The following is a 114,231-nucleotide window of genomic DNA, read 5'->3' as shown; positions in this document are numbered from 1 at the left end:
GGGCCAAGGCCTGCACCGCCTGGGGACGCCAGGGCGTGGAAGGCCTGCGCGATATGCTGGGGGACCCCCAGCTGGCAGTGTTCGCGCTCGGCACACTGGCCGATGTGGGCGGCCCCGCAGCCATTGCCGTCCTGCTGGACTTTGCCGAACGCGCTGACTGGTCGCGTGCGGGCACACCGCGTGATCTGCCCTGCCAGGCGCTTTACTGCCTCAATACCGCGCTTTCGGGGAAGACCGGCGTTGAGGTTACACCCGGCATGCAGGCGTCGATGCTGCGTATCGCCAAGCTCATCTGGGACGCCAGGGTGCCCAATGTGCATTTCCTGGCGCAGGCACTGTACTTCGTGCGCCGTGCCGACCCGGTACCAGCGCTCGCCTGGGTCGAGCAGTTGCGGGTGGACGACCCTGTGCTGGTCGACGCACAGCGCAGCGTCCTGACGCGTCTGAAAGAGCACGCCGCCCGGGACTGAGCGAGCGGCCCAGTCCGGGTACGCGCCGCGACTCAGCCCGCGCAGCGCGCGCAGAGGCCGTGCACTTCCAGGGTCTGCGCCTGCGGCTGGAAGCCCAGCTCCTTGGCGCGCTTCTCCAGCTGGGTGACGATCTCGCGGTCTTCCAGCTCCACCGCGCTGTGGCAGCTGTTGCAGATCAGGAACGGCACCGAGTGCGCGGCACTGCTGGGATGGTGGCACGCCACGAAGGCATTCACAGACTCCAGCTTGTGCACGAAGCCATTGGCCATCAGGAAGTCGAGCGCGCGGTACACGGTGGGCGGGGCATCAGCGCCCACGCCCTTGCCGTTACGCACCCATTCCAGCAGCTCGTAGGCCTTGACCGGCTTGCCGGCCTCGGCGATCAGCTTCAGCACATTGGCGCGGATCGGGGTCAGGCGCAGCCCGCGTTCGCGCGAGACGCGCTCGACCACCGCCACGAAATCCGATGCGTCGTGGACGTGGTGGTGCGGGGCGGTACAGGCAGTGGCGGTCTTGGCGGGCATGCGTGTTCTCCGGTTCGGGCCTGGCAAGGATGCCTCAGGCCGTTGCTACCTTGGTGATGGCCACATCAATGCGTTTCAAGGCCTGCTCGCGGCCGGCCAGGTAAACGGTATGGGAAATGTCAGGACTGACCTGGGTGCCGGTGATGGCCACGCGCAGCGGCTGGGCCACCTTGCCCATGCCGATTTCCAACGCTGCGGCCGCGTCGTGCAGGGCGACGCCCACCGACTCGGCGGTCCATTCCGGCAAGGCGGCCAGCAGCTCGCGGGCCTTGCCCAGCGCCACCTCGGCACCGGCCTTGAAGTGCTTGGCCACCGCCGCTTCGTCGTACTCGGTCAGCGGCTGGTACCAGACCACCGCCTTCTCGGCCATTTCCTTCAGGGTCTGCACGCGTTCACGCAGGGCGACCACCACGTCCTCCGGGGCGGGGCCGGCGGCCACGTCCAGGCCCAGCTTCTGCAGCTGGTAGACCAGGTGCGGCACGATCGCGGCCACATCCTCGGTCTTCAGGAAGTGCTGGTTGACCCAGCCCAGCTTGGCCATGTCCAGACGCGAGGCCTTGGAGTTGCAGTCCTTCACGTCGAACAGGTCGATCAGCTCCTGGCGGCTGAACAACTCCTGGTCACCGTGCGACCAGCCCAGGCGGGCCAGGTAGCTCAGCAGCGCGTCCGGCAGGTAGCCGGCGTCCTTGTACTGCATCACGTCGGCCGCGCCGGTGCGCTTGGACAGCTTGGCGCCCTGCTCGTCGAGGATCATCGGCATGTGGCCGAACTTCGGCACCGGCGCGCCGATGCCTTCGTACAGGTTGATCTGGCGCGGGGTGTTGTTGATGTGGTCATCGCCGCGGATGACCTCGGTGATGCCCATGTCCCAGTCATCCACCACCACCGCGAAGTTGTAGGTGGGGTAGCCGTCCGGGCGGAAGATGACCATGTCATCCAGCTCGCTGTTGGCGATCTCGATGCGGCCCTTGATCAGGTCGTCGAACACCACCGTGCCTTGCAGCGGGTTCTTGAAGCGGATGACGCGGTTCGGGTCGTCCTTGCGCGGCAGGCCCAGTTCGCGTGCAGCGCCGTTGTAGCGCGGCTTCTCCTGCCTGGCCATGGCGGCCTCGCGCATCGCGTCCAGCTCTTCGCGGGTCTCATAGGCGTAGTACGCCTTGCCGTCGGCCACCAGCTGCTCGGCCACTTCCAGGTAACGGGCGACGCGGTCGGTCTGGTAGATCGGGCCTTCGTCATAGTCCAGGCCCAGCCACTCCATCGCCTCCAGGATCGCGTCGATCGCGCCCTGGGTGCTGCGTTCACGGTCGGTGTCCTCGATGCGCAGCACGAACTCGCCGCCACGGTGGCGGGCCTCCAGCCAGCAGTACAGCGCGGTGCGGGCACCGCCGATGTGCAGATAACCGGTGGGGCTGGGGGCGAAGCGGGTGCGGCAGGTCATGGACGGCTCGAGGAACGGGAATCCCCCGATTTTACCAGCCCGCCGCCCCCGACGGAAAAAGGGGACGGAGGGGATTAAGTCGCGATTGCCCAGCCGCTGGGCCTGCAACCGGGAAACGGAGGGGAGAAACGACTTAATCCCCTCCGTCCCCTTTTACGGTTCTACCTTGCGCGGGAAGGACTGCTCGCGCATCGCGGCGTTGTAGGCGAACGAGGCGACGATGGCCGCGGCCTGCTTCAGGTCTTCCGGTTCGGCGTGGTCCCAGGTGTCCAGGTGGCTGTGGTGGACGTTGGTGAAGTAGTCCAGCCGGTCCTGGATGAACTGGAAGCCCGGCAGGCCAATGCGGTCGAAGCTGATGTGGTCGGTGCTGCCGGTGTTGCGGGTGGCCACGGTGGTGGCGCCGACGTCATGGAACGGCGCCAGCCAGGCTTCGAAGATCGGCATCGCCGCCAGGTTTTCCTGTGCATAGATGCCACGGAAGCGGCCCGAGCCGTTGTCCATGTTGAAGTAGACCTGGAACTTGCCGTAGTCGCGGGTCTTCTGCAGCGCGCCGGTCGGTTCGCGCAGCGAGGCCGGCAGCGCCTTCTGCGCCGGGTCGGTGGGCTCCGGGAACCGGCCGAAATGCTTGGCCACATAGGCCTGCGAGCCGATCAGGCCCTGCTCCTCGCCGCTCCACAGCGCCACCCGGATGGTGCGCTTGGGCTTGGCGCCGGTGGCCTTGAGGATGCGCATCGCTTCCATCATCACCGCCACGCCGGCCGCGTTGTCGGCCGCACCGGTACCACTGTGCCAGGAATCCAGGTGCGCGCCGATCATCACCACTTCATCGGGCCTACCGCTGCCACGGATCTCCGCCAGCGTGTTGTAGCCGGGCTGGTCGGCCTCGTCGGTGAAGCGCGCGGCCACATCCACGCGCAGACGCACGGTCTGCTTGGCCTCCAGCGCGCGCACCAGCGGATTGAAGTGTTCGCTGATCATCGCCAGCTCGGGGATGCCCACCGACTCACCGGCCTTGCGCGAGCCGCCGCCGGCAACGCGGATGATGCCATTGTCCCAGCTGCTGATGCTGATCGAGGCCAGCGCGCCTTCTTCCACGAAGAACGCATTGACCTTGGTCGCCAGCTGCTGGCGTTCCTGGTATTCCTTGACCCGCTTCGCACGCTCGGCGGTGGCGTCCTTGTCCTTGGGCAGGGTGAACTCCTGCAGGCCCTCCAGCGAGGTGGCGTCGTGGCGGTGCGAATCCGCCTCGGTGCCGCGCTTGTACTCGCGCGCCTCGCCCAGCAGCAGGATCTTGCCGCGCAGCTTGCCGCGGTACTTCTCGATGTCCTCGGGCTTCTTGATCTCGACCTGCACCAGTTCGCCTTCAACCGGTCCCTTGGTGCCCGGCGTCCACGCCTTCGGCAGTGCATGCAGCGGCTGTACACGGTCACCCAGCATCTCCACGCTGGCCGAGGTGAACTCCCAGCCGCGCCCGAAGTCGTCGAAGGCTTCGTCGTGGACGTTGTCCAGCTTCCATTCGTTGAACTTGCCGCGGGTCCAGGCATTGGCGCGGCCCATCGCCGGCGAGTTGGTCAGTCGCGGGCCGATGCGTTCGGTGAGGTAGCTGAAGGTGTCCATCACCTGCGAACGGTGGAAGGCCTCCTGGCGGATGCGGCTGACCATGTCCAGGTCCACCGGCTCGCGCTGCTGCGCGCCTGCATTGCCACCCATCGCCAGCGCTGCGGCCAGCATGCCCCACTTCAACACATCGCACCCCTGCCCTTCGGCTCGATCATCAACCCATCGAGTCTAGCCAGCAGGGGCGCGCCGATACCGTCCCATCGGTCATGGACAGCGACAGTAGATCCACGCCAGGCGTGGATGATCAACCGAATCACCCACTCCATCCCAGCCACAACTGCGCCCGTTCCGGCAGCAGCAGCAACCAGTGCCGCCGGTCGATGCTGCTGCAGCCGTACACCGCCGCATGCGCGGGCCAGTCATCGGGCAGGCCGCCGATGCCGATTTCGGTCAGCGCCTCCGCCCCGGCCTTCCATGGCCGGTAGCGCGGCACCCGGCCAGCCAGCGCGCCGCGTCCCTGCCGCGCGTCCTGCAGCCAGCCCAGCCCCTTGCCCTGCAGTCCCTCGCAGGTCGCCGCCGCCAGCTGGAAGCGGACCAGGCCGGGGGCGATCCGTGCCCCCGGCAGGGCCGCCAGCACGCCATGTGCCTGCAGCAGTGCATCCACTTCCAGCAGGGCCGGAATCCCCTGCCGTGCCCGTTGCCGCAATCCCTGGCGCCAGCTCATGGCGTGCTCCTTACTTCAGTTCCGCGCCCAGCGCGTACCAGTCCACCCGGCGGGTCACCCACATCGCCAGCGCCAGGATCACGAACAGCAGCAGTGAACCCATCAGCAGCGCGTTGTTCTCCGACACCAGCAGGCCATACAGCGCGCCATACAACACGGTCAGCAGCGCAGCGAAGCCGAGGCCGCGCTTCCAGTGGCCCAGCACGTTGGCCAGGTACACCGCCTGCAGGCCGATACAGGCCACCGCCGAAACCAGGTAGGCCTTCCAGAACGCGATGTGCTCGGACAGGCTGATCAGCAGCAGGAAGAAGATCGCCAGCGCCAGGCCCACCATGAGGTACTGCAGCGGGTGGATGCGCAGCGACCTGATCAGCTCGAACAGGATGAAGCCGACGAAGGTGAGCAGCACGAACAGCACGCCGTATTTCGAGGCACGGTCGGCCTGGGTGTAGGCATCGACCGGATCAACCAGCGACACCGTCACCGCCTGCGACTCGACCGCACCATCATTGCGCAGCTGTCGTTGTGCATCGGAGGCCAGCGAAGACACCGCCCAGCGCGCATCGAAGCCCTGTGCGTCGACGCGACGTTCGTTGGGCAGGAAGGCGCCGCTGAACGACGGATGCGGCCAGCTCGAACGCAGTGCGATCTTGGTGTCATCGCCCACCGGCACCACCGACAACATGCGGCTGCCATCCAGGCGCAGCTCGAGTTCGACGGTGCTGGCAGCCAGCGTGCCGCCCTGTTCCGCAGCAAATCCGGCCACCGGCGCATGCAGGCCTCGCCCCACCTCGCTGGCCGCACCAACCCCCGGCAGCAGGCGCAGCTGCTTGCCATCCACGCGCAGGTTCGGCGTACCGACCAGGCCACGCACATCGGAAATGCCCACCGCCACATACGGCTGGCCGTAGCTGCGGCCGGCCTTCACCGGATAGTCGTCTGCAGCGAACGTCGCCTTCATCTGGCCGTTCCAGCTGTATACCGGCACCTTGAACAGGCCGACCTCACGCTGGCTCGGCAGCATCTCGCCGCCCACCTCCAGCGACGCCGGCATCTGCAGCCAGTGCCCCTCGGTGACCTGCACCTCGGTCTTCTTGACGCCCAGCGGGTCGACCAGTTCAACCTGCTTGCGTTCCACCCACGGCACCACCCGCACCGGGCCCACCAGCTGCTGTGCACCGGCGCGGCTGTCGGCCACCCGCGAGAAGGCCTCGTCGCGGTACGCGCTACGTTCGTTGATGACCCCGCGGATCATCGTCAGCGGCACCAGCAGCAGCAGGATCAGCCCGCCGACAATGGCGAACCGCAGCAGCATCTTCAGGGATTTCATGGTCCATCCTCGTTGGAGAGGGCTGCAGGATGGGCCGCCGCGGTGAGCAGGGTTTGTGGCGAATTTGAAGCGAGTGTGAAGTCAGCGGCGCGGGCGCTGGCCTGGCACACCCAAAGGCAGCCACAGGCTGGCCACGGTGCCGCCGCCCTCGCGGATATCCACGCTGGCGCGCCCATCATGCAGGCGCGCGACCTCCTGCACGAACGGCAGGCCCAGGCCGGAGCTGCGCCGCCCGCTGCCGGGGCGGGCCAACGAATAGAAGCGCTCGAACACCCGCTCACGCGCGTAGTCGGGAATGCCGGCGCCACGGTCGGCCACCTGCAGGCGCACGCCCTGCCCGTCCACCTCGGCCTGCAGCGCGACCTCCGCGCCGGCTGGCGAGAAGGCAATCGCGTTGTCGATCAGGTTGTGCAGTGCCTGCCGCAGCAGGTAGCCGTCGCCCTGCACCCGCAGGTCGGGCACGTTGCCGATGCGGACCTGTACGCCGGCCGCCTGCGCACGCACCTGTGCGGCGGCCGCCGCATCGGCCAGCAATGCCGGCAGCGCGATCGGATCGCGGGTCTGCAGCCAGCCGTGCTGTTCCACTTCGGCCAGCGCCAGCAGCTTGTCGATGGTCTCGGTCAGCCGCTCCTGCTGGTCGACGATGCTGCGCGCGAAATGCACGCGATCGGCTTCCGGCAGCGGCTCCTGCAGCAGTTCGGCGGCACCGCGGATCGCCGCCAGCGGGCTCTTCATCTCGTGCGTCAGCGACTGCACGTACTGCTCGACGTAGGCCTTGCCCTCCAGCTTGCGGCGCATCGTTTCCAGCGCCTGGCCGAGATCGCCGATCTCGTCGCGACGGCGCCGTGGTGGTGGCACCGGTTCGCCCGCGCTGACCGCGCGTGCATAGCGGCTGAGCTGACCGAGGCCCGTGGTCAGCCACATCGTCACCAGCACGCCGACCAGCGCCGACAGCCCGATCAGCCACGCACCGCGCTCGATGATGGCGCGCTGGCTGGCGGCGATGAACGGATCGATGCTGCGGTTGGGCTGGGCCAGGCTGAGCACGCCGATCAGCGTGCGGCCGTCGGCCGGGTCGTACACCGGCGCCGCCACATGCATCACCGTATCGCCTTCCTCGCCCGGAATCTCGGGGCTGGAACGTGCGCCGTACTCACCGCGCAGGGTGCGGTAGACATCATTCCAGCGCGAGTTGTCGCGGCCGAGATCACGGCCCAGCGAATCGTAGATGACGATGCCCTTGGCGTCGGTGATGGTCACCCGGTAATCCAGCGAGCGCTTGGGGAAACGCCAGACCATCGCTTTCAGGTCGCGCTGCCGCGCCTTGGCCAGGTTGCGGGTGAAGCTGCCGCTGCGGATGGTGCCGTCCTTGACGTCGGCGGCGGCCATCTCGGCCAGCACGTTGGCCGCATCGACCAGGGTCGATTCCATCGCCTGGCGCACACCGGGCTTCACCTCGTTGACGAACACGCGCATCACGAAGAACGCGGCGATGCCGGTGATCAGGAAGAAGCCGAGGAACAGCTTCAGTACCAGGCGCATCGGCTAGACCTCCAGCGCGTAGCCGAGGCCACGGTGGGTGCGGATCGGGTCGTCGCTGGCACCGGCCGCGCGCAGCTTGGCGCGCAACGTCTTTACATGGGTGTCGACCGTGCGGTCGGCACTGTCGGCACTGCTGTCCCAGCCCCGGTCCATCAGCTGCGCGCGGCTGAGGATGGCACCCGGGCGCTGCAGCAGCGCTTCCAGCAGTGCGTACTCATAGCGGGTCAGGTCCAGCGCATGGCCGCGGAAGCGGATGCGCCGGCCCTCGCGGTCAATGGCGAACGCGCCATGCTCCTGCCAGCCCGCATCGGCGCTGGGCGCTGCGACGACCGGCGCCGCACGGCGCAGCCGCGCACGCACCCGTGCCACCAGTTCGCGCGGCGAGAACGGCTTGGTCATGTAGTCGTCGGCGCCCAGCTCCAGGCCGAGCACGCGGTCCACTTCGTCGTTGCGCGCGGTCAGGAAGATCACCGGCAGCTGCGCCGCCGGCCCGGCCTGCGCACGCAGCCGCCGGCAGACCTCGAAACCGCCCAGGTCCGGCAGGCCCACGTCCAGCACCACCACGTCGATATCGCCGTCCTGCAGCCGTTGCAGGGCCTCGCCGCCCAGCAGGCAGTGGCTGGCGGCATAGCCCTCGCTGCGCAGCGCATAGAGCACGGTTTCGGCGATGGCGGCTTCGTCCTCGACCACCAGGACATGGGCAACAGGAGCTGTCATGGCGCGCAGCATAGCCGCTGCGGCCGCCGCCCCGTACACTGCCGCCCATGAACTATCGCCACGCCTTCCATGCCGGCAACCACGCCGATGTGCTCAAGCACATCGTGCAGCTGGCCCTGATCGACAGCTTCAAGCGCAAGGACAGCCCGTTCTTCGTGCTCGACACCCACGGCGGCGCCGGCCGCTACCTGCTGGCCAGCGAAGAGAGCCGCAAGACCCTCGAGGCTGAATCCGGGATCATGCGGCTGATGGCCCAGCCCAAGCTGCCGGAGGTGGTCGAGCGCTATCTGAAGGCGGTGCAGGCCGATAATCCGGTGGGCGCCCTGACCAACTACCCGGGCTCGCCGCTGCTGAGCGCGCAGGCGATGCGCGCGCAGGACCGCATGGCGGTCTGTGAGCTGCAGGAAGCCGAAACGGCCACGCTGAAGGCCCTGTTCGCCCATGACAGCCGCGTCGACGTGCGGGCGGGCGATGGCTATGCGCTGCTGCGCTCGCTGCTGCCGCCGAAGTTCAACGGCAGCAAGATCGGCCGTGGCCTGGTCCTGATCGACCCGCCCTACGAGGCCCAGGACGCCGAATACCAGGCTGTCCTGGCCGCGCTGGGCGAGACCCTGGCGCGCTGGCCGCAGGCCACGTGTGCCGTCTGGTTCCCGATCAAGCAGCGCCGCACCATCCTGCACTTCCTGCGCAAGGCCACCGCCCTGCCGGTGAAATCGGCGATGACGATCGAGTTCCTGGTGCGCCCGGACGACTCACCGCTGCGCCTCAACGGCAGCGGCATGCTGCTGCTCAACCCGCCCTGGCAGTTCGACCGGGTGGTCGGCCCGGCCCTGCCGGCGCTGCGCCAGCACCTGGGTGAACCCGGGGCCAGCACCCGCCTGGATTGGCTCAAAGCACCCGAATAACGGCCTTCACGAGGCTGTACCGTCGTGAGCCTTTCGTTCACGGAATGCAGCCCCGGTGATGCCACAATCGATGGACCACCAAGGAATCACCCGGTATGGCCACTCGCAACCGCATGCCGCCCTGGCATGAGATCTTCAAGGCTCCCAGCGGCCACGAGCTGCTGATCCGCCCCATCCGCCCGGAAGATGGCGCGCCGCTGCAAGCGGCGTTCAGCCTGTTCGGGCCGGAAGAAATCCGTGATCGTTTCCTGCAGGCGGTGACCGAGCTGTCGCCGGAAACCACCCAGCGCCTGACCCACCCGAATCCCAAGACCGAGATCACCCTGGTCGCTGCCGAATCCCTGCCCGCTGGCGAAGCGGTGGTCGGCGCGGTCGCCCGGGCCTCGATCATCCCCGGTACCCGTGAGGCCGAGTACGCGATCCTGATCAGCCGCTTCCTCATTGGCCAGGGCCTGGGCCGGCAGCTGATGCGCAAGCTGGTGAAGTGGGGCCGCGGCAAGTACCTGGACCGCCTGTACGGCGACGTTGCCGCCGAGAACGAGCCGATGAAGCAGCTGGCCGCCTCGCTGGGCTTCAAGCCGGTCCCGCACCCGACCGGTGCCGATGGCCTGGTGCGGATGGTGCTGGAGCTGGACAACTGACGGATGCGCCGGGCTCTGCCCGGCGACGCCTCCCGGTAGTGCCGGCCGCTGGCCGGCATTCCGATACCCCAACGGCACATGAGGCGGCCGGCCAACGGCCGGCACGACTCGCCGGGCTTCGATCGGGCTTCTGCTAAAATCCGGGGTCCATGTCGCGTACCTCATACCCCGCCCCGCCGCTGCCGCGCGCCGGCCAGCTCCGCGCCTGGTGGCGCGCCCCCGCATCGCCGACCGCCCTGGCCTGGTACCTGGCCCAGGCCGCGCGTGCGCACGACGCCCCGCTGCTGGTGATCGCCCGTGACAACCACGGTGCCAACCAGCTCGAAGCCGACCTGCAGACCCTGCTCGGCGGTGACCCGGCCCTGCCGGTGGTGGCCTTCCCGGACTGGGAAACCCTGCCCTACGACCGCTTCAGCCCGCATCCGGACATCATTTCGCAGCGACTGTCCGCCCTGCACCGCCTGCCCACGCTGAAGCGCGGCCTGGTGATCGTGCCGGTGCAGACCCTGCTGCAGCAGCTGGCCCCGCGCAGCTACGTGATCGGTGGCAGCTTCGACCTGAAGGTCGGCCAGCGCCTGGATCTGGAAGCCGAGAAGCGTCGCCTGGAAAGTGCTGGTTACCGCAACGTGCCGCAGGTGATGGACCCGGGTGACTTCGCCGTGCGCGGCGGCCTGCTCGATGTGTTCCCGATGGGCGCCGAGGAGCCGCTGCGGGTGGAGCTGCTGGACGAGGACATCGACTCGATCCGTGCCTTCGACCCGGAAAGCCAGCGCTCGCTGGACAAGGTCGAGGCGGTGCACATGCTGCCGGGCCGCGAAGTACCGATGGACGAAGCCAGCATCGCCCGCGTGCTGGCCACGCTGCGCGAACGCTTCGATGTCGATACCCGGCGCAGCGCGCTGTACCAGGATCTGAAGTCCGGGCTGGCCCCGGCCGGCGTCGAGTACTACCTGCCGCTGTTCTTCGAACGCGCCGCGACCCTGTTCGACTACCTGCCCGACGGCAGCCTGCCGGTGGTCTGCGCCGGTGCCGGCGAAGCCGCCGAGGCGTTCTGGGCGCAGACCGGCGAGCGTTACGAGCAGCGCCGCCACGATGTGGAACGGCCGCTGCTGCCGCCGTCGGCGCTGTATCTGTCGCCGGAACTACTGCGCGAGCGTCTGAACGATGCCCCGCGCATCGAAGTGTGGTCGGCTGACCACGCGCGCATCGCCGATGCCCATGCGTTGGGCGACCAGCCGCTGCCGCCGCTGCCGGTGGCCGCGCGCGAGGCCCCCGCTGGCGACGCGCTGAAATCCTTCCTCGGCCATTATCCGGGCCGGGTGCTGATTGCCGCCGATTCGCCCGGGCGTCGCGAGGCGCTGCTGGAAGTGTTGCAGGCCGCCGAGCTGAAGCCGCCGGTGGTGGCCGACCTGCCCAGCTTCCTCGCCGACGATGCGCGCTTCGCGATCGCGGTGGCGCCGCTGGAGGATGGCTTCGCACTGGACGATCCGCGCATCGCGGTGCTGACCGAGCGCCAGCTGTTCCCCGAGCGCGCCGGCAGCACCCGCCGCACGCGCCGTGCCGGCCGCGAGCCGGAAGCGATCATCCGCGACCTCGGTGAACTGACCGAGGGTGCGCCGATCGTGCACGAGGACCATGGCGTCGGCCGCTACCGCGGCCTGATTGCGATGGACGTCGGCGGCATGCCCGGCGAGTTCCTGGAAATCGAATATGCCAAGGGCGACCGCCTGTATGTGCCGGTCGCCCAGCTGCACCTGATCAGCCGCTACTCCGGTGCGTCGGCGGAAACCGCGCCACTGCATTCGCTCGGTGGCGAACAGTGGAGCAAGGCCAAGCGCAAGGCCGCCGAGAAGGTGCGCGACGTCGCCGCCGAGCTGCTGGAGATCCAGGCCCGCCGCCAGGCGCGTGCCGGCCTGGCGCTGCAGGTGGACCGCGCGATGTACGAGCCGTTCGCGGCCGGTTTCCCGTTCGAGGAAACCCCGGACCAGCTGGCCGCGATCGACGCCACCCTGCGCGACCTGGCCAGCAGCCAGCCGATGGACCGCGTGGTCTGCGGCGACGTCGGCTTCGGCAAGACCGAGGTGGCGGTGCGTGCGGCATTCGCCGCCGCCAGTGCCGGCAAGCAGGTGGCCGTGCTGGTGCCGACCACGCTGCTGGCCGAACAGCATTACCGCAACTTCCGCGACCGTTTCGCCGATTACCCGCTGAAGGTCGAGGTGCTGTCGCGCTTCAAGACCACCAAGGAAATCAAGGCCGAGCTGGAAAAGGTCGCCGCCGGCACCATCGACGTCATCGTCGGTACCCATCGCCTGCTGCAGCCGGACGTGAAGTTCAAGGACCTGGGCATGGTCATCGTCGACGAGGAGCAGCGTTTCGGCGTACGCCAGAAGGAAGCGCTGAAGGCGCTGCGCGCCAACGTGCACCTGCTGACCCTGACCGCCACGCCGATTCCGCGCACGCTCAACATGGCCATGGCCGGCCTGCGCGACCTGTCGATCATCGCAACGCCGCCGCCGAACCGGCTGGCGGTGCAGACCTTCATCACCCAGTGGGACAATGCGCTGCTGCGCGAAGCCTTCCAGCGCGAGCTGGCGCGTGGTGGCCAGCTGTACTTCCTGCACAACGACGTGGAAAGCATCGGCCGCATGCAGCGCGAGCTGTCCGAGCTGGTGCCGGAGGCGCGCATCGGCATCGCCCACGGGCAGATGCCCGAGCGCGAGCTGGAAAAGGTGATGCTTGATTTCCAGAAGCAGCGCTTCAACGTACTGCTGTCGACCACGATCATCGAATCGGGCATCGACATCCCCAACGCCAACACCATCATCATCAACCGCGCCGATCGCTTCGGCCTGGCCCAGCTGCACCAGCTGCGTGGCCGCGTCGGTCGTTCGCACCACCGCGCCTACGCCTACCTGGTGGCGCCCGACCGCCGCTCGATCACTCCGGATGCGGAAAAGCGCCTGGAAGCGATCGCGTCGATGGACGAGCTCGGTGCCGGCTTCACCCTGGCCACGCACGATCTGGAAATCCGCGGTGCCGGTGAACTGCTGGGCGAGGACCAGAGCGGGCAGATGGCCGAGGTCGGCTTCAGCCTCTACACCGAGCTGCTGGAGCGCGCGGTGCGCAGCATCAAGCAGGGCAAACTGCCCGACCTGGATGCCGGCGAGGAAGTGCGCGGTGCCGAGGTCGAGCTGCATGTGCCGGCGCTGATTCCGGAAGACTACCTGCCGGACGTGCACACCCGCCTGACCCTGTACAAGCGCATTTCCAGCGCGCGCGACAGTGATGCGCTGCGCGAACTGCAGGTGGAGATGATCGACCGCTTCGGCCTGCTGCCGGATGCGGCCAAGCACCTGTTCGCCATCGCCGAGCTGAAGCTGAAGGCCAATACGCTGGGCATCCGCAAGCTGGACCTGGGCGAGAACGGTGGCCGCATCGTGTTTGAGTCCAAGCCGAACATCGATCCGATGGCGGTGATCCAGCTGATCCAGAAACAACCGAACCTCTACGCCATGGAAGGGCCTGACAAGCTGCGCATCAAGCACCCGCTGCCGCTGCCGGAAGACCGCTTCAATGCGGCCCGCGCCCTTCTGACCACCCTCGCCCCGGGTTGATCGCCCCCCCGAACACCCCGCACCGGTCCCCACCCGGTGCGGGCGGATGACCATGTTTCCTGACGCCGTACCCGCCCCCGACCTGCTGCACGCACAGGCCTGCCTGATCGATGCCCTCTCGATGTCGCTGCAGATGCGCGACGCCTACACCCGCCACCATTGCGACCGCGTTGGCCTGCTCGCGCAGCGCCTGGCCACGCACTGCGATCTCGATGACGATGCCTGCTCGCAGATCGGCCTGGCCGCGCGCTTCCATGACATCGGCAAGATCGGCATTCCCGACGATGTACTGCTGACACCGCGCCGGCACACCGACGAGGAACGCGCGATCATGCGCGAGCATCCGGTGCGCGGCGAACACATCTTCCTGGCCACCGGCCGCAGCGATGCGGCACCGGTCGCGCGGCTGATTCGCGCCCACCATGAAGCGTTCGATGGCAGCGGCTATCCCGACGGCCTGCGTGGCGAGAGCATTCCGCTGGGCTCACGCATCGTCACCGTTGCTGATGCCTACGATGCCATGACCAGCGTGCGCCCCTACCGCGCAGCGATGGAACGCGAGACTGCGTTGCGCATCATCGACGAGCAGTCCGGCGGCCTGATCGATCCCTATGTGCTGCAGCGCTTCCATCGCATGCTGGCGCAGGAACCAGCGCTGGCCTGAGATCCGCCGGGCATGGCCCGGCGCTACCGATCAGACAAACAAAAGGCCCGGCATTCGCCGGGCCTTCTGCATCGCGCATCACGTGCGATCGATTACCAGATCACCACGCGCTTGTCGTCGGCACGCACCATCGCGTCGCCGGCCTTGCACTGGAACGCAGCGGCATACGACGGCATGTTCGACGGCGCGCCGTTGGCACGGAAGTTGGCCGGCGCGTGCGGGTCGGTGTTCAGGCGGACGCGCAGCTCACCGTCGGTGAAGTTGCGGCGCCACACGGTGGCCCAGTTCATGAAGAAGCGCTGGTCCTGGCTGTGACCATCGACTTCGACATTCGCCTTCGGATCTTCCTTCAGCGCCATCTGCAACGCGTCGTAGGCCACGGTCAAGCCGCCCAGGTCGCCGATGTTCTCGCCCAGGGTCAGCTTGCCCTTCACGAACACGCCCGGCACCGATTCATAGCCATCGAACTGCGCGACCAGCTGGTCGGTACGTTCGGTGAAGGCCTTGCGGTCGGCGTCGGTCCACCAGTTGTCGAAGTTGCCGTTGGCAGCGAACTGGCTGCCCGAGTCGTCGTAGCCGTGCATCATCTCGTGGCCGATGACCGCACCGATGCCGCCGTAGTTCAGCGCCGGATCGGCCTTGGCGTCGAAGAACGGCGCCTGCAGGATGGCGGCCGGGAACACGATCTCGTTCTTGGTGGCGTTGTAGTAGGCGTTGACGGTCTGCGGGGTCATGCCCCACTCGGTCTTGTCCACCGGCTTGCCGATCTTGTCCAGCATGTAGCGGTAGTTGAACGCGCGCGCGGCCTGCATGTTGCCCAGGTAGCTGTCACCGTTGGTCTGCAGGCCCGTCCACTCGCGCCACTTGTCCGGGTAGCCGATCTTCGGGGTGAAGCTGGCCCACTTCTCCAGCGCCTTCTTCCTGGTCTCTTCGCCCATCCACGGCAGCTGCTCCAGGCGCGCCTTCAGCGCCACCGAGAGGTTCTCCACCAGGTGCTGCATGGCCACCTTGGACTCGGCCGGGAACACGGCGTCGACGTACAGCTGGCCCAAGGCTTCACCCATGCCGCCGTTGACCGACTCCAGCACGCGCTTCCAGCGCGGCTGCATTTCCTTCTGGCCACGCAGGGTGGTGCCATAGAAATCGAAGTTGGCCTTCTCGAACTGGCTGCTCAGGTACGGCGAGGCGTCATCGATGGTGTGGAAGCGCAGGTAGGCCTGCCAGGTGCTGGCCGGCACGTCGGCGAGCATCTTGTCCATTTCACCGAAGAAGCCCGGCTGCGCCAGCGAGAACTTCTGCGCGGCCGGCACCTTCAGGGTGTCGAACAGCGCGGTCCAGCTGAAGTTCGGGGTCAGCTTGTCGGCGTCGGCCGCGCTGAGCGGGTTGTAGCGCTTGGCCGGGTCACGCATCTCGATGCGCGACATCGAGGCCTTGGCCAGGCGGGTTTCGAAGGCCATCACGGCCTTGGCCTGCTCGGCGGCCTGCGCCGCGTCCACGCCGGACAGGGTCAGCACCTGTGCGATGTAGGCCACGTAGGCGTCGCGGATCTTGGCCTGCGCGTCATCGAAGTAGTAGCCCTTCTCCGGCAGGCCCAGGCCGCCCTGGCCGACATAGGCGATGACGTTGGCCGAATCCTTGTAATCGGCATTGGCGAACAGCGAGAACAGCACGCCCTTGCCCTCGGCCTGGCTGTCGCGCAGGTACTGGGTGATGGCGGCGGTATCGTTCAGCGCGGTGATCTTGTCCAGCTGCGGCTGCAGCGGCGCCAGGCCGGCGGCTTCGATCTTGGCTTCATCGTTGCCGGTCTTCCAGATGTCACCGATCTTGGCTTCCACCGAGCCGGCCTTGGCCTGGCTGGCCGCGGCCTGCTGCACCAGTGCGTGCTGCACTTCCAGCGAGCGCTCGCGCAGGATCTCGAAGCTGCCCCAGGTGGTCTGGTCGCCCGGCACCGGGTTGGCCTTCAGCCACTTGCTGTTGACGAAGCCATTGAGGTCGGTACAGGCCGAAATGGCCGGATCCAGGTCGGCGCTGTTGAGCGAGATCAGCGGCGTCTTGATCTGCGACAGGTCGAAGGCCGGCTTGGCGTCGGCGCTGGCCGCCGGCGCGGTTTCATTCTTGCCACAGGCCGCCAGCGAGGCAGCGATGGCGATGGTCAGGCCCAGCGGGACCAGGTTGCGGACGTTCATGAGGCTCTCCTGCGGGTAATTTCACAGGGTAGCCGGGGAGGCCTGCGGTGGGACCGGCCAAAGGTCACAGGACGCGCTTATGTAGAGTCGAGCCATGCTCGACTGCTCACCGTTCCGGGTTTATTGTCCTTGCGGCAAGAGGCCAACAGCAGTCGAGCATGGCTCGACTCTACAAAAAGCGAAGGCCGGCTTGCGCCGGCCTTCTGTTTTATTTCGCCTTGCCCTGGTTGGCCACGGCTTCAGCGGCCTTGCGCGCTGCTTCCGGGTCGCCCAAGTAGCGGAACGACTTCACCGTCAGGTCGTCGTTCAGTTCGAACAGCAGCGGGATGCCGGTCGGGATGTTCAGCTCGAGGATTTCCTCGCGCGAGACGTTGTTGAGGTACTTGTACAGCGCGCGCAGCGAATTGCCGTGGGCGGTGACCAGCACGGTCTTGCCGTCCTTCAGCTGCGGCGCGATGGCGTCGTGCCAGTACGGCAGCACGCGGTCCAGCGTGGTGGCCAGCGATTCGGTGCCCGGCAGCGCGTTGCGGTCCAGGCCAGCGTAGCGGCGGTCATGGATCGGGTGGCCCGGATCTTCCAGGTCCATGGCCGGCGGCGGGATATCGTACGAACGACGCCACACCTTGACCTGGTCCTCGCCGTGCTTGGCGGCGGTCTCGGCCTTGTCTAGGCCCTGCAGGCCGCCGTAATGGCGTTCGTTGAGGCGCCAGGACTTGTTCACCGGCAGCCAGTCCTGTTCCAGCTCGGCCAGTGCACCCTGCAGGGTGTGGATGGCGCGCTTGAGCACGGAGGTGTGGGCAACGTCGAACTGCAGGCCTTCCTCGCGCATCAGGCGACCCGCGGCGGCCGCTTCCCGCCGCCCCTGCTCGGTCAGGTCGACATCGACCCAGCCGGTGAAGCGGTTGTCCAGGTTCCACTGGCTCTGGCCATGGCGCAACAGTACGAGTTTACGGGTCACTGCAGGGTCTCCAACGCGAGGAAAGACAGGCCGCCATTGTAGCCCCGGCCGCCGCTCACCGGGCCGTGGCACCGCGCATGCGATGCTGTGACCAATGAATACGGTGATCGACCCCGGGCGCTGGGAAGGCAGCGTCGCCGCTGCACGCGCGCAGCAGCTCCAGCTGGCCGGCCGCGTGGAGCGCCAGGACCGCCTGCCACGCAACGTGCGCTGGCTGGCCGGGCTGGATGTCGGCTTTGAAGACGGCGGCGCCATCACCCGCGCCGCTGCGGTACTGCTGGATGCGAAGACGCTGCAGCCGATAGCGCAGGAAGTCGCGCGGATTCCCACGGTGATGCCCTACATCCCCGGACTGCTCAGCTTCCGCGAGCTGCCGGCACTGCTGGCCGCGCTGGCGCTGCTGCCGCATACGCCGGACCTGGTGTTCGTCGATGGCCATGGCATCAGCCACCCGCGACGATTGGGCGTGGCCGCGCATCTGGGCGTGGTCACCGACCTGCCGAGCATCGGCGTGGCCAAGTCGAAGCTGGTGGGCAGGTTCGTCGAACCGGGCGCCGAGGCCGGTGCGCATACGCCGCTGCTGGATGGCGATGAACAGTTGGGCTGGGTGCTGCGCAGCAAGCTGCGCTGCAAGCCACTGTTCGTGGCCGGCGGCCATCGGGTCAGTGCGGATACCGCGCTGGACTGGGTACAGCGCAACCTGCGCGGGTACCGGCTGCCGGAACCGACCCGGCTGGCGGATCGGCTGGCCTCGCGACGGGGTAGAGTCGACTGTTAGTCGACTGCTCTTCGGCAAGGTCGCGAAAAAGCCCGCGCTGCGCGCGATAGTCGACTAACAGTCGACTCTACCAAGCCGGCTTCATCCAGGCGGCTTGACCCGATCGACGCCCCTGCATCCTCGATCAGCGATGCACGTGGCCGCGATGGCCCTGCGCGTCCTCGCCGTGGTCATGGCCTTCATGGCCCTCGTGCTCGCCGCCCTTGGCCGGCGCCGGCTCACCACAGGCTTCGCCGCAGTGGTCCGCTTCGATCTGCAGTGTCACGTGCTCGATGCCGAAGTCATCGTGCAGGCGCCCGCCCAGATCACGACGCAGCGCATCGGCATCGGTGCCGTCGCGCATCACGATGTGTGCGGTCAGCGCCGGGGTGCTGGAGGCCAGCGCCCACACATGCAGGTCATGCACGTCCAGTACCGCAGCGTGGCCGGACAGGCTGTCGCGCACCTTGGCCACGTCCATGCCCTTGGGCACGCCTTCCAGCAGCACGTTGATCGCCTCGCGCATCAGCACATAGGTGCGCGGCAGTACCCACAGGCCGATCAGCACCGCCAGGATCGGGTCGATCGGCTTCCAGCCGGTCCACTTGATCAACAGCGCGCCAGCAATCACGGCCACCGAGCCGAGCATGTCTGCCCACACTTCCAAGTAGGCCCCCTTCACGTTGAGGCTCTCGCCGCTGCCGGCCTGCAGCAGGCGCATCGAGATCAGGTTGATGACCAGGCCCGCCGCGGCAATCACCAGCATGCCCGACGAGGCAATCTCCTGCGGCTCGCGGAAACGTCCAATGGCCTCCCACAGGATATAGCCGGCGACCACGAACAGCATCGCGCCATTGATCATCGCGCCCAGCGCTTCCAGGCGTGCATAGCCGTAGGTGCGGCGCGCGTCCGGCGGGCGCCGGCTCAGCCGCACCGCGACCAGCGCGATCATCAGCGCTAAAGCGTCGGTAGCCATGTGCGCCGCGTCGGACAGCAGCGCCAGGCTGTTGGTCCAGAACGCGCCTACCACCTCGACGACGAGGAAGGTGGAGGTCAGGCCGAGCGCCCACCACAAGGGTTTCTCGTGGCGGATCTCGGATGGCAGGTGATCGTGGTCGTGGCCCATGGCAACAGCTCCTTTGCGATGGGAGGCAGGCTACGCCGGAGGGCGTTGGGAAACTATCACGGTGTTTATAACATTGCAGGCCACGCGGTCCCTCACCGGGCATGGCCCGGCGCTACCGGAGCGCGGCCGGCAACGCCAGGCCACGCCTGGCGGACGCAGCGGACCGACGTCCGCCTGCGGTCAGAACCCGAAGCGCAGGCTGGCCCAGTACGCGCGGCCCGGCTCGTTGTAGGTCGCCGCGCCGGCATCGCTGCTGTTGGCCTCGCGGAACAGGCGCTTGTCGGCCAGGTTGTTGACGCCGAAACCGAAGCTGACCGTCTCGGTCACCTTGTAGCGCGCGCTCACGCCCCAGATGTTGTACGCACCACGGTCCTGCAGCGCGATCGACGGATCGCAGGTGCCGGTGCAGCGCGGATCATTGTTGATGTTGGTGGTGGCCGGCTTCTGCTTGCCGTAGAAGGTGCCGGTCAGCAGCAGCGACAGCTTGTCGGTGGCCTGCCAGTCCAGCATCGTGTTGACGGTGTACTTCGGAATTACCGACAGCGGCTGGCCGGTGCTCTTGTTCTCGTTCTCCACCATGTAGGTGAAGTTGTTGCTCCACTTCAGGCGGTTGCCCTGCTCGCCCAGCAGCGGGACCACCAGGTTGCCTTCCAGACCCTGCACGATCGCCTTGGGTGCGTTCTCCCAGCGGAAGATGCGGCCCTTGGTGTCGGCGGTCAGCCCGATCTGGTTGTACCCGGCCTGGATCTTGTCCTTGTAGTCGTTGTGGAAGTAGGTCAACGACGCTTGCCAGCCGCTCTGCGGTGCCCACTCGATACCCAGTTCCTTGTTCAGGCTGGTTTCCGCCTTCAGGTCCGAGTTGCCGCGCATGTAGCAGCCGGCGCCCAGGCTCGGCAGTGCATTCGGGCAGCCATTGCCCCGGGTGTAATACAGATAGTCCGGATTCGACTGGTACAGGTTCGGCGCCTTGAATGCACGGGCGATACCGCCCTTCACCACCCAGTCGCTGTTGATGCGGAACTGCGCGTTGAGGCTGGGGCTGGTGTTGTTGCCGAACTGGCTGTGGTGGTCGAAGCGCAGGCCCGGTGTGACGATCCAGCGCTCGCCCAGGTAGATGTTGTCTTCCACGAACACGGCGGTGGTCTGCGCGTCGGACTTGCCGCGTGCGCGATCGGCCGACAGCCCCGGGATGCCGCCGCCGCTGCTGCTGGACTGGCTCATCGAGTACGGGTCGGTCAGGCGGCTGTCCAGGTATTCAAAGCCCAGCGTCCAGATGTTCTCGGCACCACCCAGCGTGGTCGGGAAACTGACTTCGCCGTCCAGCTGGTAGTTGCGCAGGCGCGAGGTCGACCAGTCGGTGCCGTTGAAGCTGCCCTCCGGGCCACCGGCCAGGCCTTCGTTGATGCGTGAGTTGTTCACCGCCTCCACTGCAGCCGTTACCCGCGAGGTCACATCACCCCAGCGGCCGCGATGGGTGATCGCGCCGGTGTTGCGGTACATGCGGTTGGTCTCGGCCTGCTGCTCGGCCAACGCCCCCAGATCGATCGGTGTCGAGGTACCGGTGGTGCTGACCGCGCGATCGCCAGCATAGATGTTGCCCTGGCGACTGGTGCCGGCTTCGAATTCGACCACCTGGTTGGCGGTCACGTCCCAGCGCAGCAGCGCGTTGACATCGCGGTTCTTGACGCCCTCGCGACCGGCCGGCGGCACCGCGTTCGGATTCGCCGCGAAGTCACGGTTGAGTTCCAGCGAATCGGCGTCGGTCTTGTTGAGATTGCCGTACAGGCGGAACGACAGGGTGTCGGTCATCGGCCCGCTCAGCTGCAGGCCGACGCGCTCGCTGCCGCCTTCGGCGCTGTGCTCGGGCACCAGGCCATACAGGTCGACCGCGCCGGTCAGGTCGCCGGTCGGGCGCTTGGTGATGATGTTGACCACGCCACCGGAAGCACCCGAGCCATAACGTGCCGCTGCAGGGCCGCGCAGCACTTCGATGCGCTCGATCATTTCCGCCGGCACCCAGTTGGTATCGCCGCGGGTATTGCGCTCACCGCTGCGGCCCATGCGCACGGCATCACGCGCACCGATGCGCTTGCCGTCGACCAGGATCAGGGTGTTTTCCGGGCCCATGCCACGCAGATCGATCTGGCGGTTGTTGCCGTACTGGCCCGACGCACTGTTGCCGGTCAGGTTGACGCCGGGCATGGTCCGCAGCAGCTCGGCGATGTCGTTGGCCGGCGGGCGCCTGGCGATGTCCTCTGCGGTGATGGTCGAGGTACCCAGGGCCTGGCGCGCGATCTGCGAGGCGGTGACGTGCACCGTGTCGATATCGGTGGCGTCGGTTTCGGCGTGGGCGGTCAGAGCGCTGCCGGCCAGCAGGGCGGCAACGGCAAGCGCCAGCGGGCGCGGCGAAAGGACAACGGCAGGGGACATGATCAGGACCTTCTGGCAGGGCTACGGGGCCTCTGGCAAAGGGCTTGAGGCAACGACGAGGGGGAGGCGGAGCAGTCCTGCAGCAGGCACCTGCAGCCCGTTCCGTGCGCGCATTCTCCCATCAATGCGATTGATTCTCAAATGCGTTCACTCATTGCCGCAGCGGCGCCGATGTGGTTTGCGCACCGTACAACCCTGCACCGCGCGTAAACTGGCCGGCTAACCCGCCATCAACCGTATGCCGCCGCGGCCGATACCCGTGGTTTGCCGTACGCAGTCAGAGATCGACGTGGAACCACCCCAATTGGACGATGCCAGCCAGCCGCTGGCCGAGGCTTGGCAGCAGTGCCTGCTGCAGGCCGGCCCTGCCGCCACCGCGCTGCTCAGGGCCGCTGCTACCGATGCCCCACCCGCGCTGGCCCAGCGCTTTTACGAAGTACTGCTGCAGGACACCCGTGCGCGCCGTTTCCTGTCCCACGACCAGGTCAAGCAGCGCCTGCAGCCGGCCATGCAGCGCTGGCTGGCGCAGCTGCTGACCACTGATGCCAGCGGCATCGCCAACACCGTGGCCTCGCAGCGGATCATCGGCGACGTGCACGCCCGCGTCGGCATTCCGGTCGACCTGGTTACCCGCGGTGCGCGCGTGCTCAAGCACGAACTGTTCGTGCGCCTGCGCGACGATGCGCCTGACAGCGACACCGCATTCGCCGCCATCGACTGCCTCAGCGCGATCATGGATATCGCCATGGAAGGCATGACCCTGGCCTACACCCACGCGCGCGAGCGCTCCACCCGTGCCGACGCCGCCTACCGGCTGTTCTCGCTGGTACAGAACGTCGGTACCGAACGCGAGCGCCAGCGCGCACTGCTGCTGGACTGGGAAAACGCCCTGCTCTACGCGTTGGCCGGCCACGTGCAGGCCAGCGACAACGCCAGCCTGGCCACCTCGGAGTTCGGCCTGTGGTTCACCCACAAGGGCATCCCCAGCTTCGGCGAAAGCAGCGAAACGCAGCAGGTGGGCCAGTTGATGGCCCGCATTGATGGCCACCTGCAGCGCGCGAGCGGCGATGCTCCGGCGCAGCGACTGGCGGTGCTGCCGGCCATCCGCGAGGACCTGGCCGCCATCCGCACCCTGATGACACTGCTGTTCGAGCGCATCGGCGAACTGGATGCCGGCAGCGACGCGCTGACCAACCTGCTCAACCGTCGCTTCCTGCCCACCGTGCTGCGCCGGGAAATCGAGCTGGCCACACGCAACCGCACACCATTCTCGCTGCTGCTGCTCGACCTGGATCACTTCAAGGCAATCAACGACGGCCACGGCCACGATGCCGGCGACCGCGCGTTGCAGCACGTCGCCGGCCTGCTCGGCCAGCTCACGCGCGGCAGCGACTACCTGTTCCGCTATGGCGGCGAAGAATTCGTGGTGGTACTGGTGGCTGCCAGCGAATCGCAGGCGACCGTGATCGCCGAGAGCCTGCGGCGGCAGATCGCACAGTCGCCGGTGGCACTGGCCAACGGCCAGGTGCTGGCACTGACCGCCAGCATCGGCGTGGCCGGCCACGACGGCCATCCGGACTACGAGCGGCTGATGGCCCGTGCCGACGCGGCAATGTACGAGGCCAAGCGCAGCGGCCGCAACCGCGTGGTGGTGGCCAGTGCGGACCTGCAGGAAGCCCCGGGACGGCGCGCACTGCAGCGATGACGGCAGGACAGGTAGAGTCGACCGCGGGTCGACTATCGCGCGCACCGCGGGGTTTTTCGCACGCAGGGCGAAGAGCAGTCGACTGACAGTCGACTCTACTGACAGCCGGCACTACCGATACGGCCGCCGGCCGCTGCTTTCACCGCCACCACCCGCCACGCTGCCCACCAGAGCAGTGCCAGCAACGCGATGCCCGCCCCCAACAGGCATACCGCCGGCCAGCCATGGCGCGCCTGCATCCAGGGCCCGGCCGCTGCACCGGCACCACTGCCCACCGCATAGAACAGCATGTACAAAGCCACCAGGCGTCCATGCTGTTCAGCCGGCGCGCGCAGCAGCAATGCCTGGTTAGATACGTGCAGTGCCTGCCCACCCAGGTCGAGCACAATCACGCCCAACAGCAGCAACGACAGCGACTGCGGCAGGCCCAGCAAGGGCCACCACGCAACCAGCATCAACAACAGCGCACCGACGCTGACCGGATGCGCGAAACCACGGTCCATCCAGTGCCCTACCCGCGCCGCCAGCAGCGCACCGATCACCCCGGCCAGGCCCAGTGCACCGATGGCGGCGGTCGACCAATGCAGCGGTGGCGCCGAGAGCGGCAAGGGTGCCGCCGCCCAGAACACATTGAGGCCGGCAAACAGCAGCAGTGCCAGCGGCCCACGCTCGCGCAGCGTTCGATCGCGGCGCAGCATGCCCAGCATCGAGCCCAGCAGCTCGCGCCAGCGTGGGGGAACCGACGGCACCGGTACTGGGGGCAGGCGCCGCCACAGCAGCGCCGCCAACCCCGCCATCACCACCGCTGACAACAGGTAGACCATCTGCCAGCCAAAGGCCGCCGCCACCGTACCGGACACCACGCGCGCCAGCAGCAGGCCGATGAACACGCCGCCCTGCACCACACCGACCACGCGACCGCGCTGCTCGGGCGGTGCCAGCATGGCGGTATAGGCGATCAGGCCCTGGGTCAGCGCCGTGCCCAGCAAGCCGGCCAGCAGCATGCCCGACAACAGCCAGCCCGCCGTGCGTGACGCTGCCAGCCACAGCAGCGCCAGCACCAATGCGATCAACTGCAGCCGCAGCAGGCGTCGCCGGTCACCACGGTCCGCCAGCGGCAGCAGGCCAAGCAACGCCAGCACGCTACCGGCCTGGGTAGCAGCCAGCACCGCGCCAGCCACGGCCCGGTCCAGCGCAAAGGCGCGTGCAAGCTGATCCAGCAGCGGCTGCGCGTAATAGACGTTGGCGACGCTGGCGCCGGCGGCAACCGCAAGCAGGACCAGCAGCGGGCGGGGAAGCGATGTGGCACTCATGACGTGGTTGCAATTTGAAACTTGATGCAGGCTACTGCCATTGGTTTTAAACTGCAACCACATCAGAGAGGTCCACCATGCACGCCGACAGCCCCTGCCCCGTCGCCCGCAGCGCCGATCTGCTCGGTGACCGTTGGGCGATGCTGGTCATCCGTGATGCCTTCGATGGCGTCACCCGTTTCGGTGATTTCCAGCGCAGCCTCGGCGCGGCCCGCAACATCCTCAGCGACCGCCTGCGCCGGCTGGTAGAGGCCGGCATCCTGCAGCTGCAGCCGGCCTCCGATGGATCGGCCTACCAGGAATACGTGCTCACCGCCGCTGGCCAGGAACTGTTCCCGCTGCTGGTCGCGCTGCGCCAATGGGGTGAACGCCATCGCTTCGAGGCCGGTGAAGCCCATTCACAGCTGATCGAATCGGCGACGCGGCGGCCGCTGCCCTACATGCAGCCGCGCGGGCGCGACGGCCAGCCACTTCAGCCCAGCGCCACCCGCGTGCGCAAGCTCAGGGACGACGGGCGCGACACCTGATCCGCCCATTCGCGCACACCGACGAACATCCGCGCCGGTTAGCATCAGACCTTTCCGCCACTGGATGCCGCCGATGTCGCGCGATCGCCCTTCCCTGCTGACCGCCTTGCTGTTGCCGCTGCTGGCCTGCGCCACAGCAACCACGCAGGCCCGCGAGGTTGCCGCGCCCGCCGACCACGTGCAGGCCGATGGCCCCTATGTGTTCCGCCAGGGCGACCAGCTGCAGGCCAAATGGATCTGCGACGACAAGGTCGAGTCGCACACGCTTGCCACGCAGGCCGCAGGTACCGACATCGCCCCGCGCTGCGGCTACGAGCACACGGTGCACGTGGCTGCCCCGAATGCGCCTTCGGTTTCCGTGCTGCCGGCCGTGCCGCGCATCGTTGCGCTGTCCGACATCCATGGCCAGTACGGGCTGCTGGTGCGCCTGCTGCGCGCCCACCAGGTCATCGATGCCCAGGATCGCTGGGCGCTGGGCAAGGACACGCTGGTCATCGCCGGCGATGTGTTCGACCGCGGCCCGCAGGTGACCGAGGCCTTCTGGCTGCTGTATGGCCTGCAGCAGCAGGCGGCCGCCGCCGGCGGCGCGGTGCACTTCGTGCTCGGCAACCACGAAACCATGGTGCTGTACGACGACCTGCGCTACGTCAACCCGAAGTACCTGCGCAGCGCGCAGCTGCTCGGCCGCAGCTACCCGCAGCTGTACGGTGCCGATTCGGTGATCGGGCAGTGGCTGCGCACCCGCCCGGTGCTGCTGAAGATCGGCGACACCCTGTTCCTGCACGGCGGCATTTCGCCCGAGGCAGTGCAGCTGGCGCTGGAACCGGCGCGCACCAATGCGGCCTACCAGGCGTCACTGGGCCTGCCAAAGGCCGAAGTAAAGGCCGACCCGGCCACCGCACCGCTGTATGACGGCAAGACCAGCCCGATCTGGTACCGCGGCTACTTCGATGGCCGCCTCGACACCGCGGGGGTGCAGACCGTACTCGACCGCCTGCAGCTCAAACGCATCGTGGTCGGCCACACCTCGATGCCACACGTCAGCAGCTTCCATGGCGACCGCGTGATCGCCATCGACAGCAGCATCAAGAACGGCGAGAACGGCGAACTGCTGTTCATCGAAAATGGCAGGCTCAGCCGTGGCCTGCTGGATGGCTCGCGGGTGCCGTTGGCGCCGGGTGAGCCGGGCCTGCAGGACTGAATGAAGGGACAGCGCGACGGCACCGGGCGGCGGCGGCGCGCTCCACCTTCACCCGGTTTGCGGCTACCCTCGGCAGCCGAGAGAGGCCCACCCCGTCCATCCGGTGGGCCTGACCGTTACAGGAGCCCCCGCGCATGCGCGTTCTGATTGCTGAAGACGACCCGGATATCGCCTCCGGCCTGTGCGCCTCGCTGCGCCGGCAGGGGCACGTGGTTGACCACGTCGACAACGGCGCGCACGCCGACGCGGCACTGGGCTCGACCCAGTACGCATTGCTGGTGCTGGACCTGGGCCTGCCTCAGCTGGATGGCCGCGATGTGCTGCAGCGCCTGCGTCAGCGCGGCGATGGCCTGGCGGTGCTGGTGGTGACCGCCCGCGACGGCCTGGCCGAGCGCGTGCGCGTGCTCGACCTGGGCGCCGATGACTACCTGGTCAAGCCGTTCGCGCTGGACGAGTTCGAAGCACGCGTGCGTGCGCAGCTGCGGCGGGTCACCAGCAATGGCAACCCGGACCTGCGCATCGGCCGCCTGCGTATCGATCTGGCCGGGCACCGGGTGTGGATCGACGACCAGTCGCTGGAACTGACCGCGCGCGAGTTCGGCCTGCTGTCGGCACTGGCGGTACGCGCCGAGCGCATCGTGTCGCGCGCGCAACTGGTGGAGGCGCTGTGCGACTGGGGCCAGGACCTCACCGACAACGGCCTGGACATCGCCCTGCACCGCCTGCGCCGCAAGCTGCAGCCCGGCGGCATGGGCATCCGCACCGTGCGCGGGCTGGGCTACATGCTGGAAGACGCGCAGGACGAAAGCACACCGTGATCAGTGGCCCACCCAGCCTGCGCCGGCGCCTGCTCGCCTTCCTGGCGTTGCCGATGCTGGGCCTGCTCACCTTCAACACGATCCTGGCCTACTACGTTGCGCTGGACTATTCCAACCGCATCCACGACCGCAACCTGATCGACGACACGCATTCGTTCGCGCAGATGCTGAGCACCATGCCGGTGACCAGCGACCTGTCTCCGCAGGCGCGCTTCCTGATCGAGTACGACCCCGACGGCCATCGCTACTTCAACGTCGACAGCAGCCGCATGGGTACGCTCAGCGGCAATGCAGACTTCAGCCCGTACGCCCCTTCGCAGGACTGCACCGGCGTGCATCCGGCGCTGTACGACGGCAACCTCAATGGCCAGCAGGTGCGCATGGCCACCGTCTGTACGCAGGCGATGAACGATCCGCAGGACCAGCTGGCGGTGACCGTGGCCGAGAGCATGGCCGACCGCCGGCAGCGTGCGCGCGAGATCCTGATGATCATCATCCCGCTGATGACCATGCTGGCGCTGGGTACCGCAGCGCTGGTCTGGTTCGGCGTGACCTATGGCCTGCGTATCCTGACCCCGCTGAGGACCCGCCTGGCCCAGCGCCGCGGCGAACTGGCGCCGATCTCCGATGCCGACGTGCCAGAGGAGATCCAGCCACTGATCAGCACCATCGATGATCTGTTTGCCCGCCAGGCGGAAATGATCACCCTGCAGAACCGTTTCATCGCCGATGCCGCGCACCAGCTGCGTTCGCCGCTGGCGGGCATGGCCCTGCATGTGGACCAGGCACTGGCACATGGCGACCCCGATACAGTGCGCGAGGCGCTGCAGCACATCCGCCGGCTCAACCAGCGCACCGCCCGGGTCAGCACCCAGCTGCTGGCCCTGAGCCGGGCGCAGACCGTGCCCGATACCGTGGAGGCACTGGACCTGTGCGAGCTGGTACCGCAGTGGGTCGGCATGCGCGTACCGGAGGCGATCCGCGATGGCATCGATCTGGGCTACCGCGGCAGTCCCCATCCGCTGCGTGTACTCGGCAACGGCGCCATGCTGCAGGAAGCGCTGGACAACCTGATCGACAACGCCCTGCGTTATGCCGGCCGCAATGCAACCGTCACGGTGGGCGTGCACGCGCTGGACGACAATGATGTCGAACTGTATGTGGAAGACAACGGCCCTGGTGTGCCCGACGACGTGATGCCACGGCTGGGCGAGCGCTTCTTCCGGGCGCCGGGCACCGCTGCCAGCGGCACCGGCCTCGGCCTGGCCATCGCGCACGAGGCGGTGGAGCACTTCGGCGGCCGCCTGAGCTTCCTGAACCGCCCAGGTGGCGGACTGAAAGTCGCCATCACGCTGCCGCTGCTGAAGGCGCCCTGACCCGGCCCGGGGCGCTGAAAGGCTGGCGAAAATCGCGCTTGCGATCCTGCCATCCCCACTGCCGTCCCGGAGCCGCCAGGTGACCGAATCGCACGACTTCTTCCTCCCCGGTGGCCCACAGGGCGTGCTGCTGGTCCATGGCCTGACCGGCACCCCGGCGGAAATGCGCATGCTGGGCAAAGGGCTGAACAACGCCGGTTTCACCGTGCACGGCGTGCAGCTGCCCGGCCATTGCGGCAGCGTGGATGACCTGCTGGCGACCACCTGGGAACAGTGGTACCAGGGCGTGGAAGATGCGGCGGCAACCCTCCGCGGCAAGGTCGACCAGCTGTTCGTCGGCGGCCTGTCGATGGGCGCGGTGCTGTCGCTGGCACTGGCTGCACGTCGCCCCGAGTGGGTGTCCGGGGTTGGCGTATACGGCGCCACCTTCCGCTATGACGGCTGGAACATCCCCGCCGTGGCCCGCTTCTCGTTCCTGCTGCCGTGGTTCAAGCGCTTCAACATCGGCCGCGACCGCATGTTCATGGAAGAACCGCCGTACGGCCTGCGTGACGAGCGCCTGCGTGCACAAGTCAGTGCCGCCATGCTGTCCGGCGACAGCGCCGCCGCCGGCCTGCCGGGCAACCCCTGGCACGCCCTGGCCGAAATGCGCACCCTGAGCAACTGGACCCGGCGCCACCTGCACCAGGTCACCGCGCCGTGCCTGGTGATGCACGCCCGCGAGGATGACGTGGCCAGCATGAGCAACGCCGAGCTGGTGATGTCGAGGGTCAGCGGCCCGAAGGAACTGGTGGTGCTGGAAGACAGTTACCACATGATCACCATCGACCGCGAACGCCGCGATGTGATCCGCCGCAGCGCGCGCTTCTTCACCGAAATCGGTGAACGCACGGGCGTGCTCAAGGCGGTGGCCTGACATGGGGGCACTTGCCACGCTGCTGTGGCTGGCCAATGTGGTACTCGATACCGGTGGCCAGCTCGCCTTCAAGGCCGCCGCCAGCGATCCGCAGGAGGGCGAAGGACTGCAGCGCTGGAAACACATGCTCAGCCGTCCCTGGCTGTGGATCGGCATCGCCTGCTACGTGCTTGAGTTCGTCGCCTGGATCGCGTTCCTGTCGCTGGTGCCGCTGTCCAAGGGCGTACTGCTGGGCTCGATCAACATCGTCGCGCTGATGATCGCCGGCCGTTTCCTGTTCCGCGAGAAACTCACGCCGCTGCGGGTGACCGGCATGCTGCTGGTCACCGCCGGCGTAGCCGTGGTGGGGGCCGGCTCATGAGGCGCCTGTATGTGATCGGCTTCCCGCTGCTGATGGCTTTCGACACGCTGGCCCAGCTGTGCTTCAAGTACGCCGGTGACGCCGCGTTGCCGGTCGAGGCCAACACCGCCTGGCTGCTGCGCGTGCTGTCGCAGCCGTGGGTTTACGGCGCCATCCTCGGCTACGTGGGTGCATTCTTCACCTGGATGAGCCTGCTGCGCCATGCGCCGATCGGTCCCGCCTTTGCTGCCTCGCACCTGGAAGTGATCAGCGTACTGCTGCTGTCGGCGTGGCTGTTGAACGAGCCGCTGACCCTGCACCATCTGCTCGGTGCGGTACTGATCGTGGCCGGCATCGTCTGCCTCGGCCGCGCCGAGGCGCACGACCCGCACAGCCCTGCCGAAAGCACCCCGTGAGCGCGCTGCGATGAGCCTGTTCGCGCGCGAACTGCCACCAACCGCCGGCCTGCCGATGCAGGCCAGCGATTTCCTTCCCGGTGGCGGCGACCTGCGTGACATCCTGGCCAGCCAGCTCGGCACACCGCCGCTGCAGCTGACCTGTTCCGGCACGCACGCGCTGCTGATCGCCCTGCGCACGCTGCGCAAGCGTGCGCCAAAGCGCGACACCGTGATCATGCCGGCCTATACCTGCCCGCTGGTGCCGATCGCGGTGCACAGCCTGGGCCTGCGCGTGCAGTTGTGCGATACCCGGCGCGGTCATTTCGACTTCGACCCCGGCCAGCTCAAGCGGCTGGCCGATGCGCGCACGCTGGCGATCCTGCCCACCCACCTGGGCGGGCGCATTGCCGATGTCGAGCTGGCCTGCGAAGTCGCCCGCAACGCCGGCACCTGGGTGATCGAAGATGCCGCGCAGGCACTCGGCGCACGGGTCGGCAACAGCAGTGTCGGCATGCGCGGCGATATCGGATTCTTCAGCCTGGCCGCCGGCAAGGGCCTGAGCCTGCATGAAGGCGGCCTGCTGGTCAGCCGCGATGACGAACTGCGTGCTGCGCTGGCCGAACATGCCGTCCAGCACGTTCGCTCCAGCCTGCGCTGGGAGCTGCTGCGGAGCGTGCAGTTGCTGGGCCTTGCTGCCTGCTATCGCCCTTCGCTGCTGCCACTGGTGTATGGCAATCCACTGCGCAATGCGCTTCAGCGTGGCGATCTGGAAGATGCGGTCGGTGACATTTTCCCGCTGGATATCCCGCAGCACCGGGTCAGCCAGTGGCGGCAGAACATCGGCGCGCATGCCGCGCGGCGCTTGCCGGCATTCCTTCAGGCCGGTCGGCTGCGTGCGTTGCAGCTGCGGGTGCAGCTGGCACAGCTGCCTGCCGTTGAGGTGGTCGATGGGCTGGCCGGTAGCGGTGGCACCTGGCCACTGTTGATGCTGCTGCTGCCCAGCCAACGCGCCCGCGATGCAGTACTGAAGGACTTGTGGCCACGCGGGCTTGGCGCCAGCCGCATGTTCATCCATGCCCTGCCCGGCTATGCCTACCTGCGCGGCATCGTGCCGCAGGACGACATGCCCAACGCACGCGACTTCGCCGCACGCATGCTGACCCTCGGCAACAGCGCCTGGCAGACCCGTGAAGAGACCGCCGAAATACTGCGGGCACTGGCCCGCGCGTGACGCCAGGACGCACGGATGGAGTGCGCCTCACGCATTCATCCATGCACCTTCCTGAACGCTTTCCGCGCCCTGCAATGCAGGCTTTCAACAGGAAAGGAACGAGAAAGGCTGCCTGCCTACATTGAGCCTGCCCCGGCATCGCGCCGGACGTTCCTTTCATCGACGGACCTGCCCATGCACTGGAGCATTCTGTGTGACTTCGACGGCACCATCAGCCTCGAAGATGTCATCGACTCGCTGCTGGAGAAATACGGCCAGCCGGGCTGGCAGGAACTGGAAGACCAGTGGAAAGCGGGAAAGATCGGCTCGCGCGAATGCATGCAGGGCCAGGTCAGGCTGCTGAAGCTGGACCCGGCCACGCTCGACGCCCACCTGGACCAGGTGCAGATCGATCCGGGCTTTGCCGCCTTTGTCAGCCGTGCCGAACAGCTGGGCGTGCCGCTGCGCATCGTCAGTGACGGCCTGGACCATGCGATCCACCGCATCCTCGCCAACCACGGCCTGTCGCGACTGCCGGTGGTGGCCAACCACCTGCGCTGGTGCGATGACCACTGGGAACTGGAATCGCCCTACCAGGCCGAAGGCTGCCGCAGCGGCACCTGCAAGTGCACCTGCGCTGCGCAGGCGCGCGCCAACGAAGCACCGCGTGTGCTGATGATCGGCGATGGCAGTTCGGATTTCTGCGTCTCCGAAGATGCCGACTTCGTGTTCGCCAAGCGTCGCCTGATCACCCATTGCACCCATGCCGGCATCGAGCATGCCGCCATCGATACCTTCCACGATGCAATCGCACTGCTGCCGCGCTTGCTCGATGGCAGCCTGCTGCAGCCACGTCGTATCGACGCCAGCCCGCAGCCCGCCGTACTGCCCCTGCTGCTGGCCACCGCCTGAGCACTCCCTTCCAAGCACGCCCCCGCTACCTCTTTCGAACGTCCTTCACGGAACCGAACTGCATGAACATTTTTGACAAGAACGCCGACGCCGCCGCCTCCGACGCGCAGCTGCTGGCCGACGAAGCCCGTTACAGCTCCTTCGGCGATACCGTCCACTACGTCGACCCGCCGAAGATCTTCCAGCGCGGCGAAGGCAGCTACATGTTCGACGGTGCGGGCGTGCCCTACCTCGACCTGCAGATGTGGTACTCGGCCTGCAACTTCGGCTACAGCAACAAGCGCCTGAACGACGCGCTGAAGGACCAGATCGACACCCTGCCGCAGGTCGCCAGCCAGTACCTGCACCCGACCCGCGTACAGCTGGCCAAGACCATTGCCGTGGACATGCACGAGAAGTTCGGCCTCGACGGCCGCGTGCATTTCAACGTCGGCGGCGCGCAGGCCATTGAAGACTCACTGAAGATCGTGCGCAACGCGCGTGGCGGCAAGAGCCTGATGTTCGCCTTCGAGGGTGGTTACCACGGCCGTACCCTGGGTGCGTCGTCGATCACCTCCAGCTACCGCTACCGCCGCCGCTACGGCCATTTCGGCGAGCGCGCGATGTTCATTCCGTTCCCGTACCCCTTCCGTCGCCCGAAGGGCATGACCCCGGAAGAGTATTCCGACCACTGCGTGTGGCAGTTCGAGCGCCTGTTCGAAAGCGAATACAACGGCGTGTGGGATCCCAAGGTCGGCCAGGCGGAGTACGCCGCGTTCTATGTCGAGCCGATCCAGGGCACCGGCGGCTACGTCATCCCGCCGCGCAACTTCTTCACCGGCCTCAAGCGCGTGCTGGACAAGTACGGCATCCTGATGGTCGTCGATGAAATCCAGATGGGCTTCTGGCGCACCGGCAAGCTGTGGGCCATCGAGCACTTCGGCGTGACCCCGGACGTGCTGGTGTTCGGCAAGGCGCTGACCAACGGCCTGAACCCGCTGTCGGGCCTGTGGGCGCGCGAAGAGCTGATCAACCCGACCGTGTTCCCGCCGGGCTCCACCCACTCCACCTTCAACTCCAACCCGCTGGGCACCCGCCTGGGCCTGGAAGTGCTGAAGCTGGGCAAGGAAATGGATTACGAGCGCACCGTGCCGGAAAAGGGCGCGTACTTCCTCGATGGCCTGCGTGGCCTGCAGAAGCGCCACCCGGAAATCGGCGACGTCGACGGCCTGGGCCTGGCCCTGCGCGCGGAAATCTGCCAGACCGACGGCTACACGCCGAACAAGGAACTGCTGGACCGCATGGTCGACATCGGCCTGGCCGGTGACCTGCTGCACGACGGCAAGCGCATGGGCCTCGTGCTCGACGTGGGTGGCTGGTACAAGAACGTGATCACCTTCGCGCCGTCGCTGGACATCAGCTACGAAGAGATCGACCTGGCGATCACCCTGCTTGACCAGGCGCTGACCAAGGCCAAGGGCTGAGGTCCGATGCGCTGCCGGTTCCCGTGCCGATGGAAATGACGTCACGCGCGTCCAGCACCGCGCTGGAACCGGCCGCGCTGCTGGAGGGCTTCCTGGCCCACCCGCCGCTCGGGTTCGAGGCAGGCCGCCTTCCGAGCGGCCTGCCGACCTTCCGTGCGCCGCTGGATCTGACCACCACCATGGACGACGACCTGCGCGGCAAGCTGCTTGGCCTGCCGCTGTCGCGCCTGTGGCGGCCGTGGATCACCTGGAAGACCCGCTTCGTCGGTGCCACCAGCACCGAGTACACTCCGCTGCCCGCGCACGTCGCACCAGAAGCATTGGCCGAGGACGTGACGCGTCACGCGATCGGCGATACCCGGCTGCTGGTGGTCAAGGACCTGGCGATCGATTCGCCGCTGCTGGACGACGCGGCCAACGCACACAGCGGTGCCTTCCTGCAGGCATTGCTGGCACGCGGCTTCGTCGAACTGGAAGGCATGCCGCTGGCCTGGGTGGCGATCGATTTCGATTCGATCGATGACTATCTCGGCCGCCTGTCGTCTTCGCGCCGCAAGAACATCCGGCGCAAGCTGCGCTCGCGCGACGACCTGCAGATCGACTGCATCGCCACCGGCGATCCGGCCCTGGCCGACCCGCAGCTCCAGGCCGAACTGTATGCCTTGTACCTGGGCGTGTACGCGCAGAGCGCGGTGCATTTCGACCAGCTCGATCTGCCTTACTTCCAGCATCTTCTGGCCGATACCCAGGGCCAGGGACGGATGTTCCTGTACCGCCACCAGGGCCAGCTGATCGGCTGGAACCTGTGTTACGTGCATGCGGGCAAGCTGGTGGACAAGTACATCGGCCTGGCCTACCCGCAGTCGCGCGAGCACAACCTGTACGCGGTCAGCTGGATGCACAACCTCGAATACGCGCTGCAGCACGGCCTGAGCCACTACGTGGCCGGCTGGACCGATTCGCGGATCAAGGCCGAACTGGGTGCCAGCTTCACCTCCACCCGGCATGCGATCCACGCCCGTTCCCCGCTGCTGCGTGCAGCCCTGCGCAGGCTGGCCCCGTACCTGCAGGGCGAACCGGACGGAGGCGGCTGAGCGATGCCATTGCGTTCCCCGCTGATCCTGGACCTGGACGGTGGCGTGCTGCCGCTGCCCCAGGCGCAAACCCTGGCCCTGCCGCAATGGCACGATCCACTGCGCTTCGCCTGCCGCAATGCCACCCTCGACCGTTTCGCCGCTGAAGTGCTGGCACCGCTGCCGGCCCAGCTCGGCACGGTGATGCTCGGCAGTGGCGACTTCCACCACCTCAGCCTGCCGCTGCTGCAGCGCATGCGCATGCAGGCGCCGTTCCAGCTGGTGGTGCTGGACAACCATCCGGACAACATGCGCTTCCCGTTCGGCATGCACTGCGGGTCGTGGGTGAACGCCGCCAGCAAGCTGCCGCAGATCTCGCACATCCACGTGCTCGGCATCACCTCCAGCGACATCGGCCTCGGCCATGCCTGGGAGAACCACTGGCGCCCGCTGATGAGCGGCCGGCTGACGTACTGGTGCATGGACGTGGACGTGAGCTGGGGGCATCGTCTCGGCATGGGCCACGCCTTCCGCCGTTTCGAGCATCCCGAAGCGCTGGTGGCTGCGTTCGCTGCCGAGCAGGCCAAGTCGCCGCAGCCGACCTACCTGTCGATCGACAAGGATGTGTTTGCCGAGGACGTGGCCCGCAGCAACTGGGACCAGGGCCGCTTCCAGCTGGAACACGCACTGGTGGTGATCGAAGCGCTGCGCGCCGGCGGCCTGGCCGGCAGTGACATCACCGGCGAAGTGTCGCTGGCCAACTACCAGAGCCGCTTCAAACGCTGGCTGTCGTCGCTGGATGGCCAGCCTGACGTCAGCGCCGGGGATCTACCGCTGTGGCAGGCGCGGCACCAGCAGGTGAACCGCGAGCTGCTGGCGGCGATGGCCGCGGTGCCGACCGCCTGCTGACCGCGTCGGTCATGCCGGCCGCTGGCCGGCGTGGCTTCGGTAGTGCCGGCCGCTGGCCGGCAATGCCAACCAAGGTTGGCAACTACCAGACCCAGGCAGCGTCGGTCGTGCCGGCCGCTGGCCGGCAACCTCATTGTTCCCGGGCTCACGGGGATGCCGGCCAGCGGCCGGCACTACACTGGACGCCTGCCCCAGGAGCCCTCGCCATGGCCCAGACCGTCATCCCCCAGCTGCGCATGCGCCACGCCGACTCCACCCTGCCGTTCTACGTGCAGGGACTAGGCTTCGTGGTTGACTGGGAACACCGCTTCGAACCCGGCTTTCCGCTGTTCGCCCAGCTCACCCGCGACGGCCAGACGATCTTCCTCACCGAACACAGCGGCGACTGCGAGGTCGGCGGCGCGGTGTACTTCATCGTCGAGGACGTCGACGCCCTGCACCGCGCCTTCAGCGCCGCCAACGTGCCGATCGAGCAACCGCCGCATGACACCGAATGGGGCAGCCGCGAGATGCTGCTGCGTGACCCCGACGGCAACCGCCTGCGCTTCGCCACCGACGCGAGCTGAACCGGGCGGCCTTGAGTCGAATATACGAATCATATACGCTTCGTATATCCACTCCTTCGGGACCGCCCATGGGCATCGTCAACATCGATGACACCCTGCACGACCAGCTGCGCCGTGCCTGTACCGTCTCCAGCCGCTCGATCAACGCCCAGGCCAACTTCTGGATCCGGGTCGGCATGCTGTGCGAGCTGAACCCCACGCTGAGCTTCCAGGACATCGTCGCCAGCGAGCTGCGCGCGGCCGGCGTGCAGCCCCCGTTGCTGCCGCCGGGCCAGGTCTGAGCCGATGGGCATCATCAAGCGCCCCGACGAGATCGCGCTGATGGCCGAATCCGGCCGCCTGCTGGCGGAGGTGTTCGCCGCACTCGACCAGCTGCCGCTGCAGGGCCGAAGCACCATGGAGATCAACGATTTCGTCGAACGCATGATCGTTGATGAGCTGCAGGCGAGGCCGGCCAGCAAGGGCCAGTACGGCTTCCCGTACGTGCTCAATACCTCGATCGACAACGTGATCTGCCACGGCGTACCCAGCACCACCGACGTGCTGCGCAACGGCCAGATCGTCAACCTCGACATCACCCTGGAGAAGAACGGCTACATCGCCGACTCCAGCACCACCTACCGGGTCGGTGAGGTCGACTACGCCGCGCGCAGGCTGGTGCAGACCACCTACCAGGCGATGTGGAAAGGCATTGCCGCCGTGCGTCCTGGTGCGCGCCTGGGCGACATCGGCCACGCCATCGCCCGCCACGCGCGCAGCCACGGCTACAGCGTGGTGAAGGAATACTGCGGCCACGGCATCGGCCAGGAGATGCACGAGGAACCGCAGATCCTGCACTACGGCCATCCCAATACCGGCATGGTGCTGGAAGAAGGCATGGTGTTCACCATCGAGCCGATGCTCAACCAGGGCAAGCCGGCCATCCGCCAGCAGCCGGACGAATGGCCGGTGTACACCCGCGACGGCAAGCTGTCGGCGCAGTTCGAGCACACTGTGGCGGTCACTCGCAATGGCGTGCGCGTGCTGACCCTGCGCCCCGGCGAGACGCCGTTATGCGCGGTGGATGCCGCCTAGAGTGGCCGTTGCTGCATCCCGGCACCCTCGTGCACGGCGCGCTTCCGCGCCGTCAGCGGTTCGCGTACCCGCTGTGCCACATAGCCGACGCTGGCTGCGAGAATGAAGGTGTAACCAAGGAGTTCGGTGGTCTCCTCGATGGTGTTCTTGAACACGCGGATGTACTGGTCACCCAGCAGTCCGGTCCACAACGACGTCATGCCGATCAGACGCGAATAGAACAGCAGCAGAACCAGGCCGATCGTCATCACGGTACCCGGCCGGGATACGAGAAAACGCACCAGCGCCGGCATGGCCCGGCGCCAGTCGCGGCTGGCCCAGGCCAGTGAACCGATGATCAGCACGGCCACCGGGTACTTCCAGAAGCCGTGTGCGATCAGGTCCAGCGCCTCATCCATTTCACGCAGGAGCATGCAGGCGAACAGCGCGGCCGCCAGAACGGCAAAGGCCCGATCATCGGCACGTCGCAATGCAAGCCGGACGAAGGCAGCCACGCTGGCGACCAGGAAGCCTTCCTGGGTCAGTTCGACCAGCGACCACTCGCCGACTGCATTGCCCAGCCAATGGATGTCGAGCCAGGCCAACGCAGGCGGAAGCGCCATCATCAGGCCGAACAGGAAGGTGCGCCCCAGGTGGGACAGGAGCAGCTGTAGATTGTCTTTCATGCAACACCGATGCCGCGCCGTGGCGGTCGTACAACGAGAACACAGGCGACCGGGGGGCTGCCGAACGACGGCATGCGCGGCGGGGTCGCGACCAGGCACGCATTATCCGCGCTGTATCCGGCCACGTGAACCGTACCGGTGGAACACATACGCAACACCGGCGTACGTCACGCACTCATGGCGATAAAGGACGCAGCAGCAACAACGTCGCCAGGCAGAACATGAAGATCGCCACGCCTGCATCCAGCACACGCCAGGCGCCCGGCCTGCGGAACACCGGCTGCAACAGGCGCGCGCCATAGCCCAGCGTGCAGAACCAGACCACACTGGCAATGCAGGCACCGGCGGCGAAGGCCCAGCGCAGATCGCCCGGGTAACGCGTGGACAGACTGCCCAGCAGCACCACGGTATCCAGATAGACGTGCGGGTTGAGCAGGGTGAAGGCCAGGCAGGTCAGCAGTACCTGCCGTCCGCTGCCGCCCTGCGCCTCGGCGGCGGCCAGCGCACTGCCACCGCGCCGTGCGCGCAGCCCCGCCTGCAGGCCATACCAGAGCAGGAAGCCCGCACCACCGAAGCGCAGCACCTGCAGCAGCAGCGGCCACTGCAGCACCAGCGCGCCCATGCCGCCGACGCCGGCCAGGATCAGCACGATGTCCGCGCCGGCACAGGCCAGCACCACCCTGCCCACATGGCGCTGCTGCAGGCCCTGGCGCAGCACGAAGGCGTTCTGCGCACCGATGGCGATGATCAGGCCGGCACCTGCGAACAGGCCGGCGGCGGTAGCGGCGATCCACATCAGGACAGGCCAGGCAGCGAGAGGACGCGCAGGGTGCGGCCGCTGACCCTGTTTAGACAATCTGATTTTTCTTTATCCTGTGCAGGAAAACTGAAGAGGCACCGGCATGGATCTGGTACATCCGCAACTGGCCGCGTTTGCTGCGGTGCTGGAAGAAGGCAGCTTCGACGCCGCGGCACGCCGCCTGTCGATCAGCCCGTCGGCCCTGTCGCAACCGATCAAGGCGCTGGAGGACAGGCTCGGCCAGGTACTGGTGGTACGTCAGGCACCGTGCCGGCCCACCGCCGCAGGCGAAGCGCTGCTGCGCCGGGTCCGGCCGATGCAGGCGCTGGAGGCCGAGGCATTGGCCGAGCTGCTGCCCGAGCGTGGCAGCGACGCTGCGCGCACGCCGATCCCCCTGGCGGTCAACGACGACTCGCTTGATACCTGGTTCGTGCCGGCCATCGCCGAACTGCACCAGCGCCATGGCTACCTGTTCGACCTGCGCATGGACGACCAGGATCACACCCTGCAGCTGCTGCGCGATGGCAGCGTGCTCGGCGCGGTCACCGCCGAAAGCCAGCCGGTGAAAGGCTGCAACGTGCACCCGCTCGGCGCGATGCGCTACCACGCTGTCGCCTCGCCCGGCTTCGCCCGCCAGTACTTCAGCGACGGCATGCAGGCTGCGGCACTGGCGCGCGCACCGATGCTGGTGTTCAACCGCAAGGATGAACTGCAATGGCGCTTCGTGCGGCGCCTGACCCGCGCCCGCCTGCAGCCACCGCTACACTACCTGCCCTCCTCCACCGGTTTCGTCGAAGCCGCTGCGTGCGGACTCGGCTGGGGCATGGCCCCGGAAACCCTGGTCGCGCCCGCCGTGCGCGCGGGCCGCGTGGTGGTACTGGAACCCCGCCGCTGGCTCGATGTGCCGTTGTACTGGCAGCATGCCGCCGTACGCTCAAGCACGCTGCAGCACATCACCCAGGCGCTGCGCACTGCGGCCAGCGGCACCCTACGATGAGGACAATCCAATGACCGCAGACCCGGGCTTCACGCCGTGCGCACTACCGTTTGCGCACTTCTTCACCACTGGGACGGCATGGGCGTGATCGGCCGACGTACAAGGATGCACGGCGCGAGGGCCGCGCTGGCGCTGGCAGCCTGCCTGCCACTGGCTGCAGCGGCGCAGACTCTCACCGATGCACCCGCATTGGACTGGGAACAGGCGCGGCAGCGCCTGGAGCAGGTCTCCGATGCACTGGCCGCCGCCGATGCAGCGGTACGCAACAAGCAGGACCTGCAGGACGCCACCCGCCTGCTGCGCCTGCCGGAGATCACCGGCGAAGTGCGCCGCCTGCAGTTCCAGAAGACCCTCACCCTGCCACTGGGTTCGCTGGCACCGGTGGCCGAGGCCTATGGCATCGACTCGCCGCTGTCGTTCACCGAACGCGACTGGCGTACCCGCCCGGTGGTGACGGCGGTGCTGCCGTTGTACACCGGCGGCGTGATTCCGGCCGCGCAACGTGCCGCCAGCGCTGCCCACGAGCAGGCCAGCGCCGAGCGCGAGGCTCAGCGCCAATCGCTGACCGTGCAGCTGGCCCAGGCCTATTTCGGCCAGCGCCTGGCCGAGCAGGCAGTGGATGTGCGGCGCGACGTACGCGATGGCCTGAACCGCCACCTGTCCGACGCAGAGAAGCTGGAACGCGAGGGCTTCGCCACCCGCGCCCAGCGCCTGCAGGCCACCGTGGCCCGCGACAAGGCCGAGCGCGAATACCAGAAAACGGTGAACGACCTGGCCACGCTGAAGGCGGCGCTGGCCACGCTGCTGCGCAGTGGTGGCGAGGTACAGCCGGTGTCGCCGCTGTTCGTGCAGCGCGTGCCATTGGAACCGGTCGCCAGCTTCGAGCGCACTGCGCAGGCACGCCAGCCGCAGATCGCACGCCTGCGGGCGATGGTGGCACAGGCCGAACAGGGCGTGCGCGTGCAGCAGGCCAAGCTGAAGCCACAGATCTTCGCCTTCGGCCAGTACGACTTCCGCCGCCGTGACGAGATGTTGACCGATCCGGACTGGGCATTCGGCATCGGCCTGAAGTACACCTTCCTGTCGCCGAACTCGCGGCCGGCGCAGATCAGCGCCGCGCGTGCGCAGCAGGACCAGGCCGAAGCGGGCCTGCGCGAGGCCGAGAACCAGGTCGCCCTGGGCGTGCGCAAGGCATGGAACGAGCTGGAAACCGCGCGCCAGCAGTACGTGCTGCTCGACAGCAGCATCGCCCAGGCACAGGAAAACCTGCGCCTGCAGGAGCTGGCGTTCCGCGAAGGCCAGGCGACTTCGCTGGATGTGATCGACGCGCGGCTCGGCCTCGGCGGCGCCCGTGTCGAGCGCGCACAGGCCGCCTACCAATACGATATTGCGCTGGCACAGTTGCTGGAGGTCAGTGGACAGATGGACCGTTTCGAAGAGTTCCGGCGGCGTGCGGACGAGGTGATCGACCATGAGTGATGTGCTGCACGACGATGCAACGACGCCCCCGGCCAAGCGCCGCCTGGGCCCGATCCTGATAGTGGTGCTGCTGGTCGTGGTGGTGCTCGGCCTGTGGCTGGCCTGGCGCAGTCCGGCCGACCAGATCCAGGGCATGGCCGATGCCGACACCATCAACGTGGCCGCCAAGATCACCGCGCGCGTGGCCGAACTGAAGGTGCGCGAGGGCGACCGCGTGCAGCCCGGGCAGGTGCTGTTCCTGCTCGACAGCCCCGAAGTGGCCGCCAAGGAACAGCAGGCGCACGGCGCATTGGCCGCCGCACAGGCGGTGGCCGACAAGGCCGACGAAGGTGCGCGCAGCGAGGACATCCGCGCCGCCGAAGCGAACTGGAAGCGGGCTGAAGCCGGTGCGACGCTGGCTGAAGCCACCTACCAGCGCGTGCAGAACCTGTTCAACGAAGGGGTGATGACCCGGCAGAAGCGCGATGAAGCGCATGCCCAGGCCACCAGTTCGCGCGAACTGGCGCGTGCCGCCCGCGCGCAGTACGACATGGCCTTGGCCGGCGCACGCGAGCAGGACAAGCGTGCCGCGCAGGGCCAGGTGCAGCAGGCACAGGGCGCGGTGGCCGAAGTCAACGCCGCGCGTGTCGAAGTGGAAGGGCGCGCGCCGGTGGCCGGCGAGATCAACAAGCGCATGGCCGACCCCGGCGAACTGGTGCCGGCCGGCTACCCGGTGTTCACCCTGGTCGACATCGACCGCATGTGGGTGGCGATGAACCTGCGCGAATCGCAGATGCAGGGCCTAAAGGTCGGCAGCAAGCTGCAGGGCAGCGTGCCGGCGCTTGGCCAGGACGGCGAGTTCGAGGTTTATTTCATCAATCCGGCCGGTGACTATGCGACCTGGCGGACCACCCGCCAGTCGTCCGGCTACGACGTCCGCAGCTTCGAGGTGCGGGTGCGCCCGGTACGCCGCATCGAGGGCTTCCGCCCCGGCATGAGCGTGCTGTTCGCATGGCCCCAGCACTGAGCCCCGACAGCAGCAGCTTCGCCGCCAGCTGGCGGCGCGAGCTGCGGTCGCTGCGCGGCAACCGCGCCGACCTGCTGCTGGTCACCCTGCTGCCGCTGCTGATGCTGGCCGTGATGGCGTGGATGTTCACGCCCTCGGTGATGCGCGACATCCCGATCGCCGTGGTCGACCTCGACCACAGCAGCGACAGCCGCCTGCTGCTGCGCATGCTCGATGCCAGCCCCGGCGTGCGCATCGCCAGCCAGCCTGCGGACATGCAAGATGCACGTTCGCAGCTGCGTCGGCTGGATGTATTCGCCATCGTACTGGTGCCGCGCGATGTCACCCGGCAGGCGTTGCGTGGACGCCAGGGCACGGTGTTCGCCTATTACAACGCCACCTACATGACCACCGGCCAGTCCGCGGCGCGCGATATCGGCGACGCGGTCTCGGCCTGGAACGCACGCCTGCTGCGCGAGCGCATCGGCCTGCAGGTCGGCCCGGGCAAGCTGCGTGCGGCACCGATCGCGGTGCAGTCGGACATCCTGTACAACCCGGCGCGCAGCTACGAGCTGTTCCTGCTGCCGCTGATCTTCCCAGCGGTGCTGTCACTGGTACTGGCACTTGCGGTGGCCGGCAGCCTCGGTCGAGAAATCCGCGACGGCAGCCTGTCCGCCTGGCTGGGCCGCACACCGTGGCCGGCGATTGCCGGCAAGGTCGCGCCGTACGTCCTGCTGTTCTCGCTGTATGGCGCGCTCGGCATCGGTTACCTGGCCTGGCTGCGCGGCGACAGTGTGGCCGGCAGCGTGCTCCTGCTGCTGCTCGCACAACCCCTGTTCTACCTGGCTACTGCCGCCTACGCGCTGTTCTTCGTCGGCGTCACCCGCGACATGGGTACCGCGCTGTCCGCGGTCGGCCTCAGCATCGGTACTGCACTGGCATTTTCCAGCGCCACCTTCCCGGTGCTGGACGGGCCGTTATTCACCCGCATCTGGCATCAGCTGCTGCCGCTCAGCGCCTATATCAAGCTGCAGACCCAGCAACAGTTCATCGGTTCGCCGCTGCAGGTTTCGGTATGGCCGCTGGCCACGTTGCTGCTGATGTCAGTGGTGGCTGGCGGCATCGGTGGGCTGCGCCTGATCGCCTTCGCGCGTAAGCCCGAAGCCGCGCAACCGGCGGGGGCCGACGCATGAGCGCACTCTGGCGCAGCCTGCGGCAGACCCTGATGGCGGTGCTGTGCGACCGCTATGCGATCGTAGTGATGGTCGGCGCGGTAATCCTGTACTCGTTCTTCTACCCGGCCGCGTATCGCCACCAGGTGGCCGGCAACCTGCCGGTACTGGTGGTGGATGAAGACCACAGCGCGACCAGCCGCGAGCTGCTGCGCAAGCTCGATGCACTCCGTGTTGCGCGCGTGGTCGGGCAACCGGCAGACATCGACAGCGCGCGCCAGCAGCTGGAAGCCGGCCACGCCGAAGGCATCGTGCTGATCCCGGCCAACCTGGAGCGCGACATCCTGCGCGGCCATCCGGCCAAGCTGGTGCTGCTCGGCAACGGCGCCTACCTGGGCCGTGCCAGTTGGGTGCTGGGCAGCGTGGCCGATGCACTGGGCGCGTTCGGACGTGATGCCGTGGTCGGCCAGGCCGCCTTCATGGGCGCACCGCAGGCACCACCGGTCACGCTGGTGCAGCGCCCGCTGTACAACACCCAGGAAGGCTATGGCAGCGCCATCGTGCCCGGCGTGGCCGAGCTGATCGTGCACCAGACGCTGCTGATGGGCATCGGCGTCCTGCTTGGCGGCCGTCGTCTCGCGCTCGGCCGGCGCCTGCGCTTCGACCTGCCGACGCTGGCCGGCATGGCACTGGGCTTCGGCCTGATCGGCCTGTTCGGCCTGTTCTACTACGCCGGCTTCACCGCCTGGGTGCAGGACTATCCGCGCGGCGGCAACCCATTGGGCCAGCTGCTCGGCGGCACCTTGTTCATCGCCGCCACAGTGGCCTTCGGCCTGTTCGTCGGCAGTTTCTTCCGAACCCGCGAACGCGCCTTCCAGTACATCATCGCCACCTCGATCCCGCTGTTCTTCCTCGCCAACCTGTCGTGGCCGGCGGTGATGACGCCACAACCGCTGGTCTGGCTGGCGCAGCTTCTGCCGACCACCTCGGGCATCAACCTGATGGTGCGCCTGAACCAGATGGACGCCCGCCTGGCCGAAGTCAGCCACGAACTGGTCACCCTCACTGCCCTGCTGCTGCTCTACGGCAGCCTCGCCAGCTGGCGCCTCCTCGCAAAAAAGGGGACGGAGGGGATTAAGTCGTAAGCGGCCGGTTTGGGGAATTACGACTTAATCCCCTCCGTCCCCTTTTTCCGTAACGACGAACGCCGGCGCTGGGCCGGCGTTCGAGTACTGCGGTGTGGAAGGGGAAGCGGGGTCTGGCTGTGATCGATCAGCGGTAGACGCGTTCGCAGCGACGTTCCACCACGCGGTCGCCGTTCTTCTGCTGGCTGTTGCCCTGGATCTGGCGACCGGCCGCACCACCGGCAACGGCGCCTGCCACGGTGGCCAGCTTCTTGCCGTTGCCGCCACCTACCTGGTTGCCGAGCAGGCCACCGATCACCGCGCCGGTAGCGGTACCCGTGATGCGGTTCGGATCGCGCGAGTTGCGCTGCACTTCCACGTTCTTGCAGACCACGCGGCTGCCGTCGTTGAACTTGCGTCCCTCATCGCGCGGGCCATAGGTCTGCGCGCCGGCCACCGACGAAGCTGCCAGCAGGGTGCCCAGCACAAGCAATCGGGTCGAGGTCTTCATGGCCATCTCCTGAGTTCCGGTATGGCGCCAGTGTCCTCCCGCGGTTGGCAACCGGAAGTGAAATGCGCGTGTCCGCCACTTCATCGGCCATCGCACGTTCAGGAAGAAAATCCGCGCCCATCGCGACCAGCCGTCGCGATGGGCGCCGTCTCCCTGCCGGCGTGCTGCCTTGCTAGAACTCTTCCCAGCCACCCGCATTGGCAGCCAGCGTCGGCTCGATCCGCGGCGACAGCACCGCGGGCCGGCGTACCGGCGCAACCGATGCCGCCACGGCAGCCAGCGCCGGGCGCACCGCGGCGGCGGCGGTCACCGCCCCCGTGCGGAACACCGAAACCGCCTCGGCCAGCAGGTTGGCCTGCTCCTCCATCGAGCGCGCTGCAGCACTGGCTTCTTCGACCAGCGCCGCATTCTGCTGCGTGGTCTCATCCATCTGCACCACCGCCTGGTTGACCTGTTCGATGCCCGAGCTCTGCTCCTGGGAGGCAGCAGAGATATCGGCCATGATGTCGGTCACGCGCTGCACCGAGGCCACGATCTCGCCCATCGTGGTGCCCGCCTGGCGGACCAGCGCCGAGCCGTCGGCGACCTTGCCGACCGAATCCTCGATCAGGCCCTTGATCTCCTTGGCCGCACCGGCCGAGCGCTGTGCCAGCGTACGCACTTCGCTGGCCACCACTGCAAAGCCCCTGCCCTGCTCGCCGGCACGCGCAGCTTCGACCGCCGCGTTCAGCGCGAGGATATTGGTCTGGAAGGCGATGCCATCGATGACCGAGATGATTTCGGCGATCTTCTTCGACGATGCCTCGATGGCCGACATCGTGGTGACCACCTGGCCCACCACTTCACCGCCCTGGGAAGCAACACCATGCGCGCCGATGGCCAATTGGTTGGCCTGCCGTGCATGCTCGGCATTCTGCTTCACGGTGGAGGTCAGTTCCTCCATCGATGCTGCCGTTTCTTCCAGGTTTGCCGCCTGCTGTTCGGTACGCCGCGACAGGTCGGTGTTGCCCGAAGCGATTTCACCTGCGGCCAGATTGATGCTGGAGGCGCTGGACTGGATGCGGCCGACGATCTGCTTGAGCTGGTCGACCGTGGCGTTGCAGTCATCACGCATGCGCGCGAACACGCCATGGAAATCACCCTGCATGCGCACGGTCAGGTCGCCGCGCGAGATGGCCTGCAGCAGGGTCGACACCTGCACCAGGTTCTCGTCGGTGGTCTGCATCAGGCGGTTGAGCCCGGCCACCATGTCGCGGAAATCATAGGCGAAGCGATCTTCGTCGCCGCGCAGGCTGAAGTCGCCTGCCGCAGCCGCTGTCGCCAACCGGCGGATCTCGCTGTTGATCGCCGACAGGCTGGACTTGGTTTCGTCCATCGCCTGGGTGATCGCCGCCTTCTCGCCGGGCAGCGGGTCCATGTCCACCGACAGATCGCCGCGTGCGTAGTGTTTCATCACCTCGATCAGCCGGTTCTGTACCTGCACGTGCGATCCAACCAGCGCATTGGTCTCATGCACCATGCGCCCGTAGTCACCGGGGAACGCGCTCTCGTCCATGCGGTAGCTGAGGCTGCCGGCATCGTGCTGGCGGGCCAGCTCGCCCTGTGCCGCCATCACCGACTGCAGCTGTGCCTGCATGCGCTGCATCGACTTCAGCAGCTGGGTCACCTCGTCGTTGCCGGTGGCGTCGATGCTGCTGTCCAGGCGGCCACTGGCGATGCCGTCGGCCAGCTTCACCGCTCCTTCCAGCGGGCGGGTCAGGCTGCGGGTGATCGCCCAGGCCGCCAATGTCCCCAGCAACAGGCTCAGTGCCCCGAACGCGATCGACAGCGTGCCGGTCCACGATTCGGTTGCGCGGTACTCTTCGCGGCTGCGTTCGGTCAGTGTTTCCTGGTGGCGCAGCAGGGCCGAAATGGATTCATTCCAGGCCGTTGCCAATCCGTGCTCGGCCAGCAGCTCCTTCGCTGCACCATCGAAATCCCCCGCCTTCATGCGCTCATGCAATTGCTGGGTTGATGCATCGGTGGCCTTGCGGGCCGCCTCGATGCGCGCGACCAGGGTATCGCCGGTAGCGTCACGCGGAATCTTGATGTACTTGGCCCAGATACCGTCATAGGTCCGCGACAACTCCTGGGCACGTTGGTAATCCTTGTCGAACTCGTCACCCCGCTTGATCACCATCAGGCGACGATGCATCAGCACCGCGTTGTTGGTATCAAGCATGTCATTCAACAGGCGCATCTTCACCATGTTGACGTCCACCACTTTCTCGAACTGGGCGGATTTCAGCTGATTCCCATACAGCACCAGGCCGACGATGGCCATGATGAACAGCAGCAGCAGACCGAAGCCGGCGCCAAGCCGGGATCCCACACGGAGATTACGTAAGGCAAGCATCTCAATTCCCTTGATCGTGGCCGTACGTTCGATGGCGGCGCAGCGGAGGGAAACTTTACGGGACTTTATATATGGACCGATCCAAATATATGGAACTGTGCAGGAAGTCAGAAAATGCGGCGACCGATAATGGCGCCATATCCTTATCGAATAGCGCTGACACGCCAGCGCCCGATGAAAATCACGCAGGATTAACACCATAATAACGCCGCCCCATCCAGGGCGGCCCGGATTATCTGCGCCGGACACAACCGTCGCCCCGGAGGGCTACAGTCTGCAGATGACACGGATCCTGCACATCGAAGGCGCGTCCATCAACGACATCGCCAGCCTCTACGTGGAAATCAATCGTGTATTCATGGCCGACGAAGACTGGCAGCTGGGCGCAAGCCTGGACGCGCTTGATGACCTGCTGCACGGGGGCTACGGCGCGCTCGCCGGTCATGCCACCGCCACGGTGGTGTGGCGCGACATCGCCCACAGCCGCGAGGCACTGGGCCGCGAGACGACGCGCGCCTGGCTGCAGTCGAAACTCGATCAGGGCGGCAGGTTCAACGGTCCGGCCATCCACGCTCAGTTGACGGCACTGTCACTTGGCCAGGGACAGACCTACTTCGAGATCGTCATGGAGATCTTCGGCAGCCATCCGCAGATCACCCTGGTGCCAGGCTGAGCACTCTGCAGCAACCAGCCGCATCAACTCAAAGCTTGGCCAGGGCCTCGCCCAGCCGGCGTGGGAACGCCACTTCGCTGGCCAGGTGCCATGCGCGTGCATTGGCGCCCAGCCGGGTCCACTCGGCCTCGTCCATCGCCAGCGCACGCTCGACGGCCTGTTCCAGCGCCTTCTCATCCACATGCCAGGTCCTGGACAGATGGCAGGGCGCGCCCTCGTGCGCGGCAACCAGGATGCCGCGGCTGTCGTCGATCATCTGGTTCATCGGCGCGCCATCGCAGGTGATCACCACCGCCCCGCAGCTCATCGCTTCCACCAGGTAATGGCCCCAGCCTTCGGTCTGCGACAGGCACAGGTGGAACGCATGTTCGTTCTGCAGGCGCTGCACCTCCTGGTCGGGCAGGCGCTCGCGGACGATCCGCAGGTTCGCGGCCCCGCCCTCATCTTCGTCCGAAGGGCCGCCGCGCAGGATGGTCAGCAAGGGCCACTCCGGATGGCGCTTCCAGACCTCGACCAGCGTTGCCGTGCCCTTCATGCGACTGGTACCAGCTGCATGCAGGAAGCTGCGCGGTCTGCGCGGCACCGCCGGGTCGTAGCGGTCACGGCTGCAGAAACCGACTTCCAGCGCGCGCATGCCCAGCGCATTGAAGATGCGCGTGGCGTCTTCGGTCTTGGTCAACAACGCATCGAACCGCGGCAGGATCCGCAGGCTGCGTGCGGACACCCATTCCGGATTCGGAATCAACAGATTGACCTCGGCCAGTCCGAAGCTTGCCGGCCGGACATGCTCCAGCGAGATGTTGATGTCGAACCGGGCCGGCGTGCGCCCCAGGCTCAGCCACGAGGCCAGCAGCCTGCGCAGGCGCATCCCGCGGAGCTTCCAGGCCCCCCCATTGCGCACCGCGTCCAGACGGCTGACCGTCACCGTGTGCCCGAGCTGCTGCAACGAGCGCTCGATCACCTGGATGTCATGGGACAGGCCACGCTGGTTGTCGGCGGCCAGCAGGTGGATATGCGCCATCAGGAGGGACTCCCTGGCCGGCGCAGGTCGCGCGCAGGCAAGGCGGTCGCCAGCATGAAGCCCAGCACCAGGTAGAAATAGAACGAATGCGGCATCGCCCGGTAGAACACGTTGTCCGTGAACGCCGACAGCGCATAGACGATGACCACGGCAAGTCCGGCGGTGGCGATCATCGCGGTGATGTCGTCGGCGTGGCCGAGACGTCGCACGAAATGAATGCCGGGCAGGATGAAGACCAGCAGCATGATCAGCAGCAACGGCACGCCACCGGTCACCGCCGCTTCCAGGTACTCGTTGTGCGGGTGGTTGTAGCGGAAGATCGACTCGGACACCTCGCCGCGGGCGATGCCCTCACGTGCATAGGTACCGAACTGGTTCAGGCCCACCCCTGCCACGGGATGCTCGGCGAAGGCGTCGACCGCCACGCCCCACATGGCGATGCGCTCGCGGACCGAGCCGACCTCGTTTTCCTGGTTGAAACCGGAGATCTCGCCACTGACCTCACCGAAGCGCTGGATCACCTCATGGTTCAGCACCGAGGTGGCACCGACCACGCCAATGACCAGGGCACCGACGAAGGCCAGTGCCCCCCGCCAGCGCCGGGTGCGCCGGACGTGCACCGCAATCACCATCAGCATGGCGGGAATGAACGCCAGGATCGGCCCGCGGCTCTGCGCCAGGATCGAACCGTAGACGCCAACGGCGATGGCCACGCCGTGCAGCCAGCGTTCGGCCGGATGCACATTGGGCTGGATCAACCGGATGACCGAGAACAACGCCATGCACAGCGTCACCATGGTGAACTCGATCGCCGTCCATTCGCCGCCACTGAAACCGTGCGCGCGTTCAAGGCCCATCACGTGGTGCTGCACGATGCACGACCCGCCGAAGACCAGGGTGGACACGGCGAAGATCTTCCAGATCAGGCGCCAGTCCAGCGCAGTGGCGAACACGGCAGCGGTACCCAGGTAGAGCAGTGTCTGCGCCGGCAGATCCAGCTCGTTCCAGCGCAGCCCGTGCCAGAGGATGCTGTAGAAGGCATAGGCCAGGCGCAGGAAGCAGACGATCACGATGAACCGGGCGATGCGGTAGCGCAGGCGGACATCGGGCTGGCGGCGGATCAGAACCACGCCGGTGACCAGCAGGGCCAGCAGCAGCACCGCCTTCAGCAAGGTGTAGGGTGCGGAGCCGGCAAGCGGAACGATGGCGACCAGGATGCTCAGCAGGACGGTACGCCAGGTGTAAAGAGGTTCGGCGGCCATGCAGGCTGCAGTCATGCTTGTTCTTTCCATCAACGCCCGCCCGGGGGATAAGTCGCCCCGGTTTCCATGGAGGCCGTTTGGCGGAAATCGCCGGGGCTGACACTACCGTGGGCCCCTGGGGAAATCAACCAAAGTGCCGGCGCAGGGGCGCAGGCGTTGGCACACGGACAGCCCCCGGGCCCAGCACGGGTGCCGCGGATCATCGACCTCCCCAGGTCGCTACACTAATGTCCTCTCCGGCCATGCCTGCGCGTGGCCACGCCCCGACGCCCTGCCAAGACGCGAAACGCCCCAAGTGACTGATACAAAAGACAACACCAGCAACGCCAAGGCGTCCAAGGAACACACCCCGCTGATGAAGCAGTTCTTCGCGGCCAAGTCCGATTACCCGGACCTGCTGCTGTTCTTCCGCATGGGTGACTTCTACGAACTGTTCTATGACGACGCCCGCAAGGCGGCGCGCCTGCTCGACATCACCCTGACCCAGCGCGGCAGCTCCGGCGGCGCACCGATCCCGATGGCCGGCGTGCCGGTACATGCCTATGAAGGCTACCTGGCACGGCTGGTGGCGCTGGGCGAGTCGGTGGCGATCTGCGAGCAGATCGGCGACCCGGCGCTGGCCAAGGGCCTGGTCGAGCGCAAGGTGGTGCGCATCGTCACCCCCGGCACGGTCACCGACGAGGCGCTGCTGGATGAACGCCGCGACACCCTGCTGATGGCCCTGTCGCGCAGCAAGCAGGGCTACGGCCTGGCCTGGGCCGACCTGGCCGGCGGCCGCTTCCTGGTCAACGAGGTGGAAACCGACGACGCGCTGGAAGCCGAACTGGCACGGCTGGAACCGGCCGAGCTGCTGGTGCCCGATGAAGAGAACTGGCCGGAGTTCCTGCGCCAGCGCACCGGCGTACGTCGCCGCGCGCCGTGGCTGTTCGATGCCGACAGCGGCCGCCGCCAGCTGCTGAATTTCTTCAAGCTGCATGACCTGAGCGGCTTCGGCATCGACGACAAGCCGCGCGCCACCGCTGCGGCCGGTGCCCTGCTTGGCTATGTCGAGGAAACCCAGAAGCAGCGCCTGCCGCACCTGACCTCGATCGCGATGGAAACCGCCGGCGAGGCGATCGCGATGAACGCCGCTACCCGCCGCCATCTGGAACTGGATACGCGTGTTGATGGCGACACCCGCAATACGCTGCTGGGTGTGCTCGACAGTACGGTGACGCCGATGGGCGGCCGCCTGCTGCGGCGCTGGCTGCACCGCCCGCTGCGCCTGCGCGAGGTACTGGTACAGCGCCACCATGCGGTGGAAACCCTGATCGATCGCGGCAGCGATGCGGACATCCGCGAGCAGTTCCGCCGCCTCGGCGACCTGGAACGCATTCTCACCCGCGTCGCGCTGCGTTCGGCGCGGCCGCGCGATTTCTCCACCCTGCGCGACGGCCTGGGCCTGCTGCCGGCGGTGCGCGAGGTGCTGGCGCCGCTGGATTCACCACGCCTGCAGACGCTGCACGCCGCGCTGGGCGAACACGACGAGTGCGCGCAGCTGCTGGCCAGCGCCATCGCCGAAATGCCGCCGCTGAAACTGAGCGACGGCGGCGTGCTGGCCGATGGCTTCGATGAAGAGCTGGACGAACTGCGCCGCCTGTCCACTCACGCCGACCAGTTCCTGGTCGACCTGGAACAGCGCGAGCGCGAAAGCAGCGGCATTCCCACCCTGAAGGTGGGCTACAACCGCGTGCACGGCTACTACATCGAGATCAGCAAGGGCCAGTCCGACCGCGCGCCGGTGCACTACACCCGCCGCCAGACGCTGACCAATGCCGAGCGCTACATCACCGAAGAACTGAAGGCGTTCGAAGACAAGGTGCTGTCCGCGCGTGACCGCTCGCTGTCGCGCGAGAAGTACCTGTACGAGCAGCTGCTGGACACCCTCGGCGGCCAACTGGAACCGCTGAAGCAATGCGCCGCCGCGCTGAGCGAACTGGACGTACTGGCGGCCTTCGCCGAACGCGCGCAGGCGCTGGACTGGGCGCGCCCGGAGCTGCAGGCCGAGCCGTGCCTGAAGATCGAGCGTGGCCGCCACCCGGTGGTCGAGGCGGTGCGCGAGCAGCCGTTCGAACCCAATGATCTGGATCTGCATCCGGACCGTCGCATGCTGGTCATCACCGGCCCGAACATGGGCGGTAAATCGACCTACATGCGGCAGAACGCGCTGATCGTACTGCTGGCCCACATCGGCAGCTTCGTGCCGGCCAGCCGTGCGCTGATCGGCCCGATCGACCGCATCCTGACCCGCATCGGCGCCGGTGACGACCTTGCCCGCGGGCAGTCGACCTTCATGGTCGAGATGGCCGAAACCAGCTACATCCTGCATCACGCCACCGCCCATTCGCTGGTGCTGATGGACGAGATCGGCCGTGGCACGTCCACCTACGATGGCCTGGCACTGGCCGACGCGGTGGCCCGTCACCTGGCCTACCAGAACCGCTGCTACACGCTGTTCGCCACCCACTACTTCGAGCTGACCGCGCTGGCCGACGAGCAGCACGAGGGTGGCCGCAGCGGCATCGCCAACGTGCACCTGGATGCCGTCGAGCACGGTGAGGCGCTGGTGTTCATGCACGCGGTAAAGGATGGCCCGGCGAACCGCAGCTTCGGCCTGCAGGTGGCGGCACTGGCCGGCCTGCCGCGCGCCACCGTGGCACAGGCACGGCGTCGCCTGGCCGAGCTGGAACAGCGCGGTGGTGAAAGCCATGCCGCCGAGTTGGCGCCGCAGGCGTTGGATGCACCGCAGCAGTTCGGCCTGTTCGCGGCACCGTCGAGCAAGGCGCAGGACGCGCTGGCGGCGATCGACCCGGACGAACTGACGCCGAAGCAGGCGCTGGAAGCCCTGTACCGGTTGAAGGCACTGCTGTAGCCGCAGCGCACGCCCATGGCCTCCCGCTCGCCTTGCGGGAGGCCTGTTGAAAGACTGTGCAAATCCGATTCTTCGTTTCAATTGACAGAACCTATCAATCTGAACGGATCATTCGATTATTCATTTCATCTGGCCATAGCTAAAGTCGAGTGAAGATGTTTCTCCCACGTCTTCACCGCCACCAGGAGCCAGCCGATGAGCCAGTCCGACAACAACAACGCCAAGTGCCCGTATCACACCGCCCCGTCGCCGGAGCAGGGCGCCGAGCAGCAGCGCGAGCTCAGCACCACGCCCAAGCAGAAGCATGGCGATGATCCGGTCACGCCGATGACCACGGCCTTCGGCGCGCCGGTGGTGGACAACCAGAACAGCAAGACCGCCGGCCCGCGTGGCCCGCTGCTGATGGAAGACGTCTGGCTGCTGGAAAAGCTGGCCAACCTCAACCGCGAGATCATTCCCGAGCGCCGCATGCACGCCAAGGGCTCGGGCGCGTTCGGCACCTTCACCGTCACCCACGACATCAGCAAGTACACCCGCGCCAAGCTGTTCGAGAAGGTCGGCAAGCAGACCGAGATGTTCGCCCGCTTCACCACGGTGGCCGGCGAGCGTGGCGCCGCCGACGCCGAGCGTGACATCCGCGGCTTCGCGCTGAAGTTCTACACCGAAGAAGGCAACTGGGACCTGGTCGGCAACAACACCCCGGTGTTCTTCCTGCGCGACCCGCGCAAGTTCGCCGACCTCAACAAGGCCGTGAAGCGCGACCCGCACACCAACCTGCGCAGCGCGCGCAACAACTGGGACTTCTGGACGCTGCTGCCCGAAGCCCTGCTGCAGGTGACCGTGGTGATGAGCGACCGCGGCATTCCGCGCAGCTTCCGCCACATGCACGGTTTCGGCTCGCACACCTACAGCTTCACCAACGCCGACAGCGAACGCTTCTGGGTGAAGTTCCACTTCGTCAGCCAGCAGGGCATCGAATCGCTGACCGACGCACAGGCGCAGATCCTGGTCGGCCATGACCGCGAAAGCCACGGCCGCGACCTGTTCGCCGCGATCGAGAAGGGCGACTTCCCGAAGTGGAAGCTGTTCATCCAGGTCATGCCGGAGCTGGACGCGGAAACCTACCGCGTGCATCCGTTCGACCTGACCAAGGTGTGGCCGAAGAGCGACTACCCGCTGATCGAAGTGGGCCAGTTCGAACTGAACCGCAACCCGGTCAACTGGTACCAGGACGTGGAGCAGTCGGCGTTCGCACCGAGCAACCTGGTGCCGGGCATCGGCCCGTCGCCAGACAAGATGCTGCAGGCACGCCTGTTCGCCTATTCCGATGCGCAGCGCTACCGCCTGGGCGTGAACCACCACCAGATTCCGGTGAATGCAGCGCGCTGCCCGGTGCACAGCAACCACCGCGATGGTGCGATGCGCGTGGACGGCAACTACGGCGGCCTGCCGCACTACGAGCCGAACAGCTACGGCCAGTGGCAGGAGCAGCCGCAGTACCGCGAGCCGCCGATGAAGATCCGGGGCGACGCCGACTTCTGGAATTTCCGCGAGGACGACGCCGACTATTTCAGCCAGCCCGGTGCGCTGTTCCGCAGCTATAACCAGGCACAGAAGGACCGCCTGTTCGCCAACACCGCCCGCGCCCTGGGCGATGCGCCGGACTTCATCAAGCAGCGCCACATCGACAACTGCAGCAAGGCCGACCCGGCCTACGGTGCCGGTGTTGCCGCGGCGCTGAAGGCGCTGGCTAGCCAGCCGTCGGATCCGTTCAAGCCGGCGCAGCCGGAAGCGGACTTCCCTACCGCGACCCCGGGCGCCGAAGACATCGAGCTCTGATCGCCCTGCCCCCGTGTACGGCACGCCGCCTCCCCCTGAGGCGGCGTCGCCGTTTTAACGGTCCGCGTCGTACCTTCTGCACGCCCAACCCCAATCAAGGATTCCGCAGATGAGCCTGACCGACGAACTTCTCGCCAAATTGCAGGGCGCCCCGCTGCAGCAGGTGTCGCAGCAGCTCGGCATCAGCGATACCCAGGCTTCCGGCGCGATCAGTGCCGCGCTGCCGGTGCTGATGGGCGCGCTGGGCAACAACGCCTCGCAGCCGCAGGGCGCGCAGGCGCTGCTCGGCGCCTTGCAGAACAACCACAGCGGCCTGGACCTGGGCAGCGTGCTCGGCTCGGTACTGGGTGGTGGTGGCGGTGGTGCCGCCAGCGACGGTGCCGGCATCCTCGGCCACATCTTCGGCGGCAGCCAGCAGAAGGTGGAAACCGGCCTGGCCCAGGCCACCCAGCTCGACAGCGACCGCACCAGCCAGCTGCTGCAGATCCTCGCGCCGATCGTGATGGCCTTCCTCGCCCAGCGCCTCGGCGGCGGCCAGGCCGATGCCGGCTCGCTCAGCCAGGCCCTCGGCCAGGAAAAGCAGCAGGTGCAGCAGCAGGGTGGCCTGGCCGGTGGCCTGCTCGGCAGCCTGCTGGACCAGGATGGTGATGGTCAGCTGGGCGTGGGCGATCTGCTCAAGCTGGGCGGCAATCTGCTCGGCGGCAAGCGCTGAAGGAAAGCCTGGCCGGACATGGGCCGGCGCTACCGGCATCGCCATGGGTAGCGCCGGGCCATGCCCGGCGGCTTACCGGTTGCCCGCCTTCAAACGCTGCAGGATCGGTGCGAACAGGGGCGCCTGCATCGAACGCGGCGGCTCGACATGGCCGCCCTTTTCCTGCGCCTGCCAGTACGACCACGGCAGCGGCTTGTCGCCCAGTTCGTAGTCCATGCCGTCCCAGCCATCCTCGCGGAAGGCGTAGAAGGCCCAGTGCACCTTGTCCTGCTCCAGCACCTGCAGCACATCCTGCAGGTAGCGGCTGCAGTCCGGCCACCGCCGCATGCAGCCGAATTCGGCCACCACCATGCGGTTGGCACCGACGCCATGCGAGGCGGCCCACGTCATCGGCTGCTGCAGGTAACGGCGTACACGCGCCGCATCCCAACGCTCGCTGCCTGCACCGAACGGCACCTGCGCCGGATAGCGCCAGGGTTTGGCACGCGTCTGGTTCGGCGCACTGGTTGCCGCGTACGGCTCGTACATGTGCACGCTGTACAGCAGCTTCGAATCCGCCAGCGGTGCCGGCCAGTAGTTGAAACCGTCGGCGGCGGCATACCAGCCCGCATCCAGCATCAGCGGCATCGCGGTGTCGACCTCGCGGATGCTGGCGATCAGCTCCGAGTAGAAGTGGCGCAGATCGCGTGGGCCGTCCTGCACACCGGCATACCACCGCTGCATCGCCTCAGTGGACGCATGCTCGGCCAGGCCTGCACCGTACTCGGGCACCGGCTCATTGATGAGGTTGTAGGCGGCCAAGGCAGGATGACCCTTCAGCGCCGTGGCCAGGTCATGCCAGAAGCGACGGGCCGGCACATGGTTGTCGAAGGACTGCCACAGGCGCTGGTCGACCACATCGCCGTTGTGCTGCTTCCAGCGCAGCAACGGCAGCGACAGCGGCGTCAGCACCACTTTCAGCCCGGCCGCATCGGCGTCATCCAGCACCCGCCGCAGCGTGGCCAGGTCGGCCGGAACCAGTCCGCGATAGTCATCGGCGTTGCCGATCAGGAAGTCACGACCGCCCTGCCCCTTCCACTTGTCCGGCACCAGCCGCACCCAGGTCGCACCGGTCGCACGCAGCGCCTCGAAGTATTTCCGGTCCGGAGGCGACATGTTCATGCTGTTGCCACCGCGTTGCGGAACGTCCCAGAAGGTGATGTCGGCAGCGTGCAGTGGCGCAGCAGCAAGCAGGGACAGGCATAACAGCAGACGACGCATGGGCAGGCCTCCGATAGGTGAAAAAACAGCCTGCCCAGCGCAATCCGAACGCACCGTGACCGGCGCTTTGTTTCGCACCGCGATAGGAACAATCCGTTGGAATCAGGATTTCGCTAGAGCGCGTCGATGTCACCCAAGGCCCGGATCAAACGCCGCGCGCGCTTGTCCGGCTTGTGTTCCGGCGGCTGGAAACCATCGCGTGCGGCAATGCGCAGTGCACGCTGTTCGGCACGGCGCGCCTTCGAAGCCTCGCTCTCGGCGTACAGCTGCTGTGCCGTTGGCGCCGGCCCGCGCTGGTCGCTCAGGCCCAGCACCTGGATCTCGAAATGCTCCTCGCCGCGGTCGACCTGCAGCTGCTCACCCACGCGCACCGCGCGCGAGGACTTCGGGCGCTGCCCGGCCACGCTGACCTTGCCGGTCTCGATGGCCTGCTTGGCCAGGCTGCGGGTCTTGAAGAAACGGGCCGCCCACAACCAGATGTCCAGGCGGACACTGGGCGACAACGGGGAAAGCTCAGGCATCGGTGCGGACTACTCCGGTGGCTTGTTCAGAGGACGCGGATGGTCGGGGTCGGTGCGGCAGCCGCTGCCCCCAATCAACGTGGGTACACCAGCGGACAGGTCCTGGCGCTGGCTGCCGACCAGGCACTCGGGTCGGTCGGTCGGCCGCACCTGGGTATCGCCCAGCCGGTCACCTGTCGAACATGCGGCCAGTGCGGTGCCGATCAAGGCCATCGCCAGGCTCCATTTCACCTGCAGTCGTTGATGCATTGCCACATCCTGCAAACCGGCTTGGTGCTAGTGTGCGCCTCCCGGGAATCGATCACCACTCCATGGCCAAAGCGCCGCTTGACCTGACCTCCGGCCCGATCGGCCGCAACCTTCTGCTGTTCTCCCTGCCGATCCTGGCGGGCAACATCGCGCAGTCGCTGAACGGTTCGGTGAATGCGGTCTGGGTGGGGCGCTTCCTCGGCGAGGCGGCACTGACCGCCACCGCGAACGCCAACAACATCATGTTCTTCCTGATCGGCTCGGTGTTCGGCTTCGGCATGGCCTCGACCATCCTGATCGGCCAGGCGATCGGTGCGCGCGACATCGCGCAGGCACGGCGCGTGGTCGGTACCAGCGCCACCTTCTTCATCGGCCTGTCGGTGATCATCGCCATCGCCGGCTGGTTCATGGCCCATCCGCTGCTGGCGGCGATGGGCACGCCGGCCGCCTCGCTGCCGCTGGCCGAGGCCTACCTGCAGATCATCTTCCTGGCGATGCCGACGCTGTACGCGTTCGCCTTCCTCACCGCCGCGCTGCGCGGTGCCGGTGATTCACGCACGCCGTTCCGTTTCCTGATGGTGTCGGTGGCGCTGGACATCGTGCTGAACCCGGTGCTGATCTTCGGCATGGGGCCGTTCCCGGCGCTGGGCATTGCCGGTTCGGCCTGGGCCACGCTGGTCGCGCAGACGCTGTCGCTGGCCGGCCTGCTGCTGTACATGCGGCACAAGCGCCACACCCTGTGGCTGGGCCGCGCCGACATGCGCCTGTTCAAGCTCGACCTGACCATCCTCAAGGCGCTGGTCATCAAGGGCGTGCCGATGGGCCTGCAGATGGTGCTGATCTCGCTGTCGGTGATCCTGCTGATGACCATGGTCAACCAGTACGGCACCGACACCGGCGCCGGTTACGGCGCTGCCCTGCAGCTGTGGAACTACCTGCAGATGCCGGCGATGGCGATCGGTGCGGCGTGTTCTTCGATGGCGGCACAGAACGTCGGTGCGCAGCGCTGGGATCGCGTGCGCGGCACCGCGCGCCAGGGCGTGCTGTTCAACTTCCTGTTGACCGGCGCGCTGATCCTGCCGCTGGTGGTGTTCGATCGCCAGCTGCTGGCACTGTTCCTGCCGCCGGCCAGCCAGGCGCTGGACATCGCCCGCCACCTCAACCACGTGGTGATCGGCTCGTTCCTGTTCTTCGGCGTCAGCTTCGTGATCTCCGGCGTGGTTCGCTCCACCGGCGCAGTGATTCCGCCGCTGCTGATCCTGGCCGGTTCGCTGTGGGGCGTACGCGTGCCGTTCGCCGAACTGCTGCAGCCGTACTGGGGCGCCGACGCGATCTGGTGGAGCTTCCCGGTCAGCTCGCTGGTGTCGATGCTGCTGTCGCTGGCCTATTACCGCTGGGGCGGCTGGCGCAAGGCGAAGATGATGGGCAAGCCCTCGCACGCCGAAGAACTGGCCACGCCGTCGGAGATTCCGGCCTGCCCGCCGTCGCCGGTGGCCGACCCGGATGCCGCGCCACTGCGGTAGTGCCGGCCGCTGGCCGGCAACCTCATGGGCCTGTGGTAGTGCCGGCCGCTGGCCGGCAACCTCAAGCCCCTCCGGAAGCATCGCGCAACAGCCGGCCAGCGGCCGGCTCTACCGTTTCTTCTTTTTGGCAGCGTTGAACGTGGCCGCCGCGCGCAGCAGTGCCTTCAACGCCGCGGCATCCGGCATCGCGCCTTCATGGATGTCGATCGCACGCCGCGTGTTGCCGTCCAGGCTGGCGTTGAACAGGCCCTTCAGGTCCGCCAACGCCGCACCGTTGGCAAAGGTCAGCTTCACCGCCTGTTTGTAGGTTTCGCCGGTGCACAGGATGCCGTTGTGCTCCCACACCGGCGTGCCGCGCCACTTCCAGGTTTCCTGCACGTCCGGCAGCGCCTCATGGATCAAGGCACGCACGCGTGCCAGCGCCTCGCCACGCCAGTCGCCCAGCTCGGCGATGCGTGCATCGATCAGTTCAGCGGCCGGGGTTCCGGCATCGGCAGGGTTCGGTGCATGCGTGGCCATCAGCGGTTCTCGTCGGCAGGGAGATCGGAACGATGCACTTACATGCGCTCGCCGGGCAATGCCGCGGCCTGGCGCACCCAGTCGAGGAACTGCGCCTCATCCAACGCACCCTCCTGCTGGATGTGCAGGTAGCGCGTATCAGCACTCTTCGACGGCTCCGGCGGCACCGGCTTCAGCGCAGCGCCGCGGAAGAACGCCACCTTGATGTAGCGGGTGAAGCAGTGGAAGCTGAGAAACCAGCCTTCGCCCGGCGCAACCGCATACATCGGCGAATTCCACTTCACTGCCTTGTGCACACCGGGTACAGCCTGTTCGATCAGCGCGTCCAGCTGTGCTCCGATCGGTCGCTTCCAGTCCGGCATCGCCGCGATATAGGCCTGCACCGTGGCATCGCCCTCGCCCTTGGCGATCTGCGGGTTGCCGCCGGACAGCAGTTTAGGGGCAGCGGAGGGTGCGGTTCGCTGGGCAGGCATCGCACGGCACGTCCATCAGGATGAGATTGCAGCCTAGCGCGGCCCATCGCTGGCGGTCACGGCGCAGTGCGCCATCGGCTCAGTCCGCCTGCCGCGCCCGGAACTGCTGCCAGTCCGGCAGCTTGCGGTGGCGGCGCAGCGAGCGCATCAGCGCCGCCATCACAATACCGAACAGCGCACCGGCCAACAGACCGGCCACCAGCAGCAGGGCCAGCGGGCGCTCACTGCCCTGCCACAGCATCAGCCACATCAGCGCGGTCCAGAACAGCCCGAACAGCAGGCCCTGCACCAGCGCATTGGTGCCGAAGCCGGCCAGGATCGGCGGTGGCAGTGCGATGCCCATGCGCCACAGAAGGCGATGCAGCAGCGGTGCCGACTGCACGCGCGCCAGCCCCTTGCCGTCGAGGAAGCGCAGCGCCGACTGGATCACGGCGGGATAGCGCGGATTGATGTCGTTCATCCCCTGATCGTGGCCGATGCGATGCCGGAAACGCAAACGGCCACCCGAAGGTGGCCGTCGCGGCAACAACCGAAGTTGTTTATCAGGCCTTTTCGGCCAGACGGGCAGCCTTGGCGGCAGCAGCGGCAGCCAGGTCTTCCTTGATGCGGGCAGCCTTGCCTTCCAGGCCACGCAGGTAGTACAGCTTGCCGGCGCGGACCTTACCACGACGCTTCACTTCGACCGAGTCGATGATGGCGCTGTGGGTCTGGAAAACGCGCTCGACGCCGTAGCCGTGCGAGATCTTGCGGACGGTGAACGAGGAGTTCAGGCCGGCGTTCTTGGTGGCGATGACAACGCCTTCGTAGGCCTGCACGCGCTCGCGGCTGCCTTCCTTCACCTTCACGTTGACGACAACGGTGTCGCCCTGGCTGAACTTCGGCAGTTCACGGGTGATCTGGGCGGATTCGAATTCCGCGACGATGGACTTGTTCAGCTTGCTCATGGGTTACACCGATTCTTGTTCGGGTGGGCGTGTCGTATCGACAACGTAGGCTCATGCAGTCACCGGACTGTGCTGCGCGTTTGTTTTGGGTACTGCGCACGCCGGCCGGGGCCGACGGGAATTGGCCATGATAGCCGATAACGCCAGCCCTGCGCTAGGGGCTGGCCTTGTGTTTCTGGGCCTGACGGGCCTGCTCCAGCAGCTTGCGGTCGGCCTTGCCCAGCGCCTGTTCATCCAGCAGGTCCGGGCGCCGCTGGGCGGTACGGACCAGCGACTGCTGGCGGCGCCAGGCCGCGATGGCCGCGTGGTTGCCCGAGCGCAGCACCTCCGGCACGTCACCCAGCGGGTGCTGGGCCGGCTGGCTGTAATGCGGGCAGTCGAGCAGGCCGAGGTCGCCCTCGAAGCTGTCCTGCGCCGCCGATTCCGCGTCGTTCAGGGCACCGTCCTGCAGGCGGGCCACGGCGTCGATGATCACCGCCGCGCCCAGCTCGCCACCGGACAGCACGTAGTCGCCGAGGGAAATCTCCTCGTCGACATTGGCCTCCAGGAAACGCTCGTCGATGCCTTCGTAGCGGCCACAGAGCAGCACCATGCGCGGCAGCGCCGCCAGTTCCCGCACCTTGGCCTGGGTCAACGGCGCCCCCTGCGGGCTGAGGTAGATCACCCGCGCCGGGGTCGGATCAGCATCACGGATCGCCTGCAGGCAGGCCTGCAGCGGCTCGATCAGCATCACCATGCCCGGGCCACCACCGAACGGGCGGTCGTCCACCCGGCGGTAGTTGCCTTCGGCGTAATCACGGGGATTCCAGCCATGCAGGCTGAACAGGCCCTTCTCCTGCGCGCGCCCGACCACGCCCAGTCCAGCGGACTGGGCGAGGAACTCGGGGAACAGGGTGATGACGTCGAAACGCATGCTCACACTCAGAACTCGGGATCCCAGTCGACCACGACCAGGTTGGCCTCGAAGTCGACCGACTTGACGAAGTCCGGCTGCACGAACGGAATCATCCGTTCGCGGTCACCACGGACCACCACTACGTCGTTGGCGCCGGTGCTGAACAGGTGCGAGACCTGGCCCAGGGCAACGCCCTCGGTGGTCTTCACGTCCAGGCCTTCCAGGTCCACCCAGTAATACTCGTCGGGCTTCGGCGGCGGCAATGCACTGCGGGCCACGTAGATCTCGGTGCCGTGCATCGCTTCAACGGTATCGCGGTCCTCGATGCCGGGGAAACGGGCGACTAGGTGCTTGCCGCTGTCGCGGCCGCGTACACCTTCAATCGTGGTTTCCACGCCGGACGGGCTGCGCACGATCCACGGCTGGTAACGGAAAATGGCGGAACGTGGCTCGGTCCAGGACTCGAGCTTGATCTCGCCGCGCACACCAAAAGCGCCGACAACCCTGCCCAGCAGGATGCGGCGCTCGATATCTTTCATCTGCTTCAACCAAGAGGGCCACGCCGAAGCGTGGCCCGTCAGGATCAGGCCGCAGCGGCCTGGGACTTGGTCGCTTCCTTGATCAGGTTGCGGACCTTGTCGGTCGGCTGGGCGCCGTTCTTGACCCAATGGTCAACGCGGGCCAGGTCCAGCTCGATGCGCTTCTCGGCGCCCTGGGCGACCGGGTTGTAGAAGCCAACGCGCTCGATGTTGCGGCCGTCGCGCGCGCTGCGCACGTCGGTGACGATGATGTGGTAGAACGGACGCTTCTTGGCGCCGCCGCGGGTCAGTCGAATCTTGACCATGGTGTTTTTCCTATTGCCCAGTCGCCAGGATGGCGAGGTAAGCGGGCGATTATAGCGGCAGAGCCCGGCCGAGCCAACCCCGGGGTGAATCCGCCTTCACGGCAGCGCCGGGCCATGCCCGGCGGGGGTTTTCACCCCAATCTGTCCCAAGCCGCCGCCGCCAGCACTGCCCTGCCCTGTTCAGCCAGTGCCTGCGAACCCGGCAGGACATGCCCGTCGATGGCGTCCAGCGCCCATAGGCCGCTGGCGTTGCAGGCAAAAGCGGCCTTCACGCTATCCAGTTCAGCCAGTGCCAACGGCCGCGTCAGCTGTGCCCCCGGCCAATGCTGCTTCAACAACGTCTCGGCAGTACCGCGCAGGGCCGGCGCCTGTGGCCAGAGCAGGCGCTCACCATCGTGCACGGCCAGGTTCCAGGTGCTGCCTTCACTCATCACGCCATCGGCGGTCACGAACAGCACATCGTCGAACCCTTCCGCCATCGCCGCACGGCGCTCGGCAAACAGGCCGAAGGTGCCGACGTGCTTGATCTGCGGCAGCTCGCGCTGCCACATCACGCTGCGCACCCGCTTCGGTGCGGTCAGCGCCACCGGCGCGGACACCGCCACCAGCACGTCCACCGGTACGGCCGCCAGCGGATTGCGGAAATCGAAGCGGCGCGAGTACACCGTCACCCGCAGCGAGGCATCGGCCAGGCCGGCCTGCTGCAGCGCCTGCGCCATCCAGCCCCGGACCTGCGCCGCGTCCAGTTCGCTGCCGAACAGTTCGCGCGTGGCCTGCGACAGCCGCGCCAGATGCAGGTCCAGTCCCTGCACGGCGTGACCGCGCACCTGCAGCGAGGTGAAGTGGCCATAGTTGACCAGCGCAGGCAGCAGATCCTCCACCTGCACCGGTTGGCCGTTGCAGGTCACGGTCATCGCAGCAGCGCCTGCGCCTGTTCCCACATGCCGCGCAATACGTCGGCGGCCGGCTGTGCCGGGGCCATCCACGCCGACTGCCCGGCCCAGGCCTGCATCGCCGCCAGACGATTTTCCTGCACGGCCTGCCTGCGCATCGGCGCGGTCAGGCCGCGCTGCACCGGGTACGGGCGTGGCGCCGGTGCGCCTTCCGCAGCGGCGGCGCGCACATAGGGGGTCGCCAGGCCACGGCCCAGGCGGCCGCTGAAGGCGCGGGTCGGCCAGGTATCTTCGGGTTCGCTGGCCGCCAATCCATCGGCCCACGCTGAAGCGATCGCCGCTTCGGGCGTGCGCAGGAAGGCAGTGCCGATCTGCACGGCACTGGCCCCCAGGGTGAGTGCGGCAGCAATGCCACGGCCATCGGCGATGCCACCGGCGGCGATCACCGGAATCTGCAGGTGATCGGCCAGGCGCGGCAACAACGCAAACAGGCCGACCAACTGACGCTCGGCCATCGCCGGATCGAACGCGCCGCGATGGCCACCGGCTTCCACGCCCTGTGCCACCACCGCGTCGGCACCGGCGTCCTGTGCCGCACGCGCTTCGGACAAGGTGGTCGCACAGGCGATCCAGGCAATGCCGGCATCCTTCAACTGCTGTACGTGGCGCGGCAGCAGCACGCCCATGATGGTCGAGGCCACCGCCGGGCGCGCCGCCAGCAGTGCGGCGAACTGTTCTTCGAAGTCGGCGGGCGTGGCATCGGCGGCGCTGGCCGGCACGTCCGGACCCCACTGCGCGAGGAAGGCGCGGCTGGCGGCTTCAGCGGCGACATCACGGGTCGGTGCCGGGTCCGGCACCCACAGGTTCACCTGTGCGGGGCCCGTCGAGGCAGCGCGGAAGTCATCCATCCAGTGGCCGATATCGGCCGATGACGACAGCACTGCGCCCATCGCCCCCATGCTGCCGGCATTGGCCAGCGCAGCCGACAACGGCACCGGGCAGGCGCCGGCCATCGGGGCCAGCAGGATCGGAACGGATACGCCAAAGCGCCGGCAGAACGCCTCGACGCGGGAAGATACAGATACAGCGGAACTCTGCATGACGGCCCATCGTTTCGGACAGGCCCCCATGGTGCGCGCAGGACGGGGGTAGAGTCGAGCTTGCTCGACTCTACCTCGACCGAGGCACCGGCAGAAAAGCAGTCGAGCATGGCTCGACTCTACAAAAAAAGCCGGTGTTCAACGCATCAACGGAACGGCATGCCGCGGCCGCCCATGGCGCCCATCATGCCCTTCATGCTGCGCAACATGCCCTTCATGCCGCCGCCGGCCATCTTGCTCATCATCTTTTCCATCTGCATGTACTGCTTCATCAGCTTGTTGACGTCGGCCGGGGTCACGCCCGAGCCCTTGGCGATGCGCGCGCGGCGCGAGCCGTTGAGCAGGTTCGGGTTGCGCCGTTCCTTCTTGGTCATCGAGCTGATGATGGCGATCATGCGCGGCACTTCCTTTCCCTGGCTGACCTGCTGCTTCAGATGGTCGGGGATGTTGCCCAGGCCCGGCAGCTTGTCCATCAGGCCGCCGATGCCGCCCATGTTCTGCATCTGCTCCAGCTGGTCACGCATGTCGTTCAGGTCGAACTTCTTGCCCTTGGCGACCTTCTCGGCCAGCTTGGCGGCCTTGTCCTTGTCGACCTGCTGCTCGACCTGCTCGACCAGCGACAGCACGTCGCCCATGTCGAGGATGCGGCTGGCGATACGATCCGGGTGGAATACGTCCAGGCCTTCCGGCTTCTCGCTGACACCGACGAACTTGATCGGCTTGCCGGTGATGTAGCGCACGCTCAGCGCGGCACCGCCACGGGCGTCACCGTCGGTCTTGGTCAGCACCACGCCGGTCAGCGGCAGGGCGTCGCCGAAGGCCTTGGCGGTGTTGGCCGCGTCCTGGCCGGTCATGGCGTCGACCACGAACAGGGTTTCGGCCGGATTCACCGCCGCGTGCAGGGCCTTGATCTCGGCCATCATTGCTTCGTCGATGGCCAGGCGGCCGGCGGTATCGACCAGCAGCACGTCGACGAACGACTTGCGCGCATCGTCGATGGCGGCGCGGACGATGGCTTCCGGCTTCTGGTCGGCGCTGGACGGGAAGAACAGCACGCCGACCTGCTCGGCCAGGGTCTTCAGCTGCTCGATCGCGGCCGGACGGTAGACGTCGGCCGAGACCACCATCACCTTCTTCTTGCGCTTTTCCTTCAGGTGCTTGGCCAGCTTGCCCACCGTGGTGGTCTTGCCGGCGCCCTGCAGGCCCGCCATCAGGATGATGGCCGGAGCGGGCACATTGAGGTTCAGGTCGCTGGCTTCGGCGCCCATCACCGCGGTCAGCTCGTCGCGCACGACCTTGATCAGGGCCTGGCCCGGGGTCAGCGACTTCAGCACTTCCTGGCCGACCGCGCGCACCTTGATGCGTTCGATCAGGGCCTGCACCACCGGCAGCGCAACGTCGGCTTCGAGCAGCGCGATGCGGACCTCACGGGTGGCCTCGCGGATGTTCTCCTCGGTCAGGCGGCCGCGGCCACGCAGGCGCTCGATGGTGCCGGAAAGGCGCTGGGTCAGTGACTCGAACATGCGGCGCAACCTGTCTGAAAGCGGGGGACAATAAGGCAGACAGTATAACGGGTCCGCTCCCCTCCCCGGACTGCGACCACAGGGCCGTCGCCACCACCGCAGGGGTATGCGAAACTGCAACGATGTTAATCGTTCTCATCGCCGCCCTGCTCTACCTGGCCGCCAGCGCCCTGCTGGTGCGTGCGCTTGGCCGCGATGAAAGCACCGGCTCCCCCGCCTGGCTGTGGCCCGCCCTGCCGGCGATGCTGCTGCACGGCGGCTACCACGTGATGGTGGCCATGCGCACCAACGGCGGGCCGGACATGCACTTCTTCGCCGCGCTGTCGCTGGTCGGCCTGGGCATGGCCTGGCTGACCTCGCTGGTCGGCGCGCGCGGGCGCATGTCGGCGCTGGGCGTGGTGGTGTTCCCGCTGGCCGCGGTACTGCTGCTGGCCTACCACGGCTACGGCCACGAACCGAGCAAGGTGCTGGGCTGGCGCCTGGCCAGCCACGCCTGGCTGGCGCTGCTGGCCTACGCCACGCTGAGCATCGCCGCGCTGCTGGCGATCATGCTGTGGCTGCAGGAACGCGCCCTGCGCCGCCGCGAGTTCCGGCCGTGGCTGCGCGCCCTGCCGCCGCTGGCCGATCTGGAATCGCTGCTGTTCCGGGTGATCACCGTCGGCTTCGCGCTGCTGACCTTGACCCTGGTCACCGGCGTGCTGTTCGTCGACGACCTGCTGGCGCAGAAGCTGGTGCACAAGACCGTGCTGAGCGTGCTGTCGTGGATCGTGTTCGGCGTGCTGCTGATCGGCCGTCGCCGCTACGGCTGGCGCGGCATGAAGGCGGTGCACTGGACGCTGGCGGCAATGCTGTTGCTGCTGCTGGCCTTCTTCGGCAGCCAGTTCGTGATCGAACTGGTGTTCGGGCATTCGCGATAGCGGTGTGCCGGCCAACGGTCGGCACCCACCTGGGTAGTAGGCCGGCCGCTGGCCGGCAACAGGACCGCACCCTGCGTGGATGCCGCAGACGGTCAAGGCAGCGGCTGGGCCAGGATCTTCCGTACCGAGCGACCGCTGTTGGTGAGGATGTCATCCACCTGCCAGCAGCCCTGCCCCTGGCGCACCATCGGCAACCGGGTCACGTAGGCCTTCTTCCATACCGAATAGCGCATCTCGACCTGGCCGGACGTCGCCGAGACCTCTTTCCAGATGTAGCGCACCGGACTCTCGATGTCGCCATCCTGCGCATCCAGCCACGGGTCCGAATCGATGGTGCAGATGCCTTCCTCGCGCGTCTGGCAGGCGCGCTCGCCACGCAGGGCCTTGCCGAAGGCCGGGCTGACCAGCGCCGGCGGCGATTCCAGCAGATCGCCATTGCCGGTGGTTGCCTCGTAGAAGGCACGGGCGACAGCCACTGGTTCCTGGCAGGCCGGTGCGGCCTGCACGGCGGGGGCCAGCAGCAGCCCGGCGATCATGAACATCCCTGTCTTCCGCATGTATTTCTCCTTGAGGTAGTGCCGGCCGCTGGCCGGCAACACAGAATATCCCGGCGCTGCCGGCCAGCGGCCGGCACTACCCGATACCCGGCTTACAAGCCGTAACGCTCGATCACGTCCAGGTGCGGCTGGCGATCCTGGTCGCAGGCTTCGGCCAGCCGCAGCCAGCAATGCGGATGCTGCCACTTCGCGGTTTCCTGCTGCAGGAAGCGGTGCAGCGCCAGCGGTGCATGGTCCTGCGGCTGGGCGACGGTGAACAGCAGGCCCGGCAGCGTGCCCTCCTCCTCGTCCGGATCGGTCACGGTGTAGTCCGGGCGGCTGTGCGACCACACCTGCCAGCCCTGCGCCTCGGCCGCTGCGACAAAGGCATCCCACGCATCTTCGCCCGGGTGCGCGCCGTCGATCAGCCAGCTGCGGGCGAAGCCGCCGCGCTCCAGGACATGCACCTGCGCATAGGTCGGGATGAAATGCTCGCGCGCTTCCTCCTCCTCCGGCGCCGGGTGCACCAGCGCAGCATCGAACACCACCCAGTCGCCCACCTGCTGGGCACGGTTGGCCGGTGCGTTCTCGACGATACGTGCGGTGACCGGGCCACTGCGGCGCGCGTAGTACTCCATCGGCTCGCCGTTCTCTTCGCTGCGGATGATCACCCAGCCCCACGGCTCCTCGACCACGCCGTCCTGGCTGGACAGCTCCATGCCGATCGCCGCCGCCGAGCGGCGCACCGCATCCCAGTCGCGTGCCGCGCTGGCCGCGCTCATGTGGTCCCAGTGTGCGGCGTTGGGTTCTTCCAGCAGCTCCACCAGCTGCGCATAGCAGGCCTGCGCCTCGCTGAAGCGACCGGTTTCCATGTACATCCGCGCCAGCGTACCGCGTGCGCCATGCGAGCCCGGCGAGGCCGCCAGCAGCGCCTGCGCGGCCTGCTCCAGTGCCGGCCAGTCGGACACGCGACGGGCGCGCTGCACCTCGCACCAGTGCGCGAACACCGGCACGCTGCCGCGATAGGCATCAGCCAGCTGGCGCAGGCCTTCGTCGTCGCCCTGCTCGGTCAGCCAGCGCATCAGCGTGTATCATCCTGCGTGTGTGCGCGCACGAAGCGCCACAGCAATGCGCGCGCTTCCGTCTGCGCCCCACAGGCGCTCAGCGCGGAGGCAGCCATCTCGGCCAGCGCCTCGTCATCTGGCAGCTGCGCCTGTGCCTGCAGCAGCCACTGCGCCTCACGTTCGGGATCGCGCGACTGGTTCTGCTCTCCCTGTTCGTTCAGCCAAACCAGTAGTTCAGCGGCTGGCACCGGCAGCGGCGCCACATCCGGCAATGCATCGATGCGTGCCGCCAGGCCGGCCACCAGCGCAGCCGCACCCCGGTCCTGGCGCAGCTGTGCCAGATGGGTACGCGCCAGTTCCAGCTGGCGCAGCGCCACCCAGCGTGCGCCACGCTGCAGGGCCAGCTCCAGGCTCAGCGCAGCGACTTCGATCAGCAGGCGGTGCGAGCCAACCTCGGCAAAGTGTTCGATGATGGTGTTGAAGCGCGTACCCAGGTCCCAGGTATTGCGTGCGGGATCACGCCGGCACAGCGCTGCGGCGGTGTTCGCCCACAGCCGCCAGTAGGTAGGCGTCAGCTCGCTCCACGGCACCAGCTGCTGCAGGGCCTCTTCGTCGCGGTCCAGCTGGGCCAGCGCCCACGCCTTGGACAGGCGGCGCGGCACCGTGCAGTTGGCCGGCTCGTACTCGCCGGACGCGGCCACTTCGGCCTCGCGCTTCTCGATCAGCAGCAGCGCTTCTTCGGCGCGGCCCATGCCCAGCAGGATCTTGATCTGCATCTCCGGGAAGCTGTCGAACACTTCCTTGCCGCAGGCCTCGATCGCGTCGGACTGCACCTGCAGGTAATCCAGTGCATCCTGGCCACGGCCATCATCAAGCAGTGCATCGGCCTTCTCGCAGCTCAGGCACTGGAAGCAGGCCCAGCTCGGGTCGATGCGGCCCAGTGTTTCATCGCACACCTCGATACGCTCGGGCACCCAGCCGGGGCCATCGATGTTGCCGTAGCAGGCGGCAAGATCCTGGGTCACGCAGATCGACTGCGGGCACTCCAGGGTGTCCTCGCGATGCGCACGCTCGAACAGCGCCACGGCTTCGCCCAGCGCGCTCTCGCCTTCGACACGATTGCCGACGCGGTTGCGCAGCGCCCAGTGGCCGACGTAGACGTCGACCCACGGGTTGTCCAGCGCCTTGCCCAGCGCTCGCGCTTCGGGCAGCAGCGCGTCGACGCGGTCGACACGCAGTTCACTCACCTCGTCGGCGAGGCGGTTCAGCAGGTGCGCATTCTGCGCCTGGCCGGCCTGGCGCAGGTCACCCTGCAGTTTTTCGACCCAGTTCCAGATGTCCATGGGGTAAGTACTCCTGTCTAGCGAAGGCTGGATGAGAGGATGCGGTGCTCAGCGCAGCATCTGCTGCAGGGCACCGGCGATATCGGTGAAGGCGCCGTTGAGATCCGGGCCGGGCGTGGCGGTCGCGCGGGCCAGTGGACGGCCCTGCGCGGCGACGATGATCTTCAGTGAGCGCAGCAGGCGCGCTGCGGCCTCGGCCTGCGGGTGGCCCTCGCGCTGGGCGCGCAGCAGCGCCTGCACCGCGGGGTTGTCGAGGTTGAGGTACAGCCGCGATGGCGCACGCGATTCGATGCGCGCGGTGAACTGACGCGCCAGCCGCAGCGCCGCCATTGAAACGCGCTTGTCGTTCTCATCGTCTTCGAGGCGCTGCTTCAGTTCGGCTTCGCGATCGGGCACCACCACCACCGGCAGCGACTCGGGACTGAAGCGTGCCGGCAGCAATTGTTCGCCGTCACCCAGCTGCTCGCGCAGCCATGCCAGCTGCGCCTCATCGAGGCTGTCATCGCTGCGGAACAGCGCGCGGTTGCCCTGCTCGGTCCCCAGCTCGACCAGGCGCAGGCCCTTGGCCTGGGCCCAGCGCCGCAGGAACGGCACTACTGCATAGCGATGGCCATGCGCGACCGGCACGCCCATCGCGCGGAACAGCATTTCCTCGAAGCCGCCACCGTTGTCGAGGATCACATGCACGGCACCGCGTGTGGGCAGCGCACTGGCAGGCAGATCGCCCTGCGAGGTCGGCACGCGCACGTGCTCCAGCAACAGGTCGAACAGGCGGTCATCGCACAGCGCCGCGCCCAGCAGCGCCTCGTTGTGGCGGCTCAATACACGTCGCCACGCTTCCGGCTGCTGCCGCGCGACGTCGGCCAGGCCATCAATCAGCGCCTCCAGCAACGCATGCTGCACGGCGCGGTACTGGTCGTCGCGCTGCAGGTCTTCGCGGCTGGCGGTAGGCGTGAGCCGCGAGGATTCGATCACCCCGCCGATGAAGCCCGCCCACGGCGGCAGCAGGTCACGCGCATCGTCGTCCAGCAGCATGCCGCGCACGAACACCGACAGGTTGCGGTTGTCACTGGTGCCGTAGGTGGCACCGTCCTGCACCCACAGCAGGCCGGTGGCATCGCTGTTGCCATCGGCACGCAGCGGCACGGTGACGATCGGCTCGAAATCATGTTCGAAACGCGCCGCGAACTGCAGCGCCTGGCGACGCGCCTGCACCGGATGCACGGCGACATCCCCCTGGCCGCGCCACGGCGGCGGCTCGGGGTTGAGCGCCTCGCCCGCAGCGCCGATGAAGATCGGCTCGGACAGCAGCGCACAGTAGCGGCCCAGCACCTCGTGCAGGCGCGCTTCGTTGGCCAGCGGCAGGAAGTCCGGATGCAGCTCCAGTTCCACCTCGGTGCCGACCGCGCGTGCCGGCACTTCGCTGACGGTGTACTGCTCGGCGTTGCTGGACACGTACAGATGGCCCAGTTCCGGCGTCTGGTACGAGGTGGTGCGCACGCTGACCCGGCGCGCCAGCACGAAGGCCGACAGGAAGCCGAGGCCGAACATGCCGATCAGGCCCTCATCGTCCTCGCCGCCCTGGCGCAGGCCGCGGGTGTAGCCGACGCCGACGGTCGCCAGGTAGTCATGGATCTCCTGGCGGGTCAGGCCGGCGCCGGTATCGATGATGCGCAGCACGCCGGCAGCGGCATCGACCTGCACCGCGATGCGCGAGGGCACCTCGACGCCGGGTTGTTCGATGCGGCGGCGGATGATCGAGTCGTGCGCGTTCTGCACCAGCTCACGCAGCGCCACCACCGGGGTGGAATAGAGGTGCTTGCCCAGCACCGTCATCAGTCCATTGAGATCGACCCCGGCGCGACGGATTTCGGCGTTGGGGGCGGTGAGCGCGGTGTCCTGCATGTAATCGTTTACTCCTGGGCACGGAAAGACGCCAGAGGGCGCCTTCGTCGAGCGGGAAAAACTAGCACAGGGAGGCTGACCGTTACCGTGTCGGCCGCCGTATTCCACGTGCGCGGTGGTGACGCCGGGCCATGCCCGGCGCGATCACGCCGCGTCGATGGCCTCGGACAGGCGCTCCACCGCAATCACTTCCATACCCTTCACCGAACCGCCCTTGGGCGCATTGGCCTTGGGCACGATGGCGCGCTTGAAGCCATGCGTGGCGGCTTCGCGCAGGCGGTCTTCGCCATTCGGTACCGGTCGGATCTCGCCGGACAGGCCAACCTCGCCAAACGCAATCGTCTTTTCCGCCAGCGGCCGGTCCTGCAGCGAGGACAGCACCGCCAGCAGCACCGGCAGGTCGGCAGCGGTCTCCTGCACGCGGATGCCACCGACCACGTTGACGAACACATCCTGGTCGCCGACCAGCACGCCACCATGACGGTGCAGCACGGCCAGCAGCATGGCCAGGCGGTTCTGCTCCAGGCCGACTGCGACACGGCGCGGGTTCGACAGCGGCGAGGCATCCACCAGCGCCTGCACTTCAACCAGCAGCGGCCGGGTGCCCTCGCGGGTGACCATCACGCAGCTGCCGGGTTGGTGGGTACTGCCGCCGGACAGGAAGATCGCCGACGGATTGGAGACTTCCTTCAGGCCCTTGTCGCCCATCGCGAACACGCCCAGCTCGTTGACCGCACCGAAGCGGTTCTTGAACGCGCGCAGCAGGCGGAAGCGGCTGCCACTCTCGCCTTCGAAGTACAGCACCGCATCGACCATGTGTTCGAGCACGCGCGGGCCGGCGATACCGCCCTCCTTGGTCACGTGGCCGACCAGGAACACGGCGGTGCCGGTCTCCTTGGCGAAACGCACCAGCCGCGCCGCGCTCTCGCGCACCTGGCTGACCGAGCCGGGCGCGGCGGTCAGGCTCTCGGTCCACAGGGTCTGCACGGAGTCGGCCACGATCAGCCGCGGGCCGGCCTTGGACGCATGCTGCAGGATCGACTCGACGCCGGTCTCGGCCAGCGCATTGACACCATCCAGCGGCAATTCCAGCCGGTGTGCGCGGCCGGCCACCTGGGCCAGCGACTCCTCGCCGGTGACGTACAGCACCGGCAGCTCGGCCGCCATCTTCGCCACCGCCTGCAGCAGCAGGGTCGACTTGCCGATGCCCGGGTCGCCACCAACCAGTACCACCGCGCCCTCGACCAGCCCCCCGCCCAGCACGCGATCGAACTCGCCGATGCCGGTCGAGACACGGCGATGCTCGGTCTGCTCCACGTCCTTCAGGGCGGTGATCTTCGGCGGGTCGATCTTGCCGGCCCAGCCGGCCCGGCGCGACGCGGGCGCCTTGGCCGCCGCCGCGCTCTCCAGCACGATTTCCGACAGCGAGTTCCAGGCGTTGCACTCGGTGCACTGGCCCTGCCACTTGCTGAATTCGGCGCCGCATTCATTGCAGACGTAGGCGGTGCGGGCTTTTGCCATCGGATGATTTCCAGCAACGGGAACAGGCGTGGCAGGATAGCCGAGCCGGGTCGCAGGTGCTGCGACCGCTCAAGTCCCGCCCACCCGCGCCGATAGCTGTCGCGGGCGTGCGCCTTGCGGGCGCCCCTCCCTCCCCCTCTGGATTCAACATGACTGGCAGTTACAGTCAGAGCCTGGTCGCCATCTCCCTGCTGGTGGCCATTCTTGCTTCGTACACGGCGCTGGACATGGCCGGCCGCCTGGCCACGGCCGAGGGCCGCGTGGCGCGCTGGTGGCTGGCCGGCGGCGCGGCGGCGATGGGCCTGGGTATCTGGTCGATGCATTTCATCGGCATGCTGGCCTTCGACCTGCCGATCCCGGTCGGCTACGACCTCGGCATCACCCTGTATTCGCTTGCAGTGTCGATCGGCGCTTCGGCCTATGCGCTGTGGCTGGTGTCACGACCCAGCCTGCCCTGGCGACGACTGCTGGCCGGCGCCGTGCTGATGGGCCTGGGCATTGCCACCATGCACTACCTCGGCATGGCCGCGATGCGCATGCAGCCGGGTATCGACTATCACCCGGGCTGGTTCGCCGCCTCCATTGCAGTAGCCATCGGTGCCGCCGGCGCGGCGCTGTGGATCGCCTTCCGCCTGCGTTCCGAGCAGCGCCACACCATGCGCCTGCGCGCACTGGCCTCGCTGGTGATGGGCCTGGCCATCGTCGGCATGCATTACACCGGCATGGCCGCCGCACGCTTCCCCGAAGGCAGCATCTGCGGCGCGGTCGGCAGCGGCGGCATCGACACGCGCTGGCTGGCAGTGCTGGTGATCGTCACCACTGTAGCCACCCTGGGTATCGCCCTGGTCGCCTCGCTGTTCGATCGGCAGATGCGCGTGCGTACCGGGTTGCTGGCCGATTCACTGGCACACGCCAACGACAAGCTGATCCAGGCCGCCCTGCATGACCCGCTGACCCAGCTGCCCAACCGCATGCTGCTGCAGGACCGCATCGAACAGGCCATCGAGAAGGCGCGCCGCCGCGGCCGCGCCGTGGCGGTGATGTTCTGCGACCTGGACGGCTTCAAGGCGGTCAACGATGCCTACGGCCACCAATTGGGCGACCGCCTGCTGGTGGCGGTGGCACAGCGCATCGGCGGCCTGCTGCGGCCGCAGGACACGTTCGCGCGCCTCGGCGGCGACGAGTTCGTGATCGTGCTGGCCATCGACACCCCGGACGATGCGGTGGTGGTGGCCGAACGCATCATCGCCGCCGCCGGCGAACCATTCACCCTGGATGCCGCCGAACTGCAGGTCAGCGCCAGTCTCGGCATCGCCCTGTACCCGGATGATGCCAGCAACGAACGCGAACTGATGGCGCACGCCGATGCGGCGATGTACCACACCAAGGAAACCGGCCGGAACGGCTATACCTTCTTCACCCCGTCGATGCAGCTCAGTGCCAACCGCCAGCTGCGCCTGCTGCAGGATCTGCGCAAGGCGATCGCGCGTGACGAGCTGCTGCTGCACTACCAGCCGAAGTTCCCGGCCGCTGGCGCACCAGCTACCGGCGCCGAGGCCCTGCTGCGCTGGCAGCACCCGGAACTGGGCCTGCTGGCGCCGGATGTGTTCATTCCCATCGCCGAGCGCAGCGGCCTGATCCTGCCGATCGGCGACTGGGTACTGGACCGCGCCTGTGCACAGCTGCGTGCATGGCACGAGGCCGGGCATACCGGATGGTCGATGGCGGTGAACCTGTCGCCGCTGCAGTTCTCCTCGCCGGCCCTGCTGGACAGCGTGCGCGAGGTGCTGCAGCGGCACCGGATCGAGCCGGCGCGGTTGACCCTGGAGATCACCGAGACCACGGCGATGAAGGATGTCGACGCCAGCCTGGCGATTCTCAACGATCTGACCGCGATGGGCGTGCATATCGCCATCGACGATTTCGGCACCGGCTACTCCAGCCTGCTGTACCTGAAGCGGATGCCGGCCACCGAACTGAAGATCGACCGTGCGTTCGTGCATGACCTGGAACGCAACGACGAGGATGCCGCCATCGTGTCGTCGATCATCGCGCTGGGCCGCACCCTGCAGCTGCAGGTGGTGGCCGAAGGCGTGGAGACGCAGGCGCAGCGCGAATACCTGAGCGAACTGGGCTGCGACCAGCTGCAGGGCTATCACCTGGGCCGGCCTATGGATGCCGAAGAGTTCCTGCGCCGGGTGGCGGGGTAGAGCCGGCCGGCTTCCCGCGATTGCCGGCCAGCGGCCGGCACTACCCACATCCGCAGACAAACAAAAAGGCCGCCCGAGGGCGGCCTTTCTGCGTGGCAACGTCGCGAGGACGTCAGTGCATCATGTGCACGTTCATGTTGTGCATGACCCACAGGGTACCGACCACGATGATGCCGATCACCACCACGGTGAAGGCCGCAGCGTTGACGTTCCAGCGGCTTTCCGAAGAGCGGTCCAGGTGCAGGAAGAACACCAGGTGGACCAGCATCTGCAGCACCGCGGTGATCGCGATCACCACACCGTTGACGGTGCGCGAGAAGTCGCCCGACATCACCATCCAGAACGGGATGACGGTCAGCACCACCGCCAGCACGAAGCCGATCAGGTACGACTTCACGGTGCCATGGCTTTCGCCGCCGGTGCCGTGGTCGTGTGCATGGTTGTCATGTGCCATTACAGGGCTCCATTGAGGTAGACGACGGAGAACACGCCGATCCAGATCAGGTCCAGGAAGTGCCAGAACAGGCTCAGGCACGCCATGCGGGTCTTGTTGGTCGGGGTCAGGCCGTACTTCTTCAGCTGCACGAACATCACCAGCAGCCACAGCAGGCCGGCGCTGACGTGCAGGCCGTGGGTACCGACCAGGGCGAAGAACGCCGACAGGAAGGCACTGCGGTCCGGACCGTAGCCCTGGTGGATCAGGTGCTGGAACTCCCACACTTCCATGCACATGAAGCCGAAGCCCAGCAGCCAGGTGATGCCCAGCCACAGGTACATCTGGCCCATCTGCTTGCGGTGCATGGCAATCATGCCCAGGCCGAAGGTCAGCGAGGAGGTCAGCAGCAGCGCGGTTTCCCATGCAACGAACGGCAGTTCGAACAGGTCCTTCGCGGTCGGGCCACCATCGGTACCGCCGGCCAGCACCACGTAGGTGGCGAACAGCGAGGCGAAGATGAGGCAGTCGCTCATCAGGTACACCCAGAAACCGAAGACGGTGTTGCCGCCGGTGTCGTGGTGCTCGTGGTCGTCATGGCCATGGGCCGCCGCGTGCGCGGCGTGCCCGTGGCTCAGGGTCGAGGTATTGGTGCTCATGCCTTCAGCTCCGACTTCACCAGGCCCTGGTTTTCCAGGTGCTTGCGGTGTTCGTTCTCGATGCGTTCCACCTCGGCGGCCGGGACCCAGTAGTCCACGTCCTGGTCGAAGGTGCGGTAGATGAACGTGGCGATCATGCCGACGAAGCCGACGATGGCCAGCCACCAGATGTGCCAGATCATCGCGAAGCCGAACACCAGGCTGAAGGCACCGATGACAACGCCCGTGCCGGTGTTGCGCGGCATGTGGATGTCGGTGTACTTGGCCGGCTTCGGCCAGGCTTCACCACGCTGCTTGCGCTCCCAGAAATCGTCCAGCTCGGTGACTTCCGGCAGGCTGCCGAAGTTGTAGAAGGCCGGCGGCGAAGAGGTTTCCCACTCCAGCGTACGGGCATCCCACGGGTCGCCGGTCAGGTCGGCGGTCTTCTTGCGGTCGCGGATCGACACGGCCACCTGGATGATCTGGCACAGGATGCCGGCACCCACGATGAAGGCACCTGCGGCAGCGACCAGCAGCAGCGGCTCGTAGGCCGGGTTAACGGTGCTCTGCAGACGACGGGTCATGCCCATGAAGCCCAGCACGTACATCGGCATGAAGGTCACGTAGAAGCCGATGAACCAGCACCAGAACGCGCACTTGCCCCAGAACTCGTTCAGGCGGAAGCCGAACATCTTCGGCCACCAGTAGGTGATGCCGGCGAACATGCCGAACACCACGCCGCCGATGATGACGTTGTGGAAGTGGGCGATCAGGAACAGGCTGTTGTGCAGCACGAAGTCGATGGCCGGGATCGCCAGCATCACGCCGGTCATGCCGCCGATGGTGAAGGTGACCATGAAGCCGATGGTCCACAGCACGGGCGTGGTGAACTGCACGCGACCGCGGAACATGGTGAACAGCCAGTTGAAGATCTTCACGCCGGTCGGGATCGAGATGATCATCGTCGTGATGCCGAAGAAGGCATTGACGTTGGCACCCGAGCCCATGGTGAAGAAGTGGTGCAGCCACACGATGAACGACAGCACGCCGATGCAGGCGGTGGCGTAGACCATGCCCTTGTAGCCGAACAGCGCCTTGCGCGAGAAGGTCGCGATGACTTCGGAGAACACACCGAACGCCGGCAGGACCAGGATGTACACCTCCGGGTGACCCCAGATCCAGATCAGGTTGATGTACAGCATGGCGTTGCCGCCACCGTCATTGGTGAAGAAGTGCGTACCCAGGTAACGGTCCAGGGTCAGCAGCACCAGGGTGATGGTCAGCACCGGGAAGGCAGCGACGATCAGCACGTTGGTCACCAGGGCGGTCCAGGTGAACACCGGCATCTGCATCAGCTTCATGCTGGGGGTACGCATCTTCAGGATGGTGATGAAGAAGTTGATACCGCTCAGCGTGGTACCCAGGCCTGCGACCTGTAGACCCCAGATGTAGTAGTCCATGCCTACGCTTGGACTGTATTCGATGCCCGACAACGGCGGGAACGCCAGCCAGCCGGTGGCAGCGAACTCACCGATCCACAGCGACAGCATGATCAGCACCGCGCCGGACACGAACAGCCAGAAGCTGAGCGAGTTGACGAACGGGAACGCGACGTCGCGCGCACCGATCTGCAGCGGCACGGCCAGGTTCATCAGGCCGGTGATCAGCGGCATCGCCACGAAGAAGATCATGATCACGCCGTGGGCGGTGAAGATCTGGTCGTAGTGGTGCGGCGGCAGGTAACCCTCGGACCCGCCGACGGCGAGCGCCTGCTGGGTACGCATCATGATGGCGTCGGAGAAACCGCGCAGCAGCATGACGAAGGCGACGATGAGGTACATCACGCCGATCTTCTTGTGATCCACCGAAGTGAACCACTCCTTCCACAGATAGCCCCACAGCTTGAACTTGGTGATCAGGGCCATGACGCCCAGGCCACCCAGCACCGCGCCGACCAGGGTGGTCAGCACGATCGGATCGTGGGGGATCGACTCAATTGAGAGTTTACCCAACATGTTCATTCTCCCGAGCCCGCATGGCCGGCGTGGCCTGCGTGTTCGTGTTCGTTGGCATCCAGGTTTTCACCCGATTCCTTGGAATCATGCGCGTCACTGGGGGCATGGCCCTCGTGCGCTTCATGGCTGGCGGCATCGGCAGCGGCGGCACCGGCGTGTTCGTGCTTCATGCCGTAATGCTTGTTGTCGCCCATGTGCTTGGCGATGACCCAGTCGAACAGGCCTTCTTCGGTCTTGCCGAAGTAGGTGACCGGATACCACTCGGCGTTGCGTGCTTCACCCAGCGCCTTGAACGAGGCCTTGTCCAGGGTCTGCTCGCCGGCGCGGACCTGGTCCAGCCACTGGCGGTACTCGGCATCGGTGACCGAGTAGGCGGTGAAGTGCATCTTGGCGAAGCCCGCGCCGCTGTAGTGTGAGGACATGCCCGGGAATTCACCGGTCTCGTTGGCGATCAGATGGAGCTTGGTCTCCATCGCAGCCATCGAGTAGATCATGCTGCCCAGGTGTGGGATGAAGAACGCATTCATCACCGAATCGGACGTGATCTTGAAGTTCAGCGGCGTGTTGACCGGGAACTTGATTTCGTTGACGACCGCCACCTTCTCTTCCGGATAGATGAACAGCCACTTCCAGTCCAGCGAGATCGCCTCGATGGTGACCGGCTTGACGTCCGAATCCAGCGGCTTGTACGGGTCCAGTGCGTGCGACGAGCGCCAGGTCAGGACCGCCAGCACCAGCACGATCATGCAGGGAATGGACCACACCACCACCTCGATCGCCGTCGAGTGGGACCACTTCGGCTCGTAGCGGGCCTTGGTGTTGGAGGCGCGATACTTCCACGCGAAGGTCAGGGTCATGATGATGACCGGGATGACGACCAGCAGCATGAGCACGGTGGCCGTGATCAGCAGGGTCTTCTCATCCTGGCCGATCTGGCCCTTCGGACTGAGGATGGCCACCGCATCGCAGCCGGTGAGCATCACCAGCAACGACAGCAGCAGGCCCGGGCGCAACCAGCGCCCAAGGGTTTTCAACGGAATCATCGGTCGATCCAATTGCGAGGGAATGCCGTTCCCCGTCCTGCCTGTTCCGGCCAAAGCCGGTCCCACCGGTCCGGAAGACAGGCAGGGAGGTGGGGTCGAGTCAGCCTTTCAATTTTAGGCCGTCACCCACCATTTAAGAAAGGCATTGACAATGATCGAGCGCAGGAAAGGCCCGTTTCTGGCTGCGACACGTTGTCGCACCGCGCAACCGCGGCGGGCAGAACACCCGGGGGCGGCATCCTAGCATCGGGCGATGGCGGCTGCTCCGCCCGTGTTCGGCAAAGTCATCTGAACCTGTTCAGGCGTGCTGGCGGGTGCCCGGCGTGGGATGCTCGGCGCAGGAGGAAGGCCCGTGGACAAGATCGACTTCAAGAAGCGCGATCGCGCGTTGTACCTGCCCCCGGCGGGCCGGTTCGTGACGGTAGACGTACCGCCCCTGCCCTACCTGATGGTCGACGGCCACGGTGATCCGAATACCGCCCCCGCGTATGTGCAGGCGGTGCAGTGGCTGTACGCGGTGAGCTATGCACTGAAGTTCGCGCTGAAGTCCGGGGGCCAGGACTACGTGGTGCCGCCGCTGGAAGCCCTGTGGACCGCCGAGGATCCGTCGAGCTTTGTCGCACGCCGCAAGGATGAGTGGAGGTGGACGGTGATGATCCGTACGCCGGACGGGATCAGTCCAGCGCAGTTGGAGGCTGCCATCGCCAAGTCGGCGAAGAAACTGGGCGAGGTCCCGGCCAGCCTTCGCCATGAAATTCTTGAAGAAGGCCTCTGCCTGCAGACCCTGCATGTAGGCGCCTACGATGACGAGGGTCCGGCCCTCGCCCATCTGCACAACGAACTGATGCCTTCGCTGGGCTACGCCTTCGCCGGCCCCCATCACGAGATCTACCTGAGCGATCCGCGCAAGACCGACGCGGCGCGGTTGAAGACCGTGCTGCGGCAGCCGGTGCGCGCGCTTGAGCCTGATAAGGGTTCGCGCTCATGACACAAGGCCAGTGATTGCTTCAAATGCCAAAACAAAAAGCCCCAACCAAGGCCGGGGCTTTTCATTACAACTGGTGCCGGAAACAGGAGTCGAACCTGCGACCTACGCATTACGAATGCGCCGCTCTACCAACTGAGCTATTCCGGCGGAGCCCGCGATTTTACGGGCTGGGCGCCCCGGCGGTCAATCCATCCGGCTCAGCCCACCTCTACCCGGTTGGCGCACACCCGCCCGGCCGCGAAATCCTGCAGATTCCCCAGCGTGATCGCCGAGATCTCCTGCAGCGCCTCCACGGTGAAGAAGCCCTGGTGGCCGGTCACCAGCACATTCGGGAAGGTCATCAGGCGCTGGAAGGCCTCGTCGTCGATGATCTCGCCAGACAGGTCCTGGAAGAACAGCGCGCTTTCCTGCTCATACACGTCGATGGCCAGATGACCGAGCCGGCGCGACTTCAGCGCGCGGATCACCGCATGGGTATCGACCAGTGCGCCGCGCGACGTATTGACGAGCATCGCGCCCGGCTTCATCCGTGCCAGTGTTGCATCATTGATCAGGTGCTGGGTATCGGGGGTCAACGGGCAATGCAGCGAGACGATGTCGGCGCGCGCGAGCAGTTCGTCCAGTCCAACCATGTCGCCCACGCCGGCGAAGGCCGGCGACGGGTACGGGTCGTGCCCCAGCACGGTGCAGCCCATGCCGTTGAAGATGCGCGCGGTGGCCTGCCCGATCTTGCCGGTGCCGACGATGCCGACCGTGCGCCCATGCAAGGTGCGCCCGAGCAGGCCATCGAGCATGAAGTTGCCCTCGCGCACGCGGTTGTAGGCGCGATGGGTCTGCCGGTTGAGGGTCATCACCAGCGCCAACGCATGCTCGGCCACCGCCTCCGGGGAATAGGCCGGTACGCGTGCGACGAACAGATCCAGCACTTTCGCGGCTGCCAGGTCCACATTGTTGAAGCCGGCGCAGCGCAGCAGTACGGCCCGCACGCCCAACGCATGCAGGGCGTGCAGCACCGGCGCATCCAGGCGGTCGTTGACGAACACGCATACGGCTGCGCAATCCTGCGCCAGCGCGGCCGTGTGCACGTCCAGCGCCACATCGAAGTACACGAACGCAAAGCCGTCCCCAGCCGCATCGCGCTGGTTCGCCTCATCAAGGAAACGACGGTCGTAGGGACGGGCACTGAAGACGGCGATCTGCATGGACGGGCCTGGGTGGAATGGCATATCGACCATACCGCAGCAGCACCCGCGTTGGGATGGCACCGGCGATGCCTTCATCGCCGGTGCCGGGTGCCACTTAGAACTTGTAGCCCAGGCCCAGCATCACGCCGTTCTGGATCTGCCCGTCGCGGCGCTCACCCACGTAATCGGCCATGATCGACAGGCGCTCGCTGGCGCGACTGGTCACGCCCACGTTCCAGGCCAGCACCTGCTCGCCCACGGCCTGGCTGCTGGCACCAAACACCAGGTCCGGGGCTGCGGCGAAACCGGTGCTGTAGCGCGCCTGCGAATCGCCCAGCTCCTTCTGCCAGACCACGCGGGCACGCGGAGTGATGCGCTCGCCGTTGTTGCCCTCGAAGGTCTTGAACAACTGCAGGCCGGCACCCACGCGGATACTTTCCAGACTGCCGCTGCGACCGGCCAGCGCACCGGCACCCTGCCCTTCGTTGAAGCGGGTTGCCGACGTCCGTGCGTAGTCCACCACCGGCAGCAGCGGCTGGATCACCAGCCCCTTGCCAGTGGTGAAGGAGAAGGCATGTTCGACCCGCGCCGAGATCGCATCGTTGCTGTATCGGGCACGCAGCGGCTGCTGCAGGCCCTCGATGGCGGAGAGGCTGCGGCGGGTGTCATGGCGCAGATCGGTGTAGCGCACGGCCGCTGACAGGTAGCCACGCGAATAGGTCGCGTCCAGGTAGCCGCCCACGTCCAGCGCGCGCACGTCGCCGCTGAAGCCGGAGCCATCGCTGGCCTTGGTCGACATGTCGGCCGCGGCCACGCTGGCACCCAGGGTGACGCGGTCATCGGCCAGGCGGGTGTCGGCACCGACCACGATGCCACCGATGTTGTGGCTCAGGCCGCCCACGCCACCGTCGGCGTCGATGCGGCCATGGCTGGCGAAACCGCGTGCCCACAGGCCATGGCTGCGTCCCGTCGCACCGCCACCGCCAGTCCCCTCGCCGGCCGGTTCGACCAGATGCATGGCCAACTGGTTGAACAGGCTGCCATGACGCATGCCCGGCTGCGCCGAGACCGACTGCGCCGCCTGCGAAGCCAGTCCATCGGCATCGCCGCCACTGCGCATCGCCGCCTGGTGCTGCTGCACCACGTTGCCGATGCTGCCCAGCAGTGCGTTGTCGGCCAGGCGCAGGCTGGCATGGGCATCACCGCGCAGGGCGCCGGCCTGCTGTGCGATCACATCGCGGTCGGTGAACTGCAGCGCGCCGAGCAGCGACTTCAGGCCGCTGTCCTGGCGGTCCGATGCGGCTGCCAGCGCGCGCCCCAGCCCGTCGCCGGAGGTGCCGTTGGCAAACAGCCCCAGCTGGTCGAAGCCCGGGTTGGCGGTCAGCCACAGGCCATCGGCCGTCTGCTTCACGTTGAAGCTGAGCAGTGAATTGTGGCGCGGGCGGAACACTTCACCGGCAGTGATGCTGGCACTGTATCCGGCGTCCCCCAGCCGCACGACATCCTGGAAGCCCCCCTGGTAGATCGGCCCTTCCACCAGATCGCGGCGGTAGGCACCGGCATAGAAGCCCTGGGCCACATTCAACGCAAGGTGTGCGCCCTGCGCGATCACCAGCGCGCCCTCCTCGGTGCCGCCGTCGTAGAAGCTGCCGACGCGCAGGCGGCCACTGCCGGTACCACCGGCTTCGGTAACATCAAACAACACCTGGCCGCCGGGCATGATGTTGACGTAGCCGTGGGTCACCAGATCCCCACCGCGCGGCATCAGCGTGCCGAACACGCGCAGGCGGTTGAAGCCATCTTCGCGGTAGGACGGGCCGGTGCCATCCAGCAGCGCATCGCTGTCGGTGCCGACCGATGCGATATCACCGTGGCCGACCACGATGCTGCCCGGCATCACCCGCAGCTCGGGGGTACGCAGCGCACCGCCCTCCAGTGCGATGGTGCCGTTGTCCACCAGAATGAAATCGGCGCCGGTGGTTTCAGCGGTGCGCCAGGTGGCGCCATTGCTGACACGGATCACGCCGGCGGAGTTGGCCAGGGTCGAGGCATCCAGATCGGCCAGCCGCAGCTGGCCGCGCAGTTCATCCTGGAGGTCGGGGTCGGCGAGCAGCTGCTGCAACGACTGCGCGCCGATACCGTTCGCCCCCCGCGTGGAGAAGTTGTACAGGCTCACCGCATAGTTGATGTAGGTGCTGGCCCAGTCGGTGTTCCAGCGCGCGAAATCGTCGTCGACAAAGGCCTGCAGCTGGCGCGCGGTACGCAGGTAGCCCGGGTTGATGTCGCCGCTGACGTTGCTGGTGACACGAAGGGTGTCGCCCGGATCGCGATAGCCCGCCGTGTTGATGATGCTGTTGCTGCGGATGTCCTGGCCCGGGAATGACTCCAGCTTGCTCCCACTGCCATCCGGATCGAAGGTAACCGACGTACCCGTGGTACGCGCCGGGTCGCGGAATACCAGCAGGCCATTGGGCTGCACCACTTCATACATGGCCTTGTGCAACAGGCCCGCATCCATGCCACCGCCGTAGTTGCCTGTGTAGATCTGGGTCATGCGCGCCGACGGCGCATAGGTGATCCTGCCACCACTGCTGGCGGCATGGATCTGCACCGAGTCGACCAGCGGCAGATCGCCGCCGAGGTAACGGTTGACGCCACCGGACTGCATGATCGAGCAGGACGAAATGCAGTGGCCGGACACGATGGTGTCCAGGCCCTGGGTACGGATCACCGCCTGCAGCCACTCGCCGGCAATCAGCGCGCCACCGTTGGACGTTCGCAGCACGACTTCGCGGATCGGACGGCCTTCAGCCTGCGCCTTGGCCAGCAGTGCGGGCAGCGCCACCACATCGGCGACGGTGACGCCGCCGCTGAGGAAGACGCGATCGTCCTGCACGTGATAACTCATTGCCATGACGTCATCAGCTGCCGCGATGGCGCCAACGCCCATCAGCCCGGCCAGGGCCAGGCTCAACTTCGAATACTTCATGCGTTCTCTCTCTCCACCCGCAACACGCGGGTAGAACGATCAACGCCGCAGCGGGGCGATCTCCCCCAGTGGAACGGATCCTGAAAAATGAATACATTCACAATAAGAATCCGATCGATGCACACTCTTCCCCATCCGGTCATCGTCGCGTAAAACTCGATGACGCATTCGCCACCGACAGTCGAGGCCAGCCCTGTCCACCCCGTCTCCCCTGATCCATCGCGCGCCGGAGCCGCCCGCACCTGCGGATGCCTTCATCGCGTTCGTACGCGAAGAGCGCGCACCGCTGTGCGCGTTCCTGCGCACGCGGGGGGTCGGGCCTGAGGATGCGGAGGATATCGCGCAGGACTGCATGGAGCGGCTGATCCGCTATCGCGCACAGGGCCCGGACGAACTGCGCCTGCTGCTGTATCGTATCGCCCGCAACCGCCTGGCAGACCGCGGACGCTCGCCGCAGTCGCGGCCGCATCTGCCGCTGGCCGAACACGATGGCAGCGACGAACCGCCCAGTTCCTCGCCCGATCCATTGCGCCAGGCCGAGTCAGGGCAGATGCTGTCCCTGCTGCGGCAGGCCCTGTTCAAGCTGCCCGAACGCGCACGCGAGGTCTATCTGCTCAACCGCATCACCGGCATGAGCTACACCCAGATCGCGCGGCATTGTGGAATTACTGCCAAGACCGTGGAAAAACATATCGCCCGGGCCCTGCAGGGCCTGCGTCAGGAGTTGGGATCGGATCCGCTGCACAACGACAGGGACGGCCAATGAGTGGCACCCCGCACAGGAATGATGCACAGCTGTTTGAACGCGCCAGCGCCTGGGTAGCCCGCCTGGAAGCCCCGGACTGCACATCGGCCGAACGCGAAACGTTCGAGGACTGGCTGGCCGAAGATCCGGCCCACGTCAAAGCCTGGGTGCAGGCCGAAACCCTGTTCCAGCAGGGTGCGGAGCTTGCGGCTGACCCCTGGCTGCGCACCGCCGCGGCACGGGCGGCGCGTCCGCCGCGCCGGCGCTGGTTGCCGGGCGTGGCCGCTGCCGCCGGTGTCTGCATGGCGATCGGCATCGGCTGGATGGTTGCCGTCGACGGCAACCCGACGCCACAGGTCTACGCCAATGATTCGCACCAGGCACAGCAGCAGACGCTGGCCGATGGCAGCGTCGCCATGCTGGATGCCGGCACCACCCTCCGCGCCCGCTTCGGCTGGCGTCATCGTGATCTGGTGCTGGAACGGGGTCGGCTGCAACTGCAGGTCGCACCGTCGAACAAGGCGCTGCAGCTGCACGCCGGCGACAGTACGATCCGCGACATCGGCACGACCTTCCAGGTGGAACGCCTGCGTGACGGTCTGGTCGAGGTCGCGCTGCTGGAAGGTGCCGTGGAAGTCAGCAACGGCGCAGCGCAGCACACGCTGGCGCCCGGCCAACAGCTGCAGGTATTGCCCTCCGGCCGTATCCAGCCGGGCCCTGCCCTCTCGTCCAACGCAGCCGCTGAAGGCTGGCTGCGCGGGCAACTGGTGTTCGATGCCACGCCACTGTCGATCGTGGTCGAGCGCATGAACCGTTATGGCCGCACGCCACTGGTGATCGTCGATCCGGAGATCACCGACCTGGCGGTAAGCGGCACCTTCCGCGCCGGTGATGCACAGGAGCTGCTGTCGGCGCTGGAACTGGGTTGGTCCGTGGCTGGCCAGACGCGTCCGGATGGCGCGCTGGAACTGCGCCGCACCTACTGAGGAGACCGGCAGTGAAGGCAGGTCCGGGTGCGCTGCAGTGGGGGCTGCTCCGCGCCCTGCTATGCCTTGCACTGGGTGTTGCCGCACTACCGATGGCCGATGCCGGCGAGCCCGCCGGCACGCTGGAGATCGACGTGGGCGCTGGCCCACTGGTGCCGGCACTGCAGCAATGGGCCCGGCAGAGTGGCACCGCCCTGCTGTTCGACGCACGTGAACTGGATGATCTGCGCACCGGCGGCAGCCGTGACCAACGCGATACCGGGGCCTCCCTGAAGCAGCTGGTCGCCGGCCTGCCGGTGAACATCCTGCGCACTTCATCCGGTGCCTTTGTCGTGCGGCGCGTCCATCCCGAGCCCCCTGCCACGCCGCCGAAAGCGGTCGCAGCCCCGCGCCTGCCGCGCCCGGCTCCCAAGTCCGCCGACACGCCACACCAGGTGGAACTGGCGCCCATCCATGTCACCGGCAGCCGGCTGCCGCGCTCTTCGGTGCAGACCACACTGCCGGTCACCACCATCGATCGCGACGATATCCTGCGCAGCGGCTACGGCAATCTGTTCGACCTGCTGCGGCACCTGCCCGGCATGAACGGCCATCCGGCCATGAGCACCTCGCGCGGCGGCGATTCGCAGTACCTGCCGGTGGGCGCAGCGGCCACCACCAGTCTCGACGGCATGGGCCCGCGGGCGACGCTGTTCCTGGTCAACGGCCGGCGCCTGCCGCGCTATCCGATGGTGTCGCTGGAACAGGGTGGGCTCACCGACCTCGGCGGCATTCCGCTGAGCTTCGTCGACCGCATCGAACTGGTACGCGGTGGTGCCTCGGCCATCTATGGGGCCGACGCCATGTCCGGCGTGGTCAACATCATCCTGCGCGACCAGGCCGATGGGCCCGAAGCCATGCTGCAGACCGGGCTCAGCAGCCGCGGCGATGCGGGCCAGTACCGCCTGCAGGCCGCCACGGGCGGCGCGCGTGGCAACGGGGACCGCTGGTTTGCCGGACTCGATCTGCACCGTGTCGAACATGTCGCCGGTGACCAGCGTGACTGGCACGCGGAAACCTCGCTGTATCCGATCGGCGCGATCTTCGGCAACTGGTACGTGCCCGCCCGGCGCTGCGAGCCGCCCCTGAAGCGGCGCGAGGATGGCTGCTGGTTTGACAGCGCGCGGCCGCGGTCGCTGCAGCCCGCCTCGGATACCGCGTCGGCCTTCCTGCACTACCGGCATGAACGTGGTGAGGGACGCTATGCCTATGTCGAGGCGCGGGCCAGTCACAACCGCCAGCGCTTCGATCTGGGCCCGACCGCCGTTGCGGTGGTCTCGCGCGGAATCACCTTCAACAGTGTGCTGCGTGAGGCCGGCAACGTGCGCCCCAGCGTCCGCGCCACCGATGCCGACCTTACCTTCGGCATCGGCCGCGACCAGGGCCGGCGCAGCTGGGAGGCGGGCATCAGCGCGCAGCGCAGCGACGTGACCTTGTCCACTGCAGGCACCGTGCGCACGACACGCCTGCTTGAAGCAACGCAGGCGCTCAGGTTCACTCCCGGTTTCGACGCGCCGCCGGCGGCCGAGGCGGACACGCTGTTTCCGTCCATCCGCAACCGCGGCAGCACCGCACAATGGCAGGGCTGGTGGGGCGTGCAGCGTGAGCTGATGGCAATGCCCGGCGGCAATGCGCAGCTGGCCACCGGCATCGACCTGCGCCATGAACGCTGGACCTCGCGCCCGGACGCACTGCTGAGCCAGGGCGACCTTGCGCTGGGCCTGCCACAGCAGCGACGCCGCCTGTCGCGACAAAGCAGTGGCGTCTACGCCGAGCTGGGCCTGCCGCTGGCCCCCACGCTGCGCGCGGACCTGGCTGCACGCTGGGACCGCGACGGCGGCTTCATGGCGTTCTCGCCTCGTGCCGGGCTGCGCTGGAGCCCGACGCCGCACTGGTCGTTCCTGCTGGCCAGCGGGCGCGGCTATCGTGCACCGAGCCTGTTCGAGCAACGGCGGCCTCCCGGCTACTTCGGCTCGATCACGCTTCCGGTGTCCAGTGCCCTTCCGGAATGTGCGATCGCCACGCGTGGTGGCGGCTGCAGCGTCACGGCCAACGTGGTTGAGAACGATGCACTGAAGGCCGAACGATCACGCAGCCATTCGCTGGCAGCCACGTGGACGCCCGACGACACGTTCTCGCTGTCGCTGACCCACAACATCGTGGAACTGCGCAACGAGATCCTCGCCCTGCAGCCGAGCGATGCGGTGTGGAACCGCAGCACGTGGGAACTGGATGAAGACGGCCACCTGGGCAGCCTGCGCCTGTCGTTCGACAACATCGGCCGCACCACCTCCCGCAACTGGGTGCTGCGTGGCGAGTACCGCATCGACAGCGGCAGCAACGGCCAATGGTTGTTTTCGCTCGATGCGCTGAAGCAGCAGGAACTGCTTCGCCGCCGTGACCATGAGGCCGCCGTGGACCTGCGTGGCCATGTGACACCCGAGCTGGCTGCGGTGTTGAACGTGCAATGGCAGAACAGCAACTGGGACATCGCGCTGCGCGGCAACCAGATCGGGCGCACGCGTGCCTGGCTGCCGGGGGCGGAGTGCCCGCAGAAGCAGGTCGACCGGAACCACTGCATGAACCCACGGCAGCTGCGCTGGAACCTGCACCTCGCACGCCGGCTGGGGCCGCGCATCGTTGCAGCGCTGGACGTGCACAACGTGCTGGACACGCAACCGGTGAACTATCTGGTCGGCAATGGCGGGCAGATGCCCGGGCTGGACGATCCGCTCGGCCGCTACTACCTGCTTACCCTGCAGTTCCGCTGAAGCGTAGTAATCTACGCGCCCTGTTCCACCGCGGTCCCCTTCCCCCATGAAAGCCTATCTCTGGTTCTGGGGCGCGTTCCTGCTGTTCTTCGCGTTGCCTTTTCCCTGCATTCTCTATTTCGGCACTTCGTGGCCGGTAGCGCTGGTCGACCGCAGCGCACCGTGGCTGGCACTGTTGCTGCTCGCACTGTCGATGGTCCTGTGGCTGATGCTGCTGTTCGCCTTCCTGCACTACCTGTTGCTGGGGCCGCCACGCGCACTGCACCGGGTGCAGTCGATCCTGGCCGACGGTGAACCGCGCAGTGCGCTGATCGAGCAGGCCGAACAGACCGGCGTGCAGGTACGTGGGTTCGCGCAATGGAAACTGCAGTTGTCCTTCAAGAACCTGTCCGGTACGCCGGTCCGCGAACAGATGCTGGTGGTCGACAGCAAACCCCAGCTGCATCGCTTCGAGGTGGGCAGGCACATTGATGCACGCCTGGGGCGGACACCCGGAGCATTCCCCAACATCGTGCTGGACGGTGCCCAGCCCGAACTGAATGTCGCCAGCCTGTGGCGGCGCGGCATCGGTGCAGCACTCGGCATCGCCATCGTTGCCGCTGCCTATGTGTGGGCCTACCAGTTGCAGAGCGAGGGGCTGGGCTGGACCTTCCTGTCGTTCGGTCACCCGCTGCTGGTGTGCCCGCTGGTGCTGTGTGGCTATGCGCTGGGCCTGCGCCTGCTCGGCCGCCTGCTGCACGCCGATGCCCGCGGCGATGCGCTGAAGTATCGCGGCATCGGCGTGGAGGCCAGGGTGTTGAAGGTGCGTCAGACCGGTACCTACCTCAACGAACAGCCGCAGGTGGAGTTCCAGCTGGAATACATCGACCGCGAAGGCAAGATGCAGCAGGCCCGCGTGCGCCGCTTCATCCCGCTGATTGAACTTGCCAACATCCCGCGCGAGCATGTGACGCTGCTGTACGACCCGGATGACCACAGCAACGTGCGCCTGGAGGGAGTATGAAACAGCCGCCCTCAACCCGCACCGTGTTCCTGGTACTGCTGCTGGTTCTGGCGGGCGTGGCCGTTGCCGGAGGCGCCCTGCAGACCATCAGCGAAACGCTGGGGCATTCGGTACAGCCGGACCGGTTGCCTGCCTCCGTCTCGTCCCAGTCGCCGCGCGAGCAATCCGCATCGCTTGTGCCGTCCCCGGCGCCCTTCCCCGCCGCGAGTACCGCTGGAGCGCCCGAGCGCAACAACCGCCTGTTCGATGCGGACTACCTGCTGGCTGCCCGTCAGGCACTGGAGCAGATGCCAGCGCTGGCCGGCCAGCGGCTGACGGTCTTCCACAGCATCCACTTCTACGACGATGGCCGCATCAACCTCGATCTGGTCGATCCGCAACAGCCGGGCCACGTCGACAGCTATCACTTTGAACGTGGCCAATGGCGCAAGGGCAATCCGGTGAACCCGCAGCAGTTTGCGCCGACCATCAGCCTGCAGCGCAGCAGCACATCCCTGGCCAGCATCGATTTCGAGGCTGTTCCGCGCGTGGCGCAGGCACTGCAACAACAACGCAATGCCCTGCAGAACCCCGCATCTGAAGTCGGCCACGTCTACGTGATCGTACGCAAGGGCGGCAAGCTGGTGTGGCTGCCGGATGAAGTTGCCGGAGACCGCGAATCGGTGCGCCTGCAGTTCGATGCGCAGGGCGCCCTGCGCGGCGTGAGCCGCCGGTAGGCCACACAAAAAAGGGGACGGAGGGGATTAAGTCGTATGTGCCTTGGTGCGGTTTGCGACTTAATCCCCTCCGTCCCCTTTTTCTATTTCACCGAGCGCGCGATGGCGTACTGCGCAGCGTAGTACGTGGACAGCACCAGCAGGCTGGCCAGCGGCAGGCCGCCGGCGAAGCGGTCCCAGGCCAGCAGTGAATCGCTGGCGACGAACAGCAACGCACCGGCGGCGGCCCAACGGGCACTGGCGGCCTCCATGGCGTCAGGCTGCGGGCGGCGCCACTGCCGTGCCAGGGCCAGCACCGCCATCGATGCCAGCACCACCACGTACGCCAGCACCGGAATACGCATCGGTGCGGGCAGGTGTGGCCACAGGCCCAGCACGTTGAGCACGGCAAACGCACCGAGCAGGACGCTGGCGCCGACCAGCCCACGCCCGGCACGCAGGCCTCCGCGGAAGGCGATGATGTAGCAGACATGCGCCAGCAGGAATGCGACCAGTCCCGGTACGAACGCATCCATCGGCAGCATCAGTGCGATATCGCCCACGCACGAGAGCAGCATGCCGGCCAGCACCGTGCGGCGGTAGAACGGCTGTGCGGGATCGTGCACGCGCCAGGCGATGGCAGCGATCAGCAGCGTGGTGGCCGGCTTGGCCAGCCAGTGCAGCCAGTGCCCATCGCCGTGCAGGTAGGCACCGACGATGGCGAGGACCGCCATCAGCAGGATCACGCCATCGCGGGCGCGCGGTTTCATCGCGCCTTCCACAGGTCCGCCAGGCGGTCAGGCTTGCCGGCGATGCGCTCCAGCACCGGGTACTGCAGGCCACCGTGGTAGGCGATGCTCATCGTTTCGATGCGATCGAACTGCTTCACCAGCAACACGATCGGCGCCTTGTCCTTCGCCGCGCCGGCGACGGCGTCCTTCAAGCGCTGGCTGCTGTATTCACGGCCGCCAACCGCGATCACCTTCATGCCCGGTGCAAGACCGGCGTTGAACGCCGGACTGTCCCAGATCACGTCACCGACCGTGCCGTTGTCGAGCACGGTCGCACCCAGTGAGTACGCCAGCAACGCGGCCTTGGCGCGCTTTTCCTGCGCCTTGTAGGCGTCGTTCGGGGTATCGCGGTAAACCAGCTTCCAGCCCGCCAGTTCCAGGCCGCCGGTCAACGAACCATGTCCGTCCAGGCGCCCGCGCAGGAACGTCGCCCAGTCGTACGGCGCGATGCCGTTCAAGGTCGCGACCACATCATCGAAGGTGTACGGGTTGACGTCCCAATCGCCATTACCGACCCCGAAGAAGGCGCGTGCGAAGTCGTCCAGGCTGCGGCGATTGCCGCTCAGTTCGCGCAGCTTGCCCTCCACTTCCAGCCACAGCATCTGGCCGCCGGAGTAGTAGTCCTCGCTCATCTGGTAGTTGCGGTAGGGCAACGTGCGGCGCTGGGCGATGGTCGGGTCGTTGGTGGTGTCCTGCAGCGGCCGCCAGGCCAGGCCCGGGCGACCACGGTCATAGGTCGCGGCCACGTTGGCCAGCATGTCGCGCGCCTGCGCGGTCGACCACAGCCCCGAACGCGCCGCCAGCACCTGGCCCCAGAACTGGGTCTGGCCCTCGTACACCCACAGCAGGCTGTCGCCCATCGGCACGTTGAAGTTGGCGGTGGCCAGATCGGCGCCGCGACGGTACTTCCCGTTCCACGAATGGGTGTACTCATGCGGCAGCAGGTCGCGCATCCACGCGTTGCTGTCCCACTCGGTGAAGTAGCCCGGGTCGGCACTGTTCTCGCTGGAACGGTGATGCTCCAGGCCGATGCCACCAAGGCGGTCGGTCAACGCCAGCAGGAATTCATAGTGGTTGTAGTGGCGCGCGCCATAGAGTTTGTCGGCCTGCTGCACCAGCGCGCGGTGCATCGTGATCTGTGCCTCGCTCGGCTTCAACGACTTGGCCTCGTCGGCGAACACATTGAGGTGCACCGGCACCTTCGCACCCGGGTCGAGATCGATGCGCTGGTAGTGCTCGCCGGCGAACAACGGCGAATCGACCAGATGGTCATACGAGATCGGCTTGAACACCACGGTGTCACCGTCGCGTCGCGCGGTTTCCAGGGCAGTGGCGAACGACCAGCCCTTGGGCAGGGTCACGCTGGCCTGCGCCTGCAGGTTGCGTGCATCCACCCCGGCCGGGTACAGCGAGTTGGCGTTCCACTGCAGGTTGAGCATTTCCGGGGTCATCACCACCCGGCCCTGGCTGCCGCCCTGCGAGGACAGGAAATCGAAGTGGGCGACGATCTCGCTCACGCCCTCGGGCACGTTCACCTTGAACGCATAGACGTTGAACTGGTCGCGCTGCCAGGCCAGCGGCTTGCCGTTGGCCGTCACGCGCAGTCCGGCCAGCTTGTCGATCGGGCCGGTGGGCGAATGGTTGCCGGGAATCCACTGCGGGTACAGCAGGGTGACCGGGCCGGGCTTGACCGGCACGGTGGCGGTCACCTTGAAGATGCGCCGGGCCAGATCGCGCGCGTCGACATCGATGCGCAGCAGGCCGGGAGCCGCCGCGTTCGCCGGTGGCGAGGTCTGCGCAAGTGCAGGCGTGGCCGCCAGCGCGAACAGCAACGACATCGCCAAGGCTCGGGTCTTCATCGGGCAACTTCCAACAACGGAGAATCTTCCGATGCTAGGCCCGTAAAGTGCCCTGCCCCATGGCCAAAGGTCATGGTCGGTGCGCCGATCCGTGCATGCCAAAGGCGTGCGAACCAAGGTTCGCACGCACCTTGTGCTGGTTCGCTCCCACCAGAGCGGTTTCAGTAGATCCACGCCATGCGTGGATGGAATGTGTCCAGAAGCAGTGCGGACCAAGGTTCGCACCCACCAGAGTCAGGCCCGGTCAGTCGACCAGGCGCAGGCGCAGTTCCTTCGGCAGCGCGAACACCATCGATTCCGGTTCGCCGTCCAGCTCGCCCACGCCGCTGGCGCCCAGCTCGGCCAGACGCGCCAGCACGCCATCAACCAGCACCTGCGGCGCCGAGGCACCTGCGGTCACGCCGATGTGCTGCTTGCCCACCACCCACGCCGGGTCGATCTCGTGCGCACCGTCGATCAGGTACGACTCCACGCCCTCACGACGGGCCAGCTCGCTCAAGCGGTTGGAATTGGAACTGTTCGGCGAGCCGACCACCAGCACCAGGTCGCAGCGCTTGGCCAGATCGCGCACGGCGTCCTGGCGGTTCTGCGTGGCGTAGCAGATGTCGTCGTTCTTCGGGCCCTGCATTGCCGGGAAACGCTCGCGCAATGCATCGATGATGCCGCGCGTATCGTCCACCGACAGCGTGGTCTGGGTGGTATAGGCGAAGTTTTCCGGCTGGTTGATGTGCAGCGTGGCAACCTGCTCGACATCCTCGACCAGATAGATCTGGCCGGTGCCGGCTTCGCGGTTCCACTGGCCCATGGTGCCCTCCACTTCCGGGTGACCGGCGTGGCCGATCAGCACCACGTCACGGCCAGCACGGCAGTGGCGGGCAACCTCAAAGTGGACCTTGGTCACCAGCGGGCAGGTGGCGTCGAACACCTTCAGGCCACGACGCTCGGCCTCCTGGCGCACCGCCTGGGACACGCCATGCGCGCTGAAAATGACAGTGTTGTTGTCCGGCACTTCATCGAGTTCCTCGACGAAGATCGCACCGCGCTGCTTCAGGTCGTCGACCACGAAGCGGTTGTGCACCACTTCATGGCGGACGTAGATGGGCGCGCCCAGCGTTTCGATCGCGCGCTTGACGATCTCGATCGCACGATCGACGCCGGCACAGAATCCACGCGGGTTGGCGAGCAGCACATCCATCAGTTCAGTCTCCCGGCAGCGGCCGGCTTACGGTTTCGGATTGGCATTATCCGCCTTTTTGGCGGACTTGCCGTCGAACAGGCCAAACAGGGCGATGCCGATGGCACCCACCACGATGGCCGAATCGGCGATGTTGAACGAGGGCCAGGTGTAGCTGCCCACGTACCACTGGATGAAGTCGACCACGTGGCCGTGCACCTGGCGGTCGATCACGTTGCCGATGGCGCCGCCGATGATCAGCGCGTACGGCACCGCGGCCTTCCAGTTGCCGCGGGCAGTGCTACGCAGCCACCAGGCCATCAGGCCGCTGATGACGATCGCCAACACGGTGAAGAAGTGTTTCTGCCAGCCACCGGCGTCGCTCAGGAAACTGAACGCGGCACCGGTGTTGTAGGTGCGGTACCAGTTCCAGAAGCCGTCGATGACCACCACCGGCTGGAACTCCGGCAGGCTCGACAACACCCAGGCCTTGGACCACTGGTCCAGGCCGATGATGGCGGCCGACAGCAGCAGCCAGACCAGGGCGTTCGGATGCGGACGGGGCGCGGCCATCAGAACCAGCTCCGCAGTTCGCCGGCACCGGTGATGTTGCTCACGCAGCGGCCACACAGTTCCGGATGGTCGGCGTTGCTGCCGACGTCGGCGCGGTGGTGCCAGCAGCGCACGCACTTGGCCTTGGTGGTCGGCTGGGCGCTGACGAACACCTCGTCGGTGGTCGCCGGGCGCACCTGCACGTCGCCACTGATGAACAGGAAACGCAGTTCATCGGCCAGCGGCTGCCAGCGCGCGGCCTGCTCTTCGCTGGCGGCGATCGTGATTTCCGCTTCCAGCGCGGCACCGATCGCGCCGTTGGCACGCATCGGCTCGAGCACCTTGGCCACCTGCTCGCGCACGGCCAGCAGCTGGTCGAAGTCGGCGGCGTTGAGCTGGGCATCAGCCGGCAGCGGCGCCAGGCCGTCGTACCAGGTGGTGAACAGCACATGGCCGGCATGCTCGCCCGGCAGATAGCCCCACAGCTCGTCGGCGGTGAAGGTCAGGATCGGCGCCACCCAGCGGGTGAACGCTTCGGCGATGTGGTACATCGCGCTCTGTGCCGAACGGCGACCGTGCGAATCGGTCGGCATCGTGTACAGGCGGTCCTTGGTCACGTCCAGGTACAGCGAGCCCAGGTCCACGCTGCAGAAATTCAGCAGCAGCTGCACGATCTCGGCCATGTTGTAGCCGTCGTAGGCCGCCTTGATCTTCTCCTGCAGCTCCCACGCGCGATGCACGATCCAGCGGTCCAGCGCGACCATCTGCTCGAGCGGCTGCAGGTGCTGGGCCGGATCGAAACCGTCCAGGTTGCCGAGCAGGAAGCGTGCGGTGTTGCGCAGGCGACGATAGGCGTCGGCGTTGCGCTTGAGGATCTCCTGCGACAGCGACATCTCGTTGCTGTAGTCGGCCGAGGCGATCCACAGGCGCAGGATGTCCGCGCCCAGCTTGTTCATGATGTCCTGCGGCTCGATGCCGTTGCCCAGCGACTTGGACATCTTGCGGCCGTGCTCGTCCACGGTGAAGCCGTGGGTCAGGCACTGCATGTACGGCGCGCGCTTGTCGATCGCCACGCCGGTCAGCAGCGAGGACTGGAACCAGCCGCGGTGCTGGTCGGAACCTTCCAGGTACAGGTCGGCCGGCTTGCCGAAGCCACGCGCCGCAAGCACGCCTTCATGGGTCACGCCCGAATCGAACCAGACATCGAGGATGTCGGTGACCTTCTCGTAGTCGGCCGCTTCAGTGCCCAGCAGTTCGGCGGCATCCAGCGAGTACCACACGTCGATGCCCTCGGCTTCGACGCGGTCGGCGACCTGCTGCATCAGCTCCACCGAACGCGGGTGGATCTCGCCGGTCTGGCGATGAGTGAACAGTGCGATCGGCACGCCCCAGGTGCGCTGGCGAGAGATGGTCCAGTCCGGACGACCGTCGACCATGCTCTGGATGCGCGCCTTGCCCCAGCTCGGGAACCAGCCCACGGTGTCGATGGCGGCCAGCGCATCGTTGCGCAGGTTGGCCTTGTCCATCGAGATGAACCACTGCGGGGTGGCGCGGAACACCACCGGCGTTTTGTGGCGCCAGCAGTGAGGATAGCTGTGGCGGATCGGGTGGAAGGCCAGCAGCGAACCGTTGTCGCGCAGCACGCTGACGATGGCCTCCTGCGCCTTCCACAGGTGCTGGCCGGCCAGCACCACGTCACCGGCCGGCGGGGTCGATTCCAGGTACACGCCACGGCCGTCGATCGGGGTCACCTGGCCGGCGTTGTACTTGTCCAGCAGGCCGTACTTCTGGCTGACCACGAAGTCTTCCTGGCCGTGGCCGGGGGCGGTGTGCACCGCACCGGTACCGTCCTCGTCGGACACATGGTCGCCATTGAGCACCAGGATCTCGCGCTCCGGGTAGAACGGGTGCGCCAGCAGCTGGTTCTCCAGCGCCGCGCCGGTGGTTTCACCGTGCAGTACCAGGTTTTCGACGCCATAGCGCTGCAGCGCGCGCTCGGCCAGCGCCGCGGCCAGCACCAGCCAACGGCGCTTGCCGTTGTGCGCCGGGCCTTCGGCCAGCACGTAGTTGATCTCCGCACCCAGCGACACCGCCAGCGAAGCCGGCAGCGTCCACGGGGTGGTGGTCCAGATCGGCACGGCCACTTCCACATCGGCCGGCACGCTCACGCCGAACGCCTGGCCGATGGCCTGCGCATCGCGCGCGGCGTAGGCCACGTCGATCGCCGGCGATTCCTTTTCCTGGTACTCGATCTCGGCCTCGGCCAGCGCCGAGCCACAGTCGAAGCACCAGTACACCGGCTTGGCGCCACGCACCAGGTGGCCGTTCGCCACGACCTTGGCCAGCGCACGGATTTCGTTGGCTTCGAAGTCGAAGCTCAGGGTCTTGTACGGGTTCTCCCAGTCGCCGGTCACGCCCAGGCGCTTGAAGTCCACGCGCTGGATGTTGATCTGCTCCTCGGCGAACTCGCGGCACTTCTGGCGGAATTCGACGGCGTCGAGCTTGGTGCCGACCTTGCCCCACTTCTTCTCGACGGCGATTTCGATCGGCAGGCCATGGCAGTCCCAGCCCGGCACGTAGGGCGCGTCGAAGCCGGCCAGGTAGCGCGACTTGACGATGATGTCCTTCAGGATCTTGTTGACCGCGTGGCCGAGGTGGATGCGGCCGTTGGCGTACGGCGGGCCGTCGTGCAGCACGAACAGCGGGCGGCCGGCGGCGTTGTCGCGCAGCTGCTGGTAGAGCCCCTGTTCTTCCCACCGTGCCAGAATGCCCGGCTCGCGCTTGGGCAGATCGCCGCGCATCGGGAATTCGGTGGCTGGCAGGTTCAGGGTGGTCTTGTAGTCCTGGCTCACGCAGTGGCTCGCAATCTATGTTCGGAAAGGATGGCGCGCGCCTGTTCGGCATCGCGGTGCATCTGGTCGGTCAGCGCCGCCAGATCATTGAATTTCTCTTCGTCGCGCAGCTTGGCGACGAACTCTACGTCGATGTGGCGCCCGTACAGGTCGCCCTGGAAATCAAACAGGTGCGCTTCCAGCAGCGGCTCCACGCCGTCCACCGTCGGCCGCGTGCCGAAGCTGGACACCGACGGCCACGGCTGGTCGAACACGCCGTGCACCCAGGTCGCGTAGATGCCCGACAGCGCCGGGGTCTTCGGGAACCGCAGGTTGGCGGTGGGGAAGCCCAGCGTGCGGCCGAGCTGGCGCCCGCGCACCACCCGCCCGCTGATCGCGTAGGGACGGCCGAGCAGATCGCCGGCACGGGCGAAATCGCCGTCCTGCAGCAGCTGGCGGATGCGGGTGCTGGAGATGCGCTCGCCGTGCAGATCCACCGCTTCGATCTCGCCGGCGCTGAAGCCGAGCTCGGCGCCGAGCTGCTGCAGCAGGGCCAGGTCGCCGCGGCGGCGGTTGCCGAAGCAGAACTCCGGCCCGATCCAGACCTCACGCGCACTCAGGCGATTGACCAGCAACTGGCGCACGAAGGTCTCGGCCGGCATCGCCGCCATCGCCGCGTCGAAACGCAGCAGGCCGATCGCATCGACACCCAGCTCGCGCAGGATCTCGACCTTGCTGCGCGCCAGGGTCAGCCGCGGCGGCGGCGTGCCCTGGGCGAAGAATTCACGCGGCAGCGGCTCGAACGCCACGGCCACCGCGGCCACGCCCAAGGCGCGCGCGCGGGCAACCGCGTGGCGGACCAGCGCACGATGGCCCAGGTGGAGGCCGTCGAATGCACCGATACAGACCACGCTTCCGTTGGGGAACAGCTCCCCGCCCTCGACGCTTCTGAACAGCCTGCTCATCAACTCTCGTTCCGGCCCGACCGGGGCCGCTGCTTCAATGGTGTAACCCTGAAGTATAGCCGCCACGGGCCGCGATCAATGCCCACGCAGGTCGCGCGGGCGGAAGCCCATCGCCAGCATGGCCACCGCATAGGTCGCGCCACCGCCGCCGACCAGCAGCATCAGCCCACCGATACGGTGCCATTTGTCCATGACGGTGAAGTCGGGAACCCAATGCAGCAGGGCCAACAGCACGCCGACCATGGCCGCACAGGCCAGCAGCAGCCGCACCAGGTAGCCGCCCCAGCCCGGCCGGCGCTGGTAGACATCGGTCTTGCCCAGCCAGTACCAGAGCAGGCCCAGGTTCAGGTAACTGGACAGCGCGCTGGCGATGCCCAGCGCCAGGTGCAGGCCCGGCTGCTTGCCGATGGCCGCCATCACGCCCTGCGCCTTCAGCTCGTCCGGCACCATGACCTGGTACAGCACGGCCAGCAGGGCGAAGTTGAATACCATGTTGGCCACCAGCGCGGCCACACCGGCACGGACCGGGGTCTTGGTGTCCTGGCGGGCATAGAACGCCGGCAGCACCACCTTCAGCAGGGCGAACGCCGGCAGGCCGAAACTCAGGCCGTACACCGACAGCGCGGTCATGCGGGTATCGAAGGCGGTGAACTGGCGGTACTGGAACAGAGTGGCGATCAGCGGCTCGGCCAGCAGCAGCAGGCCCAGCATGGCCGGCACCGAGATCAGCAGGGTCATCCGCAGGCCCCAGTCCAGCGAGCGCGAGAAACCCTCGCGGTCGGTGCTGACGTGATGGCGGGCCAGCGCCGGCAGGATCACCGTGCCCAGCGCCACGCCGAACACACCCAGCGGCAGCTCCAGGAAGCGATCGGCCAGCGACAGCCATGACTGCGAGCCGTCGGTCAGCTTGGCCGCGATGAGGGTATCCAGCAGCAGGTTGATCTGCGCCACCGACGAACCGAACAGGGTCGGCACCATCAGCGTCAGCACCTTGCGCACGCCCGGATGGCGCCAGCCCCAGCGCGGCAGGGTCAGCAGGTTGATGCCCTTCAGCGAGGGCAGCTGGAACAGCAGCTGCAGGATGCCGGCGGCGAGTACCGCCCAGCCCAGCGCCAGGATCTGTTTTTCCGGGGTGCCGCCCAGCCGCGGCGCCAACCATAGCGCACCGGCGATCATGCACAGGTTGAGGATGACCGGGGTCAGCGCCGGCATCGCGAAACGCTGGAAGCTGTTCAGCGCGCCACCGGCCAGCGCGGTCAACGAGACGAACAACAGGAACGGGAAGGTCAGGCGGAACAGGTCGACCAGCAGGGTCTGCTTGACCGGGTCGGTATCAGCACCACTCGAGAATGCGACCGCCAGCTGCGGCGCGAAGATCAGCGCCAGCGCGGTGACCAGCATCAGCACGCCGCCCAGGGTGCCGGCGGTGCGGGCCATCAGTTCACGCAGCTCGGCATGGCTGCGGGTTTCCTTCACTTCCGTGAACACCGGCACGAAAGCGGTGGCGAAAGAGCCTTCGGCGAACAACCGGCGCAGGAAATTGGGTACCCTGAAGGCAACCCAGAACGCATCGGTAACCGCATTGGTGCCGAACGTGGTGGTGATCACCTGGTCACGGACAAGTCCGAGCACCCGCGAGACCATGGTCATGCTGCTGAACGACAGCAGGCCTCGCAACATCTTCGGTGAACTCACTCAGCGTCCCTCTTGACAATCGACTTGACGTGCATTTCTCGGGCCATCATACTAGCTAGCTTGCTGTTCCCATAACACCGATTTTTTCAGGAAACCACCACCGTGGCCAATATCAAGTCCGCCAAGAAGCGCGCCAAGCAGACCGTCGTGCGCAACGCGCGCAACGTGGCTCAGCGCTCGATGCTGCGCACCGCTGTCAAGAAAGTGATCAAGGCGCTGGACGCCAACGATGCCGCCGGCGCCGAAGCCGCCTTCGCCGTTGCCCAGCCGATCCTGGATCGCTTCAGCGCGCGTGGCCTGATCCACAAGAACAAGGCTGCTCGCCACAAGAGCCGCCTGAACGACCGCATCAAGGCCCTCAAGGCCGCCTGATCCGGCGTTGCCGCCCTGCCCCTTCGGGTAGGGCAGCAGACAAGAACCCGGCCCCGGCCGGGTTTTTTGTTTCACGATGACTCCAGCCCGGTAGTTCGCTGGACTGCGACGTAGCCCGATACAGCAGGTTTATCAATAGCTTACGCGCTTCCATCATATGCCGGTGCTTTCTGAAACTTGACCCGGTTCTCCCTCGCGCCGCTCCTATCTGGCTCCTGGAATCCGGGTCGTTCCAAGGAGTCATCATGGCAAAGATCAAGCTCACCAAGACCGCCGTAGAGTCGGCGCAACCCCAGGCGAAGGACATCGAACTACGGGATACCGTCGTGCCCGGCTTCCTTTGCAAGATTACCTCGACGGGACGCCGGGTGTTCATGCTCCAGTACCGCACGAACTCTGGCCAGCCCCGCAAGCCCTCGCTGGGACTCTACGGGGAGCTAACCGTCGAACAGGCGCGGGTCAAAGCGCAGGACTGGCTGGCCGAGGTTCGCCGGGGTGGTGATCCCGGCGGTGCCAAGGCCGAGGCGCGCAAGGCGCCCACGATGGCCGAGTTGTGCAAAAAGTTCATGGAGGACTACTCCAAGAAGCGCAACAAGGTCAGCACGCAGGACGGCTACCAGGGCGTCATCGACCGCAACATCATCCCGCTGCTGGGCCGCAAGAAGGTGCATGACGTGAAGCGGCCCGACATTGCGGGGCTCATGGAAAAGCTGGCCTACAAGCCGACCGAGGCCAACAAGACCTTCGGCGTGCTGCGCAAGATGTTCAACTTGGCCGAAGTCTGGGGCTTCCGCCCGGACGGCACGAATCCGTGCCGCCACGTCCCGATGTACCCGCCGGGCAAGGAAACCCGGCTCATCGTGGACGAGGAAATGGTGCGGATCTTCCGCCAGTTGGAGAAACTGGAGGCGGAGGGGCTGGAGAACTACGTCATCCCGTTGGCGATCCGGCTGCAATTCGAGTTTGCGGCGCGGCGCTCCGAAATCTGCCCGCTCGAATGGAGCTGGCTGGACTTCGAGAACCGGCGCGTGGTGTGGCCCGACAGCAAGGTTGGCGGCATTTCCAAGCCCATGAGCGAGGAAGCCTATCGGCTGCTTTCGACGGCGCCGCGTCTGGAAGGCTGCCCTTACGTCCTGCCGTCGCCGAACGACCCGGCCAAGCACCTGACCTTTGGCGAGCACTATGGCGGCTGGTGCCGGACGCTCAAGGCCGCCAGCGTGCCGCACGTAGGCACGCACGGCATCCGTCATCGCTCGACCACCGACATTGCCAATTCCGGTGTGCCGACCAAAGTGGGAATGAAGCTGACGGGCCACAAGACCGTGGCGATGTTCATGCACTACGTCCACACCGAGGACAAGCCGGTGCGCGAGGCGGCCGAGCTGGTGGCCAGCCGCCGCCAAGCCATCACGGGCGCGCGGCAGCTTGCGGAGGCGGTGGCATGAACGGGCGCCGGCCATCAGCAGCATCGCTCGCAGCGCCCGCGGCGCTGCTGGGCGACATTCGGGCACTGATCGAGGCGGCGCGCTTGCGCGCCGCCTCGACGGTGAATAGCGAGCTTACGATGCTCTACTGGCGCATCGGCCAACGCATCCACACGCAGGTCTTGGACAGGCGCCGGGGCGCCTACGGCAAGGAAGTTCTGCCCACCTTGGCTGCGCAGTTGGTGGAGGAGTACGGCAGCAGCTTTGCAGAGCAGAACTTGCGCCGCATGGTGCAGTTCGCCGCCACCTTCCCCGACGAGCGAATTCTCGTATCACTGATACGAGAATTGAGCTGGACGCACTTCATCGCCCTGATGCCGCTGAAAGACCCGCTCCAGCGGGACTACTACGCACAGATGGCCAGCACCCAACGCTGGAGCGTGCGGACGCTGCGCGAGCGTATCGACTCGATGCTGTACGAGCGCACGGCGCTTTCCCAAAAGCCGGAAGAAACCATAGCGCAGGAGTTGGCGACCCTGCGCGATGCGCAGCGCATGTCGCCGGCCCTGGTCATGCGCGACCCGTACATCCTCGACTTCCTGGGCCTGCGGGACACTTGGCAGGAAGGCGACTTGGAAGCGGCGATCATCCGTGAAATGGAGTCCTTCCTGCTGGAGCTGGGCGCGGGCTTCTCATTCGTCGCCCGGCAGAAGCGCATTCCGATCGACGACGAGGATTTCCACCTTGACCTTCTGTTCTACAACCGCAAGCTGCGGCGGCTGGTTGCGGTGGAGTTGAAGGTAGGTGACTTCAAGGCGGCCTACAAAGGGCAGATGGAGCTTTACCTTCGGTGGCTAGACAAGCACGAACGGGAGCCGGAGGAAGCCTCGCCGCTCGGGATCATCCTTTGCACCGGCAAGAAGCGCGAGCAGATCGAATTGCTGGAGCTGGACAAGTCCGGCATCCACGTTGCCGAGTATCTGACCGCCTTGCCGCCGAGGGGCGTGCTGGTGGAGCGGCTGCAACAGGCAACGCAACGGGCGCAGTTGCAAATCGAGCAGCGCAAGACGGACAACGAGTAGTCCTGTCCCAAGCAGTCGGGCGTCCCGGCGTGCCGCCGTCGCGCTGTCGTGCTGCGCATCGAGCTTCGCTGCGCGAGTCTCGCCCCTGTCGGGCTTCCATCACTGACGCCTCCGTCCCGGCTCGTTGATCCGGGCCTGCGCGCTCCGCTTGCCAAAAATCGACTCTGTGCAGTGGGCGGGTGTGGGCGGTCTTGCTGTTCCCTTCACCGTATCACGGCGTTCTCGCCGTCAAGGGCGGCGCGCGCCATGCGCGCTTGCGTCCTGGCGGCCGTCTGCGACCCCTGACTGCTTGCGCTGCGCCGTGCTGCCGCCGGTTCCGGGCAATTCCGCCCGAGCAACCGGAGCACGATCATGTCGCAACTGTCCTTTCCCTCGTTCGATTCCTGTCTGCTGGTGCGCGACGCGCACGGGCGCTATCTACCGGCATCGGCCGACGACATTCTGGAAGCTGCGCGCCAGGTCATTGACCGGAAAATGCGGCGCGGAGCAGAGTTCACTTCGCCGGCGGCGGTCAAGGAATACTTGCGTACAAAGTTGGCCAGCTTCGAGCATGAGGTGTTCGTAGTGCTGTTCATGGATACGCGCCATCGTCTGATCGAATACAGGGAGATGTTCCACGGCACTATTGACGGTGCGTCGGTGTATCCGCGCGAAGTGGTCAAGGAGGCGCTGCGGCTCAATGCGGCGGCGGTCGTCGTTTCGCACAACCATCCGAGCGGAAACCCCGAGCCGAGCGCGGCTGACCGGGCGCTGACCCAGCGGCTCAAGGAAGCGTTGGGTCTGGTGGACGTGCGCGTGCTCGATCACATCATCGTTGCGGGCAACGAAACGGCATCGTTCGCCGAGCATGGGCTGATCTAGCCCAAGGGGCTTCGGCCCCTTTTTGCTGCGCCTGGTGGCATAGCTATGGCCCTCGCGGCCTGATGCTCAGGCCGTCGCAACCTGAATCATCTCGTCGTAATGTTTCTTGTCCACCTCTTCCAGCCACTGGAAGATGTTCCCGATGACGCTGTGGCTTTCGCCTGCCAAGTTTTCTGCGGATTCCTCTGTTATCTCAATAACGTCGCTATGTGAATACTTATTGATAAAGCGGTAGATTTTTTCTTTAAGCTCTGGTGTCGTGATGGTGCAATCTTTTAGGCCAGCCTCCATCAATTGACTAATGTCGCTTCGACGCCTTGGATATTTGAAGGTGAAAAACGATTCAACAAGCTTTCGGGCGAGGTTGGCGGTCAAGAACGCCTCATCTCGATTGAGTGTTGTGTGCGCCCTATATTCGTAGAGCTTCTTGAAGATATAGTGGTACTCGGAACCGTAGTTCTTGAGTGAGTCGTCGGCATCCACAAGTAGGGAGTGACGAGGGGAGCCAGGTGGCGCATCCAGGCGATAAAAGAAGCAATTCTCGGCGTTGCCTTTTTTGACTCGATTCCTATTGGTGCCAGTGAACCAGTCTCTCACTAGCTTAAAGTAAGTGAAGTTGTGAGTCAGCACAAAAAGTTGCTTGGCTTCAGTGCATTGCGTTCTCAAAAACGAGTAGGCGTGAAACAAGTGATTAGAATCAAAGCTTGAGACCGGATCGTCAACGACGACGATCGTATCCTTGATGTTATTTCCATTTTCTTTGAGCTTCGTGATGAAATAGACAAATGCAATCGCAGTTTTCTCACCTTCGCTCAAATTCCCATCGTGCTCACCAACCCCGTTTCTGATGATCTCATAGCCTTTCTTCTTCTGATTGAAGTTCAGGCAAAGCTCAGAGCGGCCAATGAAGCGATGCAGGATGTCATTGAACTCCTTTGCCCCGACCGTTTCATTCGAGAGCGCCGCTTCTATGGCTCCGACCTCTAGACTAATTTTTTCAATTTCCTTATGGTCGTTCTTTGCTTCTGACTCAAGGTCATTGCACTTCTTCTCACTTCCAGCATAGTCAAACTCTTGCACCTCAGCCGCAGCAAAGTGAAGCTCCAGTGCCACCTTGCTTTTTGAGGTCTCAGATTTGAAATTTGAAGTCTTATTGTTGTGCTTTCCAACGAGAGCAACAATCGATTTCAGGATGTCATTGAAATTGGTGACATCGTCTTCAACCACATCCGAGATCTGAATGTCTGTCTTCCCAGGGTCTGTGATCTTGGCCTTCAGGGCTTCCCGCCAGGCGTCGATTTGCTGGTCGATCTTTTCAGCAGCAGTTGCGTAGTCCTTTTGAAGCTTCTCTGCCTCGGCCGATAGTTCTTTATAAAACTCGGTCGATGCGGGAAACTGATTAGCTGGAGCGCCTTGAGATTCAATCCATGTCGCCGCGTTCTGAAGTCGGCTCTGAAACTCCGTGAACTCCTTGCTGAAGTGGGCAGCAAGCGCCTCGGCACGAAGCTGGGCGAACGGAGAGCCGCAGAACTCGCAGGATTGCGAGTCGTGGTTTTTATGGATTTCCAAGCCTGCTTGAACCCATTCGCGGATTTCCGGGTTATCGGTCAGCCGCTGGATTGCTTGATTGACCGCCGTAGTCCCAATCAAATCTCTGATGCGGCCCGCCGCTTTCTTAAAGTAGTCCGGCTCAATGGCCGTTGAGGCGAAAGCAATGCTTGGAAGCTGATCTGGCTTGGCGGCATTCGTAAGGTCGATAACCCTCTCATCTGGAAGAACCGACTCCGCCTTGATAATTGTCTCGCCGTTATTCTGTATGAAGTTGAAGAGCTTGCGGCGGTCGTAATTCAAGTAATAACTGTCGCTCGTATCAATCGCCTGAAGTCCAAGCTTCATTTTCTTGGCAGCATTGGTCAGGAACTTCTCTAATGCCTCACGCTGCTTCTTGATATCGCTTTGCTTGTCGTCGTGAGCCTTCTTTTTCGACTGAAGCTCGCTCTTCAGCTTCTCCAGCTTCTGCAAGTCATCAATCTTCTCTTTCGCAATAAGAAGGATGCTCTTTACGGATTTGTCCCAATCAATGTTCTCATGCACGAAGCGTTGATTGAAAACATGAATATTCAATTGGGATGAGTGGAGTGTGGATTCCGTGATCGTTGAGCCATCCTCCAGAACTACTGAAAATTGGCCCGTGCTGAAGCGGGGAACCATCGAGCGAAGCTCAAAGCAAGAGAATAGATTCGATAACGTTGACTTGCCTGTTCCATTCCAACCATAGACCAGGTTGTACCGGCCGAACTTTTGGATCTTCGTTCCATTGAAGTCGCTGAAGATTCCGAACTGTTTGAGGCGGTTGATGCAGACAATCATCTCTATATCTCCGTGTTCTTGCTTTCCCATCATTTGCTTGCGAAACAAATGGTAAACGAAGAGTCCTCTTGCGTCTCCGCTTCGCGGATCGCGCTGCTCCAGGTTCGCTAGTCGCTCATCCCTGGCGGGACTGGCTTCGCCAGCCTTCCGCATCGCTGACGCCTACGGCCCGGCTTCCAGCTTCGGGCCTGCGCGCTTCGCTTGCGTGCGGTCAGCACAAAGGGATGGCCGTTGCCTTGTCCAGCCGTCTCCCCTGACTTCATCACCTTACCCGCGACCGTAGCCCGCGACCGTGTGCCGTCAAGGCGCGCAGGGCCGTGTCCTCGGCTGCGCCTGCGGGCCGCACCAACCCTGCGCTTGGCTCCTTGACGGCCCCCGTCCGCGCGCTCCTTTGGGCGCGGGCGATGAACTCAGGAAAGACGGTGGCAACAGGGCCAACCGGGTTCCTCGTGCCGACCGCACCAAACAGCCGAAAGGCTGGGCTCCGAATCTAGAAATCCGGTGTGCGGTGTGAACAGCAAACCTCTTTTGTCAGGAGAAAGACCATGCAACTCGCATCCCGTTTCGCTTTCCGCTCCCCCTCGCTGCGCAGCGATTACCCGCTGTCCGACGACCAGATTCACCGCGTGGCCCCGTCCATCTTCGCGGATGCCCCGCACGAGAGCCGTTCGCAGCGGTACGCCTATATCCCCACCGCCGCCGTGCTGACCGAGCTTCGCAAAGAAGGCTTCCAGCCTTTCATGGTGACGCAAACCCGCGTGCGCGACGAAGGCAAGCGCGAGCACACCAAACACATGATTCGCTTGCGCCATGCCAGCCAGATCAACGGCGCGGAGGCCAACGAAATCGTGCTGCTGAACTCGCACGACGGCACCAGCAGCTATCAGATGCTGGCCGGAATGTTCCGGTTCGTGTGCAGCAATGGCCTTGTCTGCGGCAACACCGTGGCCGATGTGCGAGTGCCCCATAAAGGCGACGTGGCCGGTCTGGTCATTGAGGGGGCTTACGAAGTCTTGAGCGGTTTCGATCGGGTGAAGGAATCGCGCGATGCCATGCGCGGCATCACCTTGGACGATGGCGAATCCGAAGTGTTCGCCCGCGCCGCGCTCGCCCTCAAGTACGACGACCCCGACAAGCCCGCGCCCATCACGGAATCGCAAATCCTGATGCCGCGCCGCTTCGACGACCGCCGCCCCGACCTGTGGAGCGTGTTCAACCGCACCCAAGAAAACCTGACCCAAGGCGGGCTGCGTGGCCGCAGCGCCAACGGGCGCCGACAGCAAACCCGCCCGGTGCAGGGCATCGACCAAAACATCCGACTAAATCGCGCCCTCTGGCTGCTGGCCGATGGCATGCGCCAGTTGAAAGCCTGAATCCCCACGCGGCAGGGGCAGGCAGCAGCCCTTGTCGCTTTCTTCGCTGCTGCATCCCTGAACCGATAGGAGTTATCACCATGAACGCCGTTACCCAAACCGAAGCCCGCGCCATCAACACCGCCGCCGCTATCCCGCTGGAAGCCGCTGATCCGACCAAGAACCTGATTCTGGTTCCGCTGTCGCGGCTGGTGTCGCGTCCCACTGGCCGCAACGTGCGCAAGACCCCGCGCATGTCCATTCCCGAACTCGCCGCCAGCATCCAGCGTGTCGGCCTGCTGCAAAACCTCATCGTGATTGCCGCCGCCGATGGCGAGCATTACGAGGTCGTGGCCGGTGACCGTCGCCTCGCAGCGTTGAAGCTGCTGGCGAAAAAGCACCGCATTAGCAAGGAATGGGAGGTGCCTTGCCTGCTGGTGGCCGATGGCACCGCCCGCACGGCCAGCCTCACCGAGAACGTGCAGCGCGAAGCCATGCACCCCGCCGACCAGTTCGAGGCGTTCGCCGCGCTCGTGGCCGAAGGCCGCAGCATCGAGGACATTGCAGCGGATTTCAGCGTCACGCCGCTGGTGGTGCAGCGCCGTCTGAAACTCGCCAACGTGTCGCCGCGCCTGCTGGCCGACTACCGGGCCGAGGCCGTGAGCCTTGACCAGTTGATGGCCCTCGCCATCACCGACGACCATGCTGCGCAGGAAGCCGCGTTCTACGATGCGCCCACATGGCAGCGCGGCCCGCACAACCTGCGCGACCGCCTGACCGAACGCGAAATCGACGCCTACCGGCATCCGCTGGTGCGCTTTGTCGGGCTGGACGGCTACGAGCAGGAAGGCGGTGGCATCCGCCGCGACCTGTTCGCGGAGGGCGACAAAGGCGTGTATCTGACCGATGCCGCACTGCTGGAACGGCTGGCGCAGGACAAGCTGGCAGGTATCGCCGCCAAGGTGCAGGCCGAGGGCTGGGCGTGGGTGGATGCCACGCCGGGCATGACCCATGCCGATCTGCAAGCCTTCCAGCGTGCGCCAAGGGAACGCCGCAGTCCGAACAAGCGCGACGCGCAGCGCATCGAGAAGCTGCAAACCAAGCTGCACGAACTGGCCGAGGCGGTGGATGCCGCGCTGGACGACGAGGACGAGGAAAAGGCCGATGCCTTGCAGGAAGAAGGCGAACGCCTGGGCGAGCAGTTGCAGGCGCTGGAAGATGGCTTGCTGGACTATGCGGCCAACGTGAAGGCCGCAGCCGGTGCCATTGTCACCATCGACCGCGACGGGCAGGCCGCGATTCATCGCGGGCTGCTGCGCGAAGCGGAGGCCAAGGCACTGCGCACGCTGGAGCGGCTGCGGCAGGGTTTCGGCAGCGAAGGCGAAGCCGCGAACGAGGACGCAGGCGAGGACGACGAGCAGCCCAAGACCGCCGCCATGTCTGACCGACTGGCGCAGCGGTTGAGCGCGCACCGTACCGCTGCGCTGCAAATCGAAGTTGCACGGCATCCGCAAGCAGCGCTGGCCGCCGTGGTGCATGGCATGGTGCAGACCGTCTTGCAGGAAAGGCACTACGGGCACGACCTGCCGCTGGGTGTGCGCCTCACGGTGCAAGACCGGCTGGAAGGCATGGCCCCGGACTGGCCGGAATCACCCGCCGCCGTGGCGCTGCGCGAACTGCAACAGGTGGCAGGCGAAACCTTGCCGGAGGACAGCGCCGAACTGTTCGCCGCGCTGCTGGCGAAATCACAGGATGAACTGGTGCGGCTGTTGGCCGTGTGCTTAGCTTCCACGGTGGACGTGGTGACGCCTCGCGCCACGCCGCACCAGCCCGGCGCGGAACTGGCGCAGGCCGTGGGGCTGGATATGGCCGCGTGGTGGCAGCCCACCAATGAGGGTTACTTCCGGCATGTGCCGAAGGCCGCGATTCTGGAAGCCGTTGGCGGGTTCGCGCCCTCGCACGTCACCCGACTGGCGAAGTTGAAGAAGGGCGACATTGCCAGCGAAGCCGAACGGCTGGCCGCTGGCACCGGCTGGATGCCCGCCATCTTCCGCTCCGAAGGCCCGCAGCAGACCGGGCAGGACGCGCCGGCGGATGGCGAAGCCGAAGCACAGGAAGAAGTGGCCGCCGTGGCGGATGACCAGCCGCAGGCCGAGGCTTTGGCCGCGTGACTTCGCACCGTAGATAGCGCCCCGGTTCCGGCCGGGGCGCTTCATGTTGAGGATGCCTGCCATGACCCACCAACCCGCAAACCGCCCCCGCATAGCTGCGACCTATGCCTCCGGCACGGTGCGCGCCCGCCGCTGGCACGGCGACGGCGACGTGCGCGGCTACCGTCCGCCGCGTGGCTGGACGGCCCGCGCCGACCTGACCGATCTGCATCCCCTCACGGGCCGCGCCTTGCCGCGCGCCGTGTGGTGGATCATCGAAACCAAGGAATAACGAGCCGCACCGGCCCCAAGCCGTGCCGCCTTGGGGCCGGTGGTCGAAAACTCCGGGCGCGGCGGTGGCCGCGCCCGGTTTCACTGCTCAAAGCCAAAACGCCCCATCGCCGCCTTCGGACAGGCGGCGATGGGGCCACGCACAAGGGCGCTCGTGCGCGAAATCCACGAAGCCAGCAAGTGTGGCGGCGCATCGCGCCGCCAACGATTCGACCGAGCCCCGCCGCAATGGGCGGGGCTGGTGTGGCTACGCCCCGGCTTGCTGCGGCAGGTTGCACGAAAGCGTGCCGTCCCCGACGCTGGCGGTTCGTTGTCTGTACGTCACGAAAGACGGTTCACCGACACGCCGCCCAGCCTCGCTTCTATGGAGCTTCCACACCACGCCTCAGTATGTGGCCGTGAGCTGCGGCAGGGGCGCTCTGGCCTTGTCGTCGGGGCATTGACCTGGCCCGCGTCAGGGCGCAAGCCGGTGCAGCCGTCACGCGGGGATGCCGAGTTGGCCACGTCTCCATTCGGGAGCGGGCGGCCTGTGCGTCCTTGTCTTGTTGTGAATCCTGGCGGTGGCGCGGCTGCGCCTTGTGCTTGATGGCCGCAACCTTGCAGCGAAAACAATTTCCCCTGCGCTGCGCGCATTCCTCGCGGGACAAATTCTTTTCGCTTCCAGGTTCTCCACGTTGTTGCGACCGCTGTGCGGTGCGACCAGCCCATCCCCCGCCGGCCGGATCACAACAAGGACGCACTGGCGCGACCTTGTTCAACCCGAAAGGAGAAACATCATGGCTAACATCGGCACCTTCACCGCAGAGAAAGACGGCTTCACCGGCACGCTTCGCACCCTGACGCTCAACGTCAAGGTCAAGCTGGTTCCCAACGACAAGGGCGACACCGAGAACGCCCCCGACTTCCACCTGCAAGCGGCTGGCCACGAAGTCGGCGCAGCGTGGAAGAAGACCAGCGAGGCCGGGCGGGAATACCTGTCCGTATCCATCGACGACCCTTCGTTCCCGGCGACGGTCTATGCCCGCCTGATCGAGAACGAGGACGGCACGCACGACCTGATCTGGTCGCGCAACAAGCCGAAGGCGGCCTGACAGCCGCTTACCGCGTCCCGCCCACTGCGGCGGGGCGCGATGCTGCTGATCGCAGCACCGCACGCGCAGGATTTCTGCTGCTGCCGCGTGCTGGATACGCCCGTCACGGCGGGCCTGCATGCGTGCCTTGTGGCTCGCAATCCGTGTCAACGAGCGGTGTGTGGCGTGTCGGCGCTGTAAGCGCCGCCGGGCTTTCGGGCTTCGCCCCGTGCCGGCAAGCCGTCACGGCCATCCGGCTTCAATCCCTCACGCCTTCGCGCCTGCGGCGCTGCGCGCTCCGCTTGCTGCAATTCAGTACCACACGCCAACGCGCTAAGGCGTGTCGGGCTCTTCCAATATCGCCCTGAGTTCCTGGCGCACCTGTGCCAGCAATTCATCAGCTTCGCGGGTGCTGTCACCGGCATAAGCCAATGTGAGCAGCGTGAGCGGATGCACTTCCATGACCTCGCACAGATCGGCCAGCTTCTGGATGGTTGGGCTTTTCAGGTCGCGCTCCAGCGTGCTCATGTAGGTGCGACTGGACACGTTGGAGAACGCTTCCTGGCTCAAACCACGCGCCTTCCTTACCGTCCGAATCGCCGCTGCCAATGAGTTCTTCGCTGCCACCTATGGTTTCCCCAAAAAACCAAGATGACAGCCCATTGCGCCCTATAGGACTACAATCTATAGTGTTCATTTGGTGGTGATGTTTTCCTTTTCCGTGCTTTTACGGAGATCCGCATCTGCGGATTTCCTCAGACCCAGGGAACCGCATCCGTGTCTTTCCTGACTTCCACCAATACGCCTTCGTGCCTCTCCGCTTTTGCGGCTTCGTGCGCTTGCGCATACGTGCATCCGTCCGCAGGCACAGATGCGCCTCGGCGATTGCGTGTGTTCGTGGAAGGGGCGCGGCCTTGACCACGCTTGTCACCGAGGAAGACCGGGTGCACCTACTGGCCCACGGCCTCACCCGCGCCGCAGGCCAGGAATGTGACCCGCTGCCCGTGGTGCGCCTGTTCACACCGGACGCACATGCGACCTGGCTATTGGCCGCGCTCGATCCGACCGATGGCGATACGGCCTACGGCCTGATCGACCTCGGGATCGGGATGCCTGCCCTGGCGACGGTGAAGCTGTCCGATCTGGCGTCCATCGTCGGGCCGCTCAAGCAGCCCGTGATACGAGATCGGTATTTCCAGCCGACGCGGCCGCTGTCGGAATACGTTCGACTGGCTCAGGAAAACGGTTCGATCACCGATTGACGCATTCCAGCGCGACCAGGCAAAAAGTATCGCATTGTGACTATTTCGGTCTTAGCCAAGACCTGGCAAGTCTTGATCCGCATGCTTGCACCAGGGTGGTGCGCTCCTGACCAAAACAGTCATGATGCCAGGCGCGAGATTCGGCACGGTGTTCAATGCTGCACCCCATTTCCGGGCGGTGCAGTCGTCGCATTTAGACGATTTCGGCAATGCACTGGAGCGAATCTGTCTTGACACCAGCAGTTAAAGCGTAACCCGAGTTTGATGACCACTTGATGGCGATTCGATAGCTCCCGCACAGCGGAATTGTGGCGACGTTCCCAGAAACAGGGAGGTTTCGCCATGACTGACCGCAGCAGCCAACACTGGTATCCCACGGCCGCGTATCTCTACACGCTGCACCTCGATGGCCCAGCGCTGGCTTGGGAG

The 114,231-nt window shown here is 66.4% G+C and carries 99 protein-coding genes, 1 tRNA gene and 1 pseudogene (2 of these 101 running past the window's edge); 50 read left to right on the top strand and 51 right to left on the bottom strand.

Translation table 11 applies throughout. From position 1 onward, the window contains the following. Positions 1-470: the 3' portion of a hypothetical protein gene (locus tag ACZK33_RS07075; RefSeq protein ID WP_423174414.1), read on the top strand. 184 nt of this gene lie to the left of the window's left edge; the window shows 470 of its 654 coding nt (coding positions 185-654); its start codon lies off the left edge, out of view; it ends in the stop codon at positions 468-470. Between the two features lie 32 nt (positions 471-502). Here ACZK33_RS07075 and ACZK33_RS07070 read toward each other — a convergent pair whose 3' ends face one another. From ACZK33_RS07070 to creB, 7 genes are all read right to left on the bottom strand, one after another. Continuing rightward, the gene (locus ACZK33_RS07070) at positions 503-994 is read right to left on the bottom strand and encodes a Fur family transcriptional regulator (protein ID WP_004150412.1); all 492 of its coding nucleotides are present in this window, start codon (positions 992-994) and stop codon (positions 503-505) included. Between the two features lie 34 nt (positions 995-1,028). After that, positions 1,029-2,432 (bottom strand): glutamate--tRNA ligase, encoded by a 1,404-nt coding sequence (gene gltX / locus ACZK33_RS07065; protein ID WP_248859710.1) that lies wholly within the window; start codon positions 2,430-2,432, stop codon positions 1,029-1,031. A gap of 153 nt (positions 2,433-2,585) precedes the next feature. Next, positions 2,586-4,163, bottom strand: a complete 1,578-nt coding sequence (locus ACZK33_RS07060; RefSeq protein WP_423174413.1) for a M28 family metallopeptidase — start codon at positions 4,161-4,163, stop codon at positions 2,586-2,588. 142 nt (positions 4,164-4,305) lie between these two features. Beyond that, positions 4,306-4,716, bottom strand: a complete 411-nt coding sequence (locus tag ACZK33_RS07055) for a hypothetical protein (RefSeq protein ID WP_110711668.1) — start codon at positions 4,714-4,716, stop codon at positions 4,306-4,308. A gap of 10 nt (positions 4,717-4,726) precedes the next feature. After that, positions 4,727-6,046: a cell envelope integrity protein CreD gene (creD, locus tag ACZK33_RS07050; RefSeq protein WP_032130265.1), complete on the bottom strand. Its 1,320-nt coding sequence runs from the start codon at positions 6,044-6,046 to the stop codon at positions 4,727-4,729. An 81-nt stretch (positions 6,047-6,127) separates the two neighbouring features. Beyond that, positions 6,128-7,588 carry a two-component system sensor histidine kinase CreC gene (creC, locus tag ACZK33_RS07045; protein WP_423174412.1) on the bottom strand — a complete coding sequence of 487 codons (1,461 nt, stop codon included), beginning with the start codon at positions 7,586-7,588 and terminating at the stop codon, positions 6,128-6,130. Between the two features lie 3 nt (positions 7,589-7,591). Further along, a complete protein-coding gene (gene creB, locus ACZK33_RS07040; RefSeq protein ID WP_107433386.1) occupies positions 7,592-8,317 on the bottom strand; it encodes a two-component system response regulator CreB in 726 nt (241 codons plus the stop codon). 35 nt (positions 8,318-8,352) lie between these two features. On the opposite strand from creB, the gene ACZK33_RS07035 reads away from it, so the two are divergent. The 4 genes from ACZK33_RS07035 (at position 8,353) to ACZK33_RS07020 (ending at position 14,129) form a co-directional block, all read left to right on the top strand. Next, entirely contained in the window at positions 8,353-9,210 is an 858-nt protein-coding gene (locus tag ACZK33_RS07035; protein WP_014036453.1) for a 23S rRNA (adenine(2030)-N(6))-methyltransferase RlmJ, read from the top strand. 95 nt (positions 9,211-9,305) lie between these two features. Continuing rightward, entirely contained in the window at positions 9,306-9,851 is a 546-nt protein-coding gene (locus ACZK33_RS07030; RefSeq protein WP_231522963.1) for a GNAT family N-acetyltransferase, read from the top strand. A 149-nt stretch (positions 9,852-10,000) separates the two neighbouring features. Further along, a complete protein-coding gene (mfd, locus tag ACZK33_RS07025) occupies positions 10,001-13,465 on the top strand; it encodes a transcription-repair coupling factor (protein ID WP_423174411.1) in 3,465 nt (1,154 codons plus the stop codon). Between the two features lie 46 nt (positions 13,466-13,511). Continuing rightward, the gene (locus ACZK33_RS07020; RefSeq protein WP_032127517.1) at positions 13,512-14,129 is read left to right on the top strand and encodes an HD-GYP domain-containing protein; all 618 of its coding nucleotides are present in this window, start codon (positions 13,512-13,514) and stop codon (positions 14,127-14,129) included. Positions 14,130-14,221: 92 nt separating this feature from the next. On the opposite strand, the gene ACZK33_RS07015 is transcribed toward ACZK33_RS07020, so the two are convergent. Both ACZK33_RS07015 and gpmA read right to left on the bottom strand, forming a co-directional pair. After that, on the bottom strand, positions 14,222-16,315 hold the full coding sequence (locus tag ACZK33_RS07015) for a M13 family metallopeptidase (protein ID WP_032127518.1): 2,094 nt from the start codon (positions 16,313-16,315) through the stop codon (positions 14,222-14,224). A gap of 208 nt (positions 16,316-16,523) precedes the next feature. Then, positions 16,524-17,273, bottom strand: a complete 750-nt coding sequence (gpmA, locus tag ACZK33_RS07010; RefSeq protein WP_004150217.1) for a 2,3-diphosphoglycerate-dependent phosphoglycerate mutase — start codon at positions 17,271-17,273, stop codon at positions 16,524-16,526. A 94-nt stretch (positions 17,274-17,367) separates the two neighbouring features. Here gpmA and nfi point away from each other — a divergent pair, with 94 nt between their 5' ends. Beyond that, positions 17,368-18,051, top strand: a complete 684-nt coding sequence (gene nfi, locus ACZK33_RS07005; RefSeq protein WP_423174410.1) for a deoxyribonuclease V — start codon at positions 17,368-17,370, stop codon at positions 18,049-18,051. 124 nt (positions 18,052-18,175) lie between these two features. Here nfi and ACZK33_RS07000 read toward each other — a convergent pair whose 3' ends face one another. Further along, positions 18,176-19,156, bottom strand: coding sequence for a cation diffusion facilitator family transporter (locus ACZK33_RS07000; RefSeq protein WP_032127521.1), 981 nt, complete (start codon positions 19,154-19,156; stop codon positions 18,176-18,178). Positions 19,157-19,336: 180 nt separating this feature from the next. Further along, entirely contained in the window at positions 19,337-21,586 is a 2,250-nt protein-coding gene (locus ACZK33_RS06995) for a TonB-dependent siderophore receptor (protein ID WP_121503876.1), read from the bottom strand. A 289-nt stretch (positions 21,587-21,875) separates the two neighbouring features. On the opposite strand from ACZK33_RS06995, the gene ACZK33_RS06990 reads away from it, so the two are divergent. Beyond that, positions 21,876-23,291 carry a GGDEF domain-containing protein gene (locus ACZK33_RS06990; protein WP_032127652.1) on the top strand — a complete coding sequence of 472 codons (1,416 nt, stop codon included), beginning with the start codon at positions 21,876-21,878 and terminating at the stop codon, positions 23,289-23,291. A gap of 95 nt (positions 23,292-23,386) precedes the next feature. Here ACZK33_RS06990 and ACZK33_RS06985 read toward each other — a convergent pair whose 3' ends face one another. Beyond that, a complete protein-coding gene (locus ACZK33_RS06985) occupies positions 23,387-24,604 on the bottom strand; it encodes an MFS transporter (protein ID WP_423174409.1) in 1,218 nt (405 codons plus the stop codon). Between the two features lie 77 nt (positions 24,605-24,681). On the opposite strand from ACZK33_RS06985, the gene ACZK33_RS06980 reads away from it, so the two are divergent. The 15 genes from ACZK33_RS06980 (at position 24,682) to map (ending at position 37,387) form a co-directional block, all read left to right on the top strand. After that, a complete protein-coding gene (locus tag ACZK33_RS06980) occupies positions 24,682-25,131 on the top strand; it encodes a winged helix-turn-helix transcriptional regulator (protein WP_423162600.1) in 450 nt (149 codons plus the stop codon). Between the two features lie 73 nt (positions 25,132-25,204). Continuing rightward, positions 25,205-26,332: a metallophosphoesterase gene (locus ACZK33_RS06975; RefSeq protein ID WP_032127525.1), complete on the top strand. Its 1,128-nt coding sequence runs from the start codon at positions 25,205-25,207 to the stop codon at positions 26,330-26,332. A 134-nt stretch (positions 26,333-26,466) separates the two neighbouring features. Further along, a complete protein-coding gene (locus tag ACZK33_RS06970; protein ID WP_121503880.1) occupies positions 26,467-27,150 on the top strand; it encodes a response regulator in 684 nt (227 codons plus the stop codon). Then, complete coding sequence (locus ACZK33_RS06965; protein ID WP_005412674.1) at positions 27,147-28,526, top strand: sensor histidine kinase; 1,380 nt, start codon at positions 27,147-27,149, stop codon at positions 28,524-28,526. Before ACZK33_RS06970 ends, ACZK33_RS06965 begins: the two co-directional genes overlap by 4 nt. Before the next feature lie 79 nt (positions 28,527-28,605). Continuing rightward, positions 28,606-29,442 (top strand): alpha/beta hydrolase, encoded by an 837-nt coding sequence (locus tag ACZK33_RS06960; protein WP_423174407.1) that lies wholly within the window; start codon positions 28,606-28,608, stop codon positions 29,440-29,442. 1 nt (position 29,443) lies between these two features. Then, entirely contained in the window at positions 29,444-29,803 is a 360-nt protein-coding gene (locus ACZK33_RS06955; RefSeq protein ID WP_012479558.1) for an EamA family transporter, read from the top strand. Further along, the gene (locus ACZK33_RS06950) at positions 29,800-30,198 is read left to right on the top strand and encodes a DMT family transporter (protein ID WP_125894491.1); all 399 of its coding nucleotides are present in this window, start codon (positions 29,800-29,802) and stop codon (positions 30,196-30,198) included. Before ACZK33_RS06955 ends, ACZK33_RS06950 begins: the two co-directional genes overlap by 4 nt. Before the next feature lie 10 nt (positions 30,199-30,208). After that, positions 30,209-31,411: a DegT/DnrJ/EryC1/StrS family aminotransferase gene (locus ACZK33_RS06945; protein ID WP_336684177.1), complete on the top strand. Its 1,203-nt coding sequence runs from the start codon at positions 30,209-30,211 to the stop codon at positions 31,409-31,411. Positions 31,412-31,585: 174 nt separating this feature from the next. Next, positions 31,586-32,302, top strand: coding sequence for an MtnX-like HAD-IB family phosphatase (locus tag ACZK33_RS06940; protein WP_032127528.1), 717 nt, complete (start codon positions 31,586-31,588; stop codon positions 32,300-32,302). A 62-nt stretch (positions 32,303-32,364) separates the two neighbouring features. Continuing rightward, positions 32,365-33,765, top strand: coding sequence for an aspartate aminotransferase family protein (locus ACZK33_RS06935; protein WP_032127529.1), 1,401 nt, complete (start codon positions 32,365-32,367; stop codon positions 33,763-33,765). A 29-nt stretch (positions 33,766-33,794) separates the two neighbouring features. Continuing rightward, a complete protein-coding gene (locus tag ACZK33_RS06930; RefSeq protein WP_336684175.1) occupies positions 33,795-34,859 on the top strand; it encodes a GNAT family N-acetyltransferase in 1,065 nt (354 codons plus the stop codon). Positions 34,860-34,862: 3 nt separating this feature from the next. Beyond that, a complete protein-coding gene (locus ACZK33_RS06925; protein ID WP_329914404.1) occupies positions 34,863-35,747 on the top strand; it encodes a hypothetical protein in 885 nt (294 codons plus the stop codon). Positions 35,748-35,953: 206 nt separating this feature from the next. After that, positions 35,954-36,313 carry a bleomycin resistance protein gene (locus tag ACZK33_RS06920; RefSeq protein WP_329914402.1) on the top strand — a complete coding sequence of 120 codons (360 nt, stop codon included), beginning with the start codon at positions 35,954-35,956 and terminating at the stop codon, positions 36,311-36,313. Between the two features lie 68 nt (positions 36,314-36,381). After that, positions 36,382-36,594, top strand: a complete 213-nt coding sequence (locus tag ACZK33_RS06915) for a ParD-like family protein (protein ID WP_005412680.1) — start codon at positions 36,382-36,384, stop codon at positions 36,592-36,594. A gap of 10 nt (positions 36,595-36,604) precedes the next feature. Then, a complete protein-coding gene (gene map, locus ACZK33_RS06910) occupies positions 36,605-37,387 on the top strand; it encodes a type I methionyl aminopeptidase (protein WP_329893125.1) in 783 nt (260 codons plus the stop codon). Here map and ACZK33_RS06905 read toward each other — a convergent pair. Further along, positions 37,384-38,052, bottom strand: coding sequence for a hypothetical protein (locus tag ACZK33_RS06905; protein ID WP_032127534.1), 669 nt, complete (start codon positions 38,050-38,052; stop codon positions 37,384-37,386). The genes map and ACZK33_RS06905 overlap by 4 nt on opposite strands. A gap of 175 nt (positions 38,053-38,227) precedes the next feature. Further along, the gene (locus ACZK33_RS06900; protein ID WP_049424508.1) at positions 38,228-38,848 is read right to left on the bottom strand and encodes a LysE/ArgO family amino acid transporter; all 621 of its coding nucleotides are present in this window, start codon (positions 38,846-38,848) and stop codon (positions 38,228-38,230) included. A gap of 106 nt (positions 38,849-38,954) precedes the next feature. Here ACZK33_RS06900 and ACZK33_RS06895 point away from each other — a divergent pair, with 106 nt between their 5' ends. From ACZK33_RS06895 to ACZK33_RS06875, 5 genes are all read left to right on the top strand, one after another. Continuing rightward, positions 38,955-39,848 carry a LysR family transcriptional regulator ArgP gene (locus tag ACZK33_RS06895; protein WP_478454288.1) on the top strand — a complete coding sequence of 298 codons (894 nt, stop codon included), beginning with the start codon at positions 38,955-38,957 and terminating at the stop codon, positions 39,846-39,848. A 78-nt stretch (positions 39,849-39,926) separates the two neighbouring features. Beyond that, positions 39,927-41,327: a TolC family protein gene (locus ACZK33_RS06890; protein WP_329810596.1), complete on the top strand. Its 1,401-nt coding sequence runs from the start codon at positions 39,927-39,929 to the stop codon at positions 41,325-41,327. Next, a complete protein-coding gene (locus tag ACZK33_RS06885; protein ID WP_032127538.1) occupies positions 41,320-42,333 on the top strand; it encodes an HlyD family secretion protein in 1,014 nt (337 codons plus the stop codon). The genes ACZK33_RS06890 and ACZK33_RS06885 overlap by 8 nt, the downstream gene beginning before the upstream one ends. Then, positions 42,318-43,505: an ABC transporter permease gene (locus ACZK33_RS06880; protein WP_423174405.1), complete on the top strand. Its 1,188-nt coding sequence runs from the start codon at positions 42,318-42,320 to the stop codon at positions 43,503-43,505. The genes ACZK33_RS06885 and ACZK33_RS06880 overlap by 16 nt, the downstream gene beginning before the upstream one ends. Continuing rightward, positions 43,502-44,629 carry an ABC transporter permease gene (locus ACZK33_RS06875; protein WP_071228493.1) on the top strand — a complete coding sequence of 376 codons (1,128 nt, stop codon included), beginning with the start codon at positions 43,502-43,504 and terminating at the stop codon, positions 44,627-44,629. The genes ACZK33_RS06880 and ACZK33_RS06875 overlap by 4 nt, the downstream gene beginning before the upstream one ends. A gap of 127 nt (positions 44,630-44,756) precedes the next feature. On the opposite strand, the gene ACZK33_RS06870 is transcribed toward ACZK33_RS06875, so the two are convergent. Together ACZK33_RS06870 and ACZK33_RS06865 are read right to left on the bottom strand one after the other, a co-directional pair. Further along, the gene (locus tag ACZK33_RS06870) at positions 44,757-45,125 is read right to left on the bottom strand and encodes a glycine zipper 2TM domain-containing protein (protein WP_032127541.1); all 369 of its coding nucleotides are present in this window, start codon (positions 45,123-45,125) and stop codon (positions 44,757-44,759) included. 166 nt (positions 45,126-45,291) lie between these two features. Beyond that, positions 45,292-47,514: a methyl-accepting chemotaxis protein gene (locus ACZK33_RS06865; RefSeq protein WP_121503890.1), complete on the bottom strand. Its 2,223-nt coding sequence runs from the start codon at positions 47,512-47,514 to the stop codon at positions 45,292-45,294. 280 nt (positions 47,515-47,794) lie between these two features. On the opposite strand from ACZK33_RS06865, the gene ACZK33_RS06860 reads away from it, so the two are divergent. After that, on the top strand, positions 47,795-48,187 hold the full coding sequence (locus tag ACZK33_RS06860; protein WP_049462356.1) for a barstar family protein: 393 nt from the start codon (positions 47,795-47,797) through the stop codon (positions 48,185-48,187). Between the two features lie 28 nt (positions 48,188-48,215). Here ACZK33_RS06860 and ACZK33_RS06855 read toward each other — a convergent pair whose 3' ends face one another. Both ACZK33_RS06855 and ACZK33_RS06850 read right to left on the bottom strand, forming a co-directional pair. Next, positions 48,216-49,208, bottom strand: a complete 993-nt coding sequence (locus ACZK33_RS06855) for a glycosyltransferase (RefSeq protein WP_049424491.1) — start codon at positions 49,206-49,208, stop codon at positions 48,216-48,218. After that, positions 49,208-50,485 (bottom strand): O-antigen ligase family protein, encoded by a 1,278-nt coding sequence (locus tag ACZK33_RS06850; RefSeq protein WP_423174404.1) that lies wholly within the window; start codon positions 50,483-50,485, stop codon positions 49,208-49,210. Before ACZK33_RS06850 ends, ACZK33_RS06855 begins: the two co-directional genes overlap by 1 nt. Positions 50,486-50,825: 340 nt before the next feature. Here ACZK33_RS06850 and mutS point away from each other — a divergent pair, with 340 nt between their 5' ends. From mutS to ACZK33_RS06835, 3 genes are all read left to right on the top strand, one after another. Then, positions 50,826-53,381: a DNA mismatch repair protein MutS gene (gene mutS / locus ACZK33_RS06845; protein ID WP_049399630.1), complete on the top strand. Its 2,556-nt coding sequence runs from the start codon at positions 50,826-50,828 to the stop codon at positions 53,379-53,381. Positions 53,382-53,576: 195 nt separating this feature from the next. Continuing rightward, positions 53,577-55,220 carry a catalase gene (locus tag ACZK33_RS06840; protein WP_049399631.1) on the top strand — a complete coding sequence of 548 codons (1,644 nt, stop codon included), beginning with the start codon at positions 53,577-53,579 and terminating at the stop codon, positions 55,218-55,220. A 109-nt stretch (positions 55,221-55,329) separates the two neighbouring features. Beyond that, positions 55,330-55,932 carry a DUF937 domain-containing protein gene (locus ACZK33_RS06835; RefSeq protein ID WP_423174403.1) on the top strand — a complete coding sequence of 201 codons (603 nt, stop codon included), beginning with the start codon at positions 55,330-55,332 and terminating at the stop codon, positions 55,930-55,932. Positions 55,933-56,004: 72 nt separating this feature from the next. On the opposite strand, the gene ACZK33_RS06830 is transcribed toward ACZK33_RS06835, so the two are convergent. The 3 genes from ACZK33_RS06830 to ACZK33_RS06820 all read right to left on the bottom strand — a co-directional run bounded on the left by ACZK33_RS06830 (position 56,005) and on the right by ACZK33_RS06820 (position 57,962). Next, a complete protein-coding gene (locus ACZK33_RS06830) occupies positions 56,005-57,192 on the bottom strand; it encodes a glycoside hydrolase family 5 protein (RefSeq protein ID WP_423174402.1) in 1,188 nt (395 codons plus the stop codon). Between the two features lie 113 nt (positions 57,193-57,305). Then, a complete protein-coding gene (locus ACZK33_RS06825; protein ID WP_004149153.1) occupies positions 57,306-57,713 on the bottom strand; it encodes an RNA-binding S4 domain-containing protein in 408 nt (135 codons plus the stop codon). Positions 57,714-57,722: 9 nt separating this feature from the next. Continuing rightward, on the bottom strand, positions 57,723-57,962 hold the full coding sequence (locus ACZK33_RS06820; RefSeq protein ID WP_032127550.1) for a hypothetical protein: 240 nt from the start codon (positions 57,960-57,962) through the stop codon (positions 57,723-57,725). A 62-nt stretch (positions 57,963-58,024) separates the two neighbouring features. Between ACZK33_RS06820 and ACZK33_RS06815 the strand changes: the two genes are divergently transcribed. Next, positions 58,025-59,485 carry an MATE family efflux transporter gene (locus ACZK33_RS06815; RefSeq protein ID WP_049399635.1) on the top strand — a complete coding sequence of 487 codons (1,461 nt, stop codon included), beginning with the start codon at positions 58,025-58,027 and terminating at the stop codon, positions 59,483-59,485. A gap of 108 nt (positions 59,486-59,593) precedes the next feature. Here the strand turns inward: ACZK33_RS06815 and ACZK33_RS06810 are convergent, their stop codons facing one another. The 10 genes from ACZK33_RS06810 to ffh form a co-directional block, all read right to left on the bottom strand. Beyond that, positions 59,594-60,004: a DUF1801 domain-containing protein gene (locus ACZK33_RS06810; RefSeq protein WP_423174401.1), complete on the bottom strand. Its 411-nt coding sequence runs from the start codon at positions 60,002-60,004 to the stop codon at positions 59,594-59,596. A 38-nt stretch (positions 60,005-60,042) separates the two neighbouring features. Beyond that, positions 60,043-60,477, bottom strand: a complete 435-nt coding sequence (locus tag ACZK33_RS06805) for a DUF1801 domain-containing protein (protein WP_423174400.1) — start codon at positions 60,475-60,477, stop codon at positions 60,043-60,045. 79 nt (positions 60,478-60,556) lie between these two features. Then, a complete protein-coding gene (locus tag ACZK33_RS06800; protein WP_423174399.1) occupies positions 60,557-60,937 on the bottom strand; it encodes a DUF6404 family protein in 381 nt (126 codons plus the stop codon). A gap of 82 nt (positions 60,938-61,019) precedes the next feature. After that, on the bottom strand, positions 61,020-61,421 hold the full coding sequence (gene rplS / locus ACZK33_RS06795) for a 50S ribosomal protein L19 (RefSeq protein WP_005408597.1): 402 nt from the start codon (positions 61,419-61,421) through the stop codon (positions 61,020-61,022). A 154-nt stretch (positions 61,422-61,575) separates the two neighbouring features. Then, complete coding sequence (trmD, locus tag ACZK33_RS06790; protein ID WP_423174398.1) at positions 61,576-62,334, bottom strand: tRNA (guanosine(37)-N1)-methyltransferase TrmD; 759 nt, start codon at positions 62,332-62,334, stop codon at positions 61,576-61,578. An 8-nt stretch (positions 62,335-62,342) separates the two neighbouring features. Further along, the gene (rimM, locus tag ACZK33_RS06785; protein WP_071227727.1) at positions 62,343-62,855 is read right to left on the bottom strand and encodes a ribosome maturation factor RimM; all 513 of its coding nucleotides are present in this window, start codon (positions 62,853-62,855) and stop codon (positions 62,343-62,345) included. A gap of 44 nt (positions 62,856-62,899) precedes the next feature. Further along, entirely contained in the window at positions 62,900-63,160 is a 261-nt protein-coding gene (rpsP, locus tag ACZK33_RS06780) for a 30S ribosomal protein S16 (RefSeq protein ID WP_005415733.1), read from the bottom strand. A 131-nt stretch (positions 63,161-63,291) separates the two neighbouring features. Beyond that, positions 63,292-64,074: an aminotransferase class IV family protein gene (locus tag ACZK33_RS06775; protein WP_423174397.1), complete on the bottom strand. Its 783-nt coding sequence runs from the start codon at positions 64,072-64,074 to the stop codon at positions 63,292-63,294. Continuing rightward, complete coding sequence (locus ACZK33_RS06770) at positions 64,071-65,153, bottom strand: NAD(P)H-dependent flavin oxidoreductase (RefSeq protein WP_049424473.1); 1,083 nt, start codon at positions 65,151-65,153, stop codon at positions 64,071-64,073. Before ACZK33_RS06770 ends, ACZK33_RS06775 begins: the two co-directional genes overlap by 4 nt. Before the next feature lie 146 nt (positions 65,154-65,299). After that, positions 65,300-66,676 carry a signal recognition particle protein gene (gene ffh / locus ACZK33_RS06765; protein WP_005408591.1) on the bottom strand — a complete coding sequence of 459 codons (1,377 nt, stop codon included), beginning with the start codon at positions 66,674-66,676 and terminating at the stop codon, positions 65,300-65,302. Positions 66,677-66,798: 122 nt separating this feature from the next. Between ffh and ACZK33_RS06760 the strand changes: the two genes are divergently transcribed. Next, entirely contained in the window at positions 66,799-67,593 is a 795-nt protein-coding gene (locus tag ACZK33_RS06760) for a cytochrome C assembly family protein (RefSeq protein ID WP_032127560.1), read from the top strand. 92 nt (positions 67,594-67,685) lie between these two features. On the opposite strand, the gene ACZK33_RS06755 is transcribed toward ACZK33_RS06760, so the two are convergent. From ACZK33_RS06755 to radA, 4 genes and pseudogenes are all read right to left on the bottom strand, one after another. Further along, the gene (locus ACZK33_RS06755; RefSeq protein ID WP_121503901.1) at positions 67,686-68,150 is read right to left on the bottom strand and encodes a YqhG/Tai3 family protein; all 465 of its coding nucleotides are present in this window, start codon (positions 68,148-68,150) and stop codon (positions 67,686-67,688) included. Between the two features lie 92 nt (positions 68,151-68,242). Then, a pseudogene (locus tag ACZK33_RS06750) lies at positions 68,243-70,536 on the bottom strand (tetratricopeptide repeat protein). Positions 70,537-70,584: 48 nt separating this feature from the next. Next, a complete protein-coding gene (locus tag ACZK33_RS06745) occupies positions 70,585-72,441 on the bottom strand; it encodes an ATP-binding protein (RefSeq protein WP_423174395.1) in 1,857 nt (618 codons plus the stop codon). A gap of 144 nt (positions 72,442-72,585) precedes the next feature. Further along, the gene (gene radA, locus ACZK33_RS06740; RefSeq protein WP_014646395.1) at positions 72,586-73,962 is read right to left on the bottom strand and encodes a DNA repair protein RadA; all 1,377 of its coding nucleotides are present in this window, start codon (positions 73,960-73,962) and stop codon (positions 72,586-72,588) included. A gap of 149 nt (positions 73,963-74,111) precedes the next feature. Between radA and ACZK33_RS06735 the strand changes: the two genes are divergently transcribed. After that, the gene (locus tag ACZK33_RS06735; protein ID WP_049398960.1) at positions 74,112-76,172 is read left to right on the top strand and encodes a putative bifunctional diguanylate cyclase/phosphodiesterase; all 2,061 of its coding nucleotides are present in this window, start codon (positions 74,112-74,114) and stop codon (positions 76,170-76,172) included. A 112-nt stretch (positions 76,173-76,284) separates the two neighbouring features. On the opposite strand, the gene cyoD is transcribed toward ACZK33_RS06735, so the two are convergent. Genes cyoD through cyoA form a run of 4 tightly spaced genes read right to left on the bottom strand, consistent with a single transcriptional unit; the run spans position 76,285 to position 80,301 of the window. After that, positions 76,285-76,626 carry a cytochrome o ubiquinol oxidase subunit IV gene (cyoD, locus tag ACZK33_RS06730; RefSeq protein WP_005408584.1) on the bottom strand — a complete coding sequence of 114 codons (342 nt, stop codon included), beginning with the start codon at positions 76,624-76,626 and terminating at the stop codon, positions 76,285-76,287. Beyond that, positions 76,626-77,264: a cytochrome o ubiquinol oxidase subunit III gene (cyoC, locus tag ACZK33_RS06725; RefSeq protein ID WP_005408583.1), complete on the bottom strand. Its 639-nt coding sequence runs from the start codon at positions 77,262-77,264 to the stop codon at positions 76,626-76,628. The genes cyoD and cyoC overlap by 1 nt, the downstream gene beginning before the upstream one ends. Then, complete coding sequence (gene cyoB, locus ACZK33_RS06720) at positions 77,261-79,258, bottom strand: cytochrome o ubiquinol oxidase subunit I (RefSeq protein WP_049462341.1); 1,998 nt, start codon at positions 79,256-79,258, stop codon at positions 77,261-77,263. Before cyoB ends, cyoC begins: the two co-directional genes overlap by 4 nt. Before the next feature lie 2 nt (positions 79,259-79,260). After that, positions 79,261-80,301, bottom strand: a complete 1,041-nt coding sequence (gene cyoA, locus ACZK33_RS06715) for a ubiquinol oxidase subunit II (RefSeq protein WP_032127566.1) — start codon at positions 80,299-80,301, stop codon at positions 79,261-79,263. Between the two features lie 352 nt (positions 80,302-80,653). Between cyoA and ACZK33_RS06710 the strand changes: the two genes are divergently transcribed. Further along, positions 80,654-81,289 (top strand): GyrI-like domain-containing protein, encoded by a 636-nt coding sequence (locus tag ACZK33_RS06710; RefSeq protein WP_423174394.1) that lies wholly within the window; start codon positions 80,654-80,656, stop codon positions 81,287-81,289. 71 nt (positions 81,290-81,360) lie between these two features. Here the strand turns inward: ACZK33_RS06710 and ACZK33_RS06705 are convergent. The 3 genes from ACZK33_RS06705 to ACZK33_RS06695 all read right to left on the bottom strand — a co-directional run bounded on the left by ACZK33_RS06705 (position 81,361) and on the right by ACZK33_RS06695 (position 85,462). Further along, positions 81,361-81,436 (bottom strand) — tRNA-Thr (locus ACZK33_RS06705). Positions 81,437-81,486: 50 nt separating this feature from the next. Continuing rightward, complete coding sequence (locus ACZK33_RS06700; RefSeq protein ID WP_423174393.1) at positions 81,487-82,491, bottom strand: 2-hydroxyacid dehydrogenase; 1,005 nt, start codon at positions 82,489-82,491, stop codon at positions 81,487-81,489. A gap of 97 nt (positions 82,492-82,588) precedes the next feature. Beyond that, the gene (locus tag ACZK33_RS06695) at positions 82,589-85,462 is read right to left on the bottom strand and encodes an autotransporter domain-containing protein (RefSeq protein ID WP_423174392.1); all 2,874 of its coding nucleotides are present in this window, start codon (positions 85,460-85,462) and stop codon (positions 82,589-82,591) included. 286 nt (positions 85,463-85,748) lie between these two features. On the opposite strand from ACZK33_RS06695, the gene ACZK33_RS06690 reads away from it, so the two are divergent. The 5 genes from ACZK33_RS06690 to ACZK33_RS06670 are packed head-to-tail and all read left to right on the top strand — an operon-like array spanning position 85,749 to position 91,722. Then, the gene (locus ACZK33_RS06690; RefSeq protein WP_235202849.1) at positions 85,749-86,228 is read left to right on the top strand and encodes an RNA polymerase sigma factor; all 480 of its coding nucleotides are present in this window, start codon (positions 85,749-85,751) and stop codon (positions 86,226-86,228) included. Next, positions 86,225-87,193, top strand: a complete 969-nt coding sequence (locus tag ACZK33_RS06685) for a FecR family protein (RefSeq protein WP_423174391.1) — start codon at positions 86,225-86,227, stop codon at positions 87,191-87,193. Before ACZK33_RS06690 ends, ACZK33_RS06685 begins: the two co-directional genes overlap by 4 nt. An 11-nt stretch (positions 87,194-87,204) precedes the next feature. Continuing rightward, the gene (locus ACZK33_RS06680) at positions 87,205-90,003 is read left to right on the top strand and encodes a TonB-dependent receptor plug domain-containing protein (RefSeq protein ID WP_423174390.1); all 2,799 of its coding nucleotides are present in this window, start codon (positions 87,205-87,207) and stop codon (positions 90,001-90,003) included. A gap of 46 nt (positions 90,004-90,049) precedes the next feature. Further along, a complete protein-coding gene (locus tag ACZK33_RS06675; protein ID WP_423174389.1) occupies positions 90,050-91,006 on the top strand; it encodes a hypothetical protein in 957 nt (318 codons plus the stop codon). After that, positions 91,003-91,722, top strand: coding sequence for a hypothetical protein (locus ACZK33_RS06670; protein WP_423174388.1), 720 nt, complete (start codon positions 91,003-91,005; stop codon positions 91,720-91,722). Before ACZK33_RS06675 ends, ACZK33_RS06670 begins: the two co-directional genes overlap by 4 nt. A gap of 83 nt (positions 91,723-91,805) precedes the next feature. Here ACZK33_RS06670 and ACZK33_RS06665 read toward each other — a convergent pair whose 3' ends face one another. The 7 genes from ACZK33_RS06665 to murJ all read right to left on the bottom strand — a co-directional run bounded on the left by ACZK33_RS06665 (position 91,806) and on the right by murJ (position 101,553). Then, positions 91,806-92,471: a lysoplasmalogenase gene (locus ACZK33_RS06665; protein ID WP_423174387.1), complete on the bottom strand. Its 666-nt coding sequence runs from the start codon at positions 92,469-92,471 to the stop codon at positions 91,806-91,808. Next, a complete protein-coding gene (locus tag ACZK33_RS06660; protein WP_423174386.1) occupies positions 92,468-94,351 on the bottom strand; it encodes a M61 family metallopeptidase in 1,884 nt (627 codons plus the stop codon). The genes ACZK33_RS06665 and ACZK33_RS06660 overlap by 4 nt, the downstream gene beginning before the upstream one ends. 244 nt (positions 94,352-94,595) lie before the next feature. After that, positions 94,596-95,546, bottom strand: coding sequence for a 4-hydroxy-3-methylbut-2-enyl diphosphate reductase (gene ispH, locus ACZK33_RS06655; protein WP_049428543.1), 951 nt, complete (start codon positions 95,544-95,546; stop codon positions 94,596-94,598). A gap of 27 nt (positions 95,547-95,573) precedes the next feature. Then, positions 95,574-96,098, bottom strand: a complete 525-nt coding sequence (gene lspA / locus ACZK33_RS06650) for a signal peptidase II (protein ID WP_049424357.1) — start codon at positions 96,096-96,098, stop codon at positions 95,574-95,576. Further along, positions 96,098-98,929: an isoleucine--tRNA ligase gene (gene ileS, locus ACZK33_RS06645; RefSeq protein WP_423174385.1), complete on the bottom strand. Its 2,832-nt coding sequence runs from the start codon at positions 98,927-98,929 to the stop codon at positions 96,098-96,100. Before ileS ends, lspA begins: the two co-directional genes overlap by 1 nt. Continuing rightward, positions 98,926-99,873: a bifunctional riboflavin kinase/FAD synthetase gene (locus ACZK33_RS06640; RefSeq protein ID WP_032127582.1), complete on the bottom strand. Its 948-nt coding sequence runs from the start codon at positions 99,871-99,873 to the stop codon at positions 98,926-98,928. The genes ileS and ACZK33_RS06640 overlap by 4 nt, the downstream gene beginning before the upstream one ends. A 75-nt stretch (positions 99,874-99,948) precedes the next feature. After that, a complete protein-coding gene (murJ, locus tag ACZK33_RS06635; RefSeq protein ID WP_049462332.1) occupies positions 99,949-101,553 on the bottom strand; it encodes a murein biosynthesis integral membrane protein MurJ in 1,605 nt (534 codons plus the stop codon). Between the two features lie 117 nt (positions 101,554-101,670). On the opposite strand from murJ, the gene rpsT reads away from it, so the two are divergent. From rpsT to radC, 4 genes are all read left to right on the top strand, one after another. Further along, positions 101,671-101,940: a 30S ribosomal protein S20 gene (gene rpsT / locus ACZK33_RS06630; protein WP_005408560.1), complete on the top strand. Its 270-nt coding sequence runs from the start codon at positions 101,671-101,673 to the stop codon at positions 101,938-101,940. A 245-nt stretch (positions 101,941-102,185) separates the two neighbouring features. Beyond that, entirely contained in the window at positions 102,186-103,385 is a 1,200-nt protein-coding gene (locus ACZK33_RS06625) for a tyrosine-type recombinase/integrase (RefSeq protein WP_001062689.1), read from the top strand. Then, a complete protein-coding gene (locus ACZK33_RS06620; protein WP_003092331.1) occupies positions 103,382-104,446 on the top strand; it encodes a PDDEXK nuclease domain-containing protein in 1,065 nt (354 codons plus the stop codon). The genes ACZK33_RS06625 and ACZK33_RS06620 overlap by 4 nt, the downstream gene beginning before the upstream one ends. 351 nt (positions 104,447-104,797) lie before the next feature. Beyond that, positions 104,798-105,307, top strand: a complete 510-nt coding sequence (gene radC, locus ACZK33_RS06615) for a RadC family protein (RefSeq protein WP_003092330.1) — start codon at positions 104,798-104,800, stop codon at positions 105,305-105,307. A 66-nt stretch (positions 105,308-105,373) separates the two neighbouring features. Here radC and ACZK33_RS06610 read toward each other — a convergent pair whose 3' ends face one another. After that, positions 105,374-107,830 (bottom strand): ATP-binding protein, encoded by a 2,457-nt coding sequence (locus ACZK33_RS06610; protein ID WP_001223964.1) that lies wholly within the window; start codon positions 107,828-107,830, stop codon positions 105,374-105,376. A gap of 392 nt (positions 107,831-108,222) precedes the next feature. Here ACZK33_RS06610 and ACZK33_RS06605 point away from each other — a divergent pair, with 392 nt between their 5' ends. From ACZK33_RS06605 to ACZK33_RS06590, 4 genes are all read left to right on the top strand, one after another. After that, positions 108,223-109,050: a DUF932 domain-containing protein gene (locus ACZK33_RS06605; RefSeq protein ID WP_003092327.1), complete on the top strand. Its 828-nt coding sequence runs from the start codon at positions 108,223-108,225 to the stop codon at positions 109,048-109,050. A gap of 80 nt (positions 109,051-109,130) precedes the next feature. Then, positions 109,131-111,200: a ParB/RepB/Spo0J family partition protein gene (locus tag ACZK33_RS06600; RefSeq protein ID WP_000994919.1), complete on the top strand. Its 2,070-nt coding sequence runs from the start codon at positions 109,131-109,133 to the stop codon at positions 111,198-111,200. A gap of 61 nt (positions 111,201-111,261) precedes the next feature. After that, positions 111,262-111,471: a hypothetical protein gene (locus ACZK33_RS06595; protein WP_022580212.1), complete on the top strand. Its 210-nt coding sequence runs from the start codon at positions 111,262-111,264 to the stop codon at positions 111,469-111,471. A 775-nt stretch (positions 111,472-112,246) separates the two neighbouring features. After that, entirely contained in the window at positions 112,247-112,561 is a 315-nt protein-coding gene (locus tag ACZK33_RS06590; protein WP_001273857.1) for a DUF736 domain-containing protein, read from the top strand. A 312-nt stretch (positions 112,562-112,873) separates the two neighbouring features. Here the strand turns inward: ACZK33_RS06590 and ACZK33_RS06585 are convergent, their stop codons facing one another. Then, a complete protein-coding gene (locus tag ACZK33_RS06585; protein ID WP_006379425.1) occupies positions 112,874-113,167 on the bottom strand; it encodes a helix-turn-helix domain-containing protein in 294 nt (97 codons plus the stop codon). 287 nt (positions 113,168-113,454) lie between these two features. Between ACZK33_RS06585 and ACZK33_RS06580 the strand changes: the two genes are divergently transcribed. Beyond that, complete coding sequence (locus ACZK33_RS06580; RefSeq protein WP_016487838.1) at positions 113,455-113,802, top strand: DUF2958 domain-containing protein; 348 nt, start codon at positions 113,455-113,457, stop codon at positions 113,800-113,802. A gap of 342 nt (positions 113,803-114,144) precedes the next feature. Then, on the top strand, positions 114,145-114,231 hold the start of the coding sequence (locus ACZK33_RS06575; protein ID WP_003092318.1) for a DUF2285 domain-containing protein. Its footprint extends 684 nt past the window's final position; only the first 87 of its 771 coding nucleotides appear in the window; the start codon lies at positions 114,145-114,147; its stop codon lies beyond the right edge, outside the window.

Source organism: Stenotrophomonas sp. 86156_Sma, assembly GCF_056481625.1.
The sequence above is the reverse complement of the archived record's forward strand: the minus strand, read 5'-3'. Positions and strand labels throughout refer to the sequence as shown.

What these genes read in the sequence shown, in the direction of transcription:
- ACZK33_RS07070 (WP_004150412.1), bottom strand. Translation starts at nt 994, where the DNA reads ATGCCCGCCAAGACCGCCACTGCCTGTACCGCCCCGCACCACCACGTC.
- gltX (WP_248859710.1), bottom strand. Translation starts at nt 2,432, where the DNA reads ATGACCTGCCGCACCCGCTTCGCCCCCAGCCCCACCGGTTATCTGCAC.
- ACZK33_RS07060 (WP_423174413.1), bottom strand. Translation starts at nt 4,163, where the DNA reads ATGCTGGCCGCAGCGCTGGCGATGGGTGGCAATGCAGGCGCGCAGCAG.
- ACZK33_RS07055 (WP_110711668.1), bottom strand. Translation starts at nt 4,716, where the DNA reads ATGAGCTGGCGCCAGGGATTGCGGCAACGGGCACGGCAGGGGATTCCG.
- creD (WP_032130265.1), bottom strand. Translation starts at nt 6,046, where the DNA reads ATGAAATCCCTGAAGATGCTGCTGCGGTTCGCCATTGTCGGCGGGCTG.
- creC (WP_423174412.1), bottom strand. Translation starts at nt 7,588, where the DNA reads ATGCGCCTGGTACTGAAGCTGTTCCTCGGCTTCTTCCTGATCACCGGC.
- creB (WP_107433386.1), bottom strand. Translation starts at nt 8,317, where the DNA reads ATGCTGCGCGCCATGACAGCTCCTGTTGCCCATGTCCTGGTGGTCGAG.
- ACZK33_RS07035 (WP_014036453.1), top strand. Translation starts at nt 8,353, where the DNA reads ATGAACTATCGCCACGCCTTCCATGCCGGCAACCACGCCGATGTGCTC.
- ACZK33_RS07030 (WP_231522963.1), top strand. Translation starts at nt 9,306, where the DNA reads ATGGCCACTCGCAACCGCATGCCGCCCTGGCATGAGATCTTCAAGGCT.
- mfd (WP_423174411.1), top strand. Translation starts at nt 10,001, where the DNA reads ATGTCGCGTACCTCATACCCCGCCCCGCCGCTGCCGCGCGCCGGCCAG.
- ACZK33_RS07020 (WP_032127517.1), top strand. Translation starts at nt 13,512, where the DNA reads ATGACCATGTTTCCTGACGCCGTACCCGCCCCCGACCTGCTGCACGCA.
- ACZK33_RS07015 (WP_032127518.1), bottom strand. Translation starts at nt 16,315, where the DNA reads ATGAACGTCCGCAACCTGGTCCCGCTGGGCCTGACCATCGCCATCGCT.
- nfi (WP_423174410.1), top strand. Translation starts at nt 17,368, where the DNA reads ATGAATACGGTGATCGACCCCGGGCGCTGGGAAGGCAGCGTCGCCGCT.
- ACZK33_RS07000 (WP_032127521.1), bottom strand. Translation starts at nt 19,156, where the DNA reads ATGGGCCACGACCACGATCACCTGCCATCCGAGATCCGCCACGAGAAA.
- ACZK33_RS06995 (WP_121503876.1), bottom strand. Translation starts at nt 21,586, where the DNA reads ATGTCCCCTGCCGTTGTCCTTTCGCCGCGCCCGCTGGCGCTTGCCGTT.
- ACZK33_RS06985 (WP_423174409.1), bottom strand. Translation starts at nt 24,604, where the DNA reads ATGAGTGCCACATCGCTTCCCCGCCCGCTGCTGGTCCTGCTTGCGGTT.
- ACZK33_RS06980 (WP_423162600.1), top strand. Translation starts at nt 24,682, where the DNA reads ATGCACGCCGACAGCCCCTGCCCCGTCGCCCGCAGCGCCGATCTGCTC.
- ACZK33_RS06975 (WP_032127525.1), top strand. Translation starts at nt 25,205, where the DNA reads ATGTCGCGCGATCGCCCTTCCCTGCTGACCGCCTTGCTGTTGCCGCTG.
- ACZK33_RS06970 (WP_121503880.1), top strand. Translation starts at nt 26,467, where the DNA reads ATGCGCGTTCTGATTGCTGAAGACGACCCGGATATCGCCTCCGGCCTG.
- ACZK33_RS06955 (WP_012479558.1), top strand. Translation starts at nt 29,444, where the DNA reads ATGGGGGCACTTGCCACGCTGCTGTGGCTGGCCAATGTGGTACTCGAT.
- ACZK33_RS06950 (WP_125894491.1), top strand. Translation starts at nt 29,800, where the DNA reads ATGAGGCGCCTGTATGTGATCGGCTTCCCGCTGCTGATGGCTTTCGAC.
- ACZK33_RS06945 (WP_336684177.1), top strand. Translation starts at nt 30,209, where the DNA reads ATGAGCCTGTTCGCGCGCGAACTGCCACCAACCGCCGGCCTGCCGATG.
- ACZK33_RS06940 (WP_032127528.1), top strand. Translation starts at nt 31,586, where the DNA reads ATGCACTGGAGCATTCTGTGTGACTTCGACGGCACCATCAGCCTCGAA.
- ACZK33_RS06935 (WP_032127529.1), top strand. Translation starts at nt 32,365, where the DNA reads ATGAACATTTTTGACAAGAACGCCGACGCCGCCGCCTCCGACGCGCAG.
- ACZK33_RS06930 (WP_336684175.1), top strand. Translation starts at nt 33,795, where the DNA reads ATGGAAATGACGTCACGCGCGTCCAGCACCGCGCTGGAACCGGCCGCG.
- ACZK33_RS06925 (WP_329914404.1), top strand. Translation starts at nt 34,863, where the DNA reads ATGCCATTGCGTTCCCCGCTGATCCTGGACCTGGACGGTGGCGTGCTG.
- ACZK33_RS06920 (WP_329914402.1), top strand. Translation starts at nt 35,954, where the DNA reads ATGGCCCAGACCGTCATCCCCCAGCTGCGCATGCGCCACGCCGACTCC.
- ACZK33_RS06915 (WP_005412680.1), top strand. Translation starts at nt 36,382, where the DNA reads ATGGGCATCGTCAACATCGATGACACCCTGCACGACCAGCTGCGCCGT.
- ACZK33_RS06905 (WP_032127534.1), bottom strand. Translation starts at nt 38,052, where the DNA reads ATGAAAGACAATCTACAGCTGCTCCTGTCCCACCTGGGGCGCACCTTC.
- ACZK33_RS06900 (WP_049424508.1), bottom strand. Translation starts at nt 38,848, where the DNA reads ATGTGGATCGCCGCTACCGCCGCCGGCCTGTTCGCAGGTGCCGGCCTG.
- ACZK33_RS06895 (WP_478454288.1), top strand. Translation starts at nt 38,955, where the DNA reads ATGGATCTGGTACATCCGCAACTGGCCGCGTTTGCTGCGGTGCTGGAA.
- ACZK33_RS06890 (WP_329810596.1), top strand. Translation starts at nt 39,927, where the DNA reads ATGGGCGTGATCGGCCGACGTACAAGGATGCACGGCGCGAGGGCCGCG.
- ACZK33_RS06885 (WP_032127538.1), top strand. Translation starts at nt 41,320, where the DNA reads ATGAGTGATGTGCTGCACGACGATGCAACGACGCCCCCGGCCAAGCGC.
- ACZK33_RS06880 (WP_423174405.1), top strand. Translation starts at nt 42,318, where the DNA reads ATGGCCCCAGCACTGAGCCCCGACAGCAGCAGCTTCGCCGCCAGCTGG.
- ACZK33_RS06875 (WP_071228493.1), top strand. Translation starts at nt 43,502, where the DNA reads ATGAGCGCACTCTGGCGCAGCCTGCGGCAGACCCTGATGGCGGTGCTG.
- ACZK33_RS06870 (WP_032127541.1), bottom strand. Translation starts at nt 45,125, where the DNA reads ATGGCCATGAAGACCTCGACCCGATTGCTTGTGCTGGGCACCCTGCTG.
- ACZK33_RS06865 (WP_121503890.1), bottom strand. Translation starts at nt 47,514, where the DNA reads ATGCTTGCCTTACGTAATCTCCGTGTGGGATCCCGGCTTGGCGCCGGC.
- ACZK33_RS06860 (WP_049462356.1), top strand. Translation starts at nt 47,795, where the DNA reads ATGACACGGATCCTGCACATCGAAGGCGCGTCCATCAACGACATCGCC.
- ACZK33_RS06855 (WP_049424491.1), bottom strand. Translation starts at nt 49,208, where the DNA reads ATGGCGCATATCCACCTGCTGGCCGCCGACAACCAGCGTGGCCTGTCC.
- ACZK33_RS06850 (WP_423174404.1), bottom strand. Translation starts at nt 50,485, where the DNA reads ATGACTGCAGCCTGCATGGCCGCCGAACCTCTTTACACCTGGCGTACC.
- mutS (WP_049399630.1), top strand. Translation starts at nt 50,826, where the DNA reads ATGAAGCAGTTCTTCGCGGCCAAGTCCGATTACCCGGACCTGCTGCTG.
- ACZK33_RS06840 (WP_049399631.1), top strand. Translation starts at nt 53,577, where the DNA reads ATGAGCCAGTCCGACAACAACAACGCCAAGTGCCCGTATCACACCGCC.
- ACZK33_RS06835 (WP_423174403.1), top strand. Translation starts at nt 55,330, where the DNA reads ATGAGCCTGACCGACGAACTTCTCGCCAAATTGCAGGGCGCCCCGCTG.
- ACZK33_RS06830 (WP_423174402.1), bottom strand. Translation starts at nt 57,192, where the DNA reads ATGCGTCGTCTGCTGTTATGCCTGTCCCTGCTTGCTGCTGCGCCACTG.
- ACZK33_RS06825 (WP_004149153.1), bottom strand. Translation starts at nt 57,713, where the DNA reads ATGCCTGAGCTTTCCCCGTTGTCGCCCAGTGTCCGCCTGGACATCTGG.
- ACZK33_RS06820 (WP_032127550.1), bottom strand. Translation starts at nt 57,962, where the DNA reads ATGCATCAACGACTGCAGGTGAAATGGAGCCTGGCGATGGCCTTGATC.
- ACZK33_RS06815 (WP_049399635.1), top strand. Translation starts at nt 58,025, where the DNA reads ATGGCCAAAGCGCCGCTTGACCTGACCTCCGGCCCGATCGGCCGCAAC.
- ACZK33_RS06810 (WP_423174401.1), bottom strand. Translation starts at nt 60,004, where the DNA reads ATGGCCACGCATGCACCGAACCCTGCCGATGCCGGAACCCCGGCCGCT.
- ACZK33_RS06805 (WP_423174400.1), bottom strand. Translation starts at nt 60,477, where the DNA reads ATGCCTGCCCAGCGAACCGCACCCTCCGCTGCCCCTAAACTGCTGTCC.
- ACZK33_RS06800 (WP_423174399.1), bottom strand. Translation starts at nt 60,937, where the DNA reads ATGAACGACATCAATCCGCGCTATCCCGCCGTGATCCAGTCGGCGCTG.
- rplS (WP_005408597.1), bottom strand. Translation starts at nt 61,421, where the DNA reads ATGAGCAAGCTGAACAAGTCCATCGTCGCGGAATTCGAATCCGCCCAG.
- trmD (WP_423174398.1), bottom strand. Translation starts at nt 62,334, where the DNA reads ATGCGTTTCGACGTCATCACCCTGTTCCCCGAGTTCCTCGCCCAGTCC.
- rimM (WP_071227727.1), bottom strand. Translation starts at nt 62,855, where the DNA reads ATGAAAGATATCGAGCGCCGCATCCTGCTGGGCAGGGTTGTCGGCGCT.
- rpsP (WP_005415733.1), bottom strand. Translation starts at nt 63,160, where the DNA reads ATGGTCAAGATTCGACTGACCCGCGGCGGCGCCAAGAAGCGTCCGTTC.
- ACZK33_RS06775 (WP_423174397.1), bottom strand. Translation starts at nt 64,074, where the DNA reads ATGACCGTGACCTGCAACGGCCAACCGGTGCAGGTGGAGGATCTGCTG.
- ACZK33_RS06770 (WP_049424473.1), bottom strand. Translation starts at nt 65,153, where the DNA reads ATGCAGAGTTCCGCTGTATCTGTATCTTCCCGCGTCGAGGCGTTCTGC.
- ffh (WP_005408591.1), bottom strand. Translation starts at nt 66,676, where the DNA reads ATGTTCGAGTCACTGACCCAGCGCCTTTCCGGCACCATCGAGCGCCTG.
- ACZK33_RS06760 (WP_032127560.1), top strand. Translation starts at nt 66,799, where the DNA reads ATGTTAATCGTTCTCATCGCCGCCCTGCTCTACCTGGCCGCCAGCGCC.
- ACZK33_RS06755 (WP_121503901.1), bottom strand. Translation starts at nt 68,150, where the DNA reads ATGCGGAAGACAGGGATGTTCATGATCGCCGGGCTGCTGCTGGCCCCC.
- ACZK33_RS06745 (WP_423174395.1), bottom strand. Translation starts at nt 72,441, where the DNA reads ATGCAGGACACCGCGCTCACCGCCCCCAACGCCGAAATCCGTCGCGCC.
- radA (WP_014646395.1), bottom strand. Translation starts at nt 73,962, where the DNA reads ATGGCAAAAGCCCGCACCGCCTACGTCTGCAATGAATGCGGCGCCGAA.
- ACZK33_RS06735 (WP_049398960.1), top strand. Translation starts at nt 74,112, where the DNA reads ATGACTGGCAGTTACAGTCAGAGCCTGGTCGCCATCTCCCTGCTGGTG.
- cyoD (WP_005408584.1), bottom strand. Translation starts at nt 76,626, where the DNA reads ATGGCACATGACAACCATGCACACGACCACGGCACCGGCGGCGAAAGC.
- cyoC (WP_005408583.1), bottom strand. Translation starts at nt 77,264, where the DNA reads ATGAGCACCAATACCTCGACCCTGAGCCACGGGCACGCCGCGCACGCG.
- cyoB (WP_049462341.1), bottom strand. Translation starts at nt 79,258, where the DNA reads ATGTTGGGTAAACTCTCAATTGAGTCGATCCCCCACGATCCGATCGTG.
- cyoA (WP_032127566.1), bottom strand. Translation starts at nt 80,301, where the DNA reads ATGATTCCGTTGAAAACCCTTGGGCGCTGGTTGCGCCCGGGCCTGCTG.
- ACZK33_RS06700 (WP_423174393.1), bottom strand. Translation starts at nt 82,491, where the DNA reads ATGCAGATCGCCGTCTTCAGTGCCCGTCCCTACGACCGTCGTTTCCTT.
- ACZK33_RS06695 (WP_423174392.1), bottom strand. Translation starts at nt 85,462, where the DNA reads ATGAAGTATTCGAAGTTGAGCCTGGCCCTGGCCGGGCTGATGGGCGTT.
- ACZK33_RS06685 (WP_423174391.1), top strand. Translation starts at nt 86,225, where the DNA reads ATGAGTGGCACCCCGCACAGGAATGATGCACAGCTGTTTGAACGCGCC.
- ACZK33_RS06675 (WP_423174389.1), top strand. Translation starts at nt 90,050, where the DNA reads ATGAAAGCCTATCTCTGGTTCTGGGGCGCGTTCCTGCTGTTCTTCGCG.
- ACZK33_RS06670 (WP_423174388.1), top strand. Translation starts at nt 91,003, where the DNA reads ATGAAACAGCCGCCCTCAACCCGCACCGTGTTCCTGGTACTGCTGCTG.
- ACZK33_RS06665 (WP_423174387.1), bottom strand. Translation starts at nt 92,471, where the DNA reads ATGAAACCGCGCGCCCGCGATGGCGTGATCCTGCTGATGGCGGTCCTC.
- ACZK33_RS06660 (WP_423174386.1), bottom strand. Translation starts at nt 94,351, where the DNA reads ATGAAGACCCGAGCCTTGGCGATGTCGTTGCTGTTCGCGCTGGCGGCC.
- ispH (WP_049428543.1), bottom strand. Translation starts at nt 95,546, where the DNA reads ATGGATGTGCTGCTCGCCAACCCGCGTGGATTCTGTGCCGGCGTCGAT.
- lspA (WP_049424357.1), bottom strand. Translation starts at nt 96,098, where the DNA reads ATGGCCGCGCCCCGTCCGCATCCGAACGCCCTGGTCTGGCTGCTGCTG.
- ACZK33_RS06640 (WP_032127582.1), bottom strand. Translation starts at nt 99,873, where the DNA reads ATGAGCAGGCTGTTCAGAAGCGTCGAGGGCGGGGAGCTGTTCCCCAAC.
- murJ (WP_049462332.1), bottom strand. Translation starts at nt 101,553, where the DNA reads ATGTTGCGAGGCCTGCTGTCGTTCAGCAGCATGACCATGGTCTCGCGG.
- ACZK33_RS06625 (WP_001062689.1), top strand. Translation starts at nt 102,186, where the DNA reads ATGGCAAAGATCAAGCTCACCAAGACCGCCGTAGAGTCGGCGCAACCC.
- ACZK33_RS06620 (WP_003092331.1), top strand. Translation starts at nt 103,382, where the DNA reads ATGAACGGGCGCCGGCCATCAGCAGCATCGCTCGCAGCGCCCGCGGCG.
- radC (WP_003092330.1), top strand. Translation starts at nt 104,798, where the DNA reads ATGTCGCAACTGTCCTTTCCCTCGTTCGATTCCTGTCTGCTGGTGCGC.
- ACZK33_RS06610 (WP_001223964.1), bottom strand. Translation starts at nt 107,830, where the DNA reads ATGCGGAAGGCTGGCGAAGCCAGTCCCGCCAGGGATGAGCGACTAGCG.
- ACZK33_RS06605 (WP_003092327.1), top strand. Translation starts at nt 108,223, where the DNA reads ATGCAACTCGCATCCCGTTTCGCTTTCCGCTCCCCCTCGCTGCGCAGC.
- ACZK33_RS06600 (WP_000994919.1), top strand. Translation starts at nt 109,131, where the DNA reads ATGAACGCCGTTACCCAAACCGAAGCCCGCGCCATCAACACCGCCGCC.
- ACZK33_RS06595 (WP_022580212.1), top strand. Translation starts at nt 111,262, where the DNA reads ATGACCCACCAACCCGCAAACCGCCCCCGCATAGCTGCGACCTATGCC.
- ACZK33_RS06590 (WP_001273857.1), top strand. Translation starts at nt 112,247, where the DNA reads ATGGCTAACATCGGCACCTTCACCGCAGAGAAAGACGGCTTCACCGGC.